Here is a 96646-nt window from a genome sequence, read left to right on the forward strand (position 1 = left end):
TTTCATGATCATTCCTTAGGGAATACGACTCTTCGCCCCGCAGAATGCTCAGGAATTGGTGTAATTATGGTTAATGGTATATTACATTTACAGTTATTTAATAATAACTATTAAAGTGATCTAAAATATAAAATTGGCAATACGCCGTTAACACTTAGAATTATCTAATTTAGATAATGTGCGAAGATGCTGCCGCGACCATAGGCGACGAGGGAAAAGCCAGGAAGCCGCCAATGGCGATGGCAATACCATAAGGGATCTTTTTGGCTACCAGCAGCGAGTTCGGCAGCGGCAGGCCTATGGCCATGATAGAACTCGAATGCGAGCGTATCACCAGAATGGCTATCGTCACCATGCCTCCGAGGAAGGCGACATAGACAAGGAAAGAAAGAAGCGACGGATCGAAGCCGAACCAGAGCGCCGATGCCGCCAGCAGCTTGGCATCGCCACCGCCCATGACGTTCAACGCAAAGAGCGCAAAGCAGACACAAAACACAATGGCCCCGCCGGCGAAATGCATGCCGATGTCAGCCCATGCCAGGCCGAGCAAGGGCGCAAGCACGATAAATGAGCCGAGCAGGATGAGTGACACCCGATTTGGTATCGTCATCGTAAACAGGTCGGAAAAGGCCGCGACCGCAAGGCAGAGCGGGAAGATCAGCAATGTTGCAGCTTCAAGCATCGGATGTCCCCAGCTTAACCTATAAAAGTCAAAAACCGCTCACGATATGGAGCGGTTTTCGAATATCTTACATCACTATACTTCCGCACGATTAATGCGCAGTGGAAGCGTTGTTCATCTTGTCGGAAATGCCATTGAACGTGGTGCTGAGCGTGTTGCCCAGGGTCGTTGCACCGGCAATGATGGCGACGGAGATCAACGCTGCGATGAGGCCGTATTCAATTGCGGTCGCACCGGATTCGTCTTTCAGGAAACGCGAAAAAAGCTTGGTCATAAGGTAGCTCCGCTCACTTAGTTGGCAGCACGCCAGCCAACTGTGCCGTTTTCGATCCAAACATGCCGCCGAGGCGCCGCAATCAATTAGTGTGCGGTAGAAGCGGCGTTCATTTTGGTGGAAATATTATTGAACACGGTGCTGAGCGTGTTGCCCAGGGTCGTTGCGCCAGCGATGATGGCGACGGAGATCAGCGCTGCGATCAGGCCGTATTCAATTGCGGTCGCACCGGATTCGTCTTTCAGGAAACGCGAAAAAAGCTTGGTCATAGGTAAACTCCACTCACTTTGTTGACAGCACGTCCGCCAACTGTTTGCCGTTGATCGGATGAGCTACACGCTAGCGATTGGCCGTTTCCATCGCTTTAAGGAAGTGGGTTAACAGATCGGAAAAACTAAAACCCAAATAGACTAGTTAACGTCAATTCATGTCTTTCCGCGCATTTTTAAAGAAAATCTTCAGCCTCCCGGCAATGATTAGGAGCTTGTATATTAGGATGGCATACGAATTGTTCCGATATATTACAACTCCCGTAGGGAAATCCCAAAATGGGAGAGGCCGAGATGCCGCTGCATCGGAATTGAACGAAAAGCCCTTCTCTTAATTGTTCATTCACCAATCTTTCTCATTCTATTTGGCAATCATTTTCGCCATCAGCTTTACGAGGCCCAGAGACCATGCCAACCCGCGGCAAAATAGCATTCTTTGCCTGCGTCGCCGCAACAGTGGGCCTAGTGCCGCAGTTTTCCCAGGCTGCGGATAACGGCATGCTGCGAGTCTATATGGACCATGCGCGCGTCTTGAAGCTCGATCGTCCTGTCAGCAAGGTCATTGTCGGCAACTCGCAAGTTGCAGACGCCACTGTCGCCGATCCAAAGACCATCGTGCTGACCGGCCGCAGTTTCGGCACGACGAACATCGTCCTGCTCGATTCCGACGGCAATGCCATCGTCGACGAACGTGTCCTTGTCTCGATCGACGAGGGCAATACGGTCCGCGTCTACCGCCAGACCGACCGCTCGGTGCTGTCCTGCACACCCAATTGCGAACAGCATGCCCAACAGAACAGCACTGCAGCCGCCGCATCCACCAGCCAATAGCGGCGATGCCTTCGGACTCACTTACATTCAGTTATACTTAAACAAAGCTCGGCTTTCTTAAATAAATCAAGCATCCCTTCAATATGAAGAGAGATGCGAAACGGATTATCAAGAAACCAGCTCTAGCTTAGCCCCAATTAAATCGCCACGGATTCCGGTATGATGCCAGATGACGATATTCTTGGGGGCAAGACTTTTGCACGGCGCCGTGCAGGTGGACGCGTGCGCGAATTGGTGTGCTCTCGCGACGGCACTGCCGCCATCGAATTCGCGCTGCTGGCGATCCCCTATTTCCTGATCATCTTCGCAATTCTGGAAACCTTCGTCGCCTTCACCGCCGAACAAGTTGTTTCCAACGCCGTCGACACGGTGTCGCGCGAACTCAGAACCGGGCAAATCACCTATAATCACAACGCGACGACCGATATGACCGCGGCGCAGTTCCGCCAGGCCTTCTGCAACGAGATCTCTGTGATCATCGTCTGTTCGGCGGCCGAGTTGGCGACGCCGACCAATCTCTATCTCGACGTCGAAAGCTACGCGACCTTCGCCGCTATGCCGACAACCGTGCCGCGCATGTCGTCAGACCCCTATTCTGATCTGAAGACGACGGGCTTCAGTTTTGCACCCGGCGGCGCCCAGTCGAAGAACATGGTGCGTGCCTACTATCGCTGGCAGGTGATGACCGACCTGCTGCGGCCCTATCTCACCACTATTCGGCCATCCGACGGTTCGATGCCGACGACCTATCTCATCGTCGCGACGGCGGCCTTCCAAAACGAGAATTATCCGTGAGGAAGGTTGCGATGGGTCTAAAAGAGCTGAGAGCTAAGCTTTGCGCTCCCCTGCGGCGCTTTGTTCGCGACGAGAAGGGCGTCGGCGCGATCGAATTCGCCATTCTCTTCCCCGTGCTGCTGATGCTTTATCTTGGCGCCTTCGAGCTCACCATAGCGCTCAGCGTCGAAAAGCGCGCCAGCCGGTCGGCCGGATCGATCGCCGATATCGTGACGCAGCAATCCAGCGTCAGCAAGACAGTGCTCGCCACTATGCCTTCGGTTGCCAGCGCTATTTTCACGCCCTACGACGCGACCGGCCTGACACTGAAGATCACCGGTATTCAGCTCGATGCAAGCGGCAACGCCACCGTTGCCTGGTCTTGGGCGCAGGACGGCAGCAAGCCCTATTCGACCGGCAGCGCCGTCACCGTTCCCAGCGATATCGATCTGCCAAGCACGTTTCTGGTGCGCACCGAACTCGCCATTCCCTATCAGCTCATCAGCTTCGGCTCGGATTTCCTGCCCGCCGGCAGCAGCCAGATCACCATCAGCCGCGAGTATTTCTATCGCCCACGCACCGACACTTCGGTCACCTGCAGCGATTGTTGAACAGTATCGTTGTGAATCCCTGCTATATTCTCCAGATGAACTGGAAATTGCCAAGTTGACGTCGCCGTTATATGGGTGACGTCCAATGCGCTTGACGCTGGACGTCGCGCATTGAGCAATCCTATCGGGTGGACCATGGCGCGCGCCTTTCTCTTCGTTCTTGATTCCTTTGGTGTCGGCGGCAGCCCGGATGCGGCCGCCTATGGCGATGAGGGTGCCGATACGCTCGGCCATATCGCCGAATTCTGCGCGGCTGGCGCCGCAGACCGCGAGGGCCTGCGTTCCGGCCCCTTGTCGCTGCCGAACATGTCAGGCCTCGGCTTGCTGGAGATCGCCAAGGCGGCGACAGGCCGCTATCCGGACGGCATGCCACGGCCGGAGAAGCTCTATGGTCTCTACGGCTGCGCCAATGAGGTGTCGCGCGGTAAGGATACGCCGTCCGGTCATTGGGAAATCGCCGGCACGCCCGTCATGTTCGACTGGGGTTATTTTTCCACCGAGGGCGACGCGTTTCCGCCGGAGCTGGTCGCGGCCATCTGCGAGGCGGCCGATCTCCCCGGCATTCTCGGCAACTGCCACGCATCCGGCACCGAGATCATCGCCAAATATGGCGAGGAACATATCCGCAGCGGCAAGCCGATCTGCTACACCTCATCAGACTCCGTCTTCCAGATTGCCGCACATGAACGTCATTTCGGCCTGGAACGGTTGATCTCTCTCTGCCAGATCGTCCGCACCCTACTTGATCCCTACAATATCGGCCGCGTGATCGCCCGGCCGTTCATCGGCGAGACGCAGGCGACATTCGAACGCACCGGCAATCGCCGCGATTTCTCCGTGCTGCCGCCAGAACCGACCCTGCTCGACCGTCTGGTCCAAGCCGAACGCACCGTGCATGCGGTCGGCAAGATCGGCGATATCTTTGCCCATCAGGGCATCTCCAAGGTTATCAAGGCCAACGGCAACATGAAGCTGATGGATGCGACGCTCAGAACCATGGACGAGGCAGCCGATGGCGATCTCGTCTTTACGAATTTCGTCGATTTCGACATGGTTTATGGTCATCGCCGCGATGTGGCCGGCTATGCGGCCGCGCTTGAAGCCTTCGATGCAAGGCTGCCGGAGGTGCACGAGAAGCTGAAGCCCGGCGATCTCGTCATCCTGACCGCCGATCACGGCTGCGACCCGACCTGGCGCGGCACCGACCACACGCGCGAGCGCGTGCCTGTGATCGCCTATGGACCGGGCGTTCGCTCGCGCTCGATCGGCGTCCGCCAGACCTATGCCGATATCGGCGAAACCGTTGCACGCCATTTGGGAATAGCGGCAGGGCCGCATGGAAGGAGTTTTCTGTGACATCGCATTTGAAGAAGGTCGAGCTGCACTGCCATCTGGAAGGTGCTGCTCCTCCGGCGCTGACGCTCGCGCAGGCACGGAAATACAACGTCGACACCAGCGCCTTCATGCGTGACGGTATCTACCTCTGGAAAGATTTCACCGAATTCCTCGTCTGCTACGACAAGGTCTCCGAGGTCTATCGTACCGAGGAAGATTACGCGCTGCTGACTGAGACCTATCTCGAAGAGCTTGCGGGCATCGGCACGATCTATAGCGAGCTGATCGTCTCGCCGGACCATGGCGACCGTATCGGCCTTGGCGCGGATGCCTATATGGCCGGCGTCTCGGCCGGCATTCGTGCGGCACAAGAAAAGAGCGGCATCGTCGCCCGGCTGCTCGTTACCGGCGAACGCCATTTCGGGCCGGAGCGCGTCATCAAGGCCGCCGAATATGCCGCCGGAAGCGACAACCCGCTGATTACAGGCTTCAATATGGCGGGTGAGGAGCGCATGGGCCGCGTTGCCGATTACGCGCGTGCCTTCGACATTGCCCGCGAAGCCGGCCTCGGCCTCACCATCCATGCCGGCGAAGTCTGCGGCGCCTTCAGCGTCGCCGATGCGGTCGAGCTGGTCCGCCCATCGCGCATCGGCCATGGCGTGCGCGCCATCGAGGATGCCGACCTCGTCAAGCGTCTCGCCGATCTCGGCACGGTGCTGGAAGTCTGCCCCGGCTCGAATGTGGCGTTGAATGTCTTTCCGGATTTCCCGTCGCATCCGCTGCGCAAGCTGCGCGACGCGGGCGTGCGCGTCACCATCAATTCCGACGATCCACCCTTCTTCCACACCTCGCTGAAACGCGAATACGAGCTGGCATCCACGTCCTTCGGCTTCAGCGATGACGAGATCAATGCCATGACCCGCACTGCGGTCGAGGCGGCATTTGTGGACGACGCCACGCGGGCATCCCTGCTCGCCAGATTATGACCGCATTATTTTTAGGTCGCCGACTGGGGATGACGTTCCAAAATGCGGCCTATTTTCTTGCACAAGAGGCGATTTCCGTGAAAGAAACATCCGATATCACGGAATTATTGGAAGGCTGAAACCATGGACGGCGTCACTGTCATCGATCACCCGCTCGTGCAGCATAAATTGACCATCATGCGTAAGAAGGAGACGTCGACGGGAAGCTTTCGCCGGCTTCTGCGCGAGATTTCGACGCTGCTTTGCTACGAAGTGACGCGCGACCTCGAACTGACGATCGAGACCATCGAGACGCCGTTGCAGCCGATGGACGCGCCGATCCTGGAAGGCAAGAAGCTGGTCTTCGCCTCGATCCTGCGCGCCGGCAACGGCCTGCTGGAAGGCATGCTCGACCTCGTGCCCTCGGCCCGCGTCTCGCATATCGGCGTCTATCGCGATCATGAGACGCTGCAGCCGGTCGAATATTACTTCAAAGCACCGGACGACATATCCGAGCGCCTGATCATCGTCGTCGACCCGATGCTGGCAACCGGCAATTCCTCGATCGCCGCGATCGACAAGCTGAAGGAGCGCGGCGCCCATAATATCCGCTTCCTCTGCCTGCTCGCCGCCCCGGAAGGCATCGCCAATTTCTGCAAGGCGCATCCGGACGTCCCCGTCTTCACGGCGGCGATCGACAGCCATTTGAATGAAAAGGGCTATATCGTTCCCGGCCTCGGCGACGCCGGCGACCGGATGTACGGCACGAAGTAAATCCCGCCGTCATATCTGCTTTTTTTGCCTGGCAGCCCCCAACTGCCGGGCTTTTTATTGATCTGTTTAGCGGCCTGTCAGCGAAGCAGTCTTAAACTGGCTGGATCGATGGGCTCGACATGGCGAAGCCCATGGGAAGGATCTCGCCGATGCTCGTTCGCGTTCTTGTGTTTGCCGGTATCATTGCCGCTGCGGCTACGCAGGTTCCCGCGTTGCTCGGCACGCAAACGGCAAGCAACGAAAGCTCGGCGCCCGCAGTCAAGGTTGCCGTGCCGCAGCAGCCTGCCGCGACGCCGGCGGCATATGGGAGCGTGTTGTTGCCCGCAGGCGCCGGTGGTCACTACGAGGGCGACTTCAAAGTCAATGGCCGGCCGGTGCATGGCATGATCGATACGGGCGCAACCTATGTGGCGATCAATGAGAGCACGGCCCGCCGGCTCGGCATCAGCGGCAGCGATCTCGATTATCGCTACACCACGCAGACGGCCAACGGCCCGTCCAAGGTGGCTCTCGTCAAACTCGACCGTCTCGAGATCGGCACGATCAAGGTCCGCGATGTCGACGCCGTGGTTGCGAAAGACAGCGCATTGAGCACGACATTGATCGGCATGAGCTTTCTGAAAAAGCTCAATTCCTATAGTGCCGAAAACGGCTCACTGCGTTTGACGCAATAATTGCCGGTTAAATCCGCGCAACGATCACCGGCGGCAGAACAGGTGCGGCGTCGCCGATCCGATAGTTTGCGCTGAGATCGGCTACGGCTTTTTCAGCGCTCGTCTCGTCGGCAGCATGAACGGTTGCGATGCGATCGCCTTTGCTGACCTTTGTTCCGAGCGGCAGGATATCGCTAAAGCCGACGCGATGGTCGATCTTGTCCTGTGGATGACGGCGACCACCGCCGAGATCGATGACGCTCATGCCGATGGCGCGGGCATCGCAGGCGACAAGCCAACCGTCCGAAGACGCAAGAACAGGCTTCTGCACCGGCGCGGCCGTCAAATATTTGTCCGGGTGATCCAGCAGATCGGCAGGGCCGCCGAGGGCTTGGACCATGCGAGCGAAAAGCTCGGCCGCCTTGCCGGAAGAGAGTGCTTTATGCGCTTTTGCCTCCGCCTCGAGCAATGTCTTTGCGATCCCGGCTTGCGTCAGCATCTCGGCAGCGAAGGCCAGCACGACCGTCTCCAGCCGCGTGTTCGCCTTACCACCCCTGAGGAAATCCAGGCAATTGCGGAGTTCGACGACATTGCCGGCGGCATCTGCCAGCGGCTGATTCATGTCGGTGATCAAAGCCGAGGTCTTGACGCCGGCGCCATTCGCCACCTCGACTAGCGATCGGGCCAGCGTCTCGGCCTCCTCCAGCGAGGTCATGAAGGCGCCATTGCCGATCTTGACGTCCAGCACCAGCGTTTCGAGGCCGGCGGCCAGCTTTTTCGACAGGATCGAAGCAGTGATCAGCGGCACGGAATCGACCGTGGACGTGACATCGCGCACGGCATACAGCTTGCCGTCGGCAGGCGCCAAGGTTCCCGTCTGGCCGATAATGGCGCACCCCACCTCGTCCACCACCTTGCGGAAGTGGCTCGCATGCGGGGTGATGCCGTAGCCTGGGATCGATTCCAGCTTATCCAGCGTGCCGCCGGTGTGGCCGAGGCCGCGGCCGGAAATCATCGGTACGGCGAGGCCGCAGGCAGCGGCGATTGGCGCCAGCATCAGCGACACATTATCGCCGATGCCACCCGTCGAGTGCTTGTCGGCGATCGGCCTGTCGATGCCGGACCAGGAGAGCATATCGCCGGAGCGGGCCATGGCCAGCGTCAGCGCCACGGTTTCCTCACGCGTCATGCCGCTGTACCAGACGGCCATGGCGAAAGCACCAATCTGGCTTTCGGCCAGCTCATCGCGGGCAAGGGCCGCAATGAAGGCGTCGATATCGCTGACGTGAAGCGTGCCGCCGTCCCGCTTCCGCCGGATGATCTCCTGCGGAATCATCGCTCAGTAGCCGGATGCCGCCGCGGTGGACTGCCCGCCGCCGAGCACATTGAGGATATCGTCGAGCAGGCTCGATGCGCCGAAACGGAACGTCGAGGGCATGGCCCAATCCGGCGCCATGATGGTCTCAGCAAGGCTCAGATAGAGAGCCGCATCGGCGACGGAGCCGATGCCGCCGGCCGGCTTGAAACCAACCTTGCGGCCGCTCTGGCGGATCGCCCGCAGCATAATGTCGGCGGCTTCCAGCGTCGCGTTGACGGTGACCTTGCCGGTGGAGGTCTTGATGAAATCGGAGCCGGCCTCGATTGCCAGTTCGGAAGCACGGCGGATCAGCGCCACGTCCTTGAGTTCGCCGGTTTCGAGAATGGTCTTCAGTAGCACCGGCCCCGTGCATTCGGCCTTAACTGCGGCAACCATGTCGGTGACGGCCTGCTCGTTGCCGGCCAGCAGTGCACGATAGGGAATGACGAGATCGATCTCATCGGCACCATCGGCGATCGCCTCGCGCGCTTCGGCGGCGACGTCGGCCACTTCCATATCGCCGGCCGGGAAATTCACCACGGTCGCGATCCTCACCGCATGGTCGGTTCCGAGAATGCCGCGTGCCTGGGCGACGAAACGCGGCCAGATGCAGATAGCGGCGGTGTTGCCATAGGGCGACTGAGCGCGTGCACAGAGCGTCTCGATCTGCGCCGGCGTGCAATCGTCCTTAAGGTTGGTGAGATCGAGAAGGGAAAGCGCAACGGCCGCCGTTTCTCTGAGGGAATGGCTCGTCATTGGTCGTTTCCTCCGTCCGCAATCATTTCTTTTAAGATGGCGGCAAGGCGAGCGCCGCCGACCGGGGCCATGTCCTTCGTCTCTTCATGCGTGAGCTCGGCGCCGGTCATGCCAGCCCCATAATTAGTAATGACGGAGGCCGCTGCAACCCTCAGGCCGAAAAGACGCGCAAGAATAACTTCCGGCACCGTCGACATGCCGACGGCATCGGCGCCCAGAATGCGGGACATGCGGATTTCCGCCGGGGTTTCGAAGCTCGGGCCGGAGAACCACATATAGACGCCATGCGACAGCTTGATCTCGGCCTTTTCCGCCGCCTTGCGCATGCGCATGATCAGGTCGGTATCATAGGCATTGGTCATGCCGACGAAACGCTTGTCGCTTTCTTCGCCGATCAGCGGGTTCATGCCGGAATAATTGATGTGGTCGGTGATCTGCATCACCGATCCCGGCGGCATTTCTTCGCGCAGCGATCCGGCCGAATTGGTGAGGATCAGTGTCTCGACGCCGAGAGCCTTCAGCGTCTCGATCGGCACGCGCATGGCGTTGGCGTCGCCCTTTTCATAATAATGCACACGGCCGGACAGCATGAGGACCGGCACATCGCCGAGATAACCGGCGACCAGCGTGCCGGCATGACCAGAGACGGCACTGACGGGGAAATCGGGAAGATCGGCATAGGGAATGCGCACGGCATCCCTGACCTGATCGACCAGGGAACCAAGGCCGGAGCCGAGGACGACGCCGTAGCGCGGCTGAAGATCACCGAGCTTTGCGGCCAAGAGGTCGGCGGCGGCGGTCATCCGAGTATCTCGGTTTCGAAGCTGAAGGGCAGCATCTCGTCCATGGTCATGGTCTTCTTCACCCCGGTTTCGTCGCAGAGATAGATGCGCGTTTCCTTGCTGGCAAATTCGGCGATCTTCTGCCGGCACCCGCCACAGGGCGGGCAGAGCGGCAGCTTTTCGGCGATGACGGCCATTTCGACGATCTTCTTGGCGCCGGCCATGATCATATGGCTGATCGCGGTCGGCTCGGCGCACCAGCCCTGCGGAAAGGACAGGTTCTCGATATTGGCGCCGGTGTAGACCTTGCCGTCCTCGGCACGGATCGCCGCGCCGACAGGGAATTTCGAATAGGGGGCATGGGCAAACGCCATCGCTCCGCGAGCGGCCTCGAACAGATCATGCGACATGGATCAGCGCTCCTTGGTGTAGGGCACGCCGCCCGCCTTTGGCGGTTTGGCGACGCCGATGAAGCCTGCGAGCAGGATACAGGTCAAGATATAGGGCAACGCCTGGAAAATCTGCACCGGCACTTCACCGATGCCAGGCACCGCCTTGCCCTGCATGAAATTGGCGAAAGCATCGAGAAAGCCGAAGAGCAGGCAGGTGAACATGACCGGCACCGGCTTCCATTTGGCGAAGATCAGCGCCGCGAGCGCGATATAGCCCTTGCCCGCCGACATGTTGTTGATGAAGGCAGCCGATTGGGCAATGGCAAGATAGGTGCCGGAGAAGCCGCAGAGAATGCCGGCGACGATCAGCGACCGATAGCGCAGCCACTCGACGGAGATGCCGGCCGTATCGACGGCGCCCGGATTTTCGCCGACGGCGCGCAGGCGAAGGCCGAAACGGGTGCGATAGAGGATCCACCAGGAAATCGGCACAGCAAGGAAGGCGAGATAGGTGAGGATATTGTTGCCGGAGATGACGTTGGCATAGAGCGGCCCGATGAAGGGCACGTCATGAATGGCGGCGGCGCCCGGCAGCGTGATCGAAGCGAAACGCGCCTCGGCCGGCAGCGTCGGCGTGCGCCCGCCCTGGCCGAACCAGGCCTGGCCAAGCACGATGGTCAGGCCGGCGGTCAGGAAGTTGATTGCAACACCGGAGACGATCTGGTTGCCGCGATTGGTGATCGAGGCGAAGCCATGCAGCAGGCCAAAGGCGACCGATATGACAATGCCGGCGCCGAGACCAGCCCAGGCCGAACCGGAGACGGAGGCGACACAGGCGGCGGCGAAGGCGGATGCCAGCATCTTGCCTTCGAGGCCGATGTCGAAAATGCCGGCGCGCTCGGAAAACAGGCCGGCAAGAGCCGTGAAGATCAACGGAATCGACAGGCGGATGGTCGAGCCAAGTATGCTGATGAGGAGATCATAATATTCCATCGTCCGATCCTCACGTCGTGGCGAATTTTTGATAGGTGCGCACCAGCGCGGGCCGGAACATATATTCGAGGGCGCCGGCGAAGAGGATGACCAGACCCTGGATGACCACGATCATGTCGCGCGTAATGTTGGGCATGTCGAAGGAAAGCGCATCGCCACCCTGATAGAGAATGCCGAACAGGATCGCCGCCAGGATGATGCCGACCGGATGGTTGCGGCCCATCAGCGAGACGGCGATGCCGACGAAACCGGCGCCGAGCACGAACTCGACCTGCAGGCGCGCCGAAGCGCCCATCACCGGATTGAGCGCCATCATGCCGGCCAAACCGCCCGAGAGCAGCATGGCGATGATGACCGTGCGGGCATAGGGAATGCCGGCATAGACGGCAGCCGTTGGGCTCAAGCCCAGCGTGCGCATTTCATAGCCGAGCTTGGTACGCCAGACGAGCAACCAGACGAGGAAGCACATGACCAGCGCGATCAGGAAGGAAACGTTAAGGGGCGCCGCACCGATCGTCGAACCGAAGATGCCCATCAGCCAGTCCAGCTTCGGAAGCTGGCCGCCCGCGAGGAAAGTGCGGGTTTCCGGCGCCATCTTGCCGGGCACGATCAGCACATGCACCAGGATGAAATTCATCATCGCCGAGGCGATGAAGTTGAACATGATGGTGGTGATGACCACATGGCTGCCGCGCTTGGCTTGGAGCCAGGCGGGAATAAGAGCCCAGAGCGCGCCGAAAATGGCTGAACCGATGACCGCGAAAGGCATCGTCACGTACCAGGGCACATACTTATCGAGCGTCAGCGCCACCAGCGCGCAGCCGAGGCCGCCGACGTAGGCCTGACCTTCGGAGCCGATGTTGAACAGGCCGGCATGGATGGCCACGGCCACCGACAGACCGGTGAAAATGAAACTCGTGGCATAGAACAGCGTGAAGCCGATGCCCTCGCCGCTCCCGAGCGCGCCCTGCAGCAGCAGGTTCAGCGCATCCAGCGGGCTTTCACCGATGAACCAGACCACGAGGCCGGAAATCAGGAAGGCGATAATGAGGTTGATGACCGGGATCAGGCCATAATTGATCCAATTGGGAAGCGGAACGGAAGCAGTGCTCATCAAGGCCTCATGCGGCAATGCCGGCCATCATCAGGCCGAGTGTCTGTTCACCGGCGTCAGCCGTTTTCTCGCCGACGATGTGGCCGGCGAACATGACGAGGATGCGGTCCGAAAGCGCGCGGATCTCATCCAGCTCCACCGATACCAGCAGGATCGCCTTGCCGGCATCGCGCATTTCGATGATGCGGCGATGGATGAATTCGATGGCGCCGATATCGACGCCGCGTGTCGGTTGGCCGATCAGCAGGGCCTTCGGATCGCGCTCGATCTCGCGGGCAACGACGATCTTCTGCTGGTTGCCGCCCGAAAAATTGGCTGTTTTCAGCCGGGCGTTCGGCGGGCGAATGTCGTATTTCTCGATCTTCTCCAGCGCATCCTTGCGCATGGCGTCGAGATCGAGCATGCCGCCGCGCCCATATTTGGTGTCGCGGTGATAGCCGAGAATGGAATTTTCATATTCCTCAAACTTGAGGACGAGGCCCATGTGATGGCGGTCTTCCGGGATATGGGCAAGGCCAAGCTCACGCAGCGCTGCCGGGTCGGCGATACCGATCGGCTCGCCATGCAGGTAGATTTCGCCGGACGCCGGCTTACGGATGCCGGCGATCGCCTCCAACAGTTCCGACTGGCCGTTGCCGGCAACGCCGGCGATACCGACGATCTCGCCGGCTCGGACATCGAAGGAAACATTGTCGACCATGGTCACGCCACGGCCATCCTTGACGGTCAGGTTGCGAACGGAAAGCACGACCTCTCCGGGATGGGCGGAGCCTTTTTCGACGCGCAGCAACACGCGACGGCCGACCATCAGCTCGGCGAGCTCTTCGACGGTGGTTTCCGCCGTCTTGCGCGTGGCGACCATTTCGCCGCGGCGCATGACCGATACCGTATCGGTGATCGCCATGATTTCGCGCAGCTTATGGGTGATGAGGATGATGGTCTTGCCCTGGTCGCGCAACACGCGGAGGATTCGGAACAGATTGTCGGCTTCGGCTGGCGTCAAAACGCCGGTCGGCTCGTCCAGGATCAGGATCTCGGCGCCACGATACATGGCCTTCAGGATCTCGACGCGCTGCTGCTGACCGACGGGAAGCTCCTCGATCAAGGCGTCCGGATCGACATCGAGGCCGTAATCCGTCTCCAGGCGCCTCAGTTCGGCGCGGGCGGCCGTGACACCCTTCGCCAACAAGGCGCCGCCCTCGGCGCCGAGCATGACGTTTTCCAGCACGGAGAAATTGTCGACCAGCATGAAATGCTGGTGCACCATGCCGATCCCAGCGGCAATCGCCGTCTGGCTGTCGCGGATGGCGATAGGATTGCCGTTGATGCGAATCTCGCCACTGTCGGCATGATAGAAGCCGTAGATGATCGACATCAGAGTCGACTTCCCGGCACCGTTCTCACCGATGATCCCGTGGATCGAGCCCTTGGCGACGGTCAGGTTGATATCTTTGTTGGCATGAACAGCACCGAACTTCTTGTCGATGCCCACGAGTTCGATGGCAGGCGTTTGGCTCACTACGCAGCTCCAGAAATCAGACTTCCGGATAAGAAAAGGGCGTATGACGTTTTGGATACGTCATACGCCCTTATTTCATATCAGCTCTTCGGGCAGGCGTTGTCGGTCGTGTAGTCGTGGACCTTGATCTTGCCGGCAATGATATCGGCGGTCGCCTTGTCGACGGCAGCCTTCATTTCCGGCGTGACGAGCGGCTTGTTGTTGTCGTCCATGGCCGCGCCGACGCCCTCTTCCTTGAGGCCGAGCTCCTGCGTGCCGGCGGTGAACTTGCCGTTCTTGGAGTCGGTGAAGGCGTTATAGACGGCGAGGTCGACGCGCTTGACGACGGAAGTCAGGACCGAACCCGGATGCAGATAGTTCTGGTTGCTATCGACGCCGACCGAGAGCTTCTTGTTGTCGGCGGCCGTCTGCAGCACGCCGAGGCCGGTCGCGCCGGCAGCCGCGTAAACAACGTCGGCACCCTGGTCGATCTGGTTCTTGGTGAGCTCGCCGCCGCGAACCGGGTCGTTCCAGGCAGCACCGGTCGTGCCGGTCATGTTCTGGAAGACTTCGATCTTCGGATTGGCAGCGCGGGCGCCCTGCTCATAGCCACATTCGAACTTGCGGATCAGCGGAATGTCCATGCCGCCGACGAAGCCGATCTTGCCGGACTTCGAAGCCATGGCAGCCATGACGCCAGCCAGGTAGGAACCTTCGTTTTCCTTGAACTTGACGGAGCGAACGTTCGGCAGATCGAGGCTGTCGTCGATCAGAACGAACTGGGTCTTCGGATATTCAGCGGCAACCTTCTGCAGAGCGGACGTCCAGGCGAAGGAGACGGCGATAACTGGATTGAAGCCCTTGCTGGCGAAGTTGCGCAGTGCCTGTTCGCCCTGGGTGTCGCCCGTCGGCTCGAAGTCGCGATAGGCGACGCCGGTTTCCTTCTTGAACCTTTCGGCGCCGTTATAGGCAGCTTCGTTGAAGGACTTGTCGAACTTGCCGCCGGTGCCATAAACGATCGCCGGCTTGATGTCGGCCGCAAGCGCCGTTGCCGACATGGCAGCCAAGGCGAAAAGGGTCAAAAGGGATTTTTTCATGAGTTGCAGCCCTATTGTTGCTATCTTGTTGGGTCCTCCCGCAAGCCCGTTGACCGGACATGTCTGCGGAACCGCCGGCCTCCCCCGAGGCCAAGCTGGCGCGCATCCTTGCATGGCTGCAGGAAAAATTCACGAGAAATTTTTCAGTTGGTAAAGATTTGTGGGAATTGCCAAAAACCCGCTCAAAGGAGCTGATTTCTGAACATTTTCGCCCTCAAACTGCAATTTTATTAGTCAAGCGAGGGCCGACAACAGATGTCGCAGGAACGACCTCGAAGGTTTACCACGCTCGCGATCAGTTGTCTTGATACCCTCGCGATCTATATCAGCGCGATTGCCTGAAACATGACTCGATCGCTCGATCTTCGGCCGTCGTGTCGAGATCCCAATTCCCAGATCAGAGATTTTTCGTCATCGAAGCCAGAACCTCTTGCAGGCTGGTTCGGCCTCGTCTTACGTCTCCAACCCCTGGCTCGACATCGATCCGCCCGGCATTGTGGGCGTCATACAGTTGACCGGCGCTCCCATATGAATTCCAAGCCGATGAAACGGTGTCGCGGGCAAGTATGTAAGGCCGGCAGTGAAATTCCGGCGCTCTGCCTTTATGCCGAAGGGGCCGAGGTCGTGGTCAAGCAAGTTCCTTCTCCCCTCTCCGGCGCCTGGTTGACTGAATTCAACGCGTCAGCGAAGTCTCAGACGCTGAAGCGGCCTGCGACAGGCGGCTTCTTGTAGGCGATCATCCACAGAAGCAGCGAGATCACCAGGAACACCGCGAACGTCGGCTGGAACAACAGCCACTGCACGGCCAGATCATAAAGGCGCGGATGGATGTAATAGGAAATCAGCGATTGGACGGTTGCAAGCGAGGATGGGCTGACATCGTTCCAAGCGTCCTCCATCGGCGTCACCACGACGGCGGAGGCAGCAACCGATTGAATGGAATCGATAGTTCCGGCGATCACCGCAACGACCAGCGCGACAAGGCTGGCAAAACGCAACAAAAAGCGCATCGTATCCTCCGCATACTCATTACTCCATCGGCCATAAACGACTGGCCGACCGCACTCTGCGCCATCCTTCTTCTTAGATAAGTTGAGAGCCAGACAAGCGCAATGGACCAAAGGTCTGGAGTTTTCTGTCGGGAAGTCAAAAATCTGTCAGATTCGGGTTGATCCTAAGAAATTCATCGGTATATATCGCGGCCGTTCCGACGATTTGCCTCCTGACCGGTTGCGAAACGCCAAAGGACAGGTGGCCGAGTGGTTTAAGGCGCACGCCTGGAACGCGTGTGTACGTGAAAGCGTACCGAGGGTTCGAATCCCTCCCTGTCCGCCATCAAATCAACAAGCGGTTGATTTTTCATCTTATTGTCCTTTCGTTTGTGCAACTTTCCCGCTTTGGTTGGACAGATTTCATGCTGACAGCGATGTCGGCGGCCGCGGCAATGCCCGCCGAAACGTTCCTCAAAATCCCCAGCCTCTGCTCGTCAGACCAAACGCGTTGGCGTTCCTGGCCGGTCAAAATCTCCATGCGTGCCAAAGCTCACCTTCATTACGGAATTAATTCCGTGACTTCGCTGCTTTGCACCCGCTCGAAAAGAAGCGCTCGGGTTTAACAAGCGATCCATTGTGACCAAGCAGACAACCGGTCGAAGTCAGTTCTTATCGGAAGCTCGCTGCCTCTGTGCTTCACCAAAACAAGCGTTGAATCGCTTCTGGTGGTCAACTTGTGAGAAGCACGAGGCTAGTTTTTCGCAATAAGCCGCATCCTCATTAATTTCCGCCTGAACATCGCGGGCATTCATCGAAGCAATAATACTTGCGAACTCCGCTGGATTTTGAGTGCTACTTGGCAATTTTTCTAAGACGTTAACACTCTCGTTGGCGCGCTGCGCATCGGCAGCAATCGTCTGCTTGAATATCTCGGCGGCGGCGTTGACGCAAAGTTGTTCGCTAGCTGACAGCTTCTGCTGGGAGGGCGTAGGGTCCTCCTTGAAGAGAAAATTTGCGCCGACAAGTAACGCTATGATTATAACAGCGCTTAGCGCACCCCCTTTAAGGGCCATGGGCCGTTCCTCTATGTATTTGTCTTTGGTGTAGGTGTCGAAACCGCCCCTACGAACCGAGTGCCTCGGAGAGTTTCATTCCTCCAAGCAATTCGGGTGTCCAATCAAGGAGCCCCCGAAGATCGTGAGCAAAGCCAAATTCTTCGATCCGAAGCCGCTGCTCGGTGAATTTGTGTCCGTTGTCATCTACTTCAGAAAGCTCATGCTCTACGATCCGGGAACCGAACGAGCCAACGCCCACTCCGATAACATTTCCATCGAGTGTATAAACAGGGCAGCCACTCATGCCCGGACTTAACAGAAAGCTAAGTTCGAAACCGTCAGGATGAGATGAGATCATGTCCCGAGGAAGAGTGAGACGTTGAACCTGTCCATTTTGCCCCCTCAAATTGAGCCAGAGGGCATCACCGTCCTTTACATGCACAGATGAAGGATACCCTAGGGATCGGACTTCCTCGAAGATACCAACATGTGCGCTTTTCGCGAACAAAGGCGTGCCCGGAAAGTAGTCCAAACGACCTATCGCGATGTCATAGGGATGGGCAGCGAACTCCCAGAGTGAAAGAGGGTAGATAACGCTATCGACAGATTGCCCGTTATCCGCTTTTGCGCACAAACCAATTAGCCAACCTTCTTTTTCGGCTTCGGCGGTGGCCTGATCCATTACGTGTCGCGCGGTTAAAAAACATCCCTTTGAACCACAAAAGAAAGCACTACCGACCAGCCTCCGCAGACCGGCCTTTCTGCCCTCTTCAGCGTAGAGGCAGACGGGAACGACGTAGGATTGCAGGACATGGTTGATCACTCTCGGAACTCCAGTTTAGTGACTCCACCGTCCTTACCCGGTCGGAAATCGCATTGCTTAAAATGGCGACCTTGGGCTGAAACTTTAGGGCGAACCTAAGTAAGAAGCGATCAAGTTATACTTGATTTCCGACGGAGACGCAGCGATTTTGTTGCCGACGACTCATGGAACTCGCCTAGGCTGTCGTACATCTCAAACAATAGGCGTGCAGTCGCGGCCAACTCATATATCCACGTACTGATATCGAGAAATTTTCAACTTCAAAGATAGGGAGCAATTCCTGCGTATACCCGCTCCGAGCTGCGGTAAGGAGCCAAGAGGCATTTTGCTAAAGGCAGTTCCTGGCAAATTGCCGTATAGACCACCCATCCAAGCCAAGGGATACGATCTAGGATAAATGCTCCAAGCCAATATCTTGAGATCCAACATCGTCTACGATATTCGTGGACTTGTGCCGTAGCCGTGGAAATGGGTTCGAATGCCGCTAAAATCAGAGGTTATTCCAAATCTCGGAGCCGCACCGACGGCGTCCGACATCATCCTTAAGTTCATTCGCGAGTCGATTATCGACGGCACTTTGGACGAGGGCGAGCCCATCCGCCAAGATGACGTCGCGCGGATGTTCAACGTCTCGAAAATTCCGGTGCGGGAGGCTTTGAAGCGGCTTGAAGCGGAAGGGCTCGTCGCATTCCAGCGGAACAAGGGCGCCGTTGTAACGTCTGTTTCCGAACCCGAAATCGTTCAGATTTTCGAGGTCCGCGCAATATTGGAATCCAGCGCAATCCGGTTTTCGATCCCGAATATGACCGAGGCTACGTTCGAGCGAGCGCAAGCCTACTGCGATGCCTTCGCGCTGGAAACCAACGTCGCAAGGTGGGCCGAACTCAACTGGCAATTCCATTCCTGCCTCTACGAGGATGCCGATCGCCCATATCTACTAAGCATGATCAGATCCGTGAATGACCGGATCGAGCGGTATCTGAGGGTCCAGCTTTCCCTCTCAAGCGGACAGGAAACTGCGGACCGAGAGCACAGGCAGATTCTGGACCTATGCCGCAAACGTAACGTCGATGAGGCGGCTGCGCTGGTTCATGCCCACATCATGCGGGCCTGCGAATCTCTGCTGGCGCATCGACCCAAAGCGACCGATAAATCGTAAACCTCCGCTGTCGAGGTGATAGCGGAGTACGACTAAGCCAAGGCGACAGTCGACCGTAGGGGGAGACCCCTACGCTGAGAAAAAGCCGCAAATCGCCTCGAATACGCTGCGAGGCATCTTCAGCCCCTGTGACGACGGCGGAGGGTATGGAATGCCGTCCACACCCGGAATGAACACGCCGTGATCCTGCAGGCGGAGGGCTTGCTTATGCGCGCGGCCAACGCGATCATCACCATCAGGGCCTGGCATGACGGCAATGACCGTCAATCCTACTGCCGGAGATGCGTCGCCCGACCTGAAGTCTGGCGTGTCCAACGACCACGGCCCTCCCGAAAGGCCCGCGGAGAGCATTTCCACCAGCAATGCTACATTCGCGCCTTTGCGGCCGCCGAAAGGCAATAGGGCTCCGGTCAGTGCCTTGGCGGGATCGCGGGTATCCATTCCATTTTCGTCCACCGCCCATCCTTCCGGGATCGGCCGGCCCTCGTTAGCCGCAGCGACGATGTTGACGTAAGCCGTCGCGCTCGAAGCCTGGTCGATGATCAATGGCAGCGATCGATCCCCCAGCGGAAATCCAAACGCCATCGGATTTGTGCTGTAGACGGCCGGGCCACCCGCCTTTGCAACCACCATAGCGTTTGCATTCGTCGCCGCGAGCCCAACGATCCCCTCTTCGGCAAGCCTGCGGACGTAATAACCTAGTTCTCCCGCCGTGTAGCTATTGGTTTGGGTGAAGACGGCAATTCCAAAATTTCGCGCCGCTTCGATTAAACCCTGGAATGCGAGGTCGAAGCCGAGTTGCGCTATGCCCTTGTCGGCGTCGGAGACAAAGAATGCAGGGAAGGGACGCGTTAGGGTGGGCGTTGGATCGCACTTGATGCGCCCTTCACGAAAGCTGTTGAGGTAGTCCACCATATGCGGAAAACCGAGCGTGGCTGGACCGTAGAGTGCGGCGGACAATGTCGCGTTCACAAGCGAGCGGGTACTTGATGGGTCGGCACCGGCTGCGAGACATGCTCGTGTCGCCAGCTCTTCGGCTTCCGCTTGAGTGAGTTCTACCTCTTCATTCATGTCAAATATCCAATTCCGTTTTGTCCGGCTGGCTAGAATCTGTAGCAGCCTTGGCGTTGTGCCAGCACCCCATTTGGTGCGCTGGCATCCAGTTCGGATAGAATGAAATATCAGCTTCCAGCCTGGAGACTAGGCCCAGGTATCTCCGACTGTGAAACCCTCGGTGAACGGATCATCATTGTCCAATACAATTGTATTCAATCCGTAGATCCAGCTCGTACCGGAGACGGTCGGGACGACGGCGCGCTTGTCCCCGATTGTTGCCTCTTCGACAAGGCGACCGGTATAAATGTTGCCCAGAATGCCTTGATGTCGAAACGCCTGATTAAGCGGCAATTCACCTTTTGCATGCAGCACGGCCATTTTTGCGCAGGTGCCAGTGCCACAGGGGCAGCGATCAAGTGCTCCGGTCCAGGTGGCGGGATTGTCCCAGGAAAAATCTCCCGAGGCCATCGTCACCGCATTTTTCCAGTCGGCATTCGGGTCGTCTGTCGGCCCGGAAAGCTGCGAGATCGTGATGCCCACGCCCGGATAGTCCGGATGCATGACCGGCAACTGTTCGATGGCTGCCTGCCTGATCATCGATGAAACGCGCGCAATCTCTCTGCCGTACTCCGGTATCAATTCAAGACCAGGGAACTGGCGGACATCCGCGATGGCATAGAACATCCCGCCCCAGCCAACATCGACAGTGACCTTACCGAGATGTGGCACATCGATTACAGCGTCGAGGTGGGCTGCAAATGCCGGAACATTCTTGAACGTGACGTTCTTGACCTTGCCGTCTTTGCATTCCGCCTTGACGCGGATCAGTCCGGCGGGAGCCTCGAGAACCAGCTCGGTGACGGGCTCTTTCATGGGAAGCATGCCCATTTCCAGCAATACGGTCACCACCGAAATGGTATTGCCGCCAGACATCACGGGATATTCGATCTGCTCCATGATCACATAGCCAGCATCCGCTTCAGGATGGGAGGGCGGCACGATGATATTGCAGCAATGCGCCGAATAGCCGCGCGGCTCACGCAATAGCAGCTTGCGTAGCTGATCGTCGTTGCTTTCAAGCCATTTCATCTTCTCGTAGACCGAGTTCCCAGGGATGTGCGGAATGCCCCCAGTGACAACGCGCATTGGCGTGCCGGCGTGCGTATCAACAGCGTGAATTGTTCTTTTGAACCCCATATCGACCGATCCCTGTGCTTGAGTGTTCATTTGATTTCGTGGGGAACGAGTGCCTGTAGCGCGATGGGCGCAGGGCATTCTTTTCGTTCCCCCCGGGCGTCAACTATCGATATCGTATACGATATCCTTATGTGAATAACGTATACGATCTTCGATCGAGGTCAAGTGGTATTCTCAATTAGGGACCCATTCCGCATTGCGTGCGGCCTGCAGACTTGGCACAACTGGCGGCATGTTCGATCATTCCTCCTGGCTGATCCTCGCCACCGCCTTGACCTTTTTTCTCGCCGGCATCGTCAAGGGCGTCACCGGCATGGGCTTGCCGACGGTTGCCATGGGGTTGCTTGGCACCATCATGCCGCCGGTTGCGGCAGCGGCCCTGCTGATCGTGCCGTCCTTCGTCTCCAATATCTGGCAATTATTCGCCGGACCGCGTTTTGCTGCACTCGCCGGCAGGCTTTGGGCCATGCTGCTCGGTATCCTGATCAGCACGGTTGCCACCTCCTCGCTTCTGGCGAGCGGTAATACTCGCTGGACCACGATGGCGCTCGGGACCGCCCTGATGATCTATGCCGGCTATACCCTATTTGCCCGGCAATTGGCCGTGCCGAAGCGGGCGGAGCCCTGGCTATCGCCCCTGATCGGGCTGATGACCGGCGCTGTCACCGGGGGCACCGGTGTCCTCGTCATTCCCGCCGTTCCCTATCTGCAGGCTCTCGGATTGGGCAAGGACGATCTGATCCAGGCTCTCGGGCTTTCCTTCACGGTTTCGACCATCGCGCTTGCGATCGGCTTGGCCTCGCGCGGTGCTTTTCAGCTCGACAATCTGGCGATGTCCTCTCTCGCTGTCGCGCCGGCGCTGCTCGGAATGTGGCTGGGACAGGCGATCCGGCGGAGGGTCAGCCCCGCAACGTTTCGCCGATGGTTCCTGATAGCCCTCATCCTGCTCGGTGCGGAGCTGGCCCTGCGCCCGTTCTTCTAGCGCAACATCGGCCGGCAAAGCCGCTCTTCCGGGTTTCGAGTTCACGGCGTCATGCGATATAAGGGCGGTGTCAGGGAGGCGGATCAGCATGGAATTCCAGGACGACGATCTCGAAAAATTTGCCGCAGATGGCGCGGCGGCGCTGCCGGCCGCGGATGTCCAGGGTTATGTCGAACACGACGGCGCCCGCATCTGGTATGCGGCCTATGGCGCGGGCATGCCGGTGATCCTGCTGCATGGCGGTCTCGGGAACAGCGGCAATTGGGGGTACCAGGTTCCGGCCTTGATCGAAGCCGGCTACCGGGCAGTCGTCATCGACAGCCGCGGCCATGGGCGCAGCACGCGCGATGTGCGGCCCTATAGCTATGAACTGATGGCGTCGGACGTCTTGGCGGTGATGGACAGGCTGCGCATCGAAAAGGCAGCCGTCGTCGGATGGAGCGATGGGGCGTGCACCGGTTTGATCCTCGCGAGGACCAATCCGGCGCGCATTGCCGGCGTTTTCTATTTCGCATGCAACATGGACCCCAGCGGCACGAAGGGATTCGTGCCAACGCCGATCATCGACCGCTGCTTTTCCCGGCATGTGAAGGATTATGCCGCCTTGTCGGCGACGCCGGATCAGTTCGACGCCTTCGTTCAGGCGGTCGGCCTGATGCAGCGGACGGAGCCGAACTATTCCGCCTCCGATCTCGCGGAGATCGACGTACCCGTCGCAATCGTCCACAGCGAACACGACGAATTCATCAAGCGCGAGCATGCCGACCATCTCGCCCGCAGCATCCCCGGTGCCGAGTTCATCCTGCTTTCCGGCGTCAGCCATTTCGCGCCGCTGCAGCGGCCGGCACAGTTCAACGATACGATATTGGCTTTCCTTCGCAAGATTGCGGCGTAGCCTCCGGCAGCGTTCGTCACCATCGAGTCTTGTTTGCGCGGGATTTGGTTGCGCGCGTCCGATTGTTCGGATAAATGATGATCATCATATTTCGAATGTTCCCCCGACCGAACCGCCGCTGATCGGCCCGTCCGCCCAGGGAGCAAAATCCGCTCCAGGCAGGAGATTTCATGACAGCTACCTTATTTTCGCCGCTCGCCGTCGGTCCTTACGAACTGGCGCATCGCGTCGTCATGGCGCCGTTGACGCGCATGCGGGCAAGCCAGCCGGGCAATGTGCCTTCCGCCATGAACGCCGAATATTATGCGCAGCGCGCCTCGCCTGGTGGGTTGATCATTTCCGAAGGCTCGCAGATTTCGCCGAGCGGACAGGGCATGCCGGCAACGCCGGGCATCCATACGCCGGAGCAGATCGCCGGCTGGAAAGCGGTCACCGATGCGGTTCATGCCAAGCGCGGCCGAATATTCCTCCAGCTCTGGCATGTCGGCCGCATTTCCCATTCCTCGCATCAGCCCGGTGGCCTTCCGCCATGCGCCCCCTCGGCGATCGCGGCTTCCGGAAATGCTTTCACGGCATCATTCGAACGCGTGCCCTTTGAGACACCGCAGGCGATCGATACCGATCTGATGCCGCTACTGATCGACGTCTATGGCCAGGCCGCGGCCAATGCGAAGGAGGCCGGTTTCGACGGCGTCGAAATCCATGGCGCCAACGGCTATCTAATCGAACAATTCCTGCAGGCCCGTTCGAACCACCGCACCGACCAATATGGCGGATCGATCGAGAACCGGACACGCCTGCTGCTCGAAGTGATCGAAGAAGTATCCAGGCTCTGGGGTTCGGATCGCGTCGGTGTCCGCCTCTCTCCCTTCGGCATTGCCAACGACAGCGGCGAGGACGATCCACTGCGGCTCTACGGTCATGTCATTCGAGAGCTCGACCGTCTGCATCTTGCCTATCTGCATCTGATCGAGCCGCGCGCCAGCGGTGCAGGCCAAGCCGAAGTCGACCACAAGAACGTACCGTCGGCAGCCGAGCTCTTCCGCCCCGCCTGGTCGGGAACCTTGATCGCCGCCGGCAATTTCAAGCCCGAAACCGCCGAGGCGGCCCTTGCCGCCGGCCATGCCGATGCCATCGCCTTCGGCCGCCTGTTCATAGCCAATCCCGATCTGCCGGAACGCATTCGCCGCGGCGCGGGCCTCAACTCCTATCACCGCCCGACCTTTTACGGCGGCGGCACGGAGGGCTATACGGATTATCCGACACTGGACGCCAGGGAGGCAGCGGAATGAGCACGCCAAGCGCCATCATCGTTGGAGTGGGAGCGGAACAAGGTCTCGGTGCCGCCCTCTGCCGGCTGCTCGCCGACAAAGGCTACCACGTCTTCATCGCCAGCCGGACGCTGGAAAAGATCACCAAGATCGCCGACGCCATCAACGCCTCCGGCGGCAGCGCCGAAGCCATAGAAACCGATGCGACCGACGAGGCGGCAGTAAAGCGGCTGTTCGAGCATGCCTTTGCGCCGCAGGACGACATTGATCCGCCCGACTTCATCGTTTTCAACGCCGGCATTAACCGCCACATCGGCTTTCGCGGTGTCACCGCCGCCGAGTTCGAGGAATTCTGGCGCATCTGCTGCTTCGGCGGCTTCCTCGTCGGGCGCGAGGCGGCCCGGCATCTCGTCCCCCTCGGACGCGGCACGGTGATCTTTACCGGCGCCTCGGCGAGCCTGCGCGGCAAGGCCGGATTTGCGCAGTTCGCCGCCGCCAAGGCAGGCTTGAGGATGATCAGCCAGAGCATGGCACGGGAATTCGGGCCGCTCGGCCTGCATGTCGCCCACACCATCATCGATGGCGGCATCGACGGCGAAAGATTGCGATCAAGGCGGCCGGACGTGCAGGCCGACACGCTGCTCAACATCGATGCCATCGCTGAGACCTACTGGCATATCCACCGCCAGCATCCCTCCGCCTGGACGCAGGAGATCGACCTGCGCCCCTATAAGGAGACCTTCTGAGGCCGACTGCTAGAGCGGGCTAGCGTTTCACGAAATCGCTTGCCCGCTCTCTTTTCCTGGAATTGCTCTAGCCCGCCTGTTGTTCGCCTTCGATGCCTGCGGTCCGCATCTCGATCACCTGGCGGGCAGCCGCGGCGGCCGCATCCTTCTCGCTTGCAACCTGCACAGTCGGGAACGCAAAATGGATGTCGTTTTCATCGAAGGCCTGCTTGATCATCGCCAGGGCGTTGCGGCGGATGACGGAAACTTCGCCGGGCTTGGTGGTGATCGCCAGCCTGATCTCGATCGCGAAATCGCCGAACTGCTCGACGCCCTTCATCTTCAGTGTCTGGATGATGTTGGGTGCCAGTTCCGGATCGTCGAGCAACCGCTGGCCGATCTCCTTGATGATGCGCTTGGTCTTCGCGAGATCGGTGTCGTAGGTGACCTTCAGGATGATCTTGTCGATCGCCCAGTCGCGGTTCATGTTGTTGACCGCTCCGAGCGCACCGAAGGGAACCGTCGCCAGCGGACCGCGCTGATGGCGAAGTTTCACGGAGCGAAGACTGAAGGATTCCACCACGCCCTTGTGATTGCCGCTTTCGATATATTCGCCGATGCGGAAGGCATCGTCCCAGAGATAGAAGATGCCGCTGATGACATCCTTGACAATGGTCTGCGCGCCGAAACCGACAGCGACGCCAACCACGCCGGCACCGGCGATCAGCGGCCCGATCTCGATGCCGAGACCCGACAGCACCATCATGATGGCGATGATGCCGATGACAACGGCAAGGATATTGCGGAAGATCGGCAGCAGCGTGTGCAGCCGGGCGCGCCGGGCCCTCATCTCCTCGCTGTCGTTGACGAGCGGCGCGGATGCCGACAGTTTGCCGTTGATGTAGGTTTTCGATAGATGCCAGAGCAAATCGGCGGCCAGCAGAATGACGATGCCGCCGAGGATGCCGCGGGCCACGCGGTCGATCGTGGATTCAGGCTGCCTCATCATCATGGCTGCCTCGACACCGAGCATGTGTCCGAGCCAGAGGGCGGCAAGCGCGATGATGACCGCACGGACGCCGCGGTCCAGCATCACCGTCGCAAGCTTGCCGGCACCAAGAACGCCGCTGGCCGCATCATGCAGCGCCTCCACCGCCCGCGAGGACACAGAGAGCGCGCGCGGCAGCAGAATGGCGTAGATGCCAAGCCAGAGCAGGCCATTAAAGCCGGTCACCCACAGGCACCAAAGCGCGGCGAAATAGATCGTCAACAGCCATGAGATGACCTTTCTGCCGTTCGCTCCAGGATGCGCAGGGCGCGCCCAGACTGCCTCGACGGCAATCAGGAACAGGCCGATGCCAAGCGTATAGCCGACAAGAGCGCGGGCGCCATCGGAGAAGCCAAGCGGCAGCATGGCCTGGATCACCGCCCAGCCGCAGGCAAAATAGATGACGAACAGCGTGCCTCGCCTATACCAGTATTTCGCAACCCGCCGCCGCTCGGCGATACGCGCGGCGCCGCCATCCTCGTCGAGAACATCGCTCGCCCGACGCATCGCGATCAACTCCATCAACAATCTACCGAGCGAAACCGCCAGCCGCATGGAGACAATCGCGATCACGCAGGCGATCGCAAAACTTTCGATGATCGGCGGCCAGTCGAAGATGAGCAGCGGAACCAGCATAGCCACGCCGTGGACGATGGCCGGCACCACGCCGCCCATGAACTGAAAGCGCGCCGCCTGCAATTCGGTCTCGACCCCAGCCGCCCTTTCGGTAAGCTGCATATGCTTGGCGTTGATCAGGCGCGCCACCACCAGTTCGGCCACCAGACCGAAGAAAAACAGCACCAGTGCCTGGATGCCGATGCGCAGCCGGCCGGCCGCCTCACCTTCGTTTTCAAGCTTCATAGTGGCCGTCATCACCTCGGAAGGCAACGTCATCGCTGCACCAGACACTAGCTCCAAGTGCCGCCGCGTATGGCCAAGGGTATCCGACAATTCCGACATCTGACCGCCGCCGGAGGCAGGCTTGTCCGCGGAAGCAGGCTTGGCATTGAGCTGCGACGTAAGCCACTGCTTGACGTCAGGCTCATTCATCAACTGAATGAGTTCTCGGACCTTTTCCGGGGGCGGCGCGGCAACCGATGGCTCAGCCGCGCTTTGCGCGTGGACCACGGCCGGTACTGAAAAAGCAATAAGACATAGAAGCAGCGCGCCAATCGACCGTCTGCCACCCCCGACAATACTCATATGCGCTGCCCCTCTCGCAATCGGCCCGTTTTTGCAAACTATACGCCATTTTAGTGCGGAAAAGCAGTCGCTTACGCAAGTCATGCAATCAATTAGATGCTGGCATTGCGCATGAGCCGGGGGCACGCTAGGCTTGCAGCGATACCGTTTGGGGATGTTCGCGTGTTCAACTTCCTGAAAAAGCTCTTCGGCGGAGCCAAACGACCGGACGCGCAGATTGAGCCGCCAGCCCCACAGCCCGCCGGGACGTCGGCGATCAAGAGCCTCGATCTCAACATCCCAGACGAAGCGCTGCAAGACGAGGCCCGCTTTGCCGCCTACCTGCAAGAGCGCCTGCCATTTTTCGGCGAAGTGGTCAAAGTCGACTATGATCCCGGCGCCGGCAGCCTGACGCTGCATAGCCGCAACGGCGACACAATGACGAAATTCTTGAGCAACGCGCTATTGGCGCTGCGTGAAAAGAAGGGACAAGCGCGTGCTCAGGCTCTGCTCAACTATCTGAACATGACCGAAGCCCTGGAAGGCGGCGATGAGCTCGACAAGGTGCTGCCGGTGCTGAAATCGCGCAGCTTCGTCGACGTCGCACGGCGGCAGATGATACAGGCAGTCAAGGACGAACCCGATCCGCCGCAATTCGTCTATCTCGATGAAGCCGAGAATCTTGTCAGGCTTTTTGTCGTCAATGGCGAGACCGCGGTCAGCTATGTGATGACCAACGCATTGGACGACTGGGGCATCGACGTCGGCGAACTGGCGGAGACGGCGCAGGCCAATCTCCATAAATTTCTCACTAAGACCGGCGTACAGGTCGCCAAACGCAGTCGGTTTCAATATGTCGAGATCGACGGCCAGTTTGAATCCAGCGTCGCCTTCCTGCCAAAATTCTGGGCCCAGATACAGGACCAATCCGGCGGTGCAGCACCGATCGCGGCCTTCCTGTCACGGGACAAGGTCTTCTTCACTCACGAAAACGACGTTCAAGGACTGCAACTCCTCGAACTGATCAGCGCCGATCTCAGCGACGTGCCCTATGTGATCTCGCCGGATCAATATCGCTGGGAGGGCGGCAAGTGGTCGCTGTTCAAACGGGTGGGGCGGAGTGTGCAGTAGCATGTGATTTGCCCCCTGGGGCGAACAAATACCGACCAGCGTCAACAGACGCCCACTTGTACGAATGCCTCCACACCAGATTCAATTTTTGGAAGAAAATGGTAGGTTGATTGGCTTGACCGCTTCGGAAGGGCTGTCCTTAGCTGCAGATGACGCTTCTGTATCCGTCGCCCTGCGATACCAGTAAGCCGACGCCGACGCATCAGCGGGATGTGCACGCTCCGCATAGACGGCACTAAGACGCTTTTGCGCCCCTGGGTCGCCTTGTTCCGCAGCCTTCGTAAGCCACTTAATCGCCATGTCGCTATCCTTGCGATCGTATTGCGCATAAGTGTAGATCTCGCCAAGGCAGAGTTGGGCGCCTAGATCGCCTTGCTCCGCAGCCTTTGAGAGCCAGATAATTGCCTGATCTACGTCTCGGCTTACACCTTGACCGTTAAGATACATTTGGCCGAGCCAGTATTGGGCCGAGGTTGTTCCCTGCTCTGCCTGCTCGCGGAAACTACCCATCGCCTTCTGAAACCAGAAGTTCGCCTTCGCGGCATCTGGCTCCGCGCCTTCGCCGTCAGAATACATACCGCCAAGCAAATATTGAGCCATGACATCGCCGTCCTCGGCTACCTTGCTCAAGCCAGCTACTGCCTTCTGAAACCAGATATTCGCCTGTTCAGGGTCCGGAGCTACATCGTCTTCGCCAACCGAATAAACGAGACCCAAGCGACGTTCAGCGTAGGGATTGTTTTGATCGGCCGCCTTGCGGAACCAGAAAATGCCTTGCTTAGAGTCTGGCGGTACACCTAGTCCAAAGAAATAAAGGCGCCCCAGGCCGTACTGAGCCGTTGCGTCACCCTGATCCGCCCGTGGCTGCCAATTCAGCAGTGCCGATCTATAGTCACGCTTTGCGAATGCGGCTGTTCCGTCATCCGTTTGCGCGTAAGCGGGTTGCGAGAGGACAAGGCACAATAACAATCCGTAGCCATAATGATTTCGTACCACGGCTGATCCTTGAGTCGAAACGGTAGTGGGGTCCTAGCTTTACAACAATCGGTAGAGCCGTCACATGCTCTATCGAAAACAAGATGATTACACCAGCACCTCTTGATCCACCCGATCCTCGGCGCCGAAGAACTTCAAATAGCGCTCGACCTCGGCGGGTTCGCCCGTTGCCTTCTGCGGATTGTCCGAGAGTTTGACGGCCGGGCGGCCATTGGCTTCGATCACCTTGCAGACGATCGAGATCGGGTTGAGGCCATGGATTTCGGTGGGCGCGCAGCCTGCAAAATCATTGGTGAGGTTGGTGCCCCAACCGAAGCCCATGCGGACCCGGCCCTCGAAATGCTTGTAGGTGGCGATGATGGCGTCGACATCCAGACCGTCGGAGAAGATCAGAAGTTTCTGGCGCGGGTCGCGGCCCATCTTCTTCCACCATTCGATGATCTTCTCGCCGCCTTCGATCGGAGGCGCGCTGTCGGGGCGGAAGCCGGTCCAGTCGGCCACCCATTCCGGCGCATTGCGCAGGAAAGAAGCCGTGCCGAAGGCGTCGGGCAGAACCACCAACAGGTTGCCGCCGTAAAGGCGATTCCAGTCGCGCAATACCTTGTAGGGCGCCTTTCCAAGCGCCTCATCGGTCTCGGCCAGCGCCGCCGCCACCATCGGCAGCTCGTGCGCATTGGTGCCGACGGCCTCAAGATCGGAATCCATGGCGAGAAGGACGTTGCTGGTGCCGGTGAAAGCATGGCTGACACCTTCCTTCAGCGCTTCCACGCACCAACGCTGCCAGAGGAAACTATGGCGTCGCCGGGTGCCGAAATCGGAAATGCGCAGATTCGGCAGCTCACTCAGCCGCTCGACCTTTTCCCACATCTTCGCCTTGGCTCGCGCATAGAGGACATCGAGCGTGAAAGGACCCAACGCCTTCAGCGCCGCACGCGAGCGGAGCTCGTTGATGATGGCGAGGGCCGGAATCTCCCACATGGTGGTTTCCTTCCACGACCCGTGGAAGTCGAGAATATACTGCCCGTCACGCTTGGACAGCTCATATTCCGGAAGCTGGAAATTCGACAGCCAGCCCAGGAATTCCGGCTCGAAGATCTGGGCACGACCGTAGAAGCTGTTACCCGCTAGCCAGATCATCTCCTTCTTGGCAAGCCTGAGCGTACGCGCATGATCGAGTTGTTCGCGCAACTCCTTCTCGTCGATCACTTCGGCGAGCCGGACGCTTTTCGTGCGGTTGATCAAGGAGAAGGTGGCATTGACGTCCGGATAAAGCTTCCAGATCATCTGCAGCATCAGAAGCTTATAGAAATCCGTATCGATCAGACTGCGGATGATCGGATCGAGCTTCCAGGTATGGTTATAGACACGGGTGGCGATATCCGTTTTCGTCATCTCGTTCCTGCCCGTCTCCCTACGCCCCGGACGTCATGCTTCGCGCCTCCAGCTCGCTGGCGGCGGGTATAATGCTCCTCTTATCAAAAAATGTTGAGCGAAAGTCCAGTCACTGAAAGAAAATTGATACTGAAATAAACGCGCTGATACAGACATCCGCTGCATTGGCTTAGATCGTGGCTGATGGCCGAATTCATTGCGGCTGGGAATTGCCTTGAGCCGGCGGTTTCGGTGTCGCCGTCTGATCTTGGGTCGTCACCGGGGTCGTCGTCACTGGCGTCGTCTGCGTGGGCTTGCCGCCCCATAGTTCCGCCAGCGCCCAGACGATCGCTGTCAGCGCAAGTGCGACAAGAAGCACCGCCAATACACGCCGTCCCATATGCCCCTGTTTGGCCTCGGTCGCCGGCAACTCCTTTTCCTCATGCAGACGGTGATCAGAATCCTCCCAGCGCGTATGGGTTTCCAGCTTCCGTGGCATGACAGCCTCCTTCCAAATTCGCCTTGCGGCGACGTCATTTGGAAAACGGAGGCGGGTCTGGAAGGTTCCGAAGGCGCTTAGTAGCCCCGGCTGCGATCCACGAGGTATTGCAGAGGCTCGCCGCGCTCGAAGCGGGCGATCTGTTCTTCGATATGGCGCATCAGCGAATATTCCTCGGAGACCGCCGCATCGTGCGGGGTGATGACGACATTCTCCATGCCCCAGAGCGGGGCGTCCATCGGCAGCGGCTCGACATCGAAGACATCGAGCGACGCGCCACCGAGTACGCCGGTTTCGATCGCCGAGACGATATCGGCCTGGACCTGGCTCTTGCCGCGTCCAGCATTGATGAATACCGGCTTGCCCAGGGCACCGCCGCGGCGAAGCCTGGAAAAGAGCGCGCTGTTGTAAAACCCCGTCGTCTCCGGCGTCAGCGGTAGCAGACCGACGAGAATATCAGTCCGCGCGAGAAAGGCATCTAGCTCGCCGGCGTCGAACGTTTCCATGCCGTCGATGTGCTTTTTCTGTCGCGACCAGCCGATGACGTCGAAGCCCATGACCTTGAGTTTGGTGGCGGCATCGAGGCCGAGAATGCCGAGGCCCATGACACCGACCGTGACTTCGCGTGCTTCGGGCGCCGAAAGATGGCCCCAGACGCGCTTGCGCTGGTGCCTGAAGTGACCGAAGACGTCGCGCAGATGCATGAGGCATTGCAGCACGACCCATTCCGTCATGCGCACCGTCAAGCTGCGGTCGACGAAGCGGACGATGGGAATGTCGGGGAGACCCTCGATATTCAACATGGAATCGACGCCGGCGCCGCCGGAAAAGATGACCTTGAGGTTGGGCGCGCGCTGAAAGAGATCGGCATCCGGCTTCCACAGAAGGGCATAATCGACCTGGCTCAGATCCGCGCCTTTATTGGCGGGATCGGCGAGGTTGATGCTGCCACGATCGGTGAAAGCGGTTTTAAGGGCCGCGGCGATGGCTTCAGGCGTGAATTTGAGATCGACGAGAACAGGGCTTTTGACCGGCATGGCGATTGTCTTTTATTGCTGGACGGCGGCGGTGGGGACCGCCTCGATGTTGAAGGCGGCTGCGAGAAGCGCCCTAGTGTAATCCTCTTTGGGCGCACGGAAAATCTCCGCCGACACACCCTGCTCCACGACCTTGCCGAAGCGCATGACGATCAGGTCGTTCGCAAGCGCCTTCACGACTTTCAGATCATGGCTGATGAAGAGGTAGGCAAGGTCATGGCGCCGCTGCAGGTCGCGCAGCAGATCGACCACCTGCGCCTGTACGCTCATGTCGAGCGCTGAGGTCGGCTCGTCCAGCATGACGAAACGCGGCTTCAGCACCATGGCGCGGGCAATGGCGATGCGCTGGCGCTGGCCGCCGGAAAATTCATGCGGGAAGCGCCAGCGGGTCGAGGGATCGAGACCCACCTCTTCCAGCGCCCAGCAGACGCGCCGATCGCGCTCTTCCGCCGATAGAGATTGCTCATGCACCTTCAGCCCTTCGGCAATGATTTCGCCGACCGACATACGCGGGCTCAGCGATCCGTAGGGGTCCTGGAAGACGACCTGAAGCTGGTTGCGCAGCGGCCGCATCTCCTTGAAGGAATAGTCCGCAATGTCCTTGCCGACAAAGCTGATGCGGCCTCTGGAGGAGATCAGCCGAGCAAGCGCCAGGCCGAGCGTCGTCTTGCCGGAGCCGGATTCACCAACGACGCCGAGCGTCTGGCCGGCTCTTAGCCTGAGATCAATGCCGTCGACTGCTTTCACATAGTCGACCACCTTGCGCATCAGCCCGGCCTTGATCGGGAACCAGACTTTGATGTCGGAGCCTTCCATGACCACGGGCTTGCTGGTGTCGCCCACCGGCGGCTCGCCGCGCGGCTCGGCAGCCAGCAGATGCCGGGTATACTCATGCTGCGGATGGGTGAAGACCTCCTCGACCGTGCCGGTCTCGACGATATGGCCCTTGGTCATGACGCAGACGCGATCGGCGAATTTGCGGACGATGCCGAGATCGTGGGTGATGAACAGCATCGACATGCCGTGTGCACCCTTGAGCTCGCGCAGCAATTCGAGGATCTGCGCCTGCACCGTCACATCGAGCGCCGTCGTCGGCTCGTCGGCAATCAGAAGCTCCGGCCGGTTGGCGAGCGCCATGGCAATCATCACGCGCTGACGCTGGCCGCCGGACAGCTCGTGCGGATAGGCCTTGAGCCGTTTTTCCGGCTCGCGGATGCCGACCTGATTCAGGAGATCCAGTATGCGGGCACGCGCCTGCTGGCCGACCACGCCCTGGTGCAGCGCCAGGATTTCGCCGATCTGCTTTTCGATCGTATGGAGCGGATTGAGCGAGGTCATCGGCTCCTGGAAGATCATGGTAATGTCGTTGCCGCGGACGGCACGCAGCTCATTGTCAGACGCCTTCAGCAGGTCCTTGCCTTTGAACAGGATTTCTCCCGAGGGATGGCTGGCAGTCGGATAGGGCAGCAGCTTCAGGATCGAGTTGGCCGACACCGATTTGCCCGACCCGGATTCGCCGACCAGCGCCAAGACTTCGCCCTTGGCGATATCGAAAGAGACGCCGTCGACCGCAGTCGAGGTTTGGCCGCCCTGGTGAAAGGCGACGGATAGATTTCGGACTGAAAGCAATGGGGTGTCTGCGCTCATCGGAACGTCTTCCTCGGATCGAATGCATCGCGGACGGCTTCACCGATGAAGATCAGAAGCGACAGCATGATCGACATCGTGAAGAAGGCGGAAAGGCCGAGCCAGGGGGCCTGAAGGTTGGACTTGCCCTGGGCGATCATTTCGCCAAGCGAAGGCGAGCCGGGGGGCATGCCGAAGCCTAAGAAATCCAGCGAGGTCAGCGTCGTGATCGAGCCGGAGAGAATGAAGGGCACGAAGGTCAGGGTCGCGACCATGGCGTTCGGCAGCAGGTGGCGGTACATAATGGTAATGTTGTTGACGCCGAGCGCGCGGGCGGCGCGGACATATTCGAAATTGCGCGCCCGCAGGAATTCGGCACGCACGACGCCGACGAGGCCCACCCAGGAAAACAGAAGCAGGATGCCGAGAAGGATGAAGAAACCGGGCGGCAGGACCGAGGCGATGATCAGCAGGATGTAGAGTACCGGCATCGATGACCAGATCTCGATGAAACGCTGCAGGAGAAGGTCGGTCCAGCCGCCGAAATAGCCCTGGATGGCACCGGCGGCAACGCCGACGACCGCCGAGCAGATGGTCAGCGCCAGGCCGAACAGCACCGAGATGCGGAAGCCGTAGATCATGCGCGCCAGCACATCGCGTGCCTGGTCGTCCGTGCCGAGCCAGTTGAGATTGCTCAGGGTGCAATTCGGATCATCAACGCCCTTTTCATAGCCGGAGCAGCGCTGTTCCTTGCTCATCAGCCAGAAGGGAGCGGTCGGAGCTGAGGTTCCCTTCGGAAGGTTCGAATTGGCGGTCTGGTAGGAATAATGGATCGGCGGCCAGATCATCCAGCCATTGGCGTTGATCTCCTGCCTGATATCCTCTGCGCGATAGTCGGTCTGCGCGAGGAAGCCGCCGAATTTTTCCTCGGGGTAATCGACGAAGACAGGCGTCAGGATCTCGCCCTTATAGGAAATGAGGATCGGCCGGTCGTTGGCGATGAATTCCGCTCCGAGACTGACAACGAACAGGATCAGGAACAGCCAGAGAGACCAGTAGCCACGGCGGTTCGCCTTGAAATTCTGCCAGCGGCGAACGTTGGTCGGGGAAAAGAGGCCCTTGCGCGGCGGCTTTACTACTGCCGGGGCCGTCGAGTTGGTCGCTGCGTCCATCAGACATCCCTCCGCTCGAAATCGATGCGGGGGTCGATCCAAGTATAGATCAGGTCCGAGATCAGGCCGACGAACAAGCCAAGCAGCGAGAAGATATAGAGCGTTGCGAACACGATCGGATAGTCACGCTGGACGACGGAGAGATAGCTGAGGCGGCCGAGGCCATCGAGCGAGAAGATATTCTCGATCAACAGCGAACCGGTGAAGAAGGCGGAAATGAAGGCACCGGGGAAACCGGCGATGACGATGAGCATGGCATTGCGGAAGACATGGCCATAGAGCACCCGCCGCTCGCTCAGCCCTTTGGCGCGGGCCGTGATGACATATTGCTTCTTGATCTCCTCGATGAAGGAATTCTTGGTGAGAAGCGTCGTCGTGGCGAAGGCGGCGAGCGACAGCGAGATCAATGGCAGCACGAGGTGCCAGAGATAATCGATGATCTTCTGCCACCACGTAAGATCGGCGAAATTATCGGAGACGAGGCCACGCAGCGGAAACCAATCGAAGAAGGAGCCACCGGCGAAAAGCACGATCAGCATGATGCCGAAGAGGAAACTCGGAACTGCATAGCCGATGATGATGACACCGGACGTCCAGACATCGAAGGTCGATCCATCCTGTATCGCCTTGCGGATGCCGAGCGGGATGGAGATGGCGTAGGAGAAGATCAGGATCCAGATGCCGAGCGAAATCGACACGGGAAGCTTCTGGCCGATGAGATCGATCACCGTGGTATTGCGGAAGAAGCTTTCGCCGAAATCGAAGCGGATATAATTCCACATCATCTGCCCGAAGCGCGTAAGCGGCGGCTTGTCGAAGCCGAACTGCTTGTCGAGCTTGGCGATCAGCTCCGGATCGAGCCCCTGCGCGCCGCGATATTTCGAGCTGCTGTCGTCGACGTTCTGCTGGCCGAGCAGATCGGTACCGCCGGAAAGACGGCCATTGGCGTTGTCGCCCTGGCCGGTCAACTGCGCGATCACCTGCTCGACAGGACCGCCGGGCGCGAACTGCACGATGGTAAACGAGATCGCCATGATGCCGATGATGGTCGGGATCATCAGCAGCAGACGTCTGAGGATATAGGCACCCATCAGCCCGTCACTCCCTCATCGAGGAATATGCCTGCTCCCGCCTCAATCCATCCGTCGTTCAAGTCGTTTGTTCCCTTCCGCCGAATAGAGCCGGCGCAGTCATTTCAGGCTGAAATTGCCGAATCGGCATGGGGCATTTGGAGCCAGCATGCCCGTCATTGCAAGAGCCGCTCATTTGCCGGCGTTCTTCGACCACCATGTCTCGGGAAAGCCCATCGAATATTCCGGCAGATTGGCCGGATGTTCGAACTTGTCCCAATAGGCGATGTGGAAGCTGGTGGCATAGAACAGCGGAACGACGTAGTGATGGGCGAGCAGAACACGGTCGAGCGCCCTCGCCGACGCCTCCTTTTCGGCGACATCCTTGGCAAAGATGGCCTTGGTGATCAGTGCATCGACACCGGGATCGGCTATGCCCGCATAATTTCGAGAACCTGGACGGTTAACTGAGGCAGAACCCCAGAAATCCGTCTGCTCGTTTCCGGGATTGAGGGTCTGGGCCCACACATTCCAGATCATGTCATAGTCGAAACTGCGGACACGATTGATGTATTGCGAGGAATCGACGGTGCGTACGCGCGCGTCGATGCCAATCTTCTTGAGGTTCTGCGTATAGGGCAGCACCCATTTTTCAACAAATGGGCTGCCGAGAAGGATCTCGATGGAAAAGGGCTGCCCGGTCTTGGCATTGACCATCTGGTTGCCCTTGATCACATAGCCGGCATCCTTGAGAAGCGCGATTGCCTTACGAAGATTGTCGCGAGACTTCTGCTGATCGCCACCTACGGGATTGCTGTAGGGTGTCGTAAAGACCTCGGGCGGCACCTTGTCCTTGATCTCGTTCAGAATATTCAGCTCTTCCCCCTGGGGCAGACCGGAGGAAGCGAGTTTGGTGCCGAAGAAATAGCTGTCGTCACGGTGATATACACCATAAGCGACCGTGCGGTTGATCTCCTCGAAATCAAAGGCGTAGTTGAGCGCTTCGCGTACCCGCTGGTCCTTGAACTGATCGCGGCGCATGTTCGGAACCAGCGCCTGCATCACGCCGGTCGCGCGCAGCGGATTGGGCAAATCTTCCCGCTTGATGCGGCCATCCTTGGCGGCCGGGAAGTCATAGCCCGTTACCCAACGGCTGGCGCTGTTATCCTGCCAGAAATCGACATTGCCGCCACGAAAACCCTCAAATTCCACATCGTCGTCGCCGTAGTAGGCATACGAGATGGCTCCGAAGTTGTTCTCGCCAACATTGACGGAGAGGTTCTTGCCCCAATAGTCGTCACGGAGTTCATAGCGGATGGTAGATCCCGGCGACACCGACACGATCTTATATGGCCCGGAGCCCATGAGCGGCTCCAGCGTCGTACGCGTGATGTCGCGTGGCTTGCCATCGGGACCCGTTGCTTCCCACCAATGTTTCGGCACGATCAGAAGCTGTCCGAGAATGGAGGGCAGTTCGCGGTTGTTCTTCTGGTCGAAAGAGAAGGTGATGTCACGGTCGCCGGTTTTTTCGGCACGCGTCACATGTGAATAGTAGCTCGTCAGGAACGGATTGAGTTCCTTCGATTTTTCGAAGCTGAAGACGACATCGTCGGGGGTGACCGGTGTCCCGTCGGCCCATTTGGCCTCAGCCCGCAGACGGAACGTGGCGCTCGAGACATCTTCCGGATAGGACACGCCTTCTGCAAGCAATCCATACGAAGAGAAGACTTCGTCGTCGGCCGACTTCATCAGGGTATCAAATACCAGGCTGAGCCCCGCTGCGGGGTTACCCTTCAGCAAAACGGGATTGAGCGTATCGAACGTACCGTTGCTCGAAAGCTTCAGCTCGCCGCCCTTCGGTGCGTCCGGATTGACATAGTCGAAATGCTTGAAGCCGGGCTGGTATTTCAGATCACCGAGAATGGCGGTGCCAATACGGAACTGTAACTCGTCGGCGTTGGAGGGCGCCGGCAAGACTAGCAGGCAGAAAAGAGAAGCAACCAAGCCTGCTTTCAACCGCGACAATGCCATTCATGATCCTCTGATGATTTGATGGGAATCAAGCATAGGCCAAATGAGGGCGAAAAGCAGGACGGAATTGCTCATCTGTTCACAAACCCGCCGACTGCCATTCCGCGAAATCAGGCTTTTGCCGCAGCTTCTTCAAGGCGTTTGCGCAGCATCAGGCGAAACTCGTGGACGAGACGCCGGTCGCCTGCCGTTTCCGGCTCGTTGGCGGCGACGACGGCGATGCGCAGCAGTTCGAGAACGATCGCCGACATCAAGGCGACATCATCCGTGATCGGCGGCTCGGCTCGCCGCAGGATGGCGGAAATCAGCTCCTTCAGCTCCGCCCGCGAACGCATCTTTCGGTCCTTCGGCACGTCGCGGCGGGCGGCAACCACCGGAAATTCCGGAAACTCCTCGATGAAAGCGCCCAGCCTGTCGAAGATTGCCTCCCCGCTATCGGCCGCCGAAAGGCCGCCGCTCTTTTCCGCGATGTCCTGAAGCACCGCCTTCAGCCGCTCCAGCCGATCGATATGCAGCGCTTCGGCAAGCAGCGGCTTGGTCGGGAAGAACTGATAGAGCGAGCCGATCGACGAGTGCGCTTCTGCGGCGATCTCCGTCATCGTCGCAGCATCATAGCCCTTTTGAACGAAGATTTTTGCGGCCGCTTCCAGAAGCACGGCAACGCGATCATGGCCGCGGCGGCGCTTCGGAATACGCGTTTGCGGTTCCGCGCTTGATTTTTGCGAGGATTCCCTCATATTTGTCATTGTGAGGATAACCTCATATTTCCCCGGAGCCCCCTGATGCCTCTTTACGATCCCCAAACCACCGCACTTGTCTCCATCGATCTGCAGGGCCTAGTTCTCAGCCGCCCGCTCGCACCCCACTCTGCGCAACAGGTCGTCGAGAATACCGCCGCCATCGCCAAAAAATTGAAAGCCGACGGCGGCACCACAGTCTTTGTGACCGTTGGATTTTCCGCAAACTATGTCGATGCTGTCAACCAGCCCGTGGATGAAACCTTCAGCTTTCCAGAGGGAGGTTTACCGCCCGCAGCTCTCGCCGTACCCGCCGAGATCGCAGCGCTGACACCCGACATCGCCATCGTCAAGCGCCACTGGAGCGCCTTTTACGGCACCGAACTCGATCTGCAACTGCGCCGCCGCGGCATCAAAACACTGATCCTTACCGGCGTCGCCACCAATTTCGGCGTCGAATCCACCGTTCGCGACGGCTATGCGGCCAATTATTCCATCATCGTCGCCGAAGATGCGGTGACGACCCTTTCGCAGGAAATGCAGGATTTCGCCTGCACCAAGGTCTTGCCGCGGCTATCGCGCATCCGCAAGACGGCGGAAATTCTGGCTGGCTGATCATGTACTTAGCGGTCCGAGCGGGCAATTTGCGGCCGCTCATTAGGCTCGAGCGATAAAACACGGATTCACCAAAATTGCTTTTCAAGGTAGATTCGCGCGCAAATCACCTCGGCCATTGCCGGCAGCTTCTTAGGGAACCACATGATTTCTGTCCTGGTTCGGACCTTCAATTTGGTCAGCAAACTTTCCCTCGCCGCCACGATCGGCGCGGGCCTCATCAGCGGCGATGCGCTGGCGCAACAGGCAACCCCGACGCCCGGCAGCGCCAAGGCGATCTTCGGCGCCGTAACGCTGCCGACGCAGGGACCGCCGCAATCGATCGGCTTTTATGCCAAGGGCTGCCTTTCCGGCGCCGTGGCGCTGCCGACCGACGGGCCGACCTGGGAGGCGATGCGCCCGTCGCGCAACCGCCGCTGGGGCCGACCGGAAATGATCACACTCCTCGAGCGCCTGTCGCGCGACGCCGCCAAATATGACGGATGGCCGGGCATTCTGGTGGGCGATATCTCGCAGCCACGCGGCGGCCCGATGTTCAACGGTCATGCCTCGCATCAGATCGGCCTCGATGCCGACGTCTGGCTGACGCCAATGCCGTCGCACACGCTGACAGCGGCCGAGCGCGAAACCTTGCCCTTCACCAGCATGCTGGCGAAGGACAAGTTCCTGACGATCAACGACAAGGTCTGGACACCGGAGCATGCCCGCCTCCTGATGCGCGCCGCGAGCTACCCCGAAGTCGAACGCATCTTCGTCAATCCGGCGATCAAGAAGAAGATGTGCGACACGTGGACCGGCGACCGAACCTATCTCGGCAAGCTGCGCCCCGAATATGGCCATGACTCGCATTTCCATATCCGCATCCGCTGCCCCGCAGGCTCGGCCAACTGCAAGCCGCAGGCACCTGTGGCGGCTGGCGACGGCTGCGACAAGTCGCTCGCCTGGTGGTTCACACCGGCGCCCTGGGCAAAGCCGAAGCCCACCGAGAAGCCGCCGGCAAAGCCGCGCGAAGTCATGGTTTCCGATCTGCCAAAGTCCTGCCGGGCCGTGCTGGATGCACCTTCCGTCGCCTCGGCCCGCGCCGCTACCTTCGGCACCAAGGCTGCTGCGGCCAGCGCCACGACCGGTGCGATGCCGGTTTCCAGCGCCGATACGGGCAACACCCCGCCCGGCAGCGTCCCGCAGCAGTAAAGCGGCTGAACCGGTTTCGACCGGTTCGACCCGTCTTTCAAAGGCTTGTCTCTTGGTATAGAAGGCAGATAAATCGATTAAAAGTCTTGGGCACTAGGTCCTGAGCGGAACGGGAGCTTCATGGCCGGCAAATGCATCGCGCTGATCGCGCATGATCAGAAGAAGGATGCAATGGCGGAATTTGCCCGCCGCAATCAGGATGCGCTTTCCAATTGGCATATCGTTGCCACGGGCACGACCGGCGGCCGGGTGCTCGATGCCTGCCCTGGCCTTACGGTCACCCGCATGAAGAGCGGTCCGCTCGGCGGCGATCAGCAGATCGGCGCCATGATCGCCACCGGCGATATCGATCTGCTTGTTTTCTTCATCGACCCGCTGACCCCTGTGCCGCATGATGTCGACGTGAAAGCGTTGACGCGGCTTGCCGTTCTCTACGACATTCCCATGGCTCTCAACGAAGCCACCGCAGAACGACTGATCAAAACACTGAACCATTAATCCGCCTCGGCGGCAGACCACGGACCTGGCCATGCCCAAGCTCAATCACAGCGAAGCCCCCCTGCCCTTTCCTATTCTGATCGGCGATATCGGGGGAACCAACGCACGCTTTTCGATCCTCGTCGATGTCTATGCCGAGCCGAAGCATTTCCCGAACGTGCATACCGCCGATTTCAAAACAATCGACGAGGCGATCCAGCAGGGCGTCCTCGACAAGACGGCGGTGCAGCCGCGTTCGGCGATCCTTGCCGTTGCGGCGCCGGTTCGTGGCGACGAAATTCCGCTGACCAATTGCGACTGGGTGATCCGGCCGAAGACGATGATCGCCAATCTCGGTCTCGAGGATGTGCTGATCATCAATGATTTCGAGGCACAGGCTCTGGCGATAGCCGGTGTCTCCGAGGAGCATCGCGAGACCATCGGCGAAACCTCCGAAGGCATGATCGCCTCGCGTGCCGTACTCGGGCCTGGCACCGGCCTTGGCGTTGCCGGGCTTATACATGCCCAACATGCCTGGATCCCGGTGCCCGGCGAAGGCGGCCATATCGATCTCGGGCCGCGCAACGCGCGCGATCTTCAGATCTGGCCGCACCTGGAGCCCATCGAGGGCCGTATCTCCGCCGAGCAGGTCCTCTGCGGCCGCGGCCTGCAATATCTTTACAACGCGATCTGCAAGGCAGACGGCATCGAGCCCGTGCTGACGCAACCGGCTGATATCACCACCCATGCGCTTGCCGGCACCAACGCCCAGGCTGAAGAAACCGTGACGCTGTTCGTCACCTATCTCGGTCGTGTCGCGGGCGATATCGCGCTGGTCTTCATGGCGCGCGGTGGCGTCTACCTTTCCGGCGGCATCTCGCAAAAGATCCTGCCGGCGCTGCAGAAGCCGGAATTCCGCGCCGCCTTCGAGGATAAGGCGCCGCATTCCGCGCTGCTGAAAACGATCCCGACGCATGTGGTCACCCATCCACTGGCCGCACTCGCCGGCCTTTCGGCCTACGCCCGCATGCCGGCCAATTTCGGCCTGGCGACGGACGGCCGCCGCTGGCGGCGTTGATCAAGTGGGCTTCGGCGGCGGTCGTCGAGGGGATCGCTCACGACCACGCGACGCCTTTTTGAAGGCGCTGCCTTCCCTTATAATGAGCTTGGCTCCATGACCCGCTTTAACCAGTGCAACAGGCCATATCTAGCCAAAGTCGTCCCAACTCTTTATAGACCCGCGAAAGCTCGTGCCATATGCGGCTCGCTTGGTTTGAGACAGGAAGCCGATATTTGAAGTCACCTGACACCAAAAAAACCGATATCGACAGTGAGACGATCGCCGCTGTGCTGAAGCGTATCATTGCTGAAAACGGTCGCGACCATATCTGGGGCTACTCGATCGCAATATTTTGCCTCGTTGTCGTCGCAGCGTCTACGGCGACGATGGCCGCCGTCATGAGACCGATCGTGAACGGAGCTTTTTACGAGCGCCGCGCCGAGGTTATGTGGCTGATTTGCTTTGCGATATTGGCCGCGTTTGTGGCCCGTGGTTTTGCTGGTTATTTTCAATCGGTCATTCTGTCTAAAATTGGCAATGACATCATTGCCCGTTATCAAAGGCGCCTCTATGCACATTTGATGACATTGTCGGTTGGCTTCTTCAGCGAAGCCCGTTCGGCTCAGATTGCGGCGCGAGTGAGTCAGAACGTTTCCGGTATCCGCGATGTGATGAACCTTATCATCACATCGACCGCGCGTGACTTTTTGTCATTTGTCTTTCTGCTGGCCAATATGGTCTATCAGGACCCGCTACTCAGCCTCCTGTTCTTCGTCATTGCGCCGCCTGTGTTTCTGGCCTTGCGCCACATCTCAAGACGCCTGCGCGCCGTTACGCGCGAGGCGGTCATTCTCAACAGCCGTGTGCTCGGCGCGATGCAGGAGACTATTCAAGGGGTTTCCATCGTCAAAGCCTTCACGATGGAGCGCGAACTCGAACGCAAAGTCGATAAGCTGATTACGGCGGCTGAAAACCGACAAAACCGCATTGCCCGTATTTCCGAGCGTAACGGCCCGCTGATCGAAACGGTCGCCGGCTTTGCCGTGGCCGGTGTGTTTGCCTATGCCGCCTATCGTTCGATCTATGAAAACGTCCCGCCAGGTGCGGTGTTTTCGTTCATCGTGTCGCTGCTGCTCGCCTATGATCCGGCCCGCCGTCTAGCCAAATTGCAGGTGCAGCTAGAGCGGGCCGTCGTCAATGCGCGCATGATCTACGAATTGCTCGACATGGAGCCGCGCCAGCGCGACCTGATCGACGCCAAGCCACTCACTGTCACCCAGGCCCGTATCGAGTTTCGTGACGTTGACTTCGCCTATGGTGACGAGGCGGTTCTGAACGGCGTGAGTTTCGTTGCCGAGGGCGGCGAGACGACGGCATTGGTCGGCCCCTCCGGCGCCGGCAAGTCCACCGTCATCAATCTCATCCCGCGCTTCTACGATCCCAAGGCCGGCAGCATCTTCATCGATGGGCAGGACATCGCCCATGTCACGAAGCAATCATTGCGCGAGCAGACCGCCTATGTCTCGCAGCAGCCCTACCTTTTCGAAGGCACGATCCGCGACAACATCCGTTATGGCCGTCCGGAGGCGACGAATGCCGAAGTCGAGGAAGCAGCCCGGCTCGCCTATGCCCATGATTTCATCCTGGCCCAGCCGCAAGGCTATGACACGCCGGTCGGCGAGAATGGCGTGACGCTTTCCGGCGGCCAGCGCCAGCGCCTGTCGATCGCCCGCGCGCTGGTACGCAACGCGCCGATCCTGCTTTTGGACGAAGCAACCTCCGCGCTCGATACCGAATCGGAAGCAGCCGTGCAGAAGGCGCTGGACGAAGCCATGAGCGGCCGCACCGTCGTCGTCATCGCCCATCGCCTGTCGACGGTCGTGCGGGCGGAAAAGATCATTGTCATGCAGAACGGGCGCGTCGTCGAAGAGGGCAACCACGAGACGCTTGCGACCGCCGACAATGGCCTTTACGCTCGCCTCAACAACCTCCAGCGGCCGGCCGTTTCCGGCACTTCCCGCAAATAAGACGATTGAGAAGACATGACCGATGATGCGATGAAGCTGGTGGTGGTGGGCGCAGCCGGACGTATGGGCCAAGCCCTGATCCGCCTCATCCACGCCACGGAAGGTGTTACCCTGCACGCCGCGGTCGCCCGTCCCGGTTCCGCCTTCATCGGCAAGGATGCCGGCGAAATTGCCGGGCTGGGGCCGATCGGCATTCCCGTCACCGACGATCCGCTTTCAGCCTTCCTGCATGCCGAAGGCGTGATCGACTTCACCACACCGGCCACCAGCGTCACCTTCGCAGGCCTCGCCGCCCAGGCGCGCGTCGTCCACATCATCGGCACGACCGGCTGCTCGGCGGAAGACGAAGCCAAGTTCAAGGCTGCTTCCCGCCACGCTCGCATCGTCAAATCGGGCAATATGGGCCTCGGCATCAACCTCTTGAGCGTCCTTGTCGAGCAGGCGGCGCGAGCGCTTCCGCCGGCAGATTGGGACATCGAAGTGCTGGAGATGCATCACAAGCACAAGGTCGACGCCCCCTCCGGCACCGCGTTGCTGCTCGGCCAGGCGGCGGCGAAGGGCCGCGGCATCGATCTCGACGATCATTCCGTGCGCGTGCGCGACGGCCATACCGGTCCGCGGCCAGTCGGCACCATCGGTTTCGCCACGCTGCGCGGCGGCGCCGTCATCGGCGACCATTCCGTCATCTTCGCCGGCGAAGGCGAACGCCTGACATTGTCCCACAGCGCCGGTGACCGCTCGCTGTTTGCCCGCGGCGCGCTTCAGGCCGCGCTCTGGGCGCGCGACAAGAAACCCGGCCTTTATTCCATGCTCGACGTCCTCGGGCTTTCCACACGCTGATCCCATCCTGGAGTGGTGAACCGCTCCAGCCTTTTGTTCTCACGCAATTCCGCACGGAAAACCGCCACGCACTTTTCCTGGAATTGCTCTATCAAGGAGGAATATTTCATGAGCGGTACTCTCGTCCTCGTTCGCCATGGGCAGAGCGACTGGAATTTGAAGAATCTTTTTACCGGCTGGAAGGACCCCGACCTCACCGAACTCGGCATCCAAGAAGCCAGGACCGGTGGCAAGGCGCTCGCCGATTACGGCATCAAGTACGATGTCGCCTTCACCTCGGCGCTGACGCGTGCCCAGCACACGCTGAAGATCATCCTCGATGAAGTCGGCCAGCCCGGTCTCGAAACCATCAAGGATCAGGCGCTGAACGAGCGCGACTACGGCGATCTTTCGGGCCTGAACAAGGACGATGCCCGCGCCAAGTGGGGCGAAGAGCAGGTGCATGTCTGGCGCCGCTCCTACGACGTCCCGCCGCCCGGCGGCGAAAGCCTGCGCGACACCGGCGCCCGTGTCTGGCCCTATTACCTCACGGAAATCCTGCCGCGCGTGCTCGCCGGCCAAAAGGTACTGGTCGCCGCCCACGGCAACTCGCTGCGTTCGCTGGTGATGGTCCTCGACCGGCTCAGCAAGGAACAGATCCTGTCGCTCAACCTCGCGACCGGCGTGCCGATGGTCTACAAGCTCAACGCCGACTCCACCGTCGCTTCCAAGGAAGTGCTCGGCGACATGTCCGGCGCGCATTGAGCGTAACCAAATAACGCCTGAAAGCCCCTCACCCTAGCCCTCTCCCCGTTTTACGGGGAAAGGGGACGACCTTTGTACCCTCGTCTCGACAGGTTAGTAGAGGGAAGGCTGTGGGGCGCGCGCCCATCCCCTTCTCCCCGCTTGCGGGGAGAAGGGGGCCGACAGGTCGAATGAGGGGCTAGCCCACCCTCAATTCTCAACGGTGAACCGCACTCTGTCGGCGGCGAAGCGGGAGATCGAATATTGCACAGGGATATTGTCGAGATCCGCATTGAGCGCCTGGGCGACCAGCACGATGGCGCCCGGGGATAGTTGCAGGTCGGCCAGATCGCCTTCGTCGGCATGGGTCGCGGTGATCTCGGTGACGACACGCACATAATCCGGTACGCCAAGCTCGCGAAACGCCTTGGTGATCGATCCGGTCGTCCGATAAATCTCGGCAATGGCGCCGAAGCGATCCGCCGGAAACCAGCTTGTGGCGCGCGAAACCGGACGATGATCCGCCTGACCGAGCGTTTCCAGGCGCACCAGCCGGGTGCCGATCTTGATCTTGAGCTGCCGCGCCAATTCCGTACTCGCAGGCTCTTCGCTGGTCGCAAGAAGGACGCTGCGGGTCTCGCGCACCTGATCGCCAATCCCTTGTGAAAATCGCGTCCGCCTCGAAATCGGGAAGCTCAGGCGCTCCTTGCGCTCGATCAGTGTGCCGCGCCCCTGCACGGCCCTGACGATCCCTTCCTGCGCCAGTGCCGCAAGTGCGCTTCGTATCGTGTGGCGGTTGACCCCGAACTGCAGCGCCAGCGCCGTTTCCGGCGGCACCATGCCTGCTTCATCGAAATCGCCGTGATTGATCGAAGTGCGAATCCGGTCAGCAATCTGCCGCCAGAGCGCTACGCCCGTCTGTCTTTGTACCTTCTGCCCCGCCATGTCGCCTGCTGCTAATGTCACACGCTTGTCACGTCTCGCCAATAAATATAAAACTACCTTGTATGGTTGTCTATATCAATAGACATTTTGAGGATGACGCGATGAATTCAGCACAGAGACAAGAGGCGGCGGCGCAGGAGCGGCGGGAACGCAAGCGCGCCGCCGATCTGTTGGCGCGGGCCGAACGCGACGAGCTTGACGCGGCCTGGGAGGCACTGCCCGACAAACCGGTGGTCCAGCCTGTACGAGGTCCGGAAACCGGGCTCGTCATGGTGCGCGGGCGCATCGGTGGCGGCGGTTCACCCTTTAATCTCGGCGAGGTTACCGTGACGCGCGCCACCGTCAAGCTCGGCTCCGGTGCGATCGGCCACGCGCATGCTCTCGGCACCGACCGCGACAAGGTGCGGCTTGCAGCAATCTTCGATGCACTCTGGCATCAGCCCGCCACCAAGGAATTCGTGGAGAAGGCGATCCTGCTGCCGGTTACCGATCGGATTGCCGAATATGACCGCAAACGTGCCGAGGAAACGGCCGCCACCCGCGTCGATTTCTTCACCATGGTCCGCGGAGAAGACAAATGAGCCCTTCCACCACCTCCATGATCGCCGGCAACGAGGCGCTGACCGGCGGTTTTACCGATCCGGTGTTCGACGCGCAGAGCGTCTTCAAGATGATGATGGATGCCATGGCACGGCCGGGCATCATCCAGACCGTTACCTCCGACATCGCTCCGCCCGCCCAGCTCGGCATTGCAGCCGGCGCGATCAGCCTGGCGCTGTGCGACCATGACACGCCGGTCTGGCTGTCGAGCGGTCTTGCCAAATCGGCCATGCCCGCCTGGCTCAGCTTCCACACCGGCACGCCGGTGACACCGGAAAAGATCGAGGCACGCTTTGCCTTCGTCGAGGCCGGCATGGCGCTCGCCTCCTTCAACCAGTTCGCCGTCGGCACGCAGGAATATCCCGACCGTTCGACGACACTGGTTTTAGAAATCGCAGCCCTTGAGGGCGGCAAGGAACTGGCGCTCTCAGGCCCCGGCATCGCCGGTATCCGCATGATCGCTCCGATCGGCCTGCCCGATACTTTTCCGCGCATCTGGAACGACAATCGCGCGCTTTTCCCGCGCGGCGTCGATCTCGTTCTGACGGCGGAACGGCAATTCCTTTGCCTGCCGCGCACCACCAAGATCATCGCGACGGAGATGTGACGCATGTATGTTGCCGTTAAAGGCGGCGAAGCCGCCATCGCCAATGCTCACCGGCTGCTCGCCGATCGTCGCCGCGGCGATCGTTCGCTGCCTGCCATCGGCATCGACCAGATCGTCGCGCAACTGGCGCTCGCCGTCGACCGCGTCATGGCCGAAGCCTCGCTTTACGACCGCACGCTCGCCGCCCTTGCCGTTCGCCAGGCGCGCGGCGACATGATCGAAGCGATTTTCCTGCTGCGCGCCTACCGCACCACGCTGCCGCGCTTCGGCTATTCCAAGCCGCTGGATACCTCGGCGATGAAGATCGAACGCCGCATCTCCGCCACCTACAAGGACCTGCCCGGCGGCCAGCTTCTCGGTCCCACTTTCGACTATACGCACCGCCTGCTCGACCCGAGCCTGCTCACGGATATGCCGGTGGACGAGCCGATGCAGCGGCCGGCGGAAGAAGGCCGCGTGATGCGCGTCTCGGAAATTCTGAGCCAGGAAGGGCTGATCGAAGGCGACGGCGACATGCCGATCGACCACGAAACCGGCGACCTGACGCGCGAACCGATGGAATTCCCGATGACCCGCGATCTGCGCCTGCAGGCGCTCGCCCGCGGCGATGAAGGCTTCCTATTGGCGCTCGGCTATTCGACCCAGCGCGGCTATGGCCGCACCCACCCCTTCACCGGCGAAATCCGCATCGGCGAAGTGGAGGTCGAATTGGATGTGCCGGAACTCGGTTTTGCCGTGTCATTGGGTAGCATTCAGGTGACCGAATGCCAGATGGTCAACCAGTTCAAGGGTTCGGCCAAGGCACCGCCGCAGTTTACCCGCGGCTATGGCCTGGTTTTTGGCCAAAGCGAACGCAAGGCCATGGCGATGTCGCTGGTCGACCGGGCGCTCCGCGCCGATGAACTCGGCGAGGATATCGTCGCACCGGCCCAGGACGAGGAATTCGTCATCTCCCATTCCGACAACGTGCAGGCGACCGGCTTCGTCGAACATCTGAAGCTGCCGCACTATGTCGACTTCCAGGCCGAACTCGACCTGGTGCGCCGCATGCGCCGCGACTTCGAGAATGCACAGAATGCAGGCAAGGACCCGATGACGGAGGCTGCCGAATGACCGAACTCGCCACCTATAACTTCGCCTATCTCGACGAACAGACCAAGCGGATGATCCGCCGCGCCATCCTGAAGGCGATCGCCATTCCCGGTTATCAGGTGCCGTTCGCCTCGCGCGAAATGCCGATGCCCTATGGCTGGGGCACGGGCGGCGTGCAATTGACCGCCGCGATCATCGGGCCGGACGATGTGCTCAAGGTCATCGACCAAGGCGCCGACGACACGACCAACGCCGTCTCTATCCGCGCCTTCTTCCAGAAGGTGGCTGACGTCGCCGTCACCACCCGCACGGACGAGGCAACCATCATCCAGACGCGCCACCGTATCCCGGAAGGCAAGCTTGGACCCAACCAGGTGCTGGTCTATCAGGTGCCGATCCCCGAACCGCTGCGTTTCCTGGAGCCGCGCGAGACCGAGACCCGTAAGATGCATGCGCTCGAGGAATACGGCCTCATGCATGTGAAGCTCTACGAAGACATCGCCCGCAACGGCCGCATCGCCACCACCTATGCCTACCCGGTGAAGGTGGCCGGCCGTTACGTGATGGACCCCTCGCCGACGCCGAAATTCGACAATCCGAAGATGCACATGTCGGATGCGCTGCAGCTCTTCGGCGCCGGCCGCGAAAAGCGTATCTATGCCGTGCCGCCCTATACCGAAGTCGTCAGCCTCGATTTCGAGGATCATCCCTTCGAAGTGCAGCGTTTCGATAAGCCCTGTGCTCTCTGCGGTGCCGAGCAGGTCTATCTCGACGAAGTGATCCTCGACGACAAGGGCGGGCGGATGTTTGTCTGCTCCGACACCGATTTCTGCGAAGACCGCCGCGCCCATGGCCATATCGGCACCATGCTGGCACCCAACCAGGAGGCCGCCGAATGAGCGACACGCCACTCCTCAAGGTCAAGGATATCTCGAAATTCTATGGCAGCCGCATCGGTTGCCGCAATGTATCCTTCGATCTCTGGCCCGGTGAAGTGCTGGCGATCGTCGGCGAATCCGGCTCCGGCAAGACGACGCTGCTCAACTGCATTTCGACCCGGCTGCGGCCGACCACCGGCAGCGTCGAGTACCATATGCGCGACGAGACCTATCGCGAACTCTTCCGCATGAACGAGGCCGAACGGCGCTTCCTGATGCGCACCGACTGGGGCTTCGTGCACCAGAACCCGGCCGACGGCCTGCGCATGACCGTTTCGGCCGGCGCCAATGTCGGCGAGCGGCTGATGGCGATCGGTAACCGGCACTACAGCAATATCCGCAATACGGCCATCGACTGGCTGGAACGCGTGGAAATCGACGCTGACCGTATCGACGATCAACCGCGCGCCTTCTCGGGCGGCATGCGCCAGCGCTTGCAGATCGCCCGCAACCTGGTGACCGGCCCGCGGCTGGTGTTCATGGACGAGCCGACCGGTGGCCTCGACGTATCGGTTCAGGCCCGCCTGCTCGATCTCGTACGCGGCCTCGTCAACGATCTCGGCCTGTCGGCCATCATCGTCACGCACGACCTCGCCGTTGCCCGCCTGCTGTCGCACCGCATGATCGTGATGAAGGACGGGGTGGTGATCGAGCATGGTCTTACCGACCGCGTGCTCGACGATCCGCGCGAGCCCTATACGCAACTGCTCGTCTCCTCGATCCTGCAGGTTTAAAGCCATGGCCACTCCCCTCGTCGTTTCCGAAGTCTTCAAGAGCTTTACCATGCACCTGCGCGACGGCATCCGCCTGCCGGTCGTCGCCGACGTCTCCTTCTCGGTCGCATCGGGCGAATGCGTGGTTCTCGGCGGCCCTTCCGGCATCGGCAAGAGCTCGCTGCTGAAAATGATCTACGGCAACTACGCCGTCGATAGCGGCCAGATCCTGGTGATGCATAAGGAAAGGATCGTCGATCTCGCCGCCGCCGATCCGCGCACCGTGCTGGAAGTCCGCCGCCATACCATGGGCTATGTCAGCCAGTTCCTGCGCACCGTACCGCGCGTTGCTGCCATCGACGTGGTTGCCGAGCCGCTGCTGGCGCGTGGCGCAAGTGCCGAGACCGCCCGCGAAAGAGCAGGCAGCCTGCTGGCGCAGCTCAACCTGCCGGAAGAGCTTTGGCAATTGCCGCCCGCCACCTTCTCCGGCGGCGAACAGCAGCGCGTCAATATCGCCCGTGGCTTCATCACCGATCATGCCATTCTGCTGCTCGATGAGCCGACCGCCTCTCTCGACGCGAGAAACCGTGCTGCCGTCGTCGACATGATCGAAAAGAAGAAAAAGGCCGGCGTCGCCCTCCTCGGCATCTTCCATGACGAGGAAGTGCGCGAGGCCGTTGGCAGCCGCGTTCTCGATGTGTCGCAATTTTCGCCCAGAAAGTCCGCCGCATGAGCCGCCAATTGGGCGAAACGCCCTTCATCAGCCCCTCGGCCAGCGTCAGCAATTCGACGCTCGGCCGCTACACCGAAGTCTCCGACCGCTGCCGCATCGATGAAACCGAGATCGGCGACTATTCCTACATCATGCAGGACGGCGCGGTCTGGTGTGCGACGATCGGCAAGTTCGTCAACATTGCCGCGGCTGTGCGCATCAACGCCACCAACCATCCGACCTGGCGGGCGACGTTGCATCACTTCACCTATCGCGCCGCCGACTATTGGCCGGATGCCGATATGGAGACGGATTTCTTCACCTGGCGGCGCGACAACCGCGTAACCATCGGCCATGACGTCTGGATCGGCCATGGCGCCACCATCCTGCCGGGCGTCACCGTCGGTAACGGTGCGGTCATTGGCGCCGGTGCGGTCGTCTCCAAGGATGTTGCGCCCTATACGATCGTCGGCGGCGTGCCGGCCAAGCTCATCCGCCAGCGCTTCACCGAAGCTGTCGGCGAGCGCATGGACAAGCTTGCCTGGTGGGACTGGGATCACACCACATTGCGTACTGCGCTTGACGATTTCCGCGCCCTTGCGGCCGAGGACTTCCTGATCCGCTACGGCGCCTGACGCCCGCGGCACAATCCTTGCTAGAATCCTCTCCGAAGCCCGAAAACCCTGCGGTTTTCGGGCTTTTGCATGCCGTTACGGGAGGGCGCAAACGGCGGGGATTGTAACAGCAGTTACACAAATCTGACATTGGAGCTTCACGAACGGGGACTAATGCGTTGCCTATGCTCAGCGTATGGCGGTCTCGAGGCTTTTCGAAGCGAAAGCCCATGCGCTCGTCCAACAGGTTTCCGCTGCGCCAACGTCAACGTTTGTTGCGGAGCCGGACAGCCGCGAAAGGGAAGGCCTCATGTTTGAGCTGAAGAATGTTTCGCGCCGGTTCGGAAACAAGCTCGCTGTCGATTCCGTGACGCTGGACATTCCGCAAGGACAGATGGTCGGCATCATCGGCCGCTCAGGCGCCGGCAAGTCCACGCTGCTGCGCATGATCAACCGCCTTGCCGATCCGAGCTCGGGCTCCATTCATTTCGCCGGCATCGAAGTTTCCAAGCTGCGCGGCCGGGCGTTGCGCAACTGGCAGCGCGATTGCGCCATGATCTTCCAGCAGTTCAACCTGGTTCCCCGCCTCGACGTGCTTACCAACGTCATGCTCGGCCGCCTGAACCAGCGCTCGACGACGCTCAGCCTGTTGTCCATCTTCAGCCGCGAAGAGCGTATCGAAGCCATCGCGGCGCTTGAACGCCTCGGCATCGAACAGACCGCGTTGCAGATGGCCGGCACGCTGTCGGGTGGCCAGCAGCAGCGCGTCGCCATCGCCCGCGCCCTGATGCAGCAGCCGAAAATGATGCTTGCCGACGAGCCGATCGCCTCGCTTGATCCGCTGAACGCCAAGATCGTCATGGATGCGCTGCGCGATATCAATGAGCGCGAGGGTATCACCGTCATCACCAACCTGCACACGCTGGATACCGCGCGCAACTACTGCGAACGCATCGTCGGCATGGCGGCCGGCCGCGTGGTGTTCGACGGCAAGCCGGCCGATCTGACGGCCGCCGCCGTCAAGGAAATCTACGGCACCGACAAAGATGGCGCCGGTGTCGACGAGACGATGACGTCGACCGCCATCAATCTTTCCGATCAGCCCGCGCAAGGCGCGGCAAATGCATCTGCCGGCCCGCAACCGCTGGCACTGGCCGGTCTCTGAGGGAGCCGGCCGCGATCGAAGGCCCACGTCAAGGGCGCATTTCTTCTAGACCGAAGACATCCGGGGACACCGGTTAATCAGGAGACGAACCCATGTTGAAGAAGACCCTTCTCGCAGCCACGGCGCTTCTCGCGCTCGCTGGCGGCGCTGCCGCTCAGGACATCAAGGAATTCCGCGTTGGTATTCTCGGTGGCGAAAACGAAGCCGACCGCCTGCGCAACTATGCCTGCCTCTCCGACCACCTGAAGAAGGAGTTCGGTTTCGAGAAGGTATCGCTGTTCCCGGCTGCCGACTATGACGGCGTCATCCAGGGCCTGCTCGGCGGCACGCTCGACTTCGCTGAACTTGGTGCTTCCGGCTATGCAGCCACCTACATCAAGGACCCGAAGGCCGTTACCCCGATCCTGACCACGCAGCAGACGGACGGCTCGACCGGCTATTACTCGATCGGTCTCGCCCTGAAGTCCTCCGGCATCAAGACGATCGCCGACGCCAAGGGCAAGAAGCTCGGCTACGCCGACCCGGACTCCACCTCGGGCTACCTCGTTCCGCTGACGCAGATTCCGAAGACCACCGGCATGCCGAACGACAAGTTCTTCGCTTCCACCCAGTTCAACGGCGGTCACGAGAACAACCTGCTCGCCGCCTATGACGGCAAGGTCGACGTTGCCGTTGACGACTCTTCGGGCCTCGGCGATTTCAAGGACGGCTACACCTCCGGTACCTTCCGCAAGGAAGTCGACAAGGGCGCCGTCGATCCGAACAAGCTCGTCGAAGTCTGGCGCTCGCCGCTAATCCCGAACGGCCCGCTCGTCGTTCGCAACGCTCTCGGCACCGAATGGCAGGCCAAGCTGACCGACTTCTTCCTGAAGCTCCCGACCACCGACGCCAAGTGCTTCTCGGCAATCGAAGGCGGCGACTTCAAGGGTTACGTCAAGGTCAACCCGGACTTCTACAAGGCCGTTGTCGAAGTTCGTAAGGCTGCCATCGGCGGCTGATCCCTATCCAGACTGCGGGGCGGCCGGCGACGGCCGCCCTTTTCCTATCACAAGGGCAGGATTTCATGACGGTTGCCGATACTCAGCTACAGATGCAAGGTGCGCCTCAGAGCGCCAAGGACATCGGCGACGCCTGGAGCAGGATGGTGGCTCGCCGCCGCCTCTATACCGGCATTGGCCTGCTGATCCTGATCACCGCCTTCGTGAGCTCCGTCCGCTTTGCCGACGAGAGCAATGCCGGCCATTTCTTCGACCGCCTGCCGCATCTTTTCGATTTCCTGAGCTGGCTCATCCCCAAGGATTGGTCCGACGTCTATCGTGCGCTCTTCGACCTGCCGAGCCCCAACGGCGCAAACGGCGTCGGCGGCGAGGAATTCAATTTCCCGCTAGGCCGCGTCTATGTCTGGGGCGATTTCTATATCCCTGAATATTTCGAGCTGATGATCATCACGATCAACGTGGCGCTGGTTTCCACCCTCATCGGCTTTGTCGTCGCCCTGCCCCTCAGCTTCTTTGCTGCGCGCAACATGTCGCCGTCGCATCCGGTTCGTCTGGTGACCAAACGCTTCATGGAATTGCTGCGCGCCTTTCCCGAGATCGTCATCGCCGGCCTGTTTTCGGCGATCCTGTCGATCGGCCCGATCGCTGCCATCATCGCCGTCGGCCTGCATACGATCGGCGCGCTCGGCAAGCTCTTCTATGAGGTGATCGAGAATATCGACATGAAGCCGGACGAGGGCATGAAGGCGGTCGGCGCGAGTTGGACGGAGCGCGTTCGCTTCGCCGCGCTGCCGCAGGTTCTGCCGAATTTTATGTCCTACGTGCTGCTGCGCCTGGAGATCAACGTTCGCGCTTCCACCATCATCGGCGCCGTCGGCGGCGGCGGTATCGGCGAGGAGCTGAAGCTTTCGATCTCGCGCGGTTTTGGCGCCAAGACGGTGGCACTCGTGCTGCTGCTTTTCGTCACGATCATCGCCGTCGACCAATTTTCCGCATGGCTCCGTCGCCGTCTCGTCGGCGAACATGCCTTCCTTCTGCAACACTGAGGTTGCCTATGTCCGTCATCGACGCCGGCCGCATGCAGGAAATCGAAGCCCGCTATCCGGAAATCCTGCACCGATCGTTCCGCCAGCGTTTCGGCGCGCTGATGATCTTTCTCGGCGTGATCCTTTACGGCATCTACGCCGTCTGGTTCTTCGACCTGCCGAAGATCGTCGCGGAAGCACATTGGGAACGCGTCGGTATCTATCTGAGTGAATGGGTCAGCTACGACGTGCAGCCGGAGTTCCGCGTTTCCGGTGACAAGATCAGCGTCAAATATCCGCGTTTTTCGCCGCTCGGCGACGATCCACATCCGGATTGGGTGACGAACAATCCTGACGGCAGCCTGACCGTCTCCGTCAGCGGCAGCAGCCGCAGCGTGACGGTTACCAAGACGCAAGCGATCCTGACCGCACATGGCGTCACTGTTCCGATCGACTTCACCGGCGCTGCGCCGAAGGTCCTCGGCTCGGAGCCACTGCCGTCATGGATCACGGTTTATGACGACAATATCCTCGCCAATATGGGCTTTGCCGGCGACGTCAGCATTTCCACCGACCGCGTGAAGATCCGCAAGCGCTTCATCGGCTGGGCAAATTTTGTCTTCGATACGCACTCGCCCTTCTTCGATAAGCCGGCGAGCGAAGTCATCAGCCTGATCGTTTCCGGGCCGCGACTGGAGCCGGACCAGTCCAATCTCTCGCTGGCATTCGACAATATCTGGAACAATGGCGCATGGCAGCATGGCGATGTCTGGACCAAGTTGTTCCAGACGATCGTCATGGCCTTCCTCGGCACGCTGCTCGGTTCGCTCGCCGCTTTCCCGCTGGCCTTCATGGCGGCGCGCAACATCACGCCGAACCGGCTGGTCAATCAGATATTGAAGCGCTTCTTCGATTTCCTGCGTTCGGTCGACATGCTGATCTGGGCGCTTTTCCTGACCCGCGCCTTCGGCCCCGGCCCGCTCGCCGGCAGCGGCGCGATCTTCCTGACGGAGACCGGCACCCTCGGCAAGCTCTATTCCGAAGGGCTGGAGAACATCGACAACAAGCCGCGCGAAGGCGTCAAATCGACGGGCTCCTCGACGGTTCTCGTGCATCGCTACGGGATCATGCCGCAGATCGTTCCCGTCATCGTCAGCCAGACTCTGTACCAATGGGAATCTAATGTGCGCGGCGCCACGATCATCGGCGCAGTGGGTGCCGGCGGCATCGGCCTGAAGCTTTGGGAGGCCATGCGCACCAATGCCAATTGGGAAAACGTTGCCTATATGGTGCTCTTGATCCTCATCGTCGTCTTCCTGTTCGACGCCGCTTCCAATGCGCTACGCTCGCGCCTGATGGGCACGCAAAACGGCAGGTAGAAAGCCTTCGGAAAAATCGCAGCGCATCATCATTTTGTCACGGGAATCCGGTAGCGCAGGTCGGCAAGACAACATTGCTTGAGTTCGCTTTAGCCGGATTCGAGCCGCTGCTGCCTTGCTGCTCTTGCGGTTTGTCGCAAATCACCCAACAGTGTCGTGCGCAGCCGATTTTTCCAAGGAACGCAGCCTTGCGCTATGCTCTCTATTTCACGCCGCCCAAAGACGATCCGTTGACCGCGCTTGCCGCTCTCTGGCTGGGCCGCGATGCATTTTCCGATGACATCTTTTCCGACAAGGCCATGGGTCCCGTGCCGGAAGGCCATGCCGAACTGACCGCCGATCCGCGCCGCTACGGCTTTCACGCCACGCTGAAAGCGCCATTCGAGCTTGCCGGCTCGGTGACCGAGTGCGATCTTCTCGATGTCGCCGCCGAGTTCGCCGCGCGCACCAAGGCTTTCACCATTCCGGAACTGGTGCTCGGCCAGCTCGGTCATTTCTTCGCGCTCGTGCCCGGCTCGCTTTACCAGCCGCTGCGGGATTTTGCCTCGCGTGTGGTCAAGACTTTCGAACCATTCCGCGCACCGCTTTCGGATCACGACATCGCCCGGCGCAAGCCGGAAGGCCTGACAGAACCGCAGCGCGCCAATCTGCTGCGCTGGGGCTATCCCTACGTCAATGACGAATTCCGTTTCCATATGACGTTGACCGGGCGCGTCCCAACCGAACGTCAAGCCGACATGCAAGAAGTCCTGCGCGAGCGCTTCGCCGACTATATAGGCAAGGCACTCGCCGTTTCCGGCCTCGCCGTCTTCATCGAAGAAGAGCGCGGCGCCCCCTTTACCGTCCGTTCCTGGCTGCCGCTTTCCGGCGCCTAATAGCGAAAGACCTGACATGACCAAAGAAACCGTCCTTTCCAACGCCCGCATCGTCCTCGAAGACAAAATCGTCGAAGGCTCCGTGCTGATCCGTGACGGTCGCATTGCCGGCATTTCCGAGGGCAAGTCTGCTATCGGCGAGGATTTCGAGGGCGACTATCTGATCCCGGGCCTGGTCGAGCTGCATACGGACCATCTGGAGGCCCATTATTCGCCGCGCCCCGGCGTGCGCTGGAACAAGACAGCGGCCATCCAGGCGCATGACGCCCAGATCGTCACCTCCGGCATCACGACAGTATTCGACTGCCTGCGCATGGGCTCAGATGAAGACGGCGGTTTCGAGCGCGGCGAGATGCGCGACATGGCCGATGCCATTCAGGCGGCAGAGCGCGAGGACCGGCTGCGCGCCGAACACCTGATCCATCTGCGCTGCGAAGTCTCCGCCGACAACGTCCTCGATCATTTCCAGGATTTCGAGAAGGACCCCTATGTCCGTCTGGTTTCGCTGATGGACCACGCGCCGGGCCAGCGCCAGTTCCAGACCATGGACCAATACATCTTCTACTATCAGAAGAAGCGCGGCTTGAGCGACGAGGCCTTTGCCCGTTTCGTTGCCAAGCGCCAGGAAGAATCGGCCAAATACGCAACGCCGCATCGCGATGTCATCTCCAAGGTTTGCGCCGAGCGCGGTATCACCATCGCCAGCCATGACGACGCGACACTCGCCCATGTCGACGAAGCCATCAATTACGGCGTTCGCCTGGCTGAGTTCCCGACCAGCGTTGACGCCGCCAAGGCGTCGCATGGTGCCGGCATGAGCGTGCTGATGGGCGCGCCGAACATCGTTCGCGGCAAGTCGCATTCCGGCAATATCGCCGCCCGCGATCTCGCCGAACTCGGCGTGCTCGACGTACTGTCGTCCGATTATGTGCCGCTCAGCCTGCTGCATGCTCCCTTCATCCTTGCCGACGAGATCGAGAGCATTTCGCTGCCGCAAGCGATCGCCATGGTGACCGCCACCCCGGCAAAGACTGTCAGCCTGAACGACCGTGGCCGCATCGCCGAAGGCCTGCGCGCCGATCTCGTGCGTGTCCGCCGCGATCATGGCGTGCCGGTGACGCGCTCGGTCTGGCGAGAAGGACGACGTGTCGCATGACGGTCGAGGCCAACATAAAGCCGGCTAATCTTGGCCTGGCCTATGCGACCGCGGGCACGCTCGCCGTCGTCGTCGGGCCGAGCGGTGCCGGCAAGGATACGCTGATGAATCTCGCCGCCCGGTATTTCGCCGGCCGGCCGGATGTCCATTTCGTCCGCCGCGTCATCACCCGCGAAGGCGATGCTGGCAACGAGGATCACAAAAGCGTCTCGGATGCCGATTTCGACGCCATGCAGCGCGCCGGCGCGTTCGCCATCTCCTGGGAAGCGCACGGCTTGAAATATGGTATTCCGGCAGCGGTCCGCGATGAGCTAGCCCTCGGCCATCTCGTCATCGCCAATGGTTCGCGCTCCGTACTCGACCGTTTCCAGACCGCCTTTCCACGGCTTAAGGTCATCAACGTCACGGCGCGGCGCGAGGTATTGGCCGAGCGGCTGATGGCACGAGGCCGCGAGAGCCGTGAGGATGTGCTGAAGCGGCTGGAAAGAAGCTCGCTGACCGTTCAGGGCAGCTATGACATAGCCGATATCGATAATAGCAGCACGCTCGAAGAGGCCGAGCGTGCTATCATTTCGGTGCTGGAAGCGCTGATTGGGAAGTAAGCGGCCGGAGCCGAAGAAGACGAGGCATACGCAAAGGGCCTATCTCGCCCTCCTGAGCTTGTCGAAGGGGCGGGATAGACCGTTTCCAACCCACCGCTCAATGCGCTTCGTCCCAATTGTGAGCCGCGCGCGCGTCGACCTTCAACGGCACGGACATATCGACCGCCGGCATGGCGGCATTTTCCATGACCGAGACGATGATCGGCGTCGAACGCTCGACATCGGCGTCTTCGACTTCGAAGATCAGTTCGTCATGCACCTGCAGCAGCATGCGCACGCGATCGTCGAGGCCGGCGGCCGCAAGTGCCGGCTCCATCTTGATCATGGCGCGGCGGATGACGTCGGCCGCTGAACCCTGGATCGGCGCATTGATCGAGGCGCGTTCGTTGAAGGCGCGCACGGACGGATTGGAGGAGCGGATTTCCGGAAAATGCACGCGGCGGCCGAAGATGGTCTCGACATAGCCCTTGTCGCGCGCTGCCGCCTTGGTGCTTTCCATATAATCGCGGATGCCGGGGAAGCGTTCGAAATACCGCTTGATGTAATCGCCGGCTTCCGAACGTTCGATCGACAATTGGTTGGCGAGGCCGAAGGCGGAAATGCCGTAGATGATGCCGAAATTGATCGCCTTGGCGCGGCGGCGCACTTCGCTCGGCATGCCCTCGATCGGCACGCTGAACATTTCCGAGGCCGTCATGGCGTGAATATCGACGCCGTCGGCGAAGGCCTGTTCGAGTTGCGGGATATTGGCGACATGCGCCAGCACGCGCAGTTCGATCTGACTATAGTCGGCCGAGATCAGCTTGTGACCTGGCGTCGAAATGAAAGCCGTGCGGATCTTGCGACCTTCGGCCGTGCGAACCGGAATATTCTGCAGGTTCGGCTCGGAGGAGGACAAGCGCCCGGTCGTGGTCGAGGCCAGCGAATAGGAGGTATGGACCCGTTTGGTCTCGGGATGGACATAGCCCGGCAGCGCGTCGGTATAGGTGGATTTCAGCTTGGTGAGCTGGCGCCAGTCGACGATCTTGCGCGGCAGTTCGAAGCCGGCGGCCGCCATGTCTTCCAGCACTTGCGCCGAGGTCGACCATTGCCCGGTCTTGGTTTTGTTGCCGCCGGCTAGGCCCATCTTGCCGAAGAGAATGTCGCCGAGCTGTTTCGGCGAACCGATGTTGAAGCGCTCGCCGGCCAACGTGTAAATCTCATCCTCGAGGGCGGCGGCACCCTGCGCCAGCTCGCCGGAAAGGCGCGACAGGATTTGCCGGTCGATGGTCATGCCGCGCTCCTCCATATGGGCGAGAACCGGCACCAGCGGCCGTTCCAGACGCTCATAGACGCTGGTGAGCTTTTCGGCGGACAGCCGCGGCTTCAGCACCAGCCAGAGCCGCAGCGTCACATCGGCATCTTCTGCGGCGTAGGCCGTGGCCCGGTCGATATCGACGAGATCGAAGGTGATGTTGGATCTGCCGCTGCCGGTGACATCCTTGTAGGCGATCGGCTTGTGGCCGAGCCAGCGCTCCGACAGGCTATCCATGCCATGCGTGGCATTGGCGCCACCATCGAGCACGTAGGACAGAAGCATCGTGTCGTCGAAGGCCTTGAGCTCGATGCCATAGCGCTTCATCAGCAGGTAGTCGTATTTCAGGTTCTGCGCGATCTTGAGGACGGAGGTGTCTTCAAGCAGATTCTTCAGCCGCGGAAGCGCATCGCGCAACGAGATCTGATTATCCACCAATCCGCCGCCGAGCAGATCGCCGACGCCGTTCTTGTGGCCGAGCGGCACGTAAGCGGCGCGGATGACCGTACCGGAAGGATCGTTGCGATTATCGGCGATCGCCAGCGAAAAACCGACGATTTCGGCCTGCATGGCGTCGAGCGACGTCGTCTCCGTATCGAAGGCGACGATGCCGGTTTCGCGCGCGTTCGCTATCCACTGGTCCAGAGTAGCGACGTCGCGGATGGTGACATAGGTGGAATGATCGATCGGCGCGGTGGCAAAGCTTGCCGCCCGTGCCTTGGCGAGTTCGCGGGGCTCTGAGGCACTTTCAGACGCCATACGCGCCTTGACCACCGGCGCCGGCACGGAGGCACCTTCGGCAGCCACCTCGCCGCCAGCAACAAGATCGACATTTTTAGCGACATCGAGGTCGGGGCCATGGGCAGTGTCGCCCCGCTCGACCTTGACCTCGGATGGTTCGATCGCAGCCGCATCGCAATCGCAGGCATCGGCGACACGGCGCGTGAGCGAGGTGAACTCCATCGCCTTCAGGAAGCCGATCAGTTTCGGGCCGTCCTGGGATTCCAGCACCAAATCATCGAGCGGCAGCTCCAGCGGCACATCGGTCCTGAGCGTCACCAACTGCCGGGAAATTCGGGCCAGCTCGGCATTGGCGACGATGTTTTCACGGCGCTTCTGCTGCTTGATTTCGCCGGCGCGGGCAAGCAGCGTGTCGAGATCGCCGAACTCTTCCAGAAGCTGCGCCGCCGTCTTCGGGCCGATGCCGGGAATGCCGGGCACGTTGTCGACGGAATCGCCGGTCATGGCCTGCAGGTCGATCATCTTTTCCGGCGGCACGCCCCACTTCTCGATGACATCGGGGATGCCGATCTGCTTGTCCTTCATGCTGTCATACATGTGGACCATGGGGGTGACGAGCTGCATCAGATCCTTGTCGGAGGAAATGATGGTGACGTCGGCGCCGGCCGCCTCGGCTTGGCGGGCGTAGGTGGCGATGATGTCGTCCGCCTCGAAGCCGTCGGTCTCGATGCAAGGCAGGTTGAAGGCGCGCGTCGCCTGGCGGATGAGCCCGAACTGCGGGATCAGCTCCTCCGGCGGTGCCGAGCGGTTTGCCTTGTAGGCGTCGTAGATATCCTTGCGGAATGTCTTCGAGGAATAGTCAAAGATGACGGCAAAGTGTGTCGGCGTAACGCCGACCGAGGTATCGCGCGCCGAGGTCAGCAGCTTCCACAGCATATTGCAGAAACCGGAGACGGCGCCGACCGGTAATCCATCGGATTTGCGCGTCAGCGGCGGCAGGGCATGAAAGGCCCGGAAAATGAAACCGGAGCCGTCGACGAGGAAGAGATGATCACCTTTTTTCATGGAAGCATGGATAGCGTGGCGCACCTCCAACGTCCATATAAAGTTCCAATCAAGCGGTCTGCGGACAGGCTAAATTTCTCACTCAAACGTTACCAATTTTTAATCAATCTAATCTGCGGATTCCCTTGAAAAACCATATTTAGAGCCTCATTTCATACTCACCGGCGATTGATTACGCCGAGGGTCTGGCAACCGGCCTGTCCCCCGCCATGTCAGACTTGGACAAAGGCCTATCCCCCTCTCCGGGCCTTTGTCCCCCCTTTGAAGCCGCCATGGTCCCACCTCCAGACCATGGCGGCTTTTCTATTAGATTTCATTCACATAGTCAGTAAAACAACCCGCCAAATATCACCAGAATTTGGCCTGCATCAGACACATTTCACCCAAGATTTGATGATTGTTTTGCTCCAAAATACGGGCATACTTGCAATCATGGGATTTAATCGCATGGACTCTGCGGCCTACCTTGCCAATCAGATGGCGAAGGGATTTGCCCGCTCGTTGCAACAACGGGCGGCGGGGCTTGGTTTTTCCCCCGGCCAATTTCCGATCCTGCTGGAATTGTGGTCCGAAGACGGGCTGACCCAGAAGCAATTGCTGGAGCGCGTCGACATCGAGCAGGCGACGATGGCCAATACCCTGTCGCGCATGGAACGCGATGGGCTGGTGGAGCGCCGGCCGCATCCATCCGACAAACGCGCGCAACTGGTGTTCCTGACCGGCAAAGCTGCCGCCATGCAGACGGAAGCCGTGCAAGCCGCTATGGCTGCGGACAAGGAGCTGTTTCGAGGCTTCCGCACCTTCGAGCGCGAACTGCTGCTCGAATATATCAGGCGCATCCTGGAAAACGCCAAGCATCTCTAGCACCGCGCGTCTCGTTCAACTGACCGTGCATTCGGAAATTTTCGATTTTCCTGCCTCGAAACCGAACTGGCTTTGGTCTATCGTCCGGCCAATTTTCACGTAAGGAGTCGGATATGACCGATGTATCGCCCGTTCTCGACCGTGCGGATCAGAACCTTCCGTCCAGTCTCGACAATCTGTTCGAACTGCTGCGTATCAAATCCATCTCGACCGATCCGGCCTTCAAGGCGGAGTGCCACAAGGCGGCGGAATGGCTGGTCGCCTACCTGACCTCGCTCGGCTTCACCGCCTCCGTGCGCGACACGCCGGGTCATCCGATGGTCGTTGCCCATCATGATGCAGCGAGCGCCGATGCGCCGCATGTGCTGTTCTACGGTCACTATGACGTGCAGCCGGTCGATCCGATCGAGCTTTGGGAGAGCGATCCCTTCGCGCCTGCCGTCAAGGATATGGGCGAAGGCCGCAAGATCCTGACTGGCCGCGGCACCTCTGATGACAAGGGCCAGTTGATGACCTTTGTCGAAGCCGTCCGCGCTTACAAGGAAATCAAGGGTGCGCTTCCGGTCCGCATCACCATCCTGTTCGAAGGCGAAGAGGAATCCGGCTCCCCGTCGCTGAAGCCGTTCCTCGAAGAGAACGCCGCCGAGCTGAAGGCGGACTATGCGCTGGTCTGCGACACCGGCATGTGGGATGGCGATACGCCGGCGATCTCGGCAGGCCTGCGCGGCCTCGTCGGCGAAGAAATCATCATCAATGCCGCCGATCGCGACCTGCATTCCGGCATGTTCGGCGGCGCGGCCGCCAACCCGATCCACATCCTCACCGACATTCTCGCCGGCCTGCATGACGAGACCGGCCGCGTCACGCTCGACGGCTTCTATGACGGCGTCGAAGAGACGCCGGGCAACATCAAGGCCTCCTGGGAAACGCTCGGCATGACGACGGAAAAATTCCTCGGCGAAGTCGGCCTCTCCATACCCTCCGGCGAAAAAGGCCGTTCGGTGATGGAACTCACCTGGGCGCGACCGACGGCTGAGGTCAACGGCATCACGGGCGGCTATACCGGCGCCGGCTTCAAGACCGTGATCGCCGCCAAGGCGTCGGCGAAGGTATCGTTCCGCCTCGTAGGGCAGCAGAACCCAGATGCAATCCGCGATAGTTTCCGCGCTTACGTCCGCTCGAAGGTTCCAGCCGATTGCTCGGTGGAGTTCCATGCCCATGGCGCCTCGCCGGCAATCCAACTGTCCTACGATTCGCCGGTACTGACCAAAGCAAAGCACGCTCTTTCCAGCGAGTGGCCGAAGCCGGCTATCGTTATCGGCATGGGCGGATCGATCCCGATCGTCGGAGACTTCCAGAAGATGCTTGGCATGGAATCCCTGCTGGTCGGTTTCGGCCTCGCCGACGATCGCATCCATTCGCCGAACGAGAAATACGAGCTGAAATCCTATCACAAGGGCATCCGCTCCTGGGTCCGCATCCTCGACGCGCTCGCCGCTTGAGTTTCAAACGAGGACGCGCGAGCGAGATCGCGCGTCCTCCCCTTCATTTTCGCCTTCCGTCGCAGCGTGCCGCCACCGTGGCCGGCAATAAGATTGCAACCTACCCGCCTCAATTTGGATTCGACAAAAGCCGCCAATTTCTATAGGCGTTTGATTAAACGATTAATCACCCGACGTCCCCATGGTGCACCGACCAGATGGCAACCGCGCGCCCCGGCCCCAATCTCAGCAGGATCGCCGCCTCGCTCGGCGTCTCCGTTGCCACGGTGTCCAATGCCCTTTCCGGCAAGGGGCGAGTCTCGGCTGAACTGGTGGAGCGCATCCGCGCCACGGCGGCCACGCTCGGTTATGTGCCAAGCCAGGCTGGCCGGGCGCTGAGGACCGGGCGCAGCGGCGTTCTTGGGCTGGTTCTGCCCGATATCTCCAATCCACTCTTTCCGCAGATCGCCCAGGCAATCGAACATGCCGCCGCCATCGCCGGCTATGGTGTGCTGATTGCCGATTCGCGCGGTGACGTCGGCACGCAGACCGAGGCGATCCACCGGCTGGTGGAACGCGGCGTCGACGGCATGGTGATCGTGCCGCGGCGCGGCACCCGCATTGCCGATGCCGGCTGTCCCGTGGCCGTCATCGATACGCCCTCGACGCCGGGCAACACGGTTTCCGCCGACCACTGGCAGGGCGGTCGTGAAATCGCCAGTCATCTGCGCAATCTCGGGCACCGCAAGATTCTGTTGATCGGCGGAAGCAGCGCCTCCAGCGTACAGAACGACCGCATCGGCGGCTTCAAATCCGCCCTCGACGCCACGATAAAGACCGAGGTCCTCTGGATCGAAAAGCTGGAGGAACAGGACGGGCCTGGCTGCCTGCTGGGATTGGCGGACAAGGTGCAGCAGGGCTTTACGGCCTTTGCCGCCGTTTCCGACCTGCATGCCTTGCGCGCGCTCACCGAACTGCAACGGGCCGGCATCGCCGTTCCGGACAGCGCCAGCGTCACCGGCTTCGACGATCTCATCTGGTCGCCGGTCGTGACACCCGCGCTCACCACGATACGCATGGACATCGCGGCGATTGCCGAGATCGCGATCACCGCACTGGTCAGCGCCATCCAAAATGGCGAACCGATCAAAAAGGGGAGACCGCGCGAAGCGTCCGCGGACGAGCCGCTGCACGTCAACCGGCTTGTCACGGCGGAGAAATCCCGCGTGCCAATGCAGCTTGTCGTCCGTCAATCTTCCGGTCCGCTCGGGCTGGCAAGCACAAACCTTTCAGCGGGAGAGCTCCTGACATGAAACGATTGCTCCTGGCTTCGGCCACCACCTTGCTTGCTCTTTCATCGCTCGGCGTACAGGCACAGGAACGCACGCTCACCATTTCCGTCTATGCCTTCGCCCAGGACGACTACAAGAAGCTCGTCTACGATCCCTTCGAAGCCAAATGCGACTGCAAGCTGGTGGTCGAGACCGGAAACAGCGTCGAGCGCCTGGCGAAGATGCAGGAAAACAAGGCCAATCCGGTTGTCGACATGGCCGTAATCTCCATGGCGGACGCGCTGCAGGCGTCCCGTGCCGGCCTGATCGACAAGATCGATACCTCGAAGCTCAGCAACTTCAACAAGCTCTACGACCTCGCCAAAGACCCGAACGGCGACGGCATGAGCGTCGGCTATACGTTCTATGCCACCTCGATCGCCTATCGCTTGGACAAGATGAAGATCGATTCCTGGGCCGATCTTCTGAAGCCGGACTATGTCGGCCATGTCGCATGGCCGAACGTTACGACCAACCAGGGTCCGCCGGCGCTCTACATGCTGGGCCTCGCGCTTGGCAAGGATACGCCCGACCTCGCTGCCCCAATCGCCGCCATCGGCGAACACAAGAGCGATATCGTCACCTTCTACGAAAAATCCTCGCAGCTCGTGCAACTGATGCAGCAGGAAGAAATCTGGGCCGCGCCGATCGGACGCTTCTCCTGGGCGGGCTTCACCAAGCTCGACGTGCCCGTCGCCTGGGCAACGCCGAAGGAAGGCCAGACCGGCGGCATGAATGTCATGGTCGTCACCAAGGGCTCGGAGAACCGGGATCTCGCTTTGCAGTTCATGGATTTCTGGATCTCGACGGAGGTGCAGACGGCGCTCGCCACGAAACTCATCGACAGCCCGGCGAACAAGGACGTGAAGCTACCCGACGATGTCGCCAAAAACCTGACCTATGGTGAAGACACGGCAAAAAGCCTGAAGCTGATCCCGTCAGCGGTCGCTCTCGACCAGCGCGATGACTGGGTCAAGGAATGGAATAACAGGGTTGGCCAATAAGGCCATGTCGAAACGATATCCCGAATGCAGCATCGGGATATCCGTCTTCCCCATTTTCATGAAGGTTAGCCTTAATGTTCCAGAATAGGGCCGAAGCTCTGGCGCTTGCCCTGCCTGCGGCGGTCTTCGTCGCAGTGGTTTTCCTCGCGCCGGTGCTGATTCTGCTCTCGGAAGGCTTTCATATCCCCACCAGCGGCTGGACTCTTTCGGCCTATACCGGCTTCTTTTCGGAGGCGCTGAACCAGACGGTCTTCCTGCGCACGCTCCGGCTCGGCGTCGAGGTCACGGCTGTTTCCGCCGTCATCGGTTATGCCAGCGCCTTCGCTATCGTCAACCTGCCGCCGAAGGGCAAGGGCCGTCTGGTTGGTCTCGTCGTCTTGCCGCTGATGATCTCGCCGGTGGCGCGCACCTATGCCTGGATCGTCATTCTCGGGCGTACCGGCATCGTCAACCGGGCCGTTCAGGGCCTCGGCTTGAGCGATGAGCCGCTGCGCCTGCTGTTCAGCGAGACCGCCGTCTTCATCGGCCTTCTGCAGCTCTTCCTGCCGTTGATGATCCTGTCGCTGATCAGCGCGCTCGAGAACATGCCGAAGGATGCCATTCCGGCCGCGCGCGTCCTTGGCGCCAACTGGTTCCAGGTGTTCTGGAAAGTGGTGCTGCCGCTGACGCGCGAGGGATTGGTGATTGGCGGCACGCTGGTCTTCACCGGCTCGCTGACGGCCTATATCACGCCGGCTATTCTTGGCGGCTCGAAAGTGCTGATGCTGGAGACGCTGCTCTATCAGCGCATCTCGGTCTCCAACGACTATGTTTCGGCCAGCGTTATCGCCTTCATCCTCATCGTCATGAGTTTCGGCGCCAATCTGGTGCTGAAGCGGCTCGCCACCGCGAGGAACCGGGCATGATGCGGCGTCTGTTTTCTCCGCTCGTCCTCTTCTTGCTGCTGATCTTCCTCATCGGCCCCTTTGTCATCATCGTGGCGGCATCTCTTTCCGGCGGCGAAACGCTGGCCTTTCCGCCGCAGGGCCTGTCGCTGCGTTGGGTGGCAAAGGTCTTCACCATCGACAGTTTCCGCGAAAGCTTCGCCATGTCGATGTTTCTGGCGATCGGCGGCACGCTTTTCGCGCTGATCCTCGGCATTCCGGCGGCTTACGCACTGTCGCGATACAGGCTGCCGGGCGGCGAGACGATCCGCACGATGGTCTCCCTGCCGATCATCGTGCCGGGGATCATCGTAGGTCTGGCGATCCTGCGCTACCTCGTCGTGCCCTTCTCCTTCGATATCACGCTGGCGCTATTCTTCGCGCATACGGCACTGGTGCTTCCCTATGCCGTGCGTGTGGTCTCGGCCAGCCTCAACAATCTGCGCTCCGATATGGAAGAGGCGGCGGTGCTCCTCGGTTCGTCGCGGCTCGGCGCCTTCTTTCGCGTGGTGCTGCCGAATATTCGCAGCGGCGTGCTCGCCGCCTTCATCCTCGGCTTCGTCACCAGCTTCAATCAGGTGCCGGTATCGCTGTTTCTCGCCAAGCCAGGCATACAGACGCTGCCGATCGACATGCTGGGCTATATGGAAACGACCTACGACCCTTCCGTCGCGGCCTTGTCGGCGCTGCTTGCCTTCCTTTCCATCGGCATCGTCTTCCTTGCCGAGCGCTTCCTAGGATTTTCCCGCTATGTCTGACCCCTCCTACCTTACGCTGGACAGGCTGACGCTCGCCTATGGCGACACGGTCGCGGTCAATGACCTCACCCTGTCGATCGGCAAAGGCGAACTTGTGGCCCTGCTCGGCCCCTCCGGCTGCGGCAAGACGACGACGATGCGGGCAATTGCCGGGTTGCTCGCGCCCGTGTCCGGCAAGATCAAGCTCGATGGCGCCGATATCACCCGCGTCTCCGCCAATAGGCGCGCCGTCGGATTGGTCTTTCAATCCTACGCGCTGTTTCCGCATCTCACCGTCTATGAAAACGTCGCCTTCGGCCTACGTCTCAAGGGTATGCGCGGCAATGATCTCGACGCCCGTGTCGGTGCCGGTTTGAAATCCGTGGGTCTTACCAGCTTCTCCGGCCGCAAGCCCGGCCAATTGTCCGGCGGCCAGCAGCAGCGCGTGGCACTGGCGCGATCGATGGTGATGGAGCCGAAGGTGCTGCTGCTCGACGAGCCGCTGTCGAATCTCGACGCCCGCCTGCGCCTGGAAATGCGCACCGAGCTGCAACGGGTGCAGAAGGAAACCGGCGTGACGATGATTTTCGTCACCCACGATCAGGTGGAGGCGCTGGCGCTCGCCGACCGCATCGTCGTCATGCTGAACGGCGCCATCGAGCAGATCGGCTCGCCGGAGGATATCTATAACCGGCCGGTTTCGGCCTTCGTTGCCGATTTCGTCGGCTTCGAGAATGTCTTTGCGCTGGAGAACGGCAGGCTGAAGACGGCGAACGGCGCCGTTACGCTTTCGTCCCCCGCGCCATCGTCTGCGGCGGGCCTGGCCTGGCGGCCGCGTGCGGTAACCCTGGGCTCAGGTCCTTTCAGGGGCACCGTGCGCGGCACGTCTTTCGCCGGCGACAGCCGCGAATATCTGCTCGATACGCCGCTCGGGCCTATCAAAGCCGAAGTGGACGCGGCCGCGGCCGTTCACGCCATGGGCAGCGAGCTCGCCTTCGACCTGCCGGTCGCAGCAGCAGCTTCGCTTGCAAAACACGGATAGGGCCATGGGGATCTGGATCGATACCGATATGGGGTTCGACGATATCGCCGCCATTCTGGTGGTGGCGCATTCGAGCCTCGTGATCGACGGCGTTTCGCTGGTGAGCGGCAATGCGCCGCTAGCGCAGGTGCGCCACAACGCCGCCAGTGCCGCCGCAGCTTTCGGCTGGGAATTTCCGATCCACACGGGCCGCAAATTGCCGGTGCTTTGCAAGCTGGAAACAGCGCAACGCATTCTCGGACAAAGCGGCATGCCGACCATGGGCAAAAGCTTGCCGCCGGCGAATGAATTGCCGGTAAGCGATGCCTTCGCCGCCCTCTGTGGCTGGCTGGAGCGCGACACGGAGCCGAAACGAATTTTGGCGCTCGGGCCGCTCACCAATATCGCTGCCTTGGCGCTCGCCCGGCCCGATCTTGCCGCCCGCATCGACGAACTCACCTGGATGGGCGGCGGCGTGACCTCCGGTAACCACACGGCCTCCGCCGAATTCAATGCCTATGCCGATCCTGAAGCGCTTGCCATCGTGCTAGCCCATCACCTGCCGCTGCGAATGATCGATCTCGACGTCTGCCGCAAGGTGCTGGCGCGGCCTGACGATGTCGACCTTGTGCGCCAGGCCGCCGGCAAGAACGCCGAGTTGCTTGGCGATCTCCTGGGCGGCTACGTCAATATCGGCATCAGCCGCGGCCGTCCCGCCATGGCGATCTATGATCCGACCGCTGCCGCTATTTTCGTCGCTCCCGACATCGCCACGCTTCAGCATGCCCGGATCGACGTCGAGCTGCAGGGGCGGCACACCCGCGGGCGCACCGTCGTCGAGACACGCGCGTCACATGCGGAGTTCAATGCTTATTTTGCCGCCGAGATCGACGCCGACATGGCGCGCGTCATCATTTTCGGCGCGCTGATCAACGAGGCACGCCGATGATCCGACATTCTCCAAGCGAGCCCGCCGATCTCAATGCACATGAGCTGCGGCTTCGTGCCGTCGAGGTCGCTCGTGGCGATACGCCTTTCGACCTGCTGATAACAGGCGGCCAGCTCGTCGACATGGTGACCGGCCAAATCCGGGCCGCCGATATCGGCATCGTCGGCGCGCTGATCGCGAGCGTGCATGCGCCGGGCGGCCGCACGGACGCCATCAGGACGATCGACGCCAGCGGTGCCTTTCTCTCTCCCGGCCTGATCGACACGCACATGCATATCGAAAGCTCGATGGTGACGCCGGCGGCCTATGCCGAAGCCGTGTTGCCGCATGGGGTGACGAGTGTCGTCTGGGACCCGCATGAGTTCGGCAATGTGCATGGCCTCGGCGGCGTGCGCTGGGCGATCGAGGCGACACGGTCGCTGCCGCTCCGGGTGATCCCGCTTGCCCCTTCCTGTGTGCCCTCCGCGCCCGGGCTGGAGCTGGCGGGCGCCGATTTCGATGCTTCCGCCATGGCCGGCATGCTGGCCTGGCCCGAAATCGCCGGCGTTGCCGAGGTCATGACCATGCGTGGCGTCATAGACGGCGATCTGCGCACAAGCGCGATCGTCAATGCCGGGCTGCAATCCGGCAAGCTCGTCTGCGGCCATGCCCGCGGGCTGGAAGGCGCCGATCTCAATGCTTTCATGGCGGCAGGCGTCACCTCAGACCATGAGCTGACCTCCGGCGCCGATCTGCTCTCCAAGCTCTCCGCCGGCATGACGATCGAGCTGCGCGGCTCGCACGACCACCTGCTCAAGCAATTCGTCCAGGTCATCAACAATCTCGGCTTCATGCCGCAGACGGTGACCCTCTGTACCGACGACGTTTTTCCGGACGAACTGCATTTTGACGGCGGCTTGGACGATGTCGTCCGGCGTCTGGTGCGCGACGGGCTGAAGCCCGAATGGGCATTGAGGGCCGCGACGTTGAACGCCGCCATGCGGCTTGGCCGCAACGATCTCGGTCTGATCGCCGCCGGCCGCCGCGCCGACATCGCCATTTTCGAAGACCTTCACGCTTTCAAGGCGAAGCAGGTGATTGCCAACGGCAGGATCGTTGCCGAGGCTGGCAAGATCATCGGCAGGATCGCTCATCTCGATACCACGCCGCTCCAGAATTCGGTCAAACTCGCGCCTCTCAGCGAAGACGATTTTCGTGTATCGGCCGCCGGCGATCGGGTGCGTCTTGCAACGATCGACCAGCCGCGCTTCACGCAATGGGGCGAGGCAGAGGCCGATGTCGTGGACGGATTCGTCGTGCCGCCTGCGGGGACCACGATGATCGCCGTCGTTCATCGTCACGGCAAGGCGGACGGACGACCGCGCGTCGGTTTTCTGACCGGCTGGGGCGAATGGCGCGGTGCCTTCTGCACAACGGTCTCGCACGACAGCCACAATCTCACGGTTTTCGGCGGCAATGTCAGGGACATGACGGTTGCCGCCAACGCCGTCATCGCCGCCGGCGGCGGAATGGCCGTTGTTTCGAATGGTCAAGTCGACATGCTGCTGCCCCTACCCCTATCCGGGCTGGTGACCGCAATGCCCCTCGAAGAAACCGCCCTCGCCTTCCGTGCCATCCGCAAGGCGATGGAAAAGATCACCAAATGGCGGCCGCCTTACCTCGTCTTCAAAGCCTGCTTCGGCGCGACGCTCGCTTGCAACATCGGGCCGCACCAGACGGATCGCGGGATTGCGGATGTAGTGACGGGGCGGGTGTTGGAGACGCCGGTGCTGCCTTCTCGCCTTGGGTAGAAGGTGCCGCCCTTCGACAAGCTCAGGAGGGTGGATGAGGGACGAGGACCTGCGAAGGGCAACCCTAACGGTGCAACGCCCCTCAACCCGAGCTTCGCTCGGCCTTCTCCCCGCTGGGGCGAAGGTGTTTTTACGAAGGGGCCAGCGGTTTCAACCGGAAAGAGGCTTTCAGCCTACCGCATCGAAGACATGCGCCTTGCCGAGCACGCTGACGTGCACGGTGCTGCCGATCTCCGGCAGGCCGACGCTCGAGCTTTTGATGGTGAGCGGTGAAACGCCTGCGACATTGGCAAGAGCAAGCGTCACCGTGCAGACCGCGCCGCCGAATTCGACATCGATGACATTGCCAGCACATACGGCATCGGAGGCAGTGCCGTCGATCATGCTGAACCGCAACTGCTCGGGGCGCAGCATGATTTCCGCCCGTCCCCGCCGGCCGTTTGCGTCCGTCTGGATGCGGCCAAGCGCGCAATCGGCGAAACCATCGCCCAGTTCGGCCGGCAACAGGATGGCGTCGCCGAGGAAGGTGGCCGTCTCGCGGTCGCGGGGATTGAGATAGAGCGTTTGCGGCGTTCCAGCCTGCACCAATTTCCCCTCGCGCAGCACCGCCACCTGATCGGCGAAGGAGAGCGCTTCCGCCTGATCGTGCGTTACCAGGATCGTGGTGATGCCTGCATTCTGTAGGACGCGGGCAACTGCCTTGCGCATGTTTTCGCGCAAGCCCGTGTCGAGCGCAGAAAACGGTTCGTCCAGCAACATCAGCCTCGGCTTGCGGCCGAGCGCGCGGGCAAGTGCCACGCGCTGCTGCTGGCCGCCGGAGAGCTGGTGCGGGCGGCGATCGAGCATGCCGCGATCGAGCTCCACCATGTCGATCAACGCGTTGATCTGCTCGGCGCGGTTTGCTTGTCCGCGCTCCATGCCGAAGCCGATATTCTCTGCCACGCTCAAATGCGGAAACAACGCGCCGTCCTGCGAAACGATGCCGATGCCGCGGCGATGCGCGGGTATGACGGCCGGCCCATCCGCCAGCAGATGTCCTTCCAGCAGCACCTGGCCGGTATCCGGGGTCTCGAAGCCGGCGATGATGCGCAGCAGAGTCGTCTTGCCGGAACCGGAAGGGCCGACAACTGCAGTGCGGCTGCCTGCAGCGACCGTGAGGCCGATGTCGTCAAGCGCGTGCACCGGGCCATAGTGCTTGCCGATGTTTTTAATCGCCAGAAAGGTCATTGTCCGGCCGTCCGCTTGGATTGTGCATAGAGAAGAAGGGTGAGCGGCAGCGACAGCACCACCATCATGAAGGCATAGGGCGCGGCGGAGACATAGTCGATCTCGCTGGTGAGCGACCAGAATTTCGTCGCCAACGTCTCCGTGCCGTTGGGCGACAGCATTAGCGTCGCCGTCAATTCGTTGGTGATGCCGAGAGCGGCAAGGGCGACGCTCGCCGCAAAACCAGGCGCGGCAAGGCGCATGGTGATTTGCCGCACAGCCTGGCTTGGCGTGCGTCCCAACGCCATGGCGGCGCGTTCGAGCTCGACCGGTGCCTGAGCTATGCTGGAGCGCAAGCCCACCAATGCGCGCGGCAGGAACAGCAGGACATAGGCGAGCAGCAGTGTCGCAAAGGTCTGATAGAGCGGCAATACCAGCCGCACAGTGATCGACACCAGCGCTAGCGCCACCACGACGCCCGGCAGCGAGCCGACATAATAGTGGCAGGCTTCAAGAATGCGCTGCAGCCGGCTCGGCGCGCGCACCGAGAGCCAGGCCATGGGAGCGGCGGCGATGGTGGCCAGCAAGCCGCCGGCAACGGCAAGCGCGATCGTCTGCAGCAAGGCCGAGCCGACCGTATCCATCCGCCAGATGCCGGCGCCGCCAAGATAAAGCCAGCGCGCCAGCGTCACGAACGGCACGCCAAGCGTCAGCACGGCCGCTGCCAGCGGCAGTGCGATGGCCGGGATGACGAGCCAGCCGAGACGGCGACGGTCCGCCGGGCGAGCTGCGCCGGAGCCGACACGGGCGTAACGCTCGTTGCCGCGCACCAAAACCTCGATGCCGAGCAGCAGCAGGCAGCAGAAAACGAGAACCCCGCCGAGCATATTGGCGGCCGGGCTGTTGTAGGCGGATTGGAACTGATCGACGATCGCCGTCGAAAAGGTGTCGAAGCGGATCATCACATAGAGACCGTATTCCGCCAGCAGATGCAGGCCGATCAGCAGCGAGCCGCCGCAGATGGCAAGGCGAAGCTGCGGCAGGATCGCCCGGAAGAAGACGCGCCAGGGACCGAGGCCGAGCGAGGCGGCGGCATCCTCGATCGCCGGATCGAGACGGCGCAACTGTGCAGCCACCGGCAGATAGAGGAAGGGATAATAGGCAAGCACCGATACCAGCACGCCGCTCCAGAGCCCACGCATGCCCGGCAACAGGCTGACCCAGGCATAGCTGTGCACGAAAGCGGGCACGGCAAGCGGCGCGACCGCCAGCCACGACCAGATGCGGGCACCCGGGATATTCGTACGCTCGGTCAGCCAGGCGAGCGTGACGGCAAGCATGATGCAGAGCGGGATGGTACAGACTTCGAGAAGGACCGTATTGGTCAGCAATTCACCGACGCGGCTGCGGAAAATGAGCGCGATGGCTTCGCTCCAGCCGGTATCGACCGTGACCCAGACGATGAAGCCGAGCGGCACAAGGCTCAAAAGCGCGACGACGGATGCAAGGGCGATGACAGAAGCGTGCGGAACACGGCCACCGGACGCAGCGGTCAACGGGGGCAATCGCATGGCAGCGGCCTGAGCGGCCGGCGCGGCATATGTGTTCTTCTGCAGCAAGCCTTAGCTGCCTTTCACGCCCTGAAATAGGAAGGCAATCGCCACCAAAGGCGATTGCCGGGATCGAAATGGCCGAATGGCCATCCGCATGCCCCTAGCAGGGCATGCGGACCGGATGCAAGGACTTAGATCAAACCGGCTTCGGTCATGAGTTCGGTGACCTTCTTGCTGTTCAGCTTGGAAGGCTCGACCTTGGGCGCCTGCAGATCGGAGAGCGGCACCAGCTTCGGGTTCGACTGAGCGCCATTGCCGACGGCATATTCATAGGAATCGCCGTCGCGCAGAACGGCCTGACCGCCCTTGCCGGTGATCCACTTCAGGAACGCCTGAGCTTCCTTCTTGTGTTGGCTGGAGGCGAGAACGCCGCCGCCGGAAATGCTGACGAAGGCGCCCGGATCCTGGTTCTTGAAGTAATGCAGCGTGACGTTCTTGCTGTTTTCGCCCGTCTTCGCCTGATCGCCGAACCAGTAATAGTGATAGATGACCGCGCCCTGGATTTCGCCAGCGTTGACGGCCTTCATGGCAACGCTGTTGCCCTTGTAGGGGGTCGCGTTTGCCTTCAAAGCCTTCAGCCAGGACTTGGTGACGTCCTCGCCCTTCAGTTCAAGAAGCGCACTGACGATCGCCTGGAAGTCGGCACCGGCCGGCGATGCACCCCAACGGCCCTTCCAGGCGGGATCGGCGAGGTCGAGCAGCGACTTCGGCAGATCGCTTTCCTTGAGCTTGGTCTTGTCGTAGGCGAAAACCGTGGAACGGGCGGCAACGCCGACCCAATCGCCATCCGCCGCCTTGAAGGTTTCCGGCACCTGCGCCAGCGTATCGGCATCTACGGGCGCAAAGAGCTTGCTGGCATCGACCAGTGCCATGCCGGGAGAATTTTCCGTCAGGAATATGTCGGCGGGAGATGCCGCACCTTCCTCGACGATCTGGTTGGCGAACTGCATGTCGCTGCCATTGCGGATCGTCACCTTGATGCCGGTTTCCTTGGTGAAGCCATCTGCCCAAGCCTGCGTCAACGCCTCGTGCTGCGCATTATAGACGACGATGCCTTCGGATTCGGCGGCATTGGCCATCAGCGGCGCAACCGCAAGACCTGCGGCAAGCGCTAAGGCGCTGGTGAGATGGGTAAAGGAAAAAGTCATAGGCGTCCTCTCGCTTGAAACCCGTCCGTGACGGTGGTGCGGTAGCCTATATTTTTCTTGACTATCGTTTTCAAGTTTCAGTGTGTCCTTTTTTATCACAAAAGTTTGAAAAGGGAGTCAAGATTTAAGGGATCGCTTGTCGGCGAGGTCCAGCCAGGCGCGGAACGTAGGTGGTTTCGATCGCATCGACGATGCACACGGTCTTATCAAAAGAAAAAGCCGCGGCGCTTTCACGCCGCGGCTTTCAATGTTCCAAAGGTTCGATCAGTTGTCGCGCGTTTCCAGCGTTTTGCTAAAGAAGATCGCAACCAGCGTGCAAACCACGCCGGAGAGCAGGTAGAGGCTGGTATAGACCAGACCGAACTGGCTGGAGAGGGCAAGCGCGACGAAGGGCGCAAAGCCGGCACCGATCAGCCAGGAGAGGTCCGAGGTCAATGCCGAACCGCTATAGCGATAGTTCCGGCTGAAACGCGAGGCGCTGGCGCCGGCGGCCTGGCCGAAGGAGAGGCCGAGCAGCGTGAAGCCGACCACCACGTAGACATGGCGGCCGGTGACACCGCCATCGAGCAGCCAGGGTGCGACGAAAGCAAAGGCCGCGATCAACACGGCACCAACGGCAAGCTGATTGCGGCGGCCGATACGGTCGGCGAGCAGGCCGGAACTGACGATTGCGGCGATACCGCAGATCGCGCCGAGGAACTCCACCAACAGGAACGAACCGGGGGTTTGCGCGCTATAAAGTGTTACCCAACCAAGCGGGAAGACCGTGACCAGATGGAAGGTCGCGAAGCTTGCCAGCGGCACGAAAGCGCCGATCAGCACGTCGCGGCCATGCACACGCAGAAGCTCCGTCATCCTGACCGGCTCCAGCTCATGGCGCTCCAGCAACGCACCGAATTCCGGTGTAGCAACCAGACGGAGCCGGGCGAACAGCGCCACGACGTTGACCATGAAGGCGCAGAAGAAGGGGTAGCGCCAGCCGTAGTCCAGGAAATCCACCGTCGAGAGGTTTGCCACGAAATATGCGAACAGAGCGCTTGCCAGCATGAAGCCGGTCGGCGCGCCGAGCTGCGGGATCATCGCATACCAGCCACGACGGTTGGCCGGCGCGTTGAGCGCCAGCAGCGAGGCAAGACCGTCCCAGGCGCCACCGAGCGCGAGGCCCTGAGCGATACGCAAGGCGGCAAGCAGGACGATCGCATAGACGCCGACTTCGTGGTAGCCAGGCAGGAAGCTCATCGACGCCGTGGACCCGCCCAACAGAATCATCGCGATCGTCAGCTTGACGCCGCGGCCATAGGTGCGGTCGATCGCCATGAAGATAAACGAACCGACCGGGCGGGCGATGAAGGCGAGCGAAAAAACCAGGAAGGAAAGCAGCGTGCCGTGCAGGGGATCCGCGAAGGGGAAGATCAGCTTCGGGAAGACCAGGACGGATGCGATGGCGTAAACGAAGAAATCGAAAAACTCGGACGTGCGACCGATGATCACGCCGATGGCAATACTGCCGGGGTCGACAGTACCGCGAGCATGCATATTGCGAGCATCGCGTTCCAAACCGGCGGACGTTGGATTTAATGATTCATGCGTGGCGCTGACCATATACGGGAGCCTCCCTCTCCGGACGCGAATTCCTCCACGAAGTCGCGTCGAGATAAGATGTTTTATCAAACTTACGAACTTATCAAGTATCGTGCATGGAATAATTCGCGAATTAGCGATTGGATCCGGCCGAATTCGGACCTTTTTGCCAAGACAATGCCGGGTTGGCGTGCCGCCACCGGTAGCCATATCCGCCGATCTCGGTATATTAGCCGCGACAAAGGCAACCGGTCGTTGGAAAACCTTCTGGATTTCTCAGGATTTTCCCGATAGGTGACGTTTGCAGTCGATCCCGCATTGCACCCAAGCTTGCTGCGGTGCGACGAAACACCTCATACCGTTCATGACCGCCGTCCTTTAGTCGCGGTACGGTCAATAACAAAAAGAGCTTTGAGACGTGCCAAGACTATCGAAGATTTTCAGCCTGTTATCCGTCCTGCCGCTCACCCTGCTGCTCTCGGGCTGCAATATGGTGGTAATGGCTCCCTCCGGCGACATCGCCGTGCAGCAACGCGACCTTATCGTCGTCTCTACCGTCCTGATGCTGCTGATCATCGTCCCGGTGATTTTCCTTACCCTGTTGTTTGCCTGGAGATATCGCCAGTCGAACGCGACGTCGGTCTATGATCCGGAATGGCATCATTCGACCCGCCTCGAACTGGTGATCTGGTCGGCGCCGCTGGCCATCATCATTGCGCTCGGCGCGGTGACCTGGATCAGCACCCATCAGCTCGATCCCTATCGGCCGCTCGATCGCGTCAACGCCGGCAAGCCCGTAACGACCACCACGAGGGCCGTGAATGTCGAAGTCGTGGCGCTCGATTGGAAATGGCTGTTCTTCTACCCCGATCTCGGCATTGCCACGGTCAACGAACTGGCCGCGCCGGTGGATGCACCCATCAATTTCAAGATCACGGCCTCCTCGGTGATGAACTCGTTCTTCATCCCGGCACTTGCGGGCCAGATCTACGCCATGCCGGGCATGGAAACGAAGCTGCATGCCGTCATCAACCACCCCGGCGAATATCAGGGTCTGTCCGCCAACTACAGCGGCGCCGGCTTCTCGCATATGCGCTTCAAATTCCATGGCTTTAGCCAAGCCGACTTCGACCGATGGGTCCAGAAGGTGAAGAGCCAGGGCACGGCCCTCGGCCGCACGGAATATCTGGCGCTCGCCAAGCCGAGCGAAAGAGAGCCGGTGCGCTACTTCAATTCGGTCGACGACGGTCTCTATGACGCCATCCTCAATATGTGCGCCGATCCCAGCAAGATGTGCATGGGCGAGATGATGCATATCGATGCCAAGGGCGGCGCCGGCAAGGACAGCCAGGAAAACCGCGAGCGCTTGATCTACGACAACCGCGGTGCGGATGCCGGTGAGGTCACGCCGGTAAAGGCAAGCGACACCACAGCTCACGAGATGCAGCACGGCGACGCCTCCATGCAGGGCATGGACATGGGCAATATGCAGATGGGCAACGGCGCTTCAGCCGGTTCGTCCAGCGCTACACCGACCGCCGGTTCGTCAACGCCGGCACAGCAGCCGAGCAATTGATCCCGTGCGCTCAGTAACAAGACATTTATAAGGACAGAGGCAATCCATGTTTTCCAACCCGGACCTCTATAAATTCATCTTCGGTCGGCTGACGCTCGATTCGATCCCCTATCACGAGCCGATCCTCGTCGCGACCTTCATCGGCGTCGCCATCGGCGGCATCGCCGTGCTCGGCCTGCTCACCTATTTCCGCCTCTGGGGCTTCCTCTGGAAGGAATGGTTCACCAGCATCGACCACAAGAAGATCGGCATCATGTATGTGGTGCTGGCTTTGATCATGCTGCTGCGCGGCTTTTCCGACGCGCTGCTGATGCGTTTGCAGCAGGCGATCGCCTTCAACGGTTCCGAGGGCTACCTGCCGCCGCATCACTACGACCAGATCTTCACCGCCCACGGCGTCATCATGATCTTCTTCGTGGCGATGCCCTTCGTCACCGGCCTGATGAACCTCGTCGTGCCGCTGCAGATCGGCGCACGCGACGTCTCCTTCCCGTTCCTGAACAACTTCTCGTTCTGGATGACAACGGCAGGCGCGATCGTCATCATGATCTCGCTCTTCATCGGCGAATTCGCAAAGACCGGCTGGCTGGCCTATCCGCCGCTCTCCGGCATCGCCTACAGTCCTGACGTCGGCGTCGATTATTACATCTGGGGCCTGCAGGTCGCGGGTATCGGTACGACGCTTTCGGGCATCAACCTGATCGCCACTATCGTCAAGATGCGCGCGCCGGGCATGACCTTCACGAAAATGCCGGTCTTCACCTGGACGTCGCTCTGCACCAACATCCTGATCGTTGCGAGCTTCCCGATCCTGACCGCCACGCTCGCTCTGCTTACCCTCGATCGCTACGCCGGTACGAACTTCTTCACGAACGACCTCGGCGGCAATCCGATGATGTATGTCAACCTCATCTGGATCTGGGGTCACCCGGAAGTCTACATCCTGGTCCTGCCGGCCTTCGGCGTCTTCTCGGAAGTCGTGGCCACCTTCTGCGGCAAGCGCCTCTTCGGCTACGCCTCGATGGTCTACGCCACCTGCGTGATCATGATCCTCTCCTACCTCGTCTGGCTGCACCACTTCTTCACGATGGGCTCGGGCGCCAGCGTCAATTCCTTCTTCGGCATCACCACGATGATCATCTCGATCCCGACGGGTGCGAAGCTCTTCAACTGGCTGTTCACGATGTACCACGGCCGCATTCGCTACGAGCCGCCGATGCTGTGGACCGTCGGCTTCATGGTGACCTTCACCATCGGCGGCATGACCGGCGTCATGCTTGCGGTTCCGCCGGCCGACTTCGTGCTGCACAACTCGCTGTTCCTGATCGCCCACTTCCATAACGTGATCATCGGCGGCGTGCTCTTCGGCATGTTCGCGGGTGTCAACTACTGGTTCCCGAAGGCCTTCGGCTTCAAGCTCGATCCCTTCTGGGGCAAGATGAGCTTCTGGTTCTGGCAGATCGGCTTCTGGTTCGCTTTCATGCCGCTCTACATCCTCGGCCTGATGGGCGTCACCCGCCGCGTAAGCCAGTTCGACGATCCGTCGCTGCAGATCTGGTTCATCATCGCGGCCTTCGGCGCCGGACTGATCGCCATCGGCATCGCCTGCTTCCTCATCCAGCTCGGCGTCAGCTTCATGAAGCGCGAAGAACTTCGCGATCATACCGGCGACCCCTGGGGCGGCCGTACGCTGGAATGGTCCACCTCGTCGCCGCCGCCGGCCTACAACTTCGCCTTCACGCCGATCGTCTACGATCACGACGCGTGGTGGGACATGAAGAACCGTGGCTATCAGCGTCCGACGGAGGGTTTCATCCCGATCCACATGCCGAAGAATACCGGCACGGGCGTCATCCTCGGCGTTCTCTCCATCGCCTTCGCATTCGGCATGATCTGGTACATGTGGTGGCTTGCCGCCATCACCTTCGTCGCAATGATCGCCATTACGATCGGCCATACCTTCAACTATAAGCGCGACTTCTACATCCCCGCCGATCAGGTCGTGAAGACCGAGAACGAGCGTACGAAGCAGCTCGCAGGACAGGTATAAGACCCATGACGACCCATAGCGCACCAGCTCTGAAAGACGGCGAAACGCCCGCCTTCTACCTGAAGGAAGAGCATCATCCCGAAGGCAGCACGATGCTGGGCTTCTGGATCTACATCATGAGCGACTGCCTGATCTTCGCAGTGCTCTTTGCGACCTATGCCGTGCTTGGCCGCAACTATGCGGCCGGCCCGTCGCCGGCTGACCTGTTCGAGCTGCCGGTCGTCGCTCTCAACACGACGATGCTGCTGCTCTCCTCCATCACCTACGGCTTTGCCATGCTGATGATGGAAAAAGACAACAAGTCGGGAACGCTGTTGTGGCTGGCGATCACCGGCCTCTTCGGTGCTGCCTTCATCTATTTCGAACTCAACGAATTCTATCACCTGATCCTGGAAGGCGCCGGCCCGCAGCGCAGCGCCTTCCTCTCCGCCTTCTTCACGCTGGTCGGCACGCACGGCCTGCACGTCACCACCGGTATCGTCTGGCTGATCACGCTGATGATACAGACAAGCCGCCGGGGGCTGATCGTCGAAAACAAGCGCCGTCTGATGTGCCTGTCGATGTTCTGGCACTTCCTCGACGTCGTCTGGATCGGCGTGTTTTCCTTCGTCTACCTCATGGGAGTTCTCGGATGAGCTCGAACGCCAATCCTTCGCATCATTCCGCTGACGCCCACGGTCATGGTCACGATCACGGCCATGGCGGCCACGAGGCCGGCCACGGCACATTCAAGAGCTACATGACGGGGTTCATCCTCTCCGTCATCCTGACAGCCATTCCCTTCTGGCTGGTCATGGCCAAGGTCTTCTCCGATCCGGCCGTCACCGCGGTGTTGATCATGATCCTCGGCGCCATCCAGATCATCGTGCACATGATCTACTTCCTGCACATGAACACCAAGTCGGAAGGCGGCTGGAACATGATGGCGCTGATCTTCACCATCGTGCTGGTGATCATTGCGCTCTCCGGCTCGCTCTGGGTCATGCACCACCTGAATTCGAACATGATGACCATGTCGCCCGACATGATGCGCAACCTGCCATAACGATCGAGCGGCGGGCGTCCCGACGGATGCCCGCCGCCATTCCCGGCGCCAGATATTCGCCGGACGACTGCGCCGCGCCTCCGATGGAGTTTTGCGCCTTGACCGACATCCCCCCCCCCTCCCTTTCCGAAAAGCCGCGCTCCGCGCTCACGCTTGCCATCTGGGTGATCCTGCTTCTGCTGTTGACTGCGGCGCTCATTGCGCTCGGCACATGGCAGGTGAAGCGGCTGTCCTGGAAGCTGGATCTGATCGCCCGCGTCGATGCCCGCGTGCATGCGCCGCCCGTCGCCGCCCCCGGTCCGGCGGAATGGCCCACGATCGATGCCGCCGGCTATGAATACAAGCATGTCCAGGCAACCGGCACCTTCCTCAACGACAAGGAAGCGCAGGTCTATGCCTCGACCGCGCTCGGTGCGGGTTACTGGGTGCTGACGCCGATGAAAGAGGCCGATGGTACGATTATCATCGTCAATCGCGGTTTCGTACCGAGTGACAAGCGCAATCCGAACACCCGCCCCGCAGGCGAGCTGGCCGGCGAGACGACCGTTACCGGCCTGCTGCGGATCAACGAGCCGAAGGGCACGCTGCTGCGCTCCAACGTGCCGGCGGAAGAGCGCTGGTATTCCCGCGACGTCACGGCGATCGCCGCGGCGCGGGGCCTCCAGAACGTCGCACCCTATTTCATCGATGCGGACGACACGAAGAATCCAGACGACCTACCGGTCGGCGGCCTGACGCAGATCGTCTTCCCCAACAATCATCTCGTCTACGCCATCACCTGGTACGGGCTTGCCGTGATGACATCAGGCCTTGCCGCCTATCTCGTCTATTTCGAGGGGCAGCGGGGGAAGGCGCGCCACTAGAGCGCTATCTTGCAGCATTCGGAAAACGAAGCTGCCAGCGGCGGCCATCGCTGGTCATCTCCACGATGCCGAGCGGCTCGATGTCGATGGTCCAGAACGCCGCAGGCGGCGCTTGCAGCACATGGAGAATGGCGGCGCGAATGATGGTCGCATGCGTAACGACGACGGTGTGACCGCCATCGCCGATGTGGGTCTTCATCCAATCTCCGACGCGGGCGAGCACGGCGGACAAGGGCTCGCCACCATGCGGCGCCGCATCGAAATCCAGCATCCACTGCGTCAGCGCTTCCGGATCGCTCTCATGCAGTTCGGTGATCGGCCTGCCCTGCCAGCGCCCGTAGTCGCACTCCCGGAAAGACAGCTCCTCCCTGACGTCGAGCCCGCAAGCCGCAGCCGTCTGCCGAGCCCGCAGCGCCGGGCTCGTCCACGCCCGGTCGACCGTTGCGAGCCCGGACGGCAGTTGAATACGCTCGAGCGCTTTTGCCTCCAGCGGCTCGTCGCCGGGAAAGCGTCCCTCACGATTGGCGCGGGTCGGCCCGTGACAAATCCAGCTCAGACGCCCTTTCATACAGCTCGATAACTCCATCCTTGTCGCGATTTCGCATCGCGATGGCGTTTGATTGACAACTATCTTTGCTGCCAGATATAAACTTAGTGTTACGGGTGTGGAAGCCGGTGCAATCCCGGCGCGGTCGCGCCACTGTAATCGAAGGGCGGATACCGCCCCTAGAGAGCCAGACCCTTCCCGTAAAAAACCCTTCCGCAAATGGAACGCGTTATTCAAAAAAGGGAATACAATGTCTGACACCACATTCGCACCGACCGCAATCCCGACTCCGATCCCGGCTGGCGAAATCCTGCCCTGGGCGATCTTTGCCGGGCTTCTCCTCATGCTGGCGATCTATTTCATCGGCGCAGAAGAAGGCGCGACGGCGCTGTTCTCCGGATCCTACGTGCACGAATTCGTGCATGACGCGCGCCACCTGCTCGGCTTCCCCTGCCACTAAGGGGTAACGCTCATGGTTGGACGCCTTTTGCTCCGCGGCATGCTGGTCGGAGTGCTTGCTGGCATTCTCATTTTCGCCTTCGCGCATACGTTCGGCGAGCCGCTCGTCGATCGAGCGATCGCGTTTGAGGAGCAGGCTGCCCAGGCGGCAGGTGAAATGCCGGAACCGGAGATCGTCAGCCGCGCCACGCAGGCGGGCCTCGGTCTCTTTACCGGCATCATCATCTATGCCGCAGCGGTCGGCGGGCTTTTTGCCCTGGTCTTCGCCTATGTCTACGGCCGTGTCAGCCCCTTTGGCGCGCGCGGCACTGCCGCCCTGCTGGCTATCGCCGCCTTTATCGCCATTTCGTTGGTTCCCGACATCAAATATCCGGCCAATCCGCCGGCAATCGGCACTCCGGATACGATCGGCGCCAGGACCGAGCTGTTCTTCGTGATGATCGTGGCCTCCATCGTCGCCATGGTTGCCGCGGTATCCCTCGCCCGTCAGTTGGCGGCGCGCTACGGATCATGGAACGGCGCGATCTTCGCCGGCATCGCCTACATCGTGTTCATCGGCCTGGTGCAATACCTGCTGCCGGCGATCAACGAGGTGCCGGAGCAGTTTTCCGCCGTCGTGCTCTGGCGATTCCGGATCTCTTCGCTCGGCATGCACGCGATCCTATGGACGACGCTTGGCCTCGCCTTCGGGGCATGGGCCGAACGCGATCTGCCGCAGGTTCGCAACGGCCGCACGGCCATGCGCCGGGCCTGAAATGGCAAGCCTGATATGTCCCCCGCATGTCTTCATGCGTGGGACTCACTTGCTGAAACCAGCCATTCTATTGTCGGTCTTTTACCTGATCTGCATCCTGAGCCTGCCAATAGAGGCGAAGGCGCATACCGGTGGTTCGTCGGGAAGCCAAGCGGGCATTCCTATACCAAGTCTGAGCCATGGTGAGATGGCTGTGATCGCCCCCTACTACGGGCGTATCGTTGCGCTTGCCTCATCGGCATCCGACACCGACGAGGCGTTCCGTCGCGTGTTGAACTTCGCACAGATTCAGCGCGCCTATTGCCTTTGGGGCGTCATGCCGGGAAGCGTCGCGGATGAGGACAGCCCCTTTAACGAATGCTCGCATGCCTATCTCGCCGCGGCCAAGATGGCGCTGCTGCAGATGCGCACGATGAAGGATGAAAAAGCGGCCGCCAGCGATCTCATCTCCGAAATCGACGGCGTGCTTGTACGCAACAATCTATCGCTTGTTCTCTGCCGTTTCAGTGGCGAGGGCTTCAACACGGCCGACCTTGTCCGGCCGCAGCTCGCCGGCATCTTTCTGCACGGCAAAAGCCTTGCCGCGACGATGCTGGCACTGATGACGGCAGTGACCGCGCTGTGGTGGACCGCGCGGCTCCTGCGGATAAAGCCGGTCGTTGCCGACTAGCGCATTCCAGGAAACGTGCGAAACGGTTTTCCGTCTGGAATGCGTAAAAACAAAGAGATAGAGCGGAAAAGCGATTCCATGAATCGCTGCCCCGCTCTAGTAGACGGCACCCGCCGTCACCGGACGGCGACGTGTCTGATTTCACCAATCCCGCGGCCGGCCCCGCCAACCACCGTCCCAGCCGTCACGATAATAGGGGCGATGGCCATACCAACCCCAGCGCGGCGGTGGCGCTCTGTAATATCCCCAGCCATAGCCGCGCGGCGGTCCATAGCGGTTCGGCCGGCATGCGCCGCGAGGCGTCAAGTGCCAGCCACGGCCGCAGGCATAATCGACGTTTACGACCGGCGCTTTAGCTACGGTTCCAACGGCAGCGATAGGCATCGCTTCTGCCGAAGATACGACAAGGCTGCCGAGGACGGCAGCAACGGCAATCACGGACAATCTCATCGTGATGATCCTCTCTTCAAGTCCCTTGCAAGCGGATTTAAACCCCTGCCGTCTGAACGCCGGGTGAACCGAAAAAGGCATTTTCGCGGCGAAATCAAGACGTTGAACGTTAAGTTGAGATGATCCTTCCATAAGCTTTCGCTTAACGCGAAACGCATCTGCCGGCGAGCAAGCACGATACAACCATGACCCGCATAAGTATCTCTTTATGCGTCATTAGAGGTTCATCAACCGCGCTTAAATGGTCAACTTTATTTGTCATAAAGGAGTTTGAGATGGTCGACGTCGTTTCAAGCAATACTGAGGGTAGCAATCACCCTATTCACGGCGCGGGCGGTTCCGCTAAATGGTTTCTGCCGATCTTCGGCATCGTTGTACTTGGCGGCCTTGCCTATGTTGGCTATGCCCTTGGCAGCGATCTTGCCAATGCTGCCGCGGTTCCGTGGATCCTGCTCGGATTGGCGCTGCTGATCGCGCTCGGCTTCGAATTCGTCAACGGTTTCCATGACACCGCCAATGCGGTCGCAACCGTCATCTACACCCGCTCGCTGCCGGCTGAGTTTGCCGTTATCTGGTCGGGCTTCTTCAATTTCCTCGGCGTGCTGACCTCTTCCGGTGCCGTCGCCTTCGGCATCCTGGCGCTGTTGCCCGTCGAACTGATCCTGCAGGTCGGCTCCGGCTCCGGCCTCGCCATGGTCTTCGCCCTGTTGACCGCCGCCATCGTATGGAATCTCGGCACCTGGTATCTCGGCTTGCCGGCATCGAGCTCGCACACGCTCGTCGGCTCCATCATCGGCGTCGGTCTTGCCAATCAGTTCCTCGCCCCTGCCGGTTCCGCCACGAGCGGTGTCGACTGGTCGCAGGCAAGCAATGTCGGCTTGTCGCTGCTGCTGTCGCCGATCATCGGTTTCTGCCTCGCTGCGCTGTTGTTGCTGGTTTCCAAAGTTCTGATCCGCAACAAGGACCTCTATGAAGCGCCGAAGGGCAATGCGCCGCCTCCGCTGTGGATTCGCGTTCTGCTGATCTTCACCTGCACCGGCGTCAGCTTCGCCCACGGTTCGAATGACGGCCAGAAGGGCATGGGTCTGATCATGCTCATCCTCATCGGCCTCGTACCGACCGCTTTCGCGCTGAACCGGACACCCGATATCAACTACCTCGATGCCTACAAGGCAGCCTCGACGCAGGTCGAAACTGTCCTCGGCAAGTATGTGAAGCCCGGCGTTGCCACGCCTGCGGACCCGAAGGCTGTCGTCAGCGATGCCGTGAAGAGCAAGACCTGGACGGACGCAACCACCCCGGCACTGCAGGCCTATATCCACGCCACGAGCGTCGAGATCGCCGCTTATCCGAGCGTCGAAAAGTTGCCGAACGGCCTCGTCGGCAACGTTCGTAACGACATCTATCTGATCGGTGAATCGCTGAAGCTGATCGACAAGCAGAAGCTGCTGCCGATGAGCGCCGACGACCTGAAAGCCGTGACCAACTATCACGCCGCCGTCGATCACGCGACCAAGTTCATCCCGCTTTGGGTGAAGGTTGCCGTGGCGCTGGCACTCGGCCTTGGCACCATGGTCGGCTGGAAGCGCATCGTCGTCACCGTCGGCGAAAAGATCGGCAAGACCCACCTGACGTATGGCCAGGGTGCAGCCGCCGAAGTCGTCGCCATGCTGACGATCGGTGCGGCCGACCATCTCGGCCTGCCGGTTTCGACGACGCACGTCCTATCCTCCGGCGTCGCCGGCACCATGGCCGCCAACGGTTCGGGCCTGCAATGGTCCACCGTTCGCAACATGCTGATGGCCTGGATCTTGACCCTGCCGGCCTCGATCGCGCTTGCCTTCGTGCTCTTCATCGTGCTTCGCCAGGTCTTCTAACTGGCGTCACAAGTTATCGAGCCGGCTGTCGTTTAGCCGGCAAATATCGCTGGAGGTTGATGGCGCCCTTCCCCAAGGGCGCCATTATTCTTGCGGCTTGTTACCGTTGGCGCCGAGGCCGGAGAGTTTGGCGAGTTCCGAACGGCGGTTCGCATAGTTCTGGGCGACCATCGGATAGTTGGGAGCAAGACCCCATTTTGCCCGATATTCCTCAGGCGTCATGCCGTAGTGGACGCGCAGGTGCCGTTTGAGCGTCTTGAAGCGTTTTCCATCTTCAAGGCAGATGATGTAGTCGTTCGTCACCGACTTCTTGAGATCGACGGCGGGAACCGGCCTGGTTTGCTCCAGCGGAGGCGCGGATCCATCCAAAGCCTGCAACGCTTCATGCACATCCGCGATCAACTTCGGAAGGTTGCCGACAAGAATGGGATTGTGGCTGACATAGGCCGAAACAATCTTCACACAGCCATCAAACAGAACATGCATTTGCGGCTGGGGCTGGTCTCTTCTGCTGCTGAAAGCGTCCATCATCGTTTCCCGGATCTCGTGTGGCCTGGTGTGAGCCGCCTCGCGTGATTGCTTCATGTACAAACCCATTCGTGAATCTTGCATTGGTTCAAACTCCACAGGTTTTGGTTTGCGGCATCTTCGGCATCCCTGGATGAGGACGCCTGCTCATTGTCGGTCTTTCTCCACGGGCTCGGCATGGCCGGCCGCATCTGCAAAATCCTCTGCGGCGTCTGCAAAGTCCTTTGCAGGATCGGCAAAATAGGTGGCCAGCTTGGTACATAGGACGATAAGGGGAATGCCGAGCATGAAGGCGGCATAGGTTGGATTGCCGTTGCAGTGACGCAGGGTCTGAAGGATCAGCCTGCGCTCGACATCCTCCACGGTCTGGCCGACGAGAACACCGACGGCGGTGTTCACCGTGTGCGGCGCCAGGCTGTCATCGCAGGCGGAGAGATGTGCGACGATCTCATCGATCAGCCGCTCTTCGCTCGCCGTCGCCAGCACGATGCCGGCGGCACGGTCGAGTTCACAAAAGACATAAAGGCCGTTTTCGGCGTCGATCGTGACCCGTCCGGAGACATCTCCCAACACGTTGCGAATGACGATATGCGGGTCCTCTCCGCCCACAAGGGCGAACGGCAATCCGCTACCAATGTAGGAAGCGCCGGGGAACAGGCCCTGCAACTCCTCGAACAGCAGATTAAGCCGCACTTGCGCCTGCACATCCTGTGCTGTGGAGGCAGCGGAGACATCATAATCCCGATGGAAGGAAGGATATTTGATCATACCGTCACCTCCGCGATTGAGGCGGAAAGAAAGGCAGGCAAGCCGCTTTTCCCGCCGATGAACTCCAAGCCGTCGGTTCGTTTTGCCGCGCAGTTTTGTGGGACGAGGGATGGAATATTCATCCAACCTCCCGCAGGCCGAATTTGCCCTTGGTCTGTGGAAGCTGCTGAAGCGCCACGGGCCTGGACAGAAGAAAACCTTGCACATGCGTCGCGCCGCTCGTGCGCGCCGCCTCCAATTGCGCCTCGGTTTCGATTCCCTCGACAATGACCATGGGAGCAAGGCAGGATGCAAAGCCGACCAGATGATAGAGGCTGTCGCGGCCATCCGGGCCTGGCCTGATATCGCGGACAAAAGACGCATCGACTTTGATGATATCGGCCGAGACCTGCAGCAGGTGCGCTGGCGTCGCAAAGCCGGTGCCAAAATCGTCGATCGCGATGCGGCAACCGAGTGCACGTATCATTTTCAATCGTTCGATGGCGGCACCGACCGGCGGATAAGTCTCGGTAATTTCAACGATAAGCCGGGAGGCGAGTTCGGGCTGTTGGCTGATTCGGCTGAAGATATCGGCAAATTGATCCGGCGCCGACAACGTGGCTGCGGATAGATTGCAGCCGAGTGTCAGTGTCGTATCCGCCGTCAAGGCCGCCAGAATCATGTCCAGCATACGGAAATCGAGGTCGAAGCGGCCGACCAATCGTTCCAACTGCGGCACGAAGGCGCCAGCTGTGTGAACGACGCCTTCGGCATCCGTTACGCGCGCCAGGCACTCGGCATAAAGAATCTCTTCGATGTTTTTGACGTCATGGATCGGCTGTACGACAAAGCTCAGGCCGCCCTTGGCGATTGCCTTCAAAATCAGGGCATTATGCCCCTTGTCAGTCCGGTTTCCTCTACCGCTCATCAAGCCTCCAACGGCTGCAAGATGAGCAGCAAACCGAAATTTGGAAAGAAAGGCCGACGTGTGAAAATGACGCAAACAGGCTGGGAGCATGGGATTTCTGGTGCCCAAAAGCCGCCTTTTCCATCTGTGAGACGCCCTCTAACTCAAGGTAACTAGAGTTTCCCTTCCGCAAGCAGAATATGTCGCGTCAAGGCGACAGCATATTTAGAATCAATATATTCCTAATATGTAAACTAGTATCATCAAACATTCAATTGATGCGATTTTTTTGAGTTACTAATTCAATTATTGCCGAAGCGAGCGGCAACAATCTCCGGCCACAAACCATTGGGCGCTATATTGAGGGATGCGTCGGGCACGTAAGTTCTTCCGGCGGGGCCCGCAACAAATACCAGCGAATCACCTCTGGGGCCGCTTTAATCGGGCTGCGGCCACCAGTTCGCTTGCCTTGCCTCCCGCAAGGCATGATCGAGCGGCGCAAGATCTGCATGCCACAGCCGCTCCCATTCGAGACTCATGACGCCATCATAGCAATCGGCAGCCAATGCGGAGAGCAGCGCCGGCATAGGAAACTCGCCGGCGCCCGGGAGCGCGTAGGTATATGGCAGCTTTCCGCTCGCCTTCGAGATGCTATCCTTCACATGCAGATGCCTGACGTTCTGGCGTACTTGCTTCCAGGTCTCCGCAGGATCTTGTCCGCCTTTGCGCCAGGTGTGATGCGTGTCCCAGAGCAGGGCGCAATCGGGTGCCGCTTCCAGAAAACGGCCGAGCGCGTCCGGGTGCGCCAGAAAGTCGTGTGTCTCCACCATGATATCGGCGGCAAAACCCTCGCGGCTGGCGGTCTCGCGCCACCATTCCAGCGTCGACAGTGCCTCGGACAGTTCGCCGGTATCGCCGGTGCTGCCGCCATCGAAAACGCGCAGCGCCTTTATGCCGGCCGCTTCGGCCCATGGAAGATAGCGCAGGAACTCTTCCTTCGCTTGCGGCGTAGCGCCAACGAGACGCATCGATGTGTTCAGCGCGCAAACGGCCACCGGGGAACGCTCCAGGGCATGGACAAGGCCGGCCGGAGTGCCGAAGCGTTCGGCAAAATAGGACGGCAGATCGATCATGCCGCCGAGCGCGCGAATTTCGATCGCGTCGAGGCCGTGGCGTGCTGCCAGAGCGAGCACCTCGTCCAGTTCCAACTCCGCACAGCCCAGTGTCGAAAATGCCAGCGACATTCTTGCGGCTTTGACATCAATGGCGGTAACCATCGCCTCCTCCGCTTGGTTCCAGGGATATCAATATGTCAGCTTCGCCAACGCGATGTCCCTTGGAGACACGAACCAAGCGCGACGCTAGTAACTAAATGGATAATTGTGAAGCATCCTTCGAGCGTCAAGAGCTTGGCGGTAGTGATCGCGGAAACCTCGCGCATTCGAACAGCGTGAAGACACCGATCGAGGCCTCCACCATGCTTGTCATCGTCCCCACGAGGGAGCTTAGCGAGCGTTTCTGATGCGCCGATCCGCGGCGCCTATAATTTTTATCAGAAGCCGGGAACATTCCCTTCAAATGTTGGTTTTCCGTCCGTGGTCGAGGGCGCCTGAAAATTCCCACAAAATGTTGGCGTCCGCCGGCACACATTCATCGAGACAAAAATTTCCTAAAAACGTTCCTTGATCTGGAGGAGACCATAATGCCGACTGAACAGGCACATGAGTGGATCAAAAAACGTGCATATTCTTTGTGGGAAGAAGCTGGCCGTCCCGACGGCCGCGATCAGGAACATTGGAATCAGGCTGCCGCCGAACGGGAAGATCTTGAGAGAACACGGGCCTCCGTGGACGGCGAGGAAATCCTCATCAGATTCAGAGGGAAAGAGCCGAGTCTCGGTAAAAGAGCCGGACTTCCACCATTCTCCAAATTGACCGGCACGCGATAAGGGCTGGGCATAGAGAGAACAGCCAAGCCAGCCCAGGAAGCCGCCACACATGCCGGTGGCCCTGCAAGGGCGACTTTTCGTTGCACACCCCGTCGCCAATAGCGGCGCAATAATTGCTAGCTGCGGAAGATCGTCCGCATCGCCTTCAGGAAGGCGCGGGCGCTCCGTTCCTCTCCCCCCTTTGTCGAGAGGGGCAGATGGCGAACGTGATCGGCGCGGGCGGAAAGTCTTGCGGCTATTTCCTCCGCCATGGCCGGGCGCGCGTCGAGCAGGGGCGCAAAACTCTGCTGATCGATTTCGTAGACAGTGACGCGCGTGAGCGCCTGCAGCGTGCAGACTTCGCCCATTCCCGCGAGCAAACCGCTCTCGCCGAAGAAATCCCCTGGCGACAGCCGTCTCTGTTCCTGCTCGCCATGACGCATTGCGACGATGCCGGCGCGGATGATCATCATGGAAGCCAGCATTTCTCCCTGATGAACGATGACATCATTCTTCTGATATTCGCGGACCGCACATGATCCGGCGAGGAGCTCCTTCTCGGACCCCGTCAGGCCAACGAAAATGGGAATCGCTTCAATGAGGGCAAGCGGCGTGATCTCGGGCGGCTTGGCGCGCTCTTCCGTGGGCGGTTCGGTCATCAGCGCGATAGCTGATGGTGGCATCGCCAGCAGTAATCCGGCGGATTTGCAGTGGCGATAAAACAGGTCCATCACTTCATTTCGGGCTTTCGTCCGCAGCGATGGGTTCTTTACCGAGAACTGCAGCTCAACTTCCAGGGCAACGGCATCCAAGTTCTTCAGCGCTACCTGCGGGGGCGGCTCCCTAACGATCGAGTTACAGCCGGCCAAGACCGCGTGCATAACGTCCTCGACGATGGAGGGCATTCGCGTCGGCGCGACTCGCACCGTCATTTTGAGGAGATGCGTTTCATCGGGCTGGCTGATATTCGTCAGTCCGAGCTTGGCAAGCACGCTGTTGGGCAGAGCGACGACATTGTTCGCTCCGGTCAGAACCTGCGTCGACCGCCATGTGCTGGCAATGACACGCCCTTCCGTCCCGTCCGCAAGCAGAATCCAGTCGCCCAAGGAGTAGCTGCGGCCGAGCGTGAGAGCGATGCCCGAGAAAACATCCCCCAGGGTGTTTTGGAGTGCCAAACCAAGGACGATTGCAATCACGCCGGACGTGGCGACCAGCGTTCCGATCGGAATGCCAAACACGAAGGCCAGAGCGGACAACGTGACACAAAGGTAGACCAGCCCGACGACGATATCCTGCAGAAGGTGAGCTTCGCGTGGCTTGCCTTCGAGAACCAGATAAATGCGTACGAAGCCGATGATGGCCCATGCGAGATGAAGCCACCACAGCAGCTTCGCCATGATGACGACAAAGGCATGAGCATCTTCAAGACCGTAACCTTGAAACCGGCTGGGCGAGATATCGCTGTAGACAAGAACGGCGGTCATCGCGGCAAAGAAGGCAATCTCTACGACAAGCCGGAGGTTCGCCCGCCAACGCGGGATCAAGTGCCATACGACTATTCCAGCCAGCTCGAGAATGATCAGCCATGCCAGAGAAGCGCGCGCGAGTCCGTCAAGATATGCCTGCAGCATGATGATCATCTCTCGGCGGCGGCAACATTGATAATGATTGAATATCGAGAGGCCGATCTCAGGCCGTTGCCACTTACCTGTAGCCCGTTCCCGCTATGTAATCCGCCAGCATATGCTCCTGGAGCTGTTCCTGTTCAAAGAGCACCTTCATCGCATCGCGGATATCGAGAACGCCAAGAGGCTTCGAATCCGTACCGAGTACCGGCATGTTTTGAAGACGCTGCACCACCATGATCTGCCAGACAGCCAGGAGCTCATCATTGGGATCGCAGGAGACGATATTCCTGCTCATGAGCGTCACCACCGAGGCCTCCGGCTCTCGATCCGTAAGGTGGCGAATAAGGTCGGACTTGCTGAGCACGCCGGTTGCTTTCCCGTTCTCGCCGCTGACGACGGCCAATCCTATCCCAGGATTGGAAAGCGAAAGAGCGGCAGCCTGCAGCGTGGCGTTGATATCGATCACCATCAGGCGAGCCGATGTCATTGTGTAGAGCCGTTCGATGCGCATCATCGCCTCCTGTCGGTGCCCAACGGCCGACTGCCGGGGCAATAGATGTTTCGCTCGCGGCTTCGGCTGCCGAATTCAATGCCTGCCCTCATTCGCCGCAGGCCGCCGATCCCCATAGCCGAAGAGCTCGATCGAAGTGACGCCGCGACGCGACGCCACTTCGAGATGCGGCAAATGTTAGTGGGAGGCTTGCCGCGAGATGATCGAACTCATTTCTCGTAGGTCGTCAGGTTGGTCTCGTTGGTGTCGACAACGAACACGGCAAGCAGGCGAGCAGGCTTCGTCTTGCTACCATTCTCGCTGATACCGTGATGATCGCCCGGGAACTCTGAAAAGCTTTCGCCGGCACGATAGACCTTTACCGGTCCGTCATTGACCTTGCTTCGGATCGATCCCTCAAGGACCGTTGCGTAGATGAAAGCGGAGGCTGGATGCGTATGAGCAGGCGAAGTGCCGCCCGGTTCATATTCGACGAGCACGGCTTTGATACTCTTGCCGGGAACGTTCGGCAGCGCATGCTCGTAGACGAGTTTGGCCGAGTCGCCATGGGCGTTTGCTGTGGTCACGGAAGCGGCGGCCAGCGCCAGCGCACCAAGGAATATCCTGATCATGTGAAATCTCCAATTTGAGAATGGAGGAGAGCGGACGGCCTGGCGACCAACCAGGCCTCGGCAATCCTGATTGTCAGTTCTTGCGGGCAGATTGGCTGAACCAAGTGTCGAAACGGACAGCGCCTATGCGTGGCTTGTCCCCTTCCCGAGGAACGAGCGAACCGTCATCCAACTCCGTACCAAAATAGAGCGCGTGCGGATCCCCTACGACCTTGCGCTGATCGTTGCTCGCTTTCAGGAACCGCCCGACAATGTCGGTGAAGCGCCCACGTTCAGGCCCGGCAATATAGACGATACCGTTCACCGGCGGGGCCAGCGCCACATCCGCCATGACATCAGCAACATCGTCCGAGGCGATGGGCTGAAAATTGACGGCCGGCAGGTGCACGGTGTCGCCGACCGTTGCCGATTGAGCGATCCCGCCCAAGAACTCGAAGAACTGCGTCGAGTGAACGATGGTATAGGGGATCTTGGAAGCCCTGATCAAATTCTCTTGGGCCATCTTGGCGCGCAAATAGCCGCTTTTCGGCAGGCGCTCAGTGCCGACGACCGAGAGCGCGATATGGTGCTTCACCCCGGCGGCTTTTTCCGCGGCAAGCAGGTTTCGGCCGGAGGTTTCGAAAAACTCCAGGACGGCCTTATCCTCGAAGGATGGCGAATTCGCCAGGTCAAGTACGACCTGTGCGCCGGCAAGAGCTGCCGCCAATCCCTCTCCGGTGATGGTATTCACCCCGGTATTCGGCGAGGCAGCGATCACTTCGTGACCCTTCTTGCGCAGCCGCTCCGCCGTCTTTGAACCGATAAGGCCTGTGCCACCGATAATAACGATTTTCATGTCCAGTCTCCCGATTTCCGATTTAGAAATTGCTCTTGCAGTGGTCGTGACCAATGCCGGGGAGAATGCGCCAAGCCGGCGCGCGAGCCTATCGAACGGAAGCATTGGCCACACGATGCCAAAGTGTAGGTTGGCTATATCGGATGATTGGCAATCTTGGCCGAAACGAACTCGAGGCGGCGCCTCTAGGTATTGGCTGGGTTTGCCAGACGGGCAAGCAGCCTGACTGCGCGCTGGGTGTCTGGGCTGTATGCGCGTCTTTATGTTGGCGAGGGCCATTTGATATCGTCGCCGCGACGGCATCCTAAAAACGCAGAAAGCCCCGTGTGGGGCTTTGTGTGTGATCT

General features: G+C 60.3%; 97 protein-coding genes, 1 tRNA gene and 1 pseudogene (1 of these 99 running past the window's edge). 55 read left to right on the forward strand and 44 right to left on the reverse strand.

The window, feature by feature from the left end:
• The 4 genes from cpaB to GGD50_RS26145 form a co-directional block, all read right to left on the reverse strand.
• On the reverse strand, positions 1 to 6 hold the 5' end (the start) of the coding sequence (gene cpaB / locus GGD50_RS26130; RefSeq protein WP_107106583.1) for a Flp pilus assembly protein CpaB. 807 nt of this gene lie to the left of the window's left edge; 6 of the gene's 813 nt are visible here — the first part of the coding sequence; it begins with the start codon at positions 4 to 6; the stop codon falls past the left edge of the window.
• Between the two features lie 163 nt (positions 7 to 169).
• Positions 170 to 682, reverse strand: a complete 513-nt coding sequence (locus GGD50_RS26135; RefSeq protein WP_107106582.1) for an A24 family peptidase — start codon at positions 680 to 682, stop codon at positions 170 to 172.
• Between the two features lie 91 nt (positions 683 to 773).
• Entirely contained in the window at positions 774 to 956 is a 183-nt protein-coding gene (locus GGD50_RS26140) for a Flp family type IVb pilin (RefSeq protein ID WP_107106581.1), read from the reverse strand.
• An 86-nt stretch (positions 957 to 1042) separates the two neighbouring features.
• Complete coding sequence (locus GGD50_RS26145; RefSeq protein ID WP_107106580.1) at positions 1043 to 1225, reverse strand: Flp family type IVb pilin; 183 nt, start codon at positions 1223 to 1225, stop codon at positions 1043 to 1045.
• Positions 1226 to 1633: 408 nt separating this feature from the next.
• Here GGD50_RS26145 and GGD50_RS26150 point away from each other — a divergent pair, with 408 nt between their 5' ends.
• The 7 genes from GGD50_RS26150 to GGD50_RS26180 all read left to right on the forward strand — a co-directional run bounded on the left by GGD50_RS26150 (position 1634) and on the right by GGD50_RS26180 (position 7189).
• Complete coding sequence (locus tag GGD50_RS26150) at positions 1634 to 2056, forward strand: pilus assembly protein N-terminal domain-containing protein (RefSeq protein ID WP_107106579.1); 423 nt, start codon at positions 1634 to 1636, stop codon at positions 2054 to 2056.
• A 159-nt stretch (positions 2057 to 2215) separates the two neighbouring features.
• A complete protein-coding gene (locus GGD50_RS26155; protein WP_107106578.1) occupies positions 2216 to 2851 on the forward strand; it encodes a TadE/TadG family type IV pilus assembly protein in 636 nt (211 codons plus the stop codon).
• An 11-nt stretch (positions 2852 to 2862) separates the two neighbouring features.
• Positions 2863 to 3441 (forward strand): TadE/TadG family type IV pilus assembly protein, encoded by a 579-nt coding sequence (locus tag GGD50_RS26160; RefSeq protein ID WP_107106577.1) that lies wholly within the window; start codon positions 2863 to 2865, stop codon positions 3439 to 3441.
• A 135-nt stretch (positions 3442 to 3576) separates the two neighbouring features.
• Positions 3577 to 4797, forward strand: a complete 1221-nt coding sequence (locus tag GGD50_RS26165; RefSeq protein ID WP_107106576.1) for a phosphopentomutase — start codon at positions 3577 to 3579, stop codon at positions 4795 to 4797.
• Entirely contained in the window at positions 4794 to 5762 is a 969-nt protein-coding gene (locus GGD50_RS26170) for an adenosine deaminase (RefSeq protein WP_107106575.1), read from the forward strand. The genes GGD50_RS26165 and GGD50_RS26170 overlap by 4 nt, the downstream gene beginning before the upstream one ends.
• Before the next feature lie 123 nt (positions 5763 to 5885).
• The gene (gene upp / locus GGD50_RS26175; RefSeq protein ID WP_028754397.1) at positions 5886 to 6515 is read left to right on the forward strand and encodes a uracil phosphoribosyltransferase; all 630 of its coding nucleotides are present in this window, start codon (positions 5886 to 5888) and stop codon (positions 6513 to 6515) included.
• A gap of 149 nt (positions 6516 to 6664) precedes the next feature.
• Positions 6665 to 7189: a TIGR02281 family clan AA aspartic protease gene (locus GGD50_RS26180; protein WP_107106624.1), complete on the forward strand. Its 525-nt coding sequence runs from the start codon at positions 6665 to 6667 to the stop codon at positions 7187 to 7189.
• A gap of 7 nt (positions 7190 to 7196) precedes the next feature.
• On the opposite strand, the gene deoA is transcribed toward GGD50_RS26180, so the two are convergent.
• The 8 genes from deoA to GGD50_RS26220 all read right to left on the reverse strand — a co-directional run bounded on the left by deoA (position 7197) and on the right by GGD50_RS26220 (position 15157).
• Complete coding sequence (gene deoA, locus GGD50_RS26185) at positions 7197 to 8504, reverse strand: thymidine phosphorylase (RefSeq protein WP_107106574.1); 1308 nt, start codon at positions 8502 to 8504, stop codon at positions 7197 to 7199.
• Between the two features lie 3 nt (positions 8505 to 8507).
• The gene (gene deoC / locus GGD50_RS26190) at positions 8508 to 9281 is read right to left on the reverse strand and encodes a deoxyribose-phosphate aldolase (RefSeq protein ID WP_107106573.1); all 774 of its coding nucleotides are present in this window, start codon (positions 9279 to 9281) and stop codon (positions 8508 to 8510) included.
• Positions 9278 to 10084: a purine-nucleoside phosphorylase gene (locus GGD50_RS26195; RefSeq protein WP_107106572.1), complete on the reverse strand. Its 807-nt coding sequence runs from the start codon at positions 10082 to 10084 to the stop codon at positions 9278 to 9280. The genes deoC and GGD50_RS26195 overlap by 4 nt, the downstream gene beginning before the upstream one ends.
• On the reverse strand, positions 10081 to 10473 hold the full coding sequence (locus GGD50_RS26200) for a cytidine deaminase (RefSeq protein WP_104821630.1): 393 nt from the start codon (positions 10471 to 10473) through the stop codon (positions 10081 to 10083). The genes GGD50_RS26195 and GGD50_RS26200 overlap by 4 nt, the downstream gene beginning before the upstream one ends.
• Before the next feature lie 3 nt (positions 10474 to 10476).
• Complete coding sequence (locus tag GGD50_RS26205) at positions 10477 to 11448, reverse strand: ABC transporter permease (RefSeq protein WP_107106571.1); 972 nt, start codon at positions 11446 to 11448, stop codon at positions 10477 to 10479.
• Between the two features lie 10 nt (positions 11449 to 11458).
• Positions 11459 to 12562 (reverse strand): ABC transporter permease, encoded by a 1104-nt coding sequence (locus GGD50_RS26210; RefSeq protein WP_107106570.1) that lies wholly within the window; start codon positions 12560 to 12562, stop codon positions 11459 to 11461.
• A gap of 7 nt (positions 12563 to 12569) precedes the next feature.
• A complete protein-coding gene (locus tag GGD50_RS26215; protein WP_107106569.1) occupies positions 12570 to 14081 on the reverse strand; it encodes an ABC transporter ATP-binding protein in 1512 nt (503 codons plus the stop codon).
• An 80-nt stretch (positions 14082 to 14161) separates the two neighbouring features.
• Positions 14162 to 15157, reverse strand: a complete 996-nt coding sequence (locus GGD50_RS26220) for a BMP family lipoprotein (RefSeq protein WP_107106568.1) — start codon at positions 15155 to 15157, stop codon at positions 14162 to 14164.
• A gap of 59 nt (positions 15158 to 15216) precedes the next feature.
• On the opposite strand from GGD50_RS26220, the gene GGD50_RS26225 reads away from it, so the two are divergent.
• Positions 15217 to 15465 (forward strand): hypothetical protein, encoded by a 249-nt coding sequence (locus tag GGD50_RS26225; RefSeq protein WP_146143967.1) that lies wholly within the window; start codon positions 15217 to 15219, stop codon positions 15463 to 15465.
• A gap of 384 nt (positions 15466 to 15849) precedes the next feature.
• Here the strand turns inward: GGD50_RS26225 and GGD50_RS26230 are convergent, their stop codons facing one another.
• Positions 15850 to 16167, reverse strand: a complete 318-nt coding sequence (locus GGD50_RS26230; protein ID WP_107106567.1) for a hypothetical protein — start codon at positions 16165 to 16167, stop codon at positions 15850 to 15852.
• Between the two features lie 235 nt (positions 16168 to 16402).
• On the opposite strand from GGD50_RS26230, the gene GGD50_RS26235 reads away from it, so the two are divergent.
• A tRNA-Ser gene (locus GGD50_RS26235) sits at positions 16403 to 16492 on the forward strand.
• 319 nt (positions 16493 to 16811) lie between these two features.
• On the opposite strand, the gene GGD50_RS26240 is transcribed toward GGD50_RS26235, so the two are convergent.
• Entirely contained in the window at positions 16812 to 17222 is a 411-nt protein-coding gene (locus GGD50_RS26240; RefSeq protein WP_107106566.1) for a hypothetical protein, read from the reverse strand.
• A 49-nt stretch (positions 17223 to 17271) separates the two neighbouring features.
• Positions 17272 to 18027, reverse strand: a complete 756-nt coding sequence (locus tag GGD50_RS26245) for a S1 family peptidase (RefSeq protein ID WP_107106565.1) — start codon at positions 18025 to 18027, stop codon at positions 17272 to 17274.
• Between the two features lie 478 nt (positions 18028 to 18505).
• Between GGD50_RS26245 and GGD50_RS26250 the strand changes: the two genes are divergently transcribed.
• Positions 18506 to 19186, forward strand: coding sequence for a GntR family transcriptional regulator (locus GGD50_RS26250; RefSeq protein ID WP_107106564.1), 681 nt, complete (start codon positions 18506 to 18508; stop codon positions 19184 to 19186).
• A 69-nt stretch (positions 19187 to 19255) separates the two neighbouring features.
• Here the strand turns inward: GGD50_RS26250 and GGD50_RS26255 are convergent, their stop codons facing one another.
• A complete protein-coding gene (locus GGD50_RS26255) occupies positions 19256 to 20257 on the reverse strand; it encodes an Ldh family oxidoreductase (RefSeq protein ID WP_107106563.1) in 1002 nt (333 codons plus the stop codon).
• Positions 20258 to 20386: 129 nt separating this feature from the next.
• Entirely contained in the window at positions 20387 to 21517 is a 1131-nt protein-coding gene (locus GGD50_RS26260) for a proline racemase family protein (RefSeq protein ID WP_246451530.1), read from the reverse strand.
• A gap of 154 nt (positions 21518 to 21671) precedes the next feature.
• Between GGD50_RS26260 and GGD50_RS26265 the strand changes: the two genes are divergently transcribed.
• The 4 genes from GGD50_RS26265 (at position 21672) to GGD50_RS26280 (ending at position 25333) form a co-directional block, all read left to right on the forward strand.
• The gene (locus GGD50_RS26265; RefSeq protein ID WP_107106562.1) at positions 21672 to 22421 is read left to right on the forward strand and encodes a sulfite exporter TauE/SafE family protein; all 750 of its coding nucleotides are present in this window, start codon (positions 21672 to 21674) and stop codon (positions 22419 to 22421) included.
• An 88-nt stretch (positions 22422 to 22509) separates the two neighbouring features.
• A complete protein-coding gene (locus tag GGD50_RS26270; RefSeq protein WP_107106561.1) occupies positions 22510 to 23316 on the forward strand; it encodes an alpha/beta fold hydrolase in 807 nt (268 codons plus the stop codon).
• A gap of 170 nt (positions 23317 to 23486) precedes the next feature.
• On the forward strand, positions 23487 to 24608 hold the full coding sequence (locus tag GGD50_RS26275) for an alkene reductase (protein ID WP_107106560.1): 1122 nt from the start codon (positions 23487 to 23489) through the stop codon (positions 24606 to 24608).
• The gene (locus GGD50_RS26280; protein WP_107106559.1) at positions 24605 to 25333 is read left to right on the forward strand and encodes an SDR family NAD(P)-dependent oxidoreductase; all 729 of its coding nucleotides are present in this window, start codon (positions 24605 to 24607) and stop codon (positions 25331 to 25333) included. Before GGD50_RS26275 ends, GGD50_RS26280 begins: the two co-directional genes overlap by 4 nt.
• Positions 25334 to 25400: 67 nt before the next feature.
• On the opposite strand, the gene GGD50_RS26285 is transcribed toward GGD50_RS26280, so the two are convergent.
• Positions 25401 to 27563, reverse strand: a complete 2163-nt coding sequence (locus tag GGD50_RS26285; protein ID WP_107106558.1) for a mechanosensitive ion channel family protein — start codon at positions 27561 to 27563, stop codon at positions 25401 to 25403.
• Positions 27564 to 27725: 162 nt separating this feature from the next.
• Here GGD50_RS26285 and GGD50_RS26290 point away from each other — a divergent pair, with 162 nt between their 5' ends.
• Positions 27726 to 28673, forward strand: a complete 948-nt coding sequence (locus GGD50_RS26290; RefSeq protein ID WP_107106557.1) for a DUF1444 domain-containing protein — start codon at positions 27726 to 27728, stop codon at positions 28671 to 28673.
• Between the two features lie 81 nt (positions 28674 to 28754).
• On the opposite strand, the gene GGD50_RS26295 is transcribed toward GGD50_RS26290, so the two are convergent.
• The 9 genes from GGD50_RS26295 to GGD50_RS26335 form a co-directional block, all read right to left on the reverse strand.
• Positions 28755 to 29669 carry a tetratricopeptide repeat protein gene (locus tag GGD50_RS26295; RefSeq protein WP_107106556.1) on the reverse strand — a complete coding sequence of 305 codons (915 nt, stop codon included), beginning with the start codon at positions 29667 to 29669 and terminating at the stop codon, positions 28755 to 28757.
• An 87-nt stretch (positions 29670 to 29756) separates the two neighbouring features.
• Complete coding sequence (gene pncB, locus GGD50_RS26300) at positions 29757 to 31061, reverse strand: nicotinate phosphoribosyltransferase (protein ID WP_107106555.1); 1305 nt, start codon at positions 31059 to 31061, stop codon at positions 29757 to 29759.
• Between the two features lie 193 nt (positions 31062 to 31254).
• Positions 31255 to 31539 (reverse strand): hypothetical protein, encoded by a 285-nt coding sequence (locus GGD50_RS26305; RefSeq protein ID WP_107106554.1) that lies wholly within the window; start codon positions 31537 to 31539, stop codon positions 31255 to 31257.
• A 77-nt stretch (positions 31540 to 31616) separates the two neighbouring features.
• Positions 31617 to 32576 (reverse strand): 2-hydroxyacid dehydrogenase, encoded by a 960-nt coding sequence (locus GGD50_RS26310; protein WP_107106553.1) that lies wholly within the window; start codon positions 32574 to 32576, stop codon positions 31617 to 31619.
• A 12-nt stretch (positions 32577 to 32588) separates the two neighbouring features.
• A complete protein-coding gene (locus GGD50_RS26315; protein WP_107106552.1) occupies positions 32589 to 34223 on the reverse strand; it encodes an ABC transporter ATP-binding protein in 1635 nt (544 codons plus the stop codon).
• On the reverse strand, positions 34220 to 35374 hold the full coding sequence (locus GGD50_RS26320) for an ABC transporter permease (RefSeq protein ID WP_107106551.1): 1155 nt from the start codon (positions 35372 to 35374) through the stop codon (positions 34220 to 34222). The genes GGD50_RS26315 and GGD50_RS26320 overlap by 4 nt, the downstream gene beginning before the upstream one ends.
• On the reverse strand, positions 35374 to 36465 hold the full coding sequence (locus GGD50_RS26325) for a microcin C ABC transporter permease YejB (protein ID WP_107106550.1): 1092 nt from the start codon (positions 36463 to 36465) through the stop codon (positions 35374 to 35376). Before GGD50_RS26325 ends, GGD50_RS26320 begins: the two co-directional genes overlap by 1 nt.
• 171 nt (positions 36466 to 36636) lie before the next feature.
• Positions 36637 to 38475 carry an extracellular solute-binding protein gene (locus GGD50_RS26330; RefSeq protein ID WP_107106549.1) on the reverse strand — a complete coding sequence of 613 codons (1839 nt, stop codon included), beginning with the start codon at positions 38473 to 38475 and terminating at the stop codon, positions 36637 to 36639.
• 110 nt (positions 38476 to 38585) lie between these two features.
• On the reverse strand, positions 38586 to 39221 hold the full coding sequence (locus GGD50_RS26335; RefSeq protein WP_107106548.1) for a TetR/AcrR family transcriptional regulator: 636 nt from the start codon (positions 39219 to 39221) through the stop codon (positions 38586 to 38588).
• 36 nt (positions 39222 to 39257) lie between these two features.
• Between GGD50_RS26335 and GGD50_RS26340 the strand changes: the two genes are divergently transcribed.
• From GGD50_RS26340 to GGD50_RS26370, 7 genes are all read left to right on the forward strand, one after another.
• Entirely contained in the window at positions 39258 to 39827 is a 570-nt protein-coding gene (locus GGD50_RS26340) for an isochorismatase family protein (protein ID WP_107106547.1), read from the forward strand.
• Positions 39828 to 39971: 144 nt separating this feature from the next.
• Entirely contained in the window at positions 39972 to 41018 is a 1047-nt protein-coding gene (gene mepA, locus GGD50_RS26345) for a penicillin-insensitive murein endopeptidase (protein WP_107106546.1), read from the forward strand.
• 120 nt (positions 41019 to 41138) lie between these two features.
• Entirely contained in the window at positions 41139 to 41516 is a 378-nt protein-coding gene (locus GGD50_RS26350) for a methylglyoxal synthase (protein ID WP_107106545.1), read from the forward strand.
• A gap of 31 nt (positions 41517 to 41547) precedes the next feature.
• Positions 41548 to 42573: a glucokinase gene (locus tag GGD50_RS26355; RefSeq protein WP_107106544.1), complete on the forward strand. Its 1026-nt coding sequence runs from the start codon at positions 41548 to 41550 to the stop codon at positions 42571 to 42573.
• 215 nt (positions 42574 to 42788) lie between these two features.
• Positions 42789 to 44582, forward strand: coding sequence for an ABC transporter ATP-binding protein (locus GGD50_RS26360; RefSeq protein WP_107106543.1), 1794 nt, complete (start codon positions 42789 to 42791; stop codon positions 44580 to 44582).
• Positions 44583 to 44597: 15 nt separating this feature from the next.
• Positions 44598 to 45422 (forward strand): 4-hydroxy-tetrahydrodipicolinate reductase, encoded by an 825-nt coding sequence (gene dapB / locus GGD50_RS26365; RefSeq protein WP_107106542.1) that lies wholly within the window; start codon positions 44598 to 44600, stop codon positions 45420 to 45422.
• A 108-nt stretch (positions 45423 to 45530) separates the two neighbouring features.
• On the forward strand, positions 45531 to 46166 hold the full coding sequence (locus tag GGD50_RS26370) for a 2,3-bisphosphoglycerate-dependent phosphoglycerate mutase (RefSeq protein WP_107106541.1): 636 nt from the start codon (positions 45531 to 45533) through the stop codon (positions 46164 to 46166).
• 189 nt (positions 46167 to 46355) lie between these two features.
• Here GGD50_RS26370 and phnF read toward each other — a convergent pair whose 3' ends face one another.
• Positions 46356 to 47090, reverse strand: a complete 735-nt coding sequence (gene phnF / locus GGD50_RS26375) for a phosphonate metabolism transcriptional regulator PhnF (RefSeq protein ID WP_107106540.1) — start codon at positions 47088 to 47090, stop codon at positions 46356 to 46358.
• A 101-nt stretch (positions 47091 to 47191) separates the two neighbouring features.
• Between phnF and phnG the strand changes: the two genes are divergently transcribed.
• The 14 genes from phnG to phnN all read left to right on the forward strand — a co-directional run bounded on the left by phnG (position 47192) and on the right by phnN (position 59566).
• On the forward strand, positions 47192 to 47671 hold the full coding sequence (gene phnG, locus GGD50_RS26380; protein ID WP_107106539.1) for a phosphonate C-P lyase system protein PhnG: 480 nt from the start codon (positions 47192 to 47194) through the stop codon (positions 47669 to 47671).
• A complete protein-coding gene (gene phnH, locus GGD50_RS26385) occupies positions 47668 to 48297 on the forward strand; it encodes a phosphonate C-P lyase system protein PhnH (RefSeq protein WP_414124898.1) in 630 nt (209 codons plus the stop codon). The genes phnG and phnH overlap by 4 nt, the downstream gene beginning before the upstream one ends.
• A 3-nt stretch (positions 48298 to 48300) precedes the next feature.
• Positions 48301 to 49410, forward strand: coding sequence for a carbon-phosphorus lyase complex subunit (locus GGD50_RS26390; protein WP_107106538.1), 1110 nt, complete (start codon positions 48301 to 48303; stop codon positions 49408 to 49410).
• On the forward strand, positions 49407 to 50288 hold the full coding sequence (locus GGD50_RS26395; RefSeq protein ID WP_107106537.1) for an alpha-D-ribose 1-methylphosphonate 5-phosphate C-P-lyase PhnJ: 882 nt from the start codon (positions 49407 to 49409) through the stop codon (positions 50286 to 50288). The genes GGD50_RS26390 and GGD50_RS26395 overlap by 4 nt, the downstream gene beginning before the upstream one ends.
• The gene (phnK, locus tag GGD50_RS26400) at positions 50285 to 51061 is read left to right on the forward strand and encodes a phosphonate C-P lyase system protein PhnK (RefSeq protein ID WP_107106536.1); all 777 of its coding nucleotides are present in this window, start codon (positions 50285 to 50287) and stop codon (positions 51059 to 51061) included. The genes GGD50_RS26395 and phnK overlap by 4 nt, the downstream gene beginning before the upstream one ends.
• 4 nt (positions 51062 to 51065) lie before the next feature.
• Complete coding sequence (gene phnL / locus GGD50_RS26405) at positions 51066 to 51773, forward strand: phosphonate C-P lyase system protein PhnL (protein WP_107106535.1); 708 nt, start codon at positions 51066 to 51068, stop codon at positions 51771 to 51773.
• Positions 51770 to 52387, forward strand: a complete 618-nt coding sequence (locus tag GGD50_RS26410; protein WP_107106534.1) for a DapH/DapD/GlmU-related protein — start codon at positions 51770 to 51772, stop codon at positions 52385 to 52387. The genes phnL and GGD50_RS26410 overlap by 4 nt, the downstream gene beginning before the upstream one ends.
• Before the next feature lie 289 nt (positions 52388 to 52676).
• Entirely contained in the window at positions 52677 to 53531 is an 855-nt protein-coding gene (gene phnC / locus GGD50_RS26415; RefSeq protein ID WP_107106621.1) for a phosphonate ABC transporter ATP-binding protein, read from the forward strand.
• A gap of 92 nt (positions 53532 to 53623) precedes the next feature.
• A complete protein-coding gene (gene phnD, locus GGD50_RS26420) occupies positions 53624 to 54529 on the forward strand; it encodes a phosphonate ABC transporter substrate-binding protein (RefSeq protein ID WP_028754441.1) in 906 nt (301 codons plus the stop codon).
• Positions 54530 to 54594: 65 nt separating this feature from the next.
• Positions 54595 to 55575 carry a phosphonate ABC transporter, permease protein PhnE gene (gene phnE / locus GGD50_RS26425; RefSeq protein ID WP_107106533.1) on the forward strand — a complete coding sequence of 327 codons (981 nt, stop codon included), beginning with the start codon at positions 54595 to 54597 and terminating at the stop codon, positions 55573 to 55575.
• 8 nt (positions 55576 to 55583) lie between these two features.
• On the forward strand, positions 55584 to 56933 hold the full coding sequence (phnE, locus tag GGD50_RS26430) for a phosphonate ABC transporter, permease protein PhnE (RefSeq protein ID WP_107106532.1): 1350 nt from the start codon (positions 55584 to 55586) through the stop codon (positions 56931 to 56933).
• 188 nt (positions 56934 to 57121) lie between these two features.
• The gene (locus GGD50_RS26435; protein WP_107106531.1) at positions 57122 to 57808 is read left to right on the forward strand and encodes a DUF1045 domain-containing protein; all 687 of its coding nucleotides are present in this window, start codon (positions 57122 to 57124) and stop codon (positions 57806 to 57808) included.
• A 16-nt stretch (positions 57809 to 57824) separates the two neighbouring features.
• Positions 57825 to 58964, forward strand: coding sequence for an alpha-D-ribose 1-methylphosphonate 5-triphosphate diphosphatase (locus tag GGD50_RS26440; RefSeq protein WP_107106530.1), 1140 nt, complete (start codon positions 57825 to 57827; stop codon positions 58962 to 58964).
• On the forward strand, positions 58961 to 59566 hold the full coding sequence (phnN, locus tag GGD50_RS26445; protein WP_107106529.1) for a phosphonate metabolism protein/1,5-bisphosphokinase (PRPP-forming) PhnN: 606 nt from the start codon (positions 58961 to 58963) through the stop codon (positions 59564 to 59566). Before GGD50_RS26440 ends, phnN begins: the two co-directional genes overlap by 4 nt.
• A gap of 97 nt (positions 59567 to 59663) precedes the next feature.
• Here the strand turns inward: phnN and polA are convergent, their stop codons facing one another.
• Positions 59664 to 62666 (reverse strand): DNA polymerase I, encoded by a 3003-nt coding sequence (gene polA / locus GGD50_RS26450; protein WP_107106528.1) that lies wholly within the window; start codon positions 62664 to 62666, stop codon positions 59664 to 59666.
• Between the two features lie 447 nt (positions 62667 to 63113).
• Between polA and GGD50_RS26455 the strand changes: the two genes are divergently transcribed.
• The 9 genes from GGD50_RS26455 to GGD50_RS26495 all read left to right on the forward strand — a co-directional run bounded on the left by GGD50_RS26455 (position 63114) and on the right by GGD50_RS26495 (position 72766).
• On the forward strand, positions 63114 to 63530 hold the full coding sequence (locus tag GGD50_RS26455; protein ID WP_107106527.1) for a MarR family winged helix-turn-helix transcriptional regulator: 417 nt from the start codon (positions 63114 to 63116) through the stop codon (positions 63528 to 63530).
• 113 nt (positions 63531 to 63643) lie between these two features.
• A complete protein-coding gene (locus GGD50_RS26460) occupies positions 63644 to 65032 on the forward strand; it encodes a M20/M25/M40 family metallo-hydrolase (protein ID WP_107106526.1) in 1389 nt (462 codons plus the stop codon).
• A gap of 197 nt (positions 65033 to 65229) precedes the next feature.
• Positions 65230 to 66324, forward strand: a complete 1095-nt coding sequence (locus GGD50_RS26465) for a LacI family DNA-binding transcriptional regulator (RefSeq protein WP_107106525.1) — start codon at positions 65230 to 65232, stop codon at positions 66322 to 66324.
• Positions 66321 to 67346, forward strand: a complete 1026-nt coding sequence (locus GGD50_RS26470; protein WP_107106524.1) for a polyamine ABC transporter substrate-binding protein — start codon at positions 66321 to 66323, stop codon at positions 67344 to 67346. The genes GGD50_RS26465 and GGD50_RS26470 overlap by 4 nt, the downstream gene beginning before the upstream one ends.
• Positions 67347 to 67420: 74 nt before the next feature.
• Entirely contained in the window at positions 67421 to 68251 is an 831-nt protein-coding gene (locus GGD50_RS26475; protein ID WP_107106523.1) for an ABC transporter permease, read from the forward strand.
• Positions 68248 to 69027 carry an ABC transporter permease gene (locus GGD50_RS26480; RefSeq protein WP_107106522.1) on the forward strand — a complete coding sequence of 260 codons (780 nt, stop codon included), beginning with the start codon at positions 68248 to 68250 and terminating at the stop codon, positions 69025 to 69027. The genes GGD50_RS26475 and GGD50_RS26480 overlap by 4 nt, the downstream gene beginning before the upstream one ends.
• Complete coding sequence (locus GGD50_RS26485) at positions 69020 to 70048, forward strand: ABC transporter ATP-binding protein (RefSeq protein ID WP_107106521.1); 1029 nt, start codon at positions 69020 to 69022, stop codon at positions 70046 to 70048. Before GGD50_RS26480 ends, GGD50_RS26485 begins: the two co-directional genes overlap by 8 nt.
• A gap of 4 nt (positions 70049 to 70052) precedes the next feature.
• Positions 70053 to 70976 (forward strand): nucleoside hydrolase, encoded by a 924-nt coding sequence (locus GGD50_RS26490; RefSeq protein ID WP_107106520.1) that lies wholly within the window; start codon positions 70053 to 70055, stop codon positions 70974 to 70976.
• Positions 70973 to 72766, forward strand: a complete 1794-nt coding sequence (locus GGD50_RS26495) for an adenine deaminase (RefSeq protein WP_107106519.1) — start codon at positions 70973 to 70975, stop codon at positions 72764 to 72766. Before GGD50_RS26490 ends, GGD50_RS26495 begins: the two co-directional genes overlap by 4 nt.
• 168 nt (positions 72767 to 72934) lie before the next feature.
• On the opposite strand, the gene GGD50_RS26500 is transcribed toward GGD50_RS26495, so the two are convergent.
• The 4 genes from GGD50_RS26500 to GGD50_RS26515 form a co-directional block, all read right to left on the reverse strand.
• On the reverse strand, positions 72935 to 73993 hold the full coding sequence (locus tag GGD50_RS26500) for an ABC transporter ATP-binding protein (protein WP_107106518.1): 1059 nt from the start codon (positions 73991 to 73993) through the stop codon (positions 72935 to 72937).
• Entirely contained in the window at positions 73990 to 75543 is a 1554-nt protein-coding gene (locus GGD50_RS26505) for an ABC transporter permease (protein WP_181315985.1), read from the reverse strand. The genes GGD50_RS26500 and GGD50_RS26505 overlap by 4 nt, the downstream gene beginning before the upstream one ends.
• Before the next feature lie 173 nt (positions 75544 to 75716).
• Entirely contained in the window at positions 75717 to 76733 is a 1017-nt protein-coding gene (locus GGD50_RS26510; protein WP_107106516.1) for an iron ABC transporter substrate-binding protein, read from the reverse strand.
• A gap of 264 nt (positions 76734 to 76997) precedes the next feature.
• Positions 76998 to 78335, reverse strand: a complete 1338-nt coding sequence (locus GGD50_RS26515; RefSeq protein WP_107106515.1) for an MFS transporter — start codon at positions 78333 to 78335, stop codon at positions 76998 to 77000.
• Between the two features lie 397 nt (positions 78336 to 78732).
• Here GGD50_RS26515 and cyoA point away from each other — a divergent pair, with 397 nt between their 5' ends.
• The 5 genes from cyoA to GGD50_RS26540 all read left to right on the forward strand — a co-directional run bounded on the left by cyoA (position 78733) and on the right by GGD50_RS26540 (position 83848).
• The gene (gene cyoA / locus GGD50_RS26520) at positions 78733 to 79890 is read left to right on the forward strand and encodes a ubiquinol oxidase subunit II (RefSeq protein ID WP_107106514.1); all 1158 of its coding nucleotides are present in this window, start codon (positions 78733 to 78735) and stop codon (positions 79888 to 79890) included.
• A 46-nt stretch (positions 79891 to 79936) separates the two neighbouring features.
• Positions 79937 to 81940 carry a cytochrome o ubiquinol oxidase subunit I gene (gene cyoB / locus GGD50_RS26525; protein WP_107106513.1) on the forward strand — a complete coding sequence of 668 codons (2004 nt, stop codon included), beginning with the start codon at positions 79937 to 79939 and terminating at the stop codon, positions 81938 to 81940.
• 5 nt (positions 81941 to 81945) lie between these two features.
• A complete protein-coding gene (gene cyoC, locus GGD50_RS26530; RefSeq protein WP_107106512.1) occupies positions 81946 to 82575 on the forward strand; it encodes a cytochrome o ubiquinol oxidase subunit III in 630 nt (209 codons plus the stop codon).
• Positions 82572 to 82985, forward strand: coding sequence for a cytochrome o ubiquinol oxidase subunit IV (cyoD, locus tag GGD50_RS26535; protein WP_107106511.1), 414 nt, complete (start codon positions 82572 to 82574; stop codon positions 82983 to 82985). The genes cyoC and cyoD overlap by 4 nt, the downstream gene beginning before the upstream one ends.
• Positions 82986 to 83092: 107 nt before the next feature.
• Entirely contained in the window at positions 83093 to 83848 is a 756-nt protein-coding gene (locus GGD50_RS26540; RefSeq protein ID WP_442967413.1) for an SURF1 family protein, read from the forward strand.
• A gap of 4 nt (positions 83849 to 83852) precedes the next feature.
• Here the strand turns inward: GGD50_RS26540 and GGD50_RS26545 are convergent, their stop codons facing one another.
• On the reverse strand, positions 83853 to 84416 hold the full coding sequence (locus GGD50_RS26545) for a histidine phosphatase family protein (RefSeq protein WP_107106509.1): 564 nt from the start codon (positions 84414 to 84416) through the stop codon (positions 83853 to 83855).
• A gap of 229 nt (positions 84417 to 84645) precedes the next feature.
• On the opposite strand from GGD50_RS26545, the gene GGD50_RS26550 reads away from it, so the two are divergent.
• From GGD50_RS26550 to GGD50_RS26560, 3 genes are read left to right on the forward strand one after another with little or no spacing between them, the layout of a single operon-like run.
• Positions 84646 to 84855 carry a CbtB domain-containing protein gene (locus GGD50_RS26550; RefSeq protein WP_107106508.1) on the forward strand — a complete coding sequence of 70 codons (210 nt, stop codon included), beginning with the start codon at positions 84646 to 84648 and terminating at the stop codon, positions 84853 to 84855.
• A 12-nt stretch (positions 84856 to 84867) separates the two neighbouring features.
• Positions 84868 to 85608 (forward strand): CbtA family protein, encoded by a 741-nt coding sequence (locus GGD50_RS26555; RefSeq protein WP_107106507.1) that lies wholly within the window; start codon positions 84868 to 84870, stop codon positions 85606 to 85608.
• A 34-nt stretch (positions 85609 to 85642) separates the two neighbouring features.
• The gene (locus GGD50_RS26560) at positions 85643 to 86278 is read left to right on the forward strand and encodes a hypothetical protein (RefSeq protein ID WP_107106506.1); all 636 of its coding nucleotides are present in this window, start codon (positions 85643 to 85645) and stop codon (positions 86276 to 86278) included.
• 141 nt (positions 86279 to 86419) lie between these two features.
• Here GGD50_RS26560 and GGD50_RS26565 read toward each other — a convergent pair whose 3' ends face one another.
• Positions 86420 to 86728, reverse strand: a complete 309-nt coding sequence (locus GGD50_RS26565) for a GCG_CRPN prefix-to-repeats domain-containing protein (RefSeq protein WP_107106505.1) — start codon at positions 86726 to 86728, stop codon at positions 86420 to 86422.
• A 275-nt stretch (positions 86729 to 87003) separates the two neighbouring features.
• Between GGD50_RS26565 and GGD50_RS26570 the strand changes: the two genes are divergently transcribed.
• Positions 87004 to 88605 (forward strand): inorganic phosphate transporter, encoded by a 1602-nt coding sequence (locus GGD50_RS26570; protein ID WP_107106504.1) that lies wholly within the window; start codon positions 87004 to 87006, stop codon positions 88603 to 88605.
• Positions 88606 to 88689: 84 nt separating this feature from the next.
• On the opposite strand, the gene GGD50_RS26575 is transcribed toward GGD50_RS26570, so the two are convergent.
• The 5 genes and pseudogenes from GGD50_RS26575 to GGD50_RS26590 all read right to left on the reverse strand — a co-directional run bounded on the left by GGD50_RS26575 (position 88690) and on the right by GGD50_RS26590 (position 92064).
• Positions 88690 to 89133 carry a Ros/MucR family transcriptional regulator gene (locus GGD50_RS26575; RefSeq protein WP_210203674.1) on the reverse strand — a complete coding sequence of 148 codons (444 nt, stop codon included), beginning with the start codon at positions 89131 to 89133 and terminating at the stop codon, positions 88690 to 88692.
• A gap of 147 nt (positions 89134 to 89280) precedes the next feature.
• Positions 89281 to 89511: pseudogene (locus GGD50_RS33560) on the reverse strand (helix-turn-helix domain-containing protein); the annotation flags it as partial.
• Positions 89512 to 89897: 386 nt separating this feature from the next.
• Complete coding sequence (locus GGD50_RS33265; RefSeq protein WP_281397248.1) at positions 89898 to 90023, reverse strand: hypothetical protein; 126 nt, start codon at positions 90021 to 90023, stop codon at positions 89898 to 89900.
• Positions 90020 to 90808, reverse strand: a complete 789-nt coding sequence (locus GGD50_RS26585; protein ID WP_107106503.1) for an EAL domain-containing protein — start codon at positions 90806 to 90808, stop codon at positions 90020 to 90022. The genes GGD50_RS33265 and GGD50_RS26585 overlap by 4 nt, the downstream gene beginning before the upstream one ends.
• A gap of 416 nt (positions 90809 to 91224) precedes the next feature.
• Positions 91225 to 92064: a sugar phosphate isomerase/epimerase family protein gene (locus GGD50_RS26590; RefSeq protein WP_245407396.1), complete on the reverse strand. Its 840-nt coding sequence runs from the start codon at positions 92062 to 92064 to the stop codon at positions 91225 to 91227.
• A 425-nt stretch (positions 92065 to 92489) separates the two neighbouring features.
• Here GGD50_RS26590 and GGD50_RS26595 point away from each other — a divergent pair, with 425 nt between their 5' ends.
• The gene (locus GGD50_RS26595; RefSeq protein ID WP_107106502.1) at positions 92490 to 92735 is read left to right on the forward strand and encodes a DUF2934 domain-containing protein; all 246 of its coding nucleotides are present in this window, start codon (positions 92490 to 92492) and stop codon (positions 92733 to 92735) included.
• Between the two features lie 116 nt (positions 92736 to 92851).
• Here the strand turns inward: GGD50_RS26595 and GGD50_RS26600 are convergent, their stop codons facing one another.
• The 4 genes from GGD50_RS26600 to GGD50_RS26615 form a co-directional block, all read right to left on the reverse strand.
• Positions 92852 to 94345 (reverse strand): cyclic nucleotide-binding domain-containing protein, encoded by a 1494-nt coding sequence (locus tag GGD50_RS26600; RefSeq protein ID WP_107106617.1) that lies wholly within the window; start codon positions 94343 to 94345, stop codon positions 92852 to 92854.
• A 73-nt stretch (positions 94346 to 94418) separates the two neighbouring features.
• Positions 94419 to 94853, reverse strand: coding sequence for a CBS domain-containing protein (locus GGD50_RS26605; RefSeq protein WP_107106616.1), 435 nt, complete (start codon positions 94851 to 94853; stop codon positions 94419 to 94421).
• A 209-nt stretch (positions 94854 to 95062) separates the two neighbouring features.
• Positions 95063 to 95464 carry a cupin domain-containing protein gene (locus GGD50_RS26610; RefSeq protein WP_107106501.1) on the reverse strand — a complete coding sequence of 134 codons (402 nt, stop codon included), beginning with the start codon at positions 95462 to 95464 and terminating at the stop codon, positions 95063 to 95065.
• A gap of 73 nt (positions 95465 to 95537) precedes the next feature.
• Entirely contained in the window at positions 95538 to 96299 is a 762-nt protein-coding gene (locus GGD50_RS26615) for an SDR family oxidoreductase (RefSeq protein WP_107106500.1), read from the reverse strand.
• Between the last annotated feature and the right edge of the window lie 347 nt (positions 96300 to 96646).

It is taken from the genome of Martinezella paranaensis (genome assembly GCF_014200235.1).
GTDB classification, from domain to species: Bacteria; Pseudomonadota; Alphaproteobacteria; order Rhizobiales; family Rhizobiaceae; genus Rhizobium; species Rhizobium paranaense.

Bases quoted from the DNA above. Each gene is read 5' to 3' on its own strand.
- GGD50_RS26490 (WP_107106520.1), top strand. From the start codon at position 70,053: ATGGGGATCTGGATCGATACCGATATGGGGTTCGACGATATCGCCGCC.
- phnD (WP_028754441.1), top strand. From the start codon at position 53,624: ATGTTGAAGAAGACCCTTCTCGCAGCCACGGCGCTTCTCGCGCTCGCT.
- deoC (WP_107106573.1), bottom strand. From the start codon at position 9,281: ATGACGAGCCATTCCCTCAGAGAAACGGCGGCCGTTGCGCTTTCCCTT.
- GGD50_RS26285 (WP_107106558.1), bottom strand. From the start codon at position 27,563: ATGAGTATTGTCGGGGGTGGCAGACGGTCGATTGGCGCGCTGCTTCTA.
- GGD50_RS26355 (WP_107106544.1), top strand. From the start codon at position 41,548: ATGCCCAAGCTCAATCACAGCGAAGCCCCCCTGCCCTTTCCTATTCTG.
- GGD50_RS26600 (WP_107106617.1), bottom strand. From the start codon at position 94,345: ATGCTGCAGGCATATCTTGACGGACTCGCGCGCGCTTCTCTGGCATGG.
- GGD50_RS26545 (WP_107106509.1), bottom strand. From the start codon at position 84,416: ATGAAAGGGCGTCTGAGCTGGATTTGTCACGGGCCGACCCGCGCCAAT.
- GGD50_RS26350 (WP_107106545.1), top strand. From the start codon at position 41,139: ATGGCCGGCAAATGCATCGCGCTGATCGCGCATGATCAGAAGAAGGAT.
- GGD50_RS26180 (WP_107106624.1), top strand. From the start codon at position 6,665: ATGCTCGTTCGCGTTCTTGTGTTTGCCGGTATCATTGCCGCTGCGGCT.
- phnN (WP_107106529.1), top strand. From the start codon at position 58,961: ATGACGGTCGAGGCCAACATAAAGCCGGCTAATCTTGGCCTGGCCTAT.
- GGD50_RS26220 (WP_107106568.1), bottom strand. From the start codon at position 15,157: ATGAAAAAATCCCTTTTGACCCTTTTCGCCTTGGCTGCCATGTCGGCA.
- GGD50_RS26560 (WP_107106506.1), top strand. From the start codon at position 85,643: ATGCGTGGGACTCACTTGCTGAAACCAGCCATTCTATTGTCGGTCTTT.
- cyoC (WP_107106512.1), top strand. From the start codon at position 81,946: ATGACGACCCATAGCGCACCAGCTCTGAAAGACGGCGAAACGCCCGCC.
- GGD50_RS26590 (WP_245407396.1), bottom strand. From the start codon at position 92,064: ATGGTTACCGCCATTGATGTCAAAGCCGCAAGAATGTCGCTGGCATTT.
- GGD50_RS26605 (WP_107106616.1), bottom strand. From the start codon at position 94,853: ATGCGCATCGAACGGCTCTACACAATGACATCGGCTCGCCTGATGGTG.
- GGD50_RS26230 (WP_107106567.1), bottom strand. From the start codon at position 16,167: ATGCGCTTTTTGTTGCGTTTTGCCAGCCTTGTCGCGCTGGTCGTTGCG.
- phnE (WP_107106533.1), top strand. From the start codon at position 54,595: ATGACGGTTGCCGATACTCAGCTACAGATGCAAGGTGCGCCTCAGAGC.
- GGD50_RS26550 (WP_107106508.1), top strand. From the start codon at position 84,646: ATGTCTGACACCACATTCGCACCGACCGCAATCCCGACTCCGATCCCG.
- GGD50_RS26465 (WP_107106525.1), top strand. From the start codon at position 65,230: ATGGCAACCGCGCGCCCCGGCCCCAATCTCAGCAGGATCGCCGCCTCG.
- GGD50_RS26485 (WP_107106521.1), top strand. From the start codon at position 69,020: ATGTCTGACCCCTCCTACCTTACGCTGGACAGGCTGACGCTCGCCTAT.
- cyoB (WP_107106513.1), top strand. From the start codon at position 79,937: ATGTTTTCCAACCCGGACCTCTATAAATTCATCTTCGGTCGGCTGACG.
- GGD50_RS26410 (WP_107106534.1), top strand. From the start codon at position 51,770: ATGAGCCGCCAATTGGGCGAAACGCCCTTCATCAGCCCCTCGGCCAGC.
- phnL (WP_107106535.1), top strand. From the start codon at position 51,066: ATGGCCACTCCCCTCGTCGTTTCCGAAGTCTTCAAGAGCTTTACCATG.
- cyoD (WP_107106511.1), top strand. From the start codon at position 82,572: ATGAGCTCGAACGCCAATCCTTCGCATCATTCCGCTGACGCCCACGGT.
- GGD50_RS26370 (WP_107106541.1), top strand. From the start codon at position 45,531: ATGAGCGGTACTCTCGTCCTCGTTCGCCATGGGCAGAGCGACTGGAAT.
- GGD50_RS33265 (WP_281397248.1), bottom strand. From the start codon at position 90,023: ATGAATATTCCATCCCTCGTCCCACAAAACTGCGCGGCAAAACGAACC.
- GGD50_RS26480 (WP_107106522.1), top strand. From the start codon at position 68,248: ATGATGCGGCGTCTGTTTTCTCCGCTCGTCCTCTTCTTGCTGCTGATC.
- polA (WP_107106528.1), bottom strand. From the start codon at position 62,666: ATGAAAAAAGGTGATCATCTCTTCCTCGTCGACGGCTCCGGTTTCATT.
- GGD50_RS26555 (WP_107106507.1), top strand. From the start codon at position 84,868: ATGGTTGGACGCCTTTTGCTCCGCGGCATGCTGGTCGGAGTGCTTGCT.
- GGD50_RS26390 (WP_107106538.1), top strand. From the start codon at position 48,301: ATGTATGTTGCCGTTAAAGGCGGCGAAGCCGCCATCGCCAATGCTCAC.
- GGD50_RS26440 (WP_107106530.1), top strand. From the start codon at position 57,825: ATGACCAAAGAAACCGTCCTTTCCAACGCCCGCATCGTCCTCGAAGAC.
- GGD50_RS26570 (WP_107106504.1), top strand. From the start codon at position 87,004: ATGGTCGACGTCGTTTCAAGCAATACTGAGGGTAGCAATCACCCTATT.
- GGD50_RS26250 (WP_107106564.1), top strand. From the start codon at position 18,506: ATGCCGCTAAAATCAGAGGTTATTCCAAATCTCGGAGCCGCACCGACG.
- GGD50_RS26280 (WP_107106559.1), top strand. From the start codon at position 24,605: ATGAGCACGCCAAGCGCCATCATCGTTGGAGTGGGAGCGGAACAAGGT.
- GGD50_RS26160 (WP_107106577.1), top strand. From the start codon at position 2,863: ATGGGTCTAAAAGAGCTGAGAGCTAAGCTTTGCGCTCCCCTGCGGCGC.
- GGD50_RS26460 (WP_107106526.1), top strand. From the start codon at position 63,644: ATGACCGATGTATCGCCCGTTCTCGACCGTGCGGATCAGAACCTTCCG.
- phnH (WP_414124898.1), top strand. From the start codon at position 47,668: ATGAGCCCTTCCACCACCTCCATGATCGCCGGCAACGAGGCGCTGACC.
- GGD50_RS26475 (WP_107106523.1), top strand. From the start codon at position 67,421: ATGTTCCAGAATAGGGCCGAAGCTCTGGCGCTTGCCCTGCCTGCGGCG.
- GGD50_RS26200 (WP_104821630.1), bottom strand. From the start codon at position 10,473: ATGTCGCATGATCTGTTCGAGGCCGCTCGCGGAGCGATGGCGTTTGCC.
- GGD50_RS26610 (WP_107106501.1), bottom strand. From the start codon at position 95,464: ATGATCAGGATATTCCTTGGTGCGCTGGCGCTGGCCGCCGCTTCCGTG.
- GGD50_RS26195 (WP_107106572.1), bottom strand. From the start codon at position 10,084: ATGACCGCCGCCGCCGACCTCTTGGCCGCAAAGCTCGGTGATCTTCAG.
- GGD50_RS26210 (WP_107106570.1), bottom strand. From the start codon at position 12,562: ATGAGCACTGCTTCCGTTCCGCTTCCCAATTGGATCAATTATGGCCTG.
- GGD50_RS26510 (WP_107106516.1), bottom strand. From the start codon at position 76,733: ATGACTTTTTCCTTTACCCATCTCACCAGCGCCTTAGCGCTTGCCGCA.
- GGD50_RS26240 (WP_107106566.1), bottom strand. From the start codon at position 17,222: ATGGCCCTTAAAGGGGGTGCGCTAAGCGCTGTTATAATCATAGCGTTA.
- GGD50_RS26575 (WP_210203674.1), bottom strand. From the start codon at position 89,133: ATGGACGCTTTCAGCAGCAGAAGAGACCAGCCCCAGCCGCAAATGCAT.
- GGD50_RS26265 (WP_107106562.1), top strand. From the start codon at position 21,672: ATGTTCGATCATTCCTCCTGGCTGATCCTCGCCACCGCCTTGACCTTT.
- GGD50_RS26225 (WP_146143967.1), top strand. From the start codon at position 15,217: ATGTCTGCGGAACCGCCGGCCTCCCCCGAGGCCAAGCTGGCGCGCATC.
- GGD50_RS26470 (WP_107106524.1), top strand. From the start codon at position 66,321: ATGAAACGATTGCTCCTGGCTTCGGCCACCACCTTGCTTGCTCTTTCA.
- deoA (WP_107106574.1), bottom strand. From the start codon at position 8,504: ATGATTCCGCAGGAGATCATCCGGCGGAAGCGGGACGGCGGCACGCTT.
- GGD50_RS26455 (WP_107106527.1), top strand. From the start codon at position 63,114: ATGGACTCTGCGGCCTACCTTGCCAATCAGATGGCGAAGGGATTTGCC.
- GGD50_RS26255 (WP_107106563.1), bottom strand. From the start codon at position 20,257: ATGAATGAAGAGGTAGAACTCACTCAAGCGGAAGCCGAAGAGCTGGCG.
- phnC (WP_107106621.1), top strand. From the start codon at position 52,677: ATGTTTGAGCTGAAGAATGTTTCGCGCCGGTTCGGAAACAAGCTCGCT.
- GGD50_RS26140 (WP_107106581.1), bottom strand. From the start codon at position 956: ATGACCAAGCTTTTTTCGCGTTTCCTGAAAGACGAATCCGGTGCGACC.
- mepA (WP_107106546.1), top strand. From the start codon at position 39,972: ATGATTTCTGTCCTGGTTCGGACCTTCAATTTGGTCAGCAAACTTTCC.
- GGD50_RS26165 (WP_107106576.1), top strand. From the start codon at position 3,577: ATGGCGCGCGCCTTTCTCTTCGTTCTTGATTCCTTTGGTGTCGGCGGC.
- GGD50_RS26320 (WP_107106551.1), bottom strand. From the start codon at position 35,374: ATGGACGCAGCGACCAACTCGACGGCCCCGGCAGTAGTAAAGCCGCCG.
- GGD50_RS26315 (WP_107106552.1), bottom strand. From the start codon at position 34,223: ATGAGCGCAGACACCCCATTGCTTTCAGTCCGAAATCTATCCGTCGCC.
- GGD50_RS26310 (WP_107106553.1), bottom strand. From the start codon at position 32,576: ATGCCGGTCAAAAGCCCTGTTCTCGTCGATCTCAAATTCACGCCTGAA.
- GGD50_RS26595 (WP_107106502.1), top strand. From the start codon at position 92,490: ATGCCGACTGAACAGGCACATGAGTGGATCAAAAAACGTGCATATTCT.
- GGD50_RS26615 (WP_107106500.1), bottom strand. From the start codon at position 96,299: ATGAAAATCGTTATTATCGGTGGCACAGGCCTTATCGGTTCAAAGACG.
- GGD50_RS26270 (WP_107106561.1), top strand. From the start codon at position 22,510: ATGGAATTCCAGGACGACGATCTCGAAAAATTTGCCGCAGATGGCGCG.
- GGD50_RS26335 (WP_107106548.1), bottom strand. From the start codon at position 39,221: ATGACAAATATGAGGGAATCCTCGCAAAAATCAAGCGCGGAACCGCAA.
- phnK (WP_107106536.1), top strand. From the start codon at position 50,285: ATGAGCGACACGCCACTCCTCAAGGTCAAGGATATCTCGAAATTCTAT.
- GGD50_RS26565 (WP_107106505.1), bottom strand. From the start codon at position 86,728: ATGAGATTGTCCGTGATTGCCGTTGCTGCCGTCCTCGGCAGCCTTGTC.
- GGD50_RS26505 (WP_181315985.1), bottom strand. From the start codon at position 75,543: ATGCGATTGCCCCCGTTGACCGCTGCGTCCGGTGGCCGTGTTCCGCAC.
- GGD50_RS26585 (WP_107106503.1), bottom strand. From the start codon at position 90,808: ATGAGCGGTAGAGGAAACCGGACTGACAAGGGGCATAATGCCCTGATT.
- GGD50_RS26515 (WP_107106515.1), bottom strand. From the start codon at position 78,335: ATGGTCAGCGCCACGCATGAATCATTAAATCCAACGTCCGCCGGTTTG.
- GGD50_RS26155 (WP_107106578.1), top strand. From the start codon at position 2,216: ATGATGCCAGATGACGATATTCTTGGGGGCAAGACTTTTGCACGGCGC.
- GGD50_RS26340 (WP_107106547.1), top strand. From the start codon at position 39,258: ATGCCTCTTTACGATCCCCAAACCACCGCACTTGTCTCCATCGATCTG.
- phnE (WP_107106532.1), top strand. From the start codon at position 55,584: ATGTCCGTCATCGACGCCGGCCGCATGCAGGAAATCGAAGCCCGCTAT.
- GGD50_RS26495 (WP_107106519.1), top strand. From the start codon at position 70,973: ATGATCCGACATTCTCCAAGCGAGCCCGCCGATCTCAATGCACATGAG.
- phnF (WP_107106540.1), bottom strand. From the start codon at position 47,090: ATGGCGGGGCAGAAGGTACAAAGACAGACGGGCGTAGCGCTCTGGCGG.
- GGD50_RS26395 (WP_107106537.1), top strand. From the start codon at position 49,407: ATGACCGAACTCGCCACCTATAACTTCGCCTATCTCGACGAACAGACC.
- GGD50_RS26305 (WP_107106554.1), bottom strand. From the start codon at position 31,539: ATGCCACGGAAGCTGGAAACCCATACGCGCTGGGAGGATTCTGATCAC.
- pncB (WP_107106555.1), bottom strand. From the start codon at position 31,061: ATGACGAAAACGGATATCGCCACCCGTGTCTATAACCATACCTGGAAG.
- phnG (WP_107106539.1), top strand. From the start codon at position 47,192: ATGAATTCAGCACAGAGACAAGAGGCGGCGGCGCAGGAGCGGCGGGAA.
- GGD50_RS26135 (WP_107106582.1), bottom strand. From the start codon at position 682: ATGCTTGAAGCTGCAACATTGCTGATCTTCCCGCTCTGCCTTGCGGTC.
- GGD50_RS26145 (WP_107106580.1), bottom strand. From the start codon at position 1,225: ATGACCAAGCTTTTTTCGCGTTTCCTGAAAGACGAATCCGGTGCGACC.
- GGD50_RS26330 (WP_107106549.1), bottom strand. From the start codon at position 38,475: ATGGCATTGTCGCGGTTGAAAGCAGGCTTGGTTGCTTCTCTTTTCTGC.
- GGD50_RS26500 (WP_107106518.1), bottom strand. From the start codon at position 73,993: ATGACCTTTCTGGCGATTAAAAACATCGGCAAGCACTATGGCCCGGTG.
- upp (WP_028754397.1), top strand. From the start codon at position 5,886: ATGGACGGCGTCACTGTCATCGATCACCCGCTCGTGCAGCATAAATTG.
- dapB (WP_107106542.1), top strand. From the start codon at position 44,598: ATGACCGATGATGCGATGAAGCTGGTGGTGGTGGGCGCAGCCGGACGT.
- GGD50_RS26275 (WP_107106560.1), top strand. From the start codon at position 23,487: ATGACAGCTACCTTATTTTCGCCGCTCGCCGTCGGTCCTTACGAACTG.
- GGD50_RS26260 (WP_246451530.1), bottom strand. From the start codon at position 21,517: ATGCCCTGCGCCCATCGCGCTACAGGCACTCGTTCCCCACGAAATCAA.
- GGD50_RS26205 (WP_107106571.1), bottom strand. From the start codon at position 11,448: ATGGAATATTATGATCTCCTCATCAGCATACTTGGCTCGACCATCCGC.
- GGD50_RS26325 (WP_107106550.1), bottom strand. From the start codon at position 36,465: ATGGGTGCCTATATCCTCAGACGTCTGCTGCTGATGATCCCGACCATC.
- GGD50_RS26150 (WP_107106579.1), top strand. From the start codon at position 1,634: ATGCCAACCCGCGGCAAAATAGCATTCTTTGCCTGCGTCGCCGCAACA.